Source organism: Hymenobacter terricola, from assembly GCF_017921975.2.
Taxonomy (GTDB): Bacteria; Bacteroidota; Bacteroidia; order Cytophagales; family Hymenobacteraceae; genus Hymenobacter; species Hymenobacter terricola.
Map to the genome: position 1 here is coordinate 172182 of NZ_JAGEMO020000015.1, position 107188 is coordinate 279369.

General features: G+C 63.1%; 87 protein-coding genes and 2 pseudogenes (1 of these 89 running past the window's edge). 48 read left to right on the forward strand and 41 right to left on the reverse strand.

Going from position 1 to position 107188, the window contains the following annotated elements; all coding sequences use genetic code 11:
* From J4G38_RS12560 to J4G38_RS12620, 13 genes are all read left to right on the forward strand, one after another.
* Positions 1–250: the 3' portion of a dihydroorotate dehydrogenase gene (locus J4G38_RS12560; protein WP_210520238.1), read on the forward strand. Its footprint begins 599 nt before the window's first position; 250 of the gene's 849 nt are visible here — the last part of the coding sequence; the start codon falls outside the window, past its left edge; its stop codon occupies positions 248–250.
* A 39-nt stretch (positions 251–289) separates the two neighbouring features.
* Positions 290–1069, forward strand: coding sequence for an orotidine-5'-phosphate decarboxylase (pyrF, locus tag J4G38_RS12565; RefSeq protein ID WP_210520235.1), 780 nt, complete (start codon positions 290–292; stop codon positions 1067–1069).
* Between the two features lie 51 nt (positions 1070–1120).
* Complete coding sequence (gene pyrE / locus J4G38_RS12570) at positions 1121–1741, forward strand: orotate phosphoribosyltransferase (protein ID WP_210520233.1); 621 nt, start codon at positions 1121–1123, stop codon at positions 1739–1741.
* A 178-nt stretch (positions 1742–1919) separates the two neighbouring features.
* Positions 1920–4976, forward strand: coding sequence for a phosphoribosylformylglycinamidine synthase subunit PurL (locus J4G38_RS12575; protein ID WP_210520231.1), 3057 nt, complete (start codon positions 1920–1922; stop codon positions 4974–4976).
* 41 nt (positions 4977–5017) lie between these two features.
* Positions 5018–5950 carry a phosphoribosylformylglycinamidine synthase subunit PurQ gene (locus J4G38_RS12580; RefSeq protein WP_210520229.1) on the forward strand — a complete coding sequence of 311 codons (933 nt, stop codon included), beginning with the start codon at positions 5018–5020 and terminating at the stop codon, positions 5948–5950.
* A 20-nt stretch (positions 5951–5970) separates the two neighbouring features.
* On the forward strand, positions 5971–7389 hold the full coding sequence (purC, locus tag J4G38_RS12585) for a phosphoribosylaminoimidazolesuccinocarboxamide synthase (RefSeq protein ID WP_210520227.1): 1419 nt from the start codon (positions 5971–5973) through the stop codon (positions 7387–7389).
* 10 nt (positions 7390–7399) lie between these two features.
* Complete coding sequence (locus J4G38_RS12590) at positions 7400–7936, forward strand: GNAT family N-acetyltransferase (protein WP_210520224.1); 537 nt, start codon at positions 7400–7402, stop codon at positions 7934–7936.
* A complete protein-coding gene (purD, locus tag J4G38_RS12595; RefSeq protein WP_210520222.1) occupies positions 7933–9225 on the forward strand; it encodes a phosphoribosylamine--glycine ligase in 1293 nt (430 codons plus the stop codon). The genes J4G38_RS12590 and purD overlap by 4 nt, the downstream gene beginning before the upstream one ends.
* Before the next feature lie 15 nt (positions 9226–9240).
* Entirely contained in the window at positions 9241–9921 is a 681-nt protein-coding gene (gene purN, locus J4G38_RS12600) for a phosphoribosylglycinamide formyltransferase (protein ID WP_210520220.1), read from the forward strand.
* A gap of 118 nt (positions 9922–10039) precedes the next feature.
* Positions 10040–11539, forward strand: coding sequence for an amidophosphoribosyltransferase (gene purF / locus J4G38_RS12605; RefSeq protein WP_210520217.1), 1500 nt, complete (start codon positions 10040–10042; stop codon positions 11537–11539).
* 163 nt (positions 11540–11702) lie between these two features.
* Positions 11703–12800, forward strand: coding sequence for an AIR synthase-related protein (locus J4G38_RS12610; RefSeq protein ID WP_210520215.1), 1098 nt, complete (start codon positions 11703–11705; stop codon positions 12798–12800).
* Positions 12801–12884: 84 nt separating this feature from the next.
* On the forward strand, positions 12885–13616 hold the full coding sequence (locus tag J4G38_RS12615; protein WP_210520213.1) for a DUF4262 domain-containing protein: 732 nt from the start codon (positions 12885–12887) through the stop codon (positions 13614–13616).
* A gap of 343 nt (positions 13617–13959) precedes the next feature.
* Positions 13960–14382, forward strand: a complete 423-nt coding sequence (locus J4G38_RS12620) for a hypothetical protein (RefSeq protein WP_210520211.1) — start codon at positions 13960–13962, stop codon at positions 14380–14382.
* Between the two features lie 128 nt (positions 14383–14510).
* Here J4G38_RS12620 and J4G38_RS12625 read toward each other — a convergent pair whose 3' ends face one another.
* Positions 14511–16001: a nicotinate phosphoribosyltransferase gene (locus J4G38_RS12625; RefSeq protein ID WP_210520209.1), complete on the reverse strand. Its 1491-nt coding sequence runs from the start codon at positions 15999–16001 to the stop codon at positions 14511–14513.
* Between the two features lie 85 nt (positions 16002–16086).
* On the opposite strand from J4G38_RS12625, the gene J4G38_RS12630 reads away from it, so the two are divergent.
* A complete protein-coding gene (locus tag J4G38_RS12630; protein WP_210520207.1) occupies positions 16087–16812 on the forward strand; it encodes a DUF1345 domain-containing protein in 726 nt (241 codons plus the stop codon).
* A 79-nt stretch (positions 16813–16891) separates the two neighbouring features.
* Here the strand turns inward: J4G38_RS12630 and J4G38_RS12635 are convergent, their stop codons facing one another.
* Positions 16892–17548 (reverse strand): response regulator, encoded by a 657-nt coding sequence (locus J4G38_RS12635; RefSeq protein ID WP_210520205.1) that lies wholly within the window; start codon positions 17546–17548, stop codon positions 16892–16894.
* Positions 17549–17810: 262 nt separating this feature from the next.
* Here J4G38_RS12635 and J4G38_RS12640 point away from each other — a divergent pair, with 262 nt between their 5' ends.
* Positions 17811–18458: a LuxR C-terminal-related transcriptional regulator gene (locus J4G38_RS12640; protein WP_210520203.1), complete on the forward strand. Its 648-nt coding sequence runs from the start codon at positions 17811–17813 to the stop codon at positions 18456–18458.
* Positions 18459–18497: 39 nt separating this feature from the next.
* Here J4G38_RS12640 and J4G38_RS12645 read toward each other — a convergent pair whose 3' ends face one another.
* The gene (locus J4G38_RS12645; RefSeq protein ID WP_210520201.1) at positions 18498–18998 is read right to left on the reverse strand and encodes a KdsC family phosphatase; all 501 of its coding nucleotides are present in this window, start codon (positions 18996–18998) and stop codon (positions 18498–18500) included.
* 159 nt (positions 18999–19157) lie between these two features.
* On the opposite strand from J4G38_RS12645, the gene J4G38_RS12650 reads away from it, so the two are divergent.
* The 4 genes from J4G38_RS12650 to J4G38_RS12665 all read left to right on the forward strand — a co-directional run bounded on the left by J4G38_RS12650 (position 19158) and on the right by J4G38_RS12665 (position 22020).
* Positions 19158–20090 carry a Cif family virulence factor gene (locus J4G38_RS12650; protein WP_210520199.1) on the forward strand — a complete coding sequence of 311 codons (933 nt, stop codon included), beginning with the start codon at positions 19158–19160 and terminating at the stop codon, positions 20088–20090.
* A gap of 224 nt (positions 20091–20314) precedes the next feature.
* Positions 20315–21085 (forward strand): DUF1223 domain-containing protein, encoded by a 771-nt coding sequence (locus tag J4G38_RS12655; RefSeq protein ID WP_210520197.1) that lies wholly within the window; start codon positions 20315–20317, stop codon positions 21083–21085.
* A gap of 92 nt (positions 21086–21177) precedes the next feature.
* Positions 21178–21756: a sigma-70 family RNA polymerase sigma factor gene (locus J4G38_RS12660; protein WP_210520195.1), complete on the forward strand. Its 579-nt coding sequence runs from the start codon at positions 21178–21180 to the stop codon at positions 21754–21756.
* A gap of 9 nt (positions 21757–21765) precedes the next feature.
* On the forward strand, positions 21766–22020 hold the full coding sequence (locus J4G38_RS12665) for an anti-sigma factor family protein (RefSeq protein ID WP_210520193.1): 255 nt from the start codon (positions 21766–21768) through the stop codon (positions 22018–22020).
* A 76-nt stretch (positions 22021–22096) separates the two neighbouring features.
* Here J4G38_RS12665 and J4G38_RS12670 read toward each other — a convergent pair whose 3' ends face one another.
* The 3 genes from J4G38_RS12670 to J4G38_RS12680 all read right to left on the reverse strand — a co-directional run bounded on the left by J4G38_RS12670 (position 22097) and on the right by J4G38_RS12680 (position 24190).
* Positions 22097–22423 carry a 2Fe-2S iron-sulfur cluster-binding protein gene (locus J4G38_RS12670; protein ID WP_210520191.1) on the reverse strand — a complete coding sequence of 109 codons (327 nt, stop codon included), beginning with the start codon at positions 22421–22423 and terminating at the stop codon, positions 22097–22099.
* Positions 22424–22561: 138 nt separating this feature from the next.
* The gene (locus J4G38_RS12675; protein ID WP_210520189.1) at positions 22562–23578 is read right to left on the reverse strand and encodes an NAD(P)/FAD-dependent oxidoreductase; all 1017 of its coding nucleotides are present in this window, start codon (positions 23576–23578) and stop codon (positions 22562–22564) included.
* A 222-nt stretch (positions 23579–23800) separates the two neighbouring features.
* Entirely contained in the window at positions 23801–24190 is a 390-nt protein-coding gene (locus tag J4G38_RS12680; RefSeq protein ID WP_210520187.1) for a hypothetical protein, read from the reverse strand.
* Positions 24191–24477: 287 nt separating this feature from the next.
* Between J4G38_RS12680 and J4G38_RS12685 the strand changes: the two genes are divergently transcribed.
* The 4 genes from J4G38_RS12685 (at position 24478) to J4G38_RS12700 (ending at position 31435) form a co-directional block, all read left to right on the forward strand.
* Complete coding sequence (locus J4G38_RS12685) at positions 24478–25815, forward strand: hypothetical protein (protein ID WP_210520185.1); 1338 nt, start codon at positions 24478–24480, stop codon at positions 25813–25815.
* Positions 25816–25830: 15 nt separating this feature from the next.
* Positions 25831–26241 carry a hypothetical protein gene (locus J4G38_RS12690; RefSeq protein ID WP_210520183.1) on the forward strand — a complete coding sequence of 137 codons (411 nt, stop codon included), beginning with the start codon at positions 25831–25833 and terminating at the stop codon, positions 26239–26241.
* A 138-nt stretch (positions 26242–26379) separates the two neighbouring features.
* On the forward strand, positions 26380–27861 hold the full coding sequence (locus J4G38_RS12695; protein ID WP_210520181.1) for a hypothetical protein: 1482 nt from the start codon (positions 26380–26382) through the stop codon (positions 27859–27861).
* 166 nt (positions 27862–28027) lie between these two features.
* Positions 28028–31435, forward strand: coding sequence for an acetate and sugar kinases/Hsc70/actin family protein (locus J4G38_RS12700; RefSeq protein ID WP_210520180.1), 3408 nt, complete (start codon positions 28028–28030; stop codon positions 31433–31435).
* On the opposite strand, the gene J4G38_RS12705 is transcribed toward J4G38_RS12700, so the two are convergent.
* The gene (locus J4G38_RS12705; RefSeq protein ID WP_210520178.1) at positions 31397–31666 is read right to left on the reverse strand and encodes a hypothetical protein; all 270 of its coding nucleotides are present in this window, start codon (positions 31664–31666) and stop codon (positions 31397–31399) included. The genes J4G38_RS12700 and J4G38_RS12705 overlap by 39 nt on opposite strands.
* A 346-nt stretch (positions 31667–32012) precedes the next feature.
* Between J4G38_RS12705 and J4G38_RS12710 the strand changes: the two genes are divergently transcribed.
* The 3 genes from J4G38_RS12710 (at position 32013) to J4G38_RS12720 (ending at position 35020) form a co-directional block, all read left to right on the forward strand.
* Entirely contained in the window at positions 32013–32549 is a 537-nt protein-coding gene (locus tag J4G38_RS12710) for a hypothetical protein (protein WP_210520177.1), read from the forward strand.
* A 176-nt stretch (positions 32550–32725) separates the two neighbouring features.
* The gene (locus J4G38_RS12715) at positions 32726–34219 is read left to right on the forward strand and encodes a hypothetical protein (protein ID WP_210520175.1); all 1494 of its coding nucleotides are present in this window, start codon (positions 32726–32728) and stop codon (positions 34217–34219) included.
* Positions 34220–34360: 141 nt separating this feature from the next.
* Positions 34361–35020 (forward strand): hypothetical protein, encoded by a 660-nt coding sequence (locus J4G38_RS12720; protein ID WP_210520173.1) that lies wholly within the window; start codon positions 34361–34363, stop codon positions 35018–35020.
* Between the two features lie 146 nt (positions 35021–35166).
* Here the strand turns inward: J4G38_RS12720 and mgrA are convergent, their stop codons facing one another.
* The 3 genes from mgrA to J4G38_RS12735 form a co-directional block, all read right to left on the reverse strand.
* A complete protein-coding gene (mgrA, locus tag J4G38_RS12725) occupies positions 35167–36156 on the reverse strand; it encodes an L-glyceraldehyde 3-phosphate reductase (protein WP_210520171.1) in 990 nt (329 codons plus the stop codon).
* Between the two features lie 84 nt (positions 36157–36240).
* On the reverse strand, positions 36241–37326 hold the full coding sequence (gene fbaA, locus J4G38_RS12730; protein ID WP_210520169.1) for a class II fructose-bisphosphate aldolase: 1086 nt from the start codon (positions 37324–37326) through the stop codon (positions 36241–36243).
* Positions 37327–37563: 237 nt separating this feature from the next.
* A complete protein-coding gene (locus tag J4G38_RS12735) occupies positions 37564–38067 on the reverse strand; it encodes a hypothetical protein (protein WP_210520167.1) in 504 nt (167 codons plus the stop codon).
* Positions 38068–38531: 464 nt separating this feature from the next.
* Here J4G38_RS12735 and J4G38_RS28655 point away from each other — a divergent pair, with 464 nt between their 5' ends.
* Together J4G38_RS28655 and J4G38_RS12740 are read left to right on the forward strand one after the other, a co-directional pair.
* A complete protein-coding gene (locus J4G38_RS28655) occupies positions 38532–38666 on the forward strand; it encodes a hypothetical protein (RefSeq protein ID WP_262906031.1) in 135 nt (44 codons plus the stop codon).
* 115 nt (positions 38667–38781) lie between these two features.
* On the forward strand, positions 38782–39024 hold the full coding sequence (locus J4G38_RS12740; protein WP_210520165.1) for a hypothetical protein: 243 nt from the start codon (positions 38782–38784) through the stop codon (positions 39022–39024).
* A gap of 13 nt (positions 39025–39037) precedes the next feature.
* Here J4G38_RS12740 and J4G38_RS12745 read toward each other — a convergent pair whose 3' ends face one another.
* The 9 genes from J4G38_RS12745 to J4G38_RS12790 form a co-directional block, all read right to left on the reverse strand.
* On the reverse strand, positions 39038–39649 hold the full coding sequence (locus J4G38_RS12745) for a tetratricopeptide repeat protein (protein WP_210520163.1): 612 nt from the start codon (positions 39647–39649) through the stop codon (positions 39038–39040).
* Entirely contained in the window at positions 39637–40959 is a 1323-nt protein-coding gene (locus J4G38_RS12750; protein WP_210520162.1) for a hypothetical protein, read from the reverse strand. Before J4G38_RS12750 ends, J4G38_RS12745 begins: the two co-directional genes overlap by 13 nt.
* Entirely contained in the window at positions 40956–43412 is a 2457-nt protein-coding gene (locus tag J4G38_RS28960) for an urea transporter (RefSeq protein WP_210520161.1), read from the reverse strand. The genes J4G38_RS12750 and J4G38_RS28960 overlap by 4 nt, the downstream gene beginning before the upstream one ends.
* A 105-nt stretch (positions 43413–43517) precedes the next feature.
* Positions 43518–44861, reverse strand: coding sequence for a type III PLP-dependent enzyme domain-containing protein (locus tag J4G38_RS12765; RefSeq protein WP_210520160.1), 1344 nt, complete (start codon positions 44859–44861; stop codon positions 43518–43520).
* Positions 44862–45017: 156 nt separating this feature from the next.
* Positions 45018–46076 (reverse strand): ATP-grasp domain-containing protein, encoded by a 1059-nt coding sequence (locus J4G38_RS12770; protein ID WP_210520159.1) that lies wholly within the window; start codon positions 46074–46076, stop codon positions 45018–45020.
* Between the two features lie 6 nt (positions 46077–46082).
* Complete coding sequence (locus tag J4G38_RS12775; protein WP_210520158.1) at positions 46083–46322, reverse strand: PqqD family protein; 240 nt, start codon at positions 46320–46322, stop codon at positions 46083–46085.
* A gap of 97 nt (positions 46323–46419) precedes the next feature.
* Positions 46420–48348 carry a T9SS type B sorting domain-containing protein gene (locus J4G38_RS12780; RefSeq protein WP_210520157.1) on the reverse strand — a complete coding sequence of 643 codons (1929 nt, stop codon included), beginning with the start codon at positions 48346–48348 and terminating at the stop codon, positions 46420–46422.
* A gap of 123 nt (positions 48349–48471) precedes the next feature.
* Positions 48472–48630, reverse strand: a complete 159-nt coding sequence (locus J4G38_RS12785) for a hypothetical protein (RefSeq protein WP_210520156.1) — start codon at positions 48628–48630, stop codon at positions 48472–48474.
* Positions 48631–48702: 72 nt separating this feature from the next.
* Entirely contained in the window at positions 48703–49842 is a 1140-nt protein-coding gene (locus J4G38_RS12790) for a cytochrome-c peroxidase (RefSeq protein WP_210520154.1), read from the reverse strand.
* A gap of 313 nt (positions 49843–50155) precedes the next feature.
* Here J4G38_RS12790 and J4G38_RS12795 point away from each other — a divergent pair, with 313 nt between their 5' ends.
* Both J4G38_RS12795 and J4G38_RS12800 read left to right on the forward strand, forming a co-directional pair.
* Positions 50156–51268 (forward strand): sensor histidine kinase, encoded by a 1113-nt coding sequence (locus tag J4G38_RS12795; RefSeq protein WP_210520153.1) that lies wholly within the window; start codon positions 50156–50158, stop codon positions 51266–51268.
* Entirely contained in the window at positions 51247–52026 is a 780-nt protein-coding gene (locus J4G38_RS12800; RefSeq protein ID WP_210520151.1) for a LytR/AlgR family response regulator transcription factor, read from the forward strand. The genes J4G38_RS12795 and J4G38_RS12800 overlap by 22 nt, the downstream gene beginning before the upstream one ends.
* Before the next feature lie 88 nt (positions 52027–52114).
* Here the strand turns inward: J4G38_RS12800 and J4G38_RS12805 are convergent, their stop codons facing one another.
* Positions 52115–56380 (reverse strand): PDC sensor domain-containing protein, encoded by a 4266-nt coding sequence (locus tag J4G38_RS12805; protein ID WP_210520149.1) that lies wholly within the window; start codon positions 56378–56380, stop codon positions 52115–52117.
* Between the two features lie 342 nt (positions 56381–56722).
* On the opposite strand from J4G38_RS12805, the gene J4G38_RS12810 reads away from it, so the two are divergent.
* The 6 genes from J4G38_RS12810 (at position 56723) to J4G38_RS12835 (ending at position 61850) form a co-directional block, all read left to right on the forward strand.
* A complete protein-coding gene (locus tag J4G38_RS12810; protein WP_210520147.1) occupies positions 56723–56947 on the forward strand; it encodes a DUF1153 domain-containing protein in 225 nt (74 codons plus the stop codon).
* Positions 56948–57176: 229 nt separating this feature from the next.
* Positions 57177–58919, forward strand: coding sequence for a circadian clock protein KaiC (gene kaiC, locus J4G38_RS12815; protein ID WP_210520145.1), 1743 nt, complete (start codon positions 57177–57179; stop codon positions 58917–58919).
* 76 nt (positions 58920–58995) lie between these two features.
* Positions 58996–59310 (forward strand): circadian clock KaiB family protein, encoded by a 315-nt coding sequence (locus J4G38_RS12820; protein WP_210520143.1) that lies wholly within the window; start codon positions 58996–58998, stop codon positions 59308–59310.
* 8 nt (positions 59311–59318) lie between these two features.
* Positions 59319–59660: a circadian clock KaiB family protein gene (locus J4G38_RS12825; protein WP_210520141.1), complete on the forward strand. Its 342-nt coding sequence runs from the start codon at positions 59319–59321 to the stop codon at positions 59658–59660.
* Positions 59653–61365 carry an ATP-binding protein gene (locus tag J4G38_RS12830; protein WP_210520140.1) on the forward strand — a complete coding sequence of 571 codons (1713 nt, stop codon included), beginning with the start codon at positions 59653–59655 and terminating at the stop codon, positions 61363–61365. Before J4G38_RS12825 ends, J4G38_RS12830 begins: the two co-directional genes overlap by 8 nt.
* Before the next feature lie 56 nt (positions 61366–61421).
* Positions 61422–61850: a response regulator gene (locus J4G38_RS12835; protein WP_210520139.1), complete on the forward strand. Its 429-nt coding sequence runs from the start codon at positions 61422–61424 to the stop codon at positions 61848–61850.
* A gap of 43 nt (positions 61851–61893) precedes the next feature.
* On the opposite strand, the gene J4G38_RS12840 is transcribed toward J4G38_RS12835, so the two are convergent.
* The 10 genes from J4G38_RS12840 to J4G38_RS12885 form a co-directional block, all read right to left on the reverse strand.
* Positions 61894–63819, reverse strand: a complete 1926-nt coding sequence (locus tag J4G38_RS12840) for a hypothetical protein (RefSeq protein ID WP_210520138.1) — start codon at positions 63817–63819, stop codon at positions 61894–61896.
* 38 nt (positions 63820–63857) lie between these two features.
* Positions 63858–65072 carry a glycoside hydrolase family 88 protein gene (locus J4G38_RS12845; RefSeq protein ID WP_210520137.1) on the reverse strand — a complete coding sequence of 405 codons (1215 nt, stop codon included), beginning with the start codon at positions 65070–65072 and terminating at the stop codon, positions 63858–63860.
* Between the two features lie 146 nt (positions 65073–65218).
* Positions 65219–66406 (reverse strand): alginate lyase family protein, encoded by a 1188-nt coding sequence (locus tag J4G38_RS12850; protein ID WP_210520135.1) that lies wholly within the window; start codon positions 66404–66406, stop codon positions 65219–65221.
* Between the two features lie 185 nt (positions 66407–66591).
* Complete coding sequence (locus J4G38_RS12855) at positions 66592–67767, reverse strand: alginate lyase family protein (protein ID WP_210520133.1); 1176 nt, start codon at positions 67765–67767, stop codon at positions 66592–66594.
* Between the two features lie 260 nt (positions 67768–68027).
* The gene (locus J4G38_RS12860) at positions 68028–70724 is read right to left on the reverse strand and encodes a glycoside hydrolase family 2 TIM barrel-domain containing protein (RefSeq protein ID WP_226163378.1); all 2697 of its coding nucleotides are present in this window, start codon (positions 70722–70724) and stop codon (positions 68028–68030) included.
* Between the two features lie 104 nt (positions 70725–70828).
* Positions 70829–73312 (reverse strand): glycoside hydrolase family 2 TIM barrel-domain containing protein, encoded by a 2484-nt coding sequence (locus J4G38_RS12865; RefSeq protein ID WP_210520131.1) that lies wholly within the window; start codon positions 73310–73312, stop codon positions 70829–70831.
* Between the two features lie 161 nt (positions 73313–73473).
* Positions 73474–74340, reverse strand: a complete 867-nt coding sequence (locus J4G38_RS12870) for an SDR family oxidoreductase (protein WP_210520128.1) — start codon at positions 74338–74340, stop codon at positions 73474–73476.
* Complete coding sequence (locus J4G38_RS12875; protein WP_210520126.1) at positions 74328–75512, reverse strand: alginate lyase family protein; 1185 nt, start codon at positions 75510–75512, stop codon at positions 74328–74330. Before J4G38_RS12875 ends, J4G38_RS12870 begins: the two co-directional genes overlap by 13 nt.
* Positions 75512–76936: a RagB/SusD family nutrient uptake outer membrane protein gene (locus J4G38_RS12880; protein ID WP_210520124.1), complete on the reverse strand. Its 1425-nt coding sequence runs from the start codon at positions 76934–76936 to the stop codon at positions 75512–75514. Before J4G38_RS12880 ends, J4G38_RS12875 begins: the two co-directional genes overlap by 1 nt.
* Before the next feature lie 161 nt (positions 76937–77097).
* Complete coding sequence (locus J4G38_RS12885; protein WP_210520122.1) at positions 77098–80169, reverse strand: SusC/RagA family TonB-linked outer membrane protein; 3072 nt, start codon at positions 80167–80169, stop codon at positions 77098–77100.
* A 354-nt stretch (positions 80170–80523) separates the two neighbouring features.
* On the opposite strand from J4G38_RS12885, the gene J4G38_RS12890 reads away from it, so the two are divergent.
* Both J4G38_RS12890 and J4G38_RS12895 read left to right on the forward strand, forming a co-directional pair.
* Positions 80524–83325, forward strand: coding sequence for a substrate-binding domain-containing protein (locus J4G38_RS12890; RefSeq protein ID WP_210520120.1), 2802 nt, complete (start codon positions 80524–80526; stop codon positions 83323–83325).
* Positions 83326–83651: 326 nt separating this feature from the next.
* Positions 83652–84728 (forward strand): LacI family DNA-binding transcriptional regulator, encoded by a 1077-nt coding sequence (locus tag J4G38_RS12895; RefSeq protein WP_210520118.1) that lies wholly within the window; start codon positions 83652–83654, stop codon positions 84726–84728.
* 178 nt (positions 84729–84906) lie between these two features.
* Here J4G38_RS12895 and J4G38_RS12900 read toward each other — a convergent pair whose 3' ends face one another.
* Genes J4G38_RS12900 through J4G38_RS12915 form a run of 4 tightly spaced genes read right to left on the reverse strand, consistent with a single transcriptional unit; the run spans position 84907 to position 87806 of the window.
* The gene (locus J4G38_RS12900; protein ID WP_210520116.1) at positions 84907–86046 is read right to left on the reverse strand and encodes a putative sensor domain DACNV-containing protein; all 1140 of its coding nucleotides are present in this window, start codon (positions 86044–86046) and stop codon (positions 84907–84909) included.
* A gap of 51 nt (positions 86047–86097) precedes the next feature.
* On the reverse strand, positions 86098–86784 hold the full coding sequence (locus J4G38_RS12905; protein WP_210520114.1) for a GNAT family N-acetyltransferase: 687 nt from the start codon (positions 86782–86784) through the stop codon (positions 86098–86100).
* 54 nt (positions 86785–86838) lie between these two features.
* On the reverse strand, positions 86839–87444 hold the full coding sequence (locus tag J4G38_RS12910) for a CGNR zinc finger domain-containing protein (protein WP_210520112.1): 606 nt from the start codon (positions 87442–87444) through the stop codon (positions 86839–86841).
* Positions 87445–87464: 20 nt separating this feature from the next.
* Complete coding sequence (locus J4G38_RS12915) at positions 87465–87806, reverse strand: hypothetical protein (RefSeq protein ID WP_210520110.1); 342 nt, start codon at positions 87804–87806, stop codon at positions 87465–87467.
* 111 nt (positions 87807–87917) lie between these two features.
* Here J4G38_RS12915 and J4G38_RS12920 point away from each other — a divergent pair, with 111 nt between their 5' ends.
* The 6 genes from J4G38_RS12920 to J4G38_RS12945 all read left to right on the forward strand — a co-directional run bounded on the left by J4G38_RS12920 (position 87918) and on the right by J4G38_RS12945 (position 95603).
* Positions 87918–88652 carry an SDR family oxidoreductase gene (locus J4G38_RS12920; RefSeq protein WP_210520108.1) on the forward strand — a complete coding sequence of 245 codons (735 nt, stop codon included), beginning with the start codon at positions 87918–87920 and terminating at the stop codon, positions 88650–88652.
* Between the two features lie 308 nt (positions 88653–88960).
* A complete protein-coding gene (locus J4G38_RS12925) occupies positions 88961–89236 on the forward strand; it encodes an ArsR/SmtB family transcription factor (RefSeq protein ID WP_210520106.1) in 276 nt (91 codons plus the stop codon).
* Between the two features lie 222 nt (positions 89237–89458).
* Positions 89459–90547, forward strand: coding sequence for an efflux RND transporter periplasmic adaptor subunit (locus J4G38_RS12930; RefSeq protein WP_210520104.1), 1089 nt, complete (start codon positions 89459–89461; stop codon positions 90545–90547).
* 156 nt (positions 90548–90703) lie between these two features.
* Entirely contained in the window at positions 90704–93793 is a 3090-nt protein-coding gene (locus J4G38_RS12935; RefSeq protein WP_210520102.1) for an efflux RND transporter permease subunit, read from the forward strand.
* Positions 93794–93864: 71 nt separating this feature from the next.
* On the forward strand, positions 93865–95232 hold the full coding sequence (locus J4G38_RS12940) for a TolC family protein (RefSeq protein WP_210520100.1): 1368 nt from the start codon (positions 93865–93867) through the stop codon (positions 95230–95232).
* Positions 95233–95285: 53 nt separating this feature from the next.
* Positions 95286–95603: a hypothetical protein gene (locus J4G38_RS12945; protein ID WP_210520097.1), complete on the forward strand. Its 318-nt coding sequence runs from the start codon at positions 95286–95288 to the stop codon at positions 95601–95603.
* A 45-nt stretch (positions 95604–95648) separates the two neighbouring features.
* Here J4G38_RS12945 and J4G38_RS12950 read toward each other — a convergent pair whose 3' ends face one another.
* The gene (locus J4G38_RS12950) at positions 95649–96611 is read right to left on the reverse strand and encodes a glycoside hydrolase family 43 protein (RefSeq protein WP_210520095.1); all 963 of its coding nucleotides are present in this window, start codon (positions 96609–96611) and stop codon (positions 95649–95651) included.
* Positions 96612–96634: 23 nt separating this feature from the next.
* Entirely contained in the window at positions 96635–97765 is a 1131-nt protein-coding gene (locus J4G38_RS12955) for a glycoside hydrolase family 88/105 protein (RefSeq protein ID WP_210520093.1), read from the reverse strand.
* A gap of 308 nt (positions 97766–98073) precedes the next feature.
* Here J4G38_RS12955 and J4G38_RS12960 point away from each other — a divergent pair, with 308 nt between their 5' ends.
* Positions 98074–99642, forward strand: coding sequence for an alpha-N-arabinofuranosidase (locus tag J4G38_RS12960; protein ID WP_317198197.1), 1569 nt, complete (start codon positions 98074–98076; stop codon positions 99640–99642).
* A gap of 149 nt (positions 99643–99791) precedes the next feature.
* On the opposite strand, the gene J4G38_RS12965 is transcribed toward J4G38_RS12960, so the two are convergent.
* Positions 99792–102092: a GH92 family glycosyl hydrolase gene (locus J4G38_RS12965; RefSeq protein WP_210520092.1), complete on the reverse strand. Its 2301-nt coding sequence runs from the start codon at positions 102090–102092 to the stop codon at positions 99792–99794.
* A gap of 332 nt (positions 102093–102424) precedes the next feature.
* Between J4G38_RS12965 and J4G38_RS12970 the strand changes: the two genes are divergently transcribed.
* The 3 genes from J4G38_RS12970 (at position 102425) to J4G38_RS12980 (ending at position 105730) form a co-directional block, all read left to right on the forward strand.
* Positions 102425–103525 carry a glycoside hydrolase family 53 protein gene (locus tag J4G38_RS12970; RefSeq protein WP_210520090.1) on the forward strand — a complete coding sequence of 367 codons (1101 nt, stop codon included), beginning with the start codon at positions 102425–102427 and terminating at the stop codon, positions 103523–103525.
* Positions 103526–103542: 17 nt separating this feature from the next.
* Positions 103543–105285 (forward strand): glycosyl hydrolase 53 family protein, encoded by a 1743-nt coding sequence (locus J4G38_RS12975; RefSeq protein ID WP_210520088.1) that lies wholly within the window; start codon positions 103543–103545, stop codon positions 105283–105285.
* A 109-nt stretch (positions 105286–105394) separates the two neighbouring features.
* A complete protein-coding gene (locus tag J4G38_RS12980; RefSeq protein WP_210520087.1) occupies positions 105395–105730 on the forward strand; it encodes a hypothetical protein in 336 nt (111 codons plus the stop codon).
* Here J4G38_RS12980 and J4G38_RS12985 read toward each other — a convergent pair.
* The 4 genes and pseudogenes from J4G38_RS12985 to J4G38_RS29165 all read right to left on the reverse strand — a co-directional run.
* On the reverse strand, positions 105723–106304 hold the full coding sequence (locus J4G38_RS12985; RefSeq protein ID WP_226163380.1) for a glycosylhydrolase-like jelly roll fold domain-containing protein: 582 nt from the start codon (positions 106302–106304) through the stop codon (positions 105723–105725). The two genes, J4G38_RS12980 and J4G38_RS12985, sit on opposite strands and share 8 nt — an antisense overlap.
* Positions 106305–106348: 44 nt before the next feature.
* Positions 106349–106789 (reverse strand): annotated as a pseudogene (locus J4G38_RS12990) (transposase); the annotation flags it as partial.
* Entirely contained in the window at positions 106777–106992 is a 216-nt protein-coding gene (locus J4G38_RS29160) for a transposase (protein WP_394371037.1), read from the reverse strand. The gene J4G38_RS29160 and the pseudogene J4G38_RS12990, both read right to left, overlap by 13 nt.
* Before the next feature lie 10 nt (positions 106993–107002).
* Positions 107003–107155 (reverse strand): annotated as a pseudogene (locus tag J4G38_RS29165) (transposase); the annotation flags it as partial.
* Between the last annotated feature and the right edge of the window lie 33 nt (positions 107156–107188).

Genomic DNA, 107188 nt, shown 5'->3' on the forward strand with positions numbered 1-107188 from the left:
GCTGGTGGGCGGGCTCTCGGGCGAAGCCTTGCGGCCTTTGTCGCAACGCTGCGTGTGGGAGCTGGCCAATGACGAAAAACTGCACCTCCCCATCTTCGGTACGGGCGGCATTTTCACGCTGCGCGACGTGGAAGACTACCTGCGGGTAGGTGCCCAGGCCGTGCAGGTGGCCAGCGGCGAATGGCTGTCGCCGGGCCTCTCGGCGCGGCTGGCGTCGGAAGTCGCTCAGAATGCATCCGTAACTCGATAAACTACCTCGTTTCCCCTTTTTCATCACCACCCCAGTTCGATGCAAAAGTTGCTCACCCGCGTTCAAACTGCTAATTCCCTGCTTTGCGTAGGCCTCGACCCCACGGGCGACGACGCCTCGGCGGCCCAGCGCCTGCGCGAAGTAATTGCTGAAACTGCCGCCTACGCGGCGGCTTTCAAACCCAATCTGGCCTTCTTTCTGAGCCGTGAAAACGGAGTGGCCCTGCTCCAGCAAACAGTGCAAAGCATACCGGCCGACATCCCCGTAATTCTGGATGGCAAATTCGGCGACATCGCCAACACCGCCGAGCACTACGCCCGCTTCGCCTACGATGTAATCGGGGTCGATTCGGTGACCGTGAATCCCTATATGGGTGACGACGCCGTCCGGCCCTTCGCCCGGCCCGGCAAGCTGGTTTTTTCGCTGGCCAAAACCTCGAACAAACCCCAATACGGCCTGCAAGATGAACCCCTGACCACCGGCGGCACCCTCAGTGACCGTGCCGCGCAAATTGCCCGGCAGCTCGATGAGGAGCTGACCGAATCCACCATCGGCCTGGTGGTGGGCGCTACCCAGCCGGCCAGCATGGCCAAAGTCCGGGCCGCGTGTCCGGAGCAATGGTTCCTGGTGCCGGGCATTGGCGCGCAGGGTGGCGACCTGGAAGCCACGCTTCGCGCCGGCCTGCGAGCGGATGCCAGCGGCGTGCTGATAAACGCCTCGCGCAGCATCTGGCAAGCCGATGATGCAGAAGCAGCAGCGCGGGAGCTGATGGAGCAAATCAACCAATTCCGGGTCGTGACGCACCCGGCCCACGCCTGAACGAAAAAGCCGCTTTACTGCGGCTTTTTGCATTTTAGATTTTCTGCGAGAATGACGAATTCCACCGAAACGACTACCACTTTAGACGCCGGCTTGCTGGAGCAGCAGCTGTTGCAGGAAGATGCGCTGCTGCGCGGGCACTTCCGGCTGTCGTCGGGCCTGCACTCCGATACTTACGTGCAGTGCGCCCGCTACCTGCGCCGGCCGGAGCTGGCCGCGCCCGCTGCAGCCGCGCTGGCCGCTCAGATTCAGGCGGCCGGCTTGCAGCCCGATGTGGTGGTAGGCCCCGCCATGGGCGGCGTGGTAATTGGCTACGAGCTGGCCCGCCAACTGGGCGTGCCCGGCATTTTCACGGAGCGCGACGCGGATGGACAGATGACCCTGCGGCGCGGTTTCACCATCGAGCCCGGCGAAAAAGTTGTCATTGCCGAAGACGTGGTGACGACCGGCAAAAGCACGCTGGAAGTAGCTAAAGTGCTGCGAGAAATGGGTGCCGAAGTGCTGGCCGTGGCCTCGCTGATTGACCGGACGGGCGGAAAAGGGGAATTAGATTTCCCACATTTTGCGCTCCTTCCGGTGGCAGCAGCGACCTTTGCACCCGAGAGCTGTCCCCTGTGCGCCGCCGGCGTGCCGGTGGTGAAGCCCGGCAGCCGGCCTGAGAAAGCGTTTTGATGTTGTACCGTTCAGCTAGGCTGAACGTCATGCTGAGCTTGCCGAAGCATCTCTACCGCTTCGTTGCAATTGATAAGATTTACTAATGAGGTAGAGATGCTTCGACTCCGCTGCGACGCCGCTTGATACGCGGAATGCTCGGTATGACGTTGTTTCTCTGACGTTCTGAATATCATCAATGCCCGATAACACCACCCACACCATCCAGCTCACGCTGAAACCCGGCCAACACGATGGCGATGGCCAGCGCGTGGCCGAAGCCGCCGCCCGCCACCTGGGCCTGACCACCGGCCGCGTGCGCAGCGCCGCCCTCTACACGGTGCGCTACCCGCTCACCGAAACTCAGCTGCGTGATTTCGCCACCCGCTGCCTCGCCGACCCGGTGCTGCACGACGTGCGCCTGAACGAGCTGACGGCCGCCGAAGGCTTCGCCACTTATATATTGGTAGCCCGCCGCCCCGGCGTGACCGACGACGAAGGTACCTCGGCCCAAAACGCCCTCGCCGATATCCTGAACGAGCCGCTGGACGTGCATACGCAGCACATTTTCAGCAAGAAGCTCTACCTGCTCGAAAACGACCTGCCCGAAACTGACCTGCGCCGCATCGCGGAGGAACTGCTTGGCAATAAGCTCATCAACTGGCTGGAAGTGGGCCGCGTGGCCCATGGCATCCGCGACTACACACCGCGTCCCGGCGGCGGCGCGGAGGCTATCACGGAAGTTATTTCGCTGACTGGCCGCACCGATGCGGAACTGGTGCAACTCTCGAAAGAGAACATCTACGCGCTGAATTTGGTCGAAATGCAGGCAGTTCGGGACCATTTTGCTGACCCAGTCACAGAGGCGATGCGTGAATCAGCCGGTATGCCTGCTGAACCTACGGATTGCGAAATGGAAATCATTGCTCAGACGTGGTCAGAGCATTGTAAGCACAAGGAGTTTTCGGCGCTCATCAACTACAAAGACCTGGCAACGGGCGAGGAGAAGCAGGTCGATTCCCTCTTCAAAACCTACATCAAAGACGCTACTTCCGAAGTAGACCGTCAGCTGCGTGCCAATGGCAACGACTGGTTGGTGAAAGTATTTTCAGACAACGCCGGGGCGGTGCGCATCAACTCCGATTCGCTGTTTGTGTGGAAGGTGGAAACGCACAACTCGCCCTCGGCCATTGACCCCTACGGCGGGGCCATTACGGGCATTCTGGGGAACAACCGCGACCCGTTGGCGACTGGCATCGGCGGGGCGCGGCTGCTGTTCAACACCAACGTGTTATGCTTCGGCAACCCGGAATACGACGGGCCGCTGCTGACCGGGCAGCTACACCCGCGCCGCATTCTGGAGGGCGTGCGCAAGGGCATCGAGGACGGCGGCAACAAGTCGGGTGTGCCCACGGTGAACGGCGCGATTGTATTCGATGACCGGTACGCCGGCAAGCCGCTGGTGTACTGCGGCACCGGCGCGGTGATGCCCATGCAATTCGCGGGCTTGGACTCGTGGGAAAAGAACATTGACGCCGGCGACCGCATCATCATGGCCGGTGGCCGGGTGGGCAAAGATGGTATTCATGGCGCGACGTTTTCGAGCATTGAGCTCGATGAAACGGCACCCGCCACGGCCGTGCAAATCGGCTCGCCCATCACCCAAAAGCTGGCGATGGATTTCCTGCTGCTGGCGGCCCGTCGCGGCCTCTTGAAATGCAGCACCGACAACGGCGCGGGCGGCCTCTCGTCCTCCGTGGGCGAGCTGGCCGGCATCTCGGGCGGCGCGGTGGTGGAGCTGGAGCGCGTGCCGCTGAAGTACCCTGGCCTGCGGCCCTGGGAGATTTTCGTGAGCGAATCGCAGGAGCGGTTTACGCTGGTGGTGGAGCCCGGCAAAATTGCCGAAATCACGGCGCTGGGCCAGGAAATGGAAGTGGAACTAACCGATATCGGCCACTTTACTTCGGATGGATTCCTGGACGTGCGCTTCGATGGCGCGCCGGTGGCCCGTCTCAACATGCATTTCCTGCACGATGGTGTGCCGCGCAAAATCCTGGAAGCGGAGTGGACCAAACCTGCCGTTGCCGAGCCGGAAATTCCGGCCGCGACCAACTACACCGAGACGCTGACGCAGCTGCTGGGTTCGCTCAACATCTGCTCGCGGGAGTCGGTTATTCGGCAGTACGACCACGAGGTGAAAGGCCGCACGATTGTGAAGCCGCTGATGGGCGCCACCGGCCAGGCCCCGCAGGATGCGGCCGTGGTGCGCTTCAATTTTGAGAGCTGGGAAGGCGTGGCCGTGAGCAACGGCATCATCCCGCGCTACGGCGATTTGGATGCGTATGATATGTCGGCCGGCTCGTTTGACGAGGCTGTGCGCCAGATTATCGCGGTGGGAGGGAAGCTCCCGAACCTGACGCCCGGCGACGGGATTTTCTGGTCGGTAAACGACAACTTCTGCGTGCCCGATTCGGTGTACGACCCCGTTATCAACCCCGATGGCAAGCAGAAGCTGGCCAAGCTGGTCCGCATGTGCGAGGCCCTGCGCGACGCCACGGCCGCCTACTGCATTCCGCTCACCAGCGGCAAGGACTCGATGAAAAACGACTTCAAGGCCGACGGCGTGAAGATTTCGGTGCCCCCCACCGTGCTCTACTCGATGACGGCCAAGATGGAGGACGTGCGGCGCGCTGTGACTTCGGACTTCAAGCAGGCCGACGACGTGGTGTATCTCCTCGGCGAAACCCACAACGAGCTGGGCGGCTCCGAGTTCTACGCCCTGCACGGCCAGCTGGGGGCCAATGTGCCGAAGGTTGACTTCGCCAAAGCCAAGGCGCTCTACACGCTGGTAGGCCAGGCCAATGACCAACGCCTCATCCAGTCCTGCCATGACCTGAGCGACGGCGGCCTCGCCGTGGCGCTGGCCGAAACCACGTTTGGCTACGGGTATGGGGCCGTGGTTGAGCTGCCCGAAACGGGCCTGCCGCTGGCTACGCAGCTGTTCTCCGAGTCGCATTCCCGTTTCCTGGCCACGGTAGCGCCGGAAGATGTGGTGGCTTTTGAGCAGTTGCTCGGCAACCGCGCCACCCGTCTCGGCATCGTGACGGCGGATGGGGAACTGACCGTGCGCCACGCTGGTAAAATGGTTATTTCAGCTAATACCGCCGCCCTGCGCGCCGCCTGGACCAACGGGCCTGTAAATCACCTGCTAGGCGTTGTCTCGAAGGACAACCTCAGTCATTCCAATTCGCTCTAACAGCACAAGAACCTTTTCCATTGGCCCAAAAGACTTTTGAAATGGCACAAGACGCGGCTCAAGGAGCACATAAAGCTCAATCGGAGGCACAAACCGACGTTGCGAATGCAGCGGGCACGGTGCAGGCGCTGATTCTGACCGGCTTCGGCATCAACTGCGAAGAAGAATTCGCCGCTGCCTACCGTCTGGCCGGCGCAGAGGCCACCATCGTGCACCTCAACCAAGTGCTGCACGGGCAGGTGAGCATCCACGATTTCGACATTCTGAACTTCCCCGGCGGCTTCTCCTTTGGCGACGATTTGGGCTCGGGCGTGGTGCTGGCCAACAAGCTGCGCTACCGCCAGAACGGCCCCGACGGCCGCACGCTGCTCGATGACATCAAGCAGTTCATCGCCGATGGCAAGTTCGTGTTCGGCATCTGCAACGGCTTCCAGGTGCTGGTGAAGCTGGGCCTGCTGCCCAACATGGGCGGCGACGTAACCCCCGAAGTCACCCTGACGCACAACGCCAGCGGCCGCTACGAAGACCGGTGGGTAACGCTCCGGGCCAATCCCTTGTCGAACACGCCCTTCCTGAAAGGCATCGACAAGCTGGAAGTGCCCGTGCGCCACGGTGAGGGCCGCCTGGTGATTCCCAGTGAAGCCATCCAGGCCGCTATTGAAGCCGCTGGGCTGAACTGCCTCACCTACGCCGATTTCGACGGCGACGCCACCGACGTGTACCCCTTCAACCCCAACGGCGCGGCCCTGAACTGCGCCGGCCTGACGGACTCCACCGGCCAGGTTTTTGGCCTCATGCCGCACCCCGAGGCGTTTCTGTCGGCCTACAACCACCCGGACTGGGCCCGCCGCCGCCGCGCCGGCCAGACCGATGAGGAAGGGCAGGGACTGAAGATTTTCAAGAATATCGTGGCGCACATCGCCCAAAAAAATAACGCCCCGGCCCCGGCCGTGCAACTCGCCTCTCAAAACTAGCCTCTTCCGAAACGTAGCCAATGAACACCCTCACTCACTTCGCTTCTCCCCAACTCCCCCTCCTCCATCGCGGCAAAGTCCGCGACAGCCTCCGTGCGCCCAGCGGCGACCGCCTCATCATCGTGACGGACCGTTTGTCGGCCTTCGATTCGGTGTTGGAAACGGCCATCCCGCACAAAGGCGCGGTGCTGAACGGTTTGGCCAATTTCTGGTTTGCCAAAACCGCGCACATCATCCCCAACCACGTCCTGAAACTGGTGGATGCCAACGCCATGCTGGTGAAGGAAGCCGAGCCCATCAAGGTGGAAATGATTGTGCGCCATTACCTCACGGGCTCGATGTGGCGCGGCTACCAGGCCGGTCAGCGCGCGTTTTCAGGCGTGACCGTGCCCGACGGCCTGACCAAGCACCAGCCTTTCCCGGAGTTCATCGTGACGCCGACCACCAAAGAGGAGTCGGACCGCGAAATCACCCCCGAAAACCTCGTGAGCGAGGGTTGGGTGACCAAGGAGCTGTACGACCAGATGAAGGAAAAGTCGCTGGCGCTGTTCAAAGTCGGCTCCGAGCTGCTGGCGGCCAAGGGCATTATCCTGGTGGATACCAAGTATGAGTTTGGCCTGCTGAACGGCGAGCTGATTCTCATTGACGAGATGCACACGCCCGATTCGTCGCGGTTCTGGAGCGCCGAGGACTACGCCCGCAACCCCGAAACGGCCGAGCAGATGGATAAGGAGTACGTCCGCCAGTGGCTCATCGCCAACAAGCAGGACGGCAAATATCCCCGCGCCCTCACCCCCGAAGTGGCTCAGGAAGCCAGCCGCCGCTACCTCGACATCTACGAGCGCATCACTGGCGCGCCCCTGCCCACCGCCGAAACCGAAGGCACCGACGCCCCCGGCACCGGCCGCCACGATGCCCGCGCCCGCCTGCTGGCCAATCTGGTAGCCGCCGGCCTGCTGAAAGATGCCTGGGTGAACATCGTAATGGGCTCGCCCGCCGACAAGGAGCACTGCGAGAAAATCCGCCAGCAGTTCGAGGGCTACGGCATCTTCACCCAGCTGCGCGTGACTTCGGCCCACAAAAACGGCGAAGCCATCGCTGGCATGGCCGAAATCTGGAACAACAGCATCGAGCCCGGCGTCATCATCGCCGTGGCCGGCCTGAGCAACGGCCTCGGTGGTGCCCTGGCGGCCAACGTGAACGTGCCCGTCATCTCCTGCCCGCCCTACAAGGACTACGCCGAGCTGGCCATGAACCTGAATTCGTCAGTTATCATGCCCAGCGGCACGCCCAACCTCACCGTAGTTCGCCCCGACAACGCCGCCCAAGGCGCCCTTCGCGCCCTGAACCTGCCCCGCCTGCGCGAGCGCCTGAACAAGGACATCCTCGCCACCAAAGCCAAACTGAAGGCAGCCGACGAGGAGTTGCGGGTGCTGTAATCCTGATGCCATGCTTGTTCCGCATTCTACCCGTCGTCTGATTCCTGCCGATGGCCCCGATTACCGCCGGCTGCGGCTGGAGGCCCTATCGGAGCATCCGGCTAGCTTTGGGTCGTCGGTTGAAGAAGAGCAAAACCGCCCGTCGCGTTTTGAAAAGCCTATCCAGAACCAGGACCCCGATGCTTTTGTGGTCGGTGCTTTCGTAGGAGAGGAGTTGGTGGGCATGTGCGGTTTCGTGCGCGAGCCGGCAACTAAAACCCGGCATCGGGGCTTAATTGTGTCAGTATATGTGCGCAGTAGCTGCACCAGGCAAGGCTTGGGCCGGCAGATGCTGGCCTACACCATTGCGGAAGCCTTTGACCGGGTAGGGGTGAGGCAACTTGAATTGGGCGTAACGTCGGGCAACGCAGCTGCCAACCGTCTTTACGAGCAAGCTGGCTTCGTAGAATTTGGCCTTATGCCCAATTATTTGAAGCTGGATGGTCGGTACTACAACGAGCGCCTGATGGTGCTAAACCGCTTGGCTGGAAGCAAAAACAACTCATGAACAATAGCCCCCAAACCCTTCTCCTCCTCGGCTCCGGCGCGCGCGAGCACGCCCTGGCCGAAAAGCTGACCCGCGACGGGGCCACGGTGCTCGTGCTGCCCGGCAACGCCGGCATCCCCAACAGCCACCCCGAGGTGAACCCGCTGGATTTTGAGGCGGTGAAAGCCTTCGCCCAGGCCCACGATTCCAGGCTGATTGTGGTGGGGCCGGAAGCGCCGTTGGCGGCCGGCATCACCGACTTTTTCGCCGGTTCCGATATCAAGGTTTTTGGTCCCACCCGCTCGGCGGCGCGGCTGGAAAGCTCGAAGGTGTGGAGCAAGGAGTTTATGCGCCGCCACGGCGTGGCCACGGCGCAGGCCTGGCCGTTTCGGAGCGACAGCATTGCTGCCGCTCGGGCCAAAGCGGCTGAGCTGGGCGGGCATGTGGTGGTGAAGTACGACGGGCTGGCTGCCGGCAAAGGCGTGTACGTGTGCTCGTCGCCGGAAGAAGCCGAAGCGGCTTTTGATGACCTGCAAACGAGCTACTCGGGCTGGTTTTCCTTCCTGCTGGAAGAGAAACTGACCGGCCCCGAAATCAGCATCATCGGCCTTACCGATGGCCGCACCATCCGCCTGCTGGCCACTTCGCAGGACCACAAGCAGCTGCTGGCCGGCGACCTCGGCCCCAACACCGGCGGCATGGGTGCCTATTGCCCCGTGCCCTTCGCCGATGCCAACGTGCTGGCCACTCTGCGCCGCGACATCGTAGACCCCACTCTGCGCGGCCTGCAAAACGAGCAGTTCGAGTTCCGGGGCTTCCTCTACTTCGGCATTATGCTCACGCCCACCGGCCCCAAGCTGCTGGAATACAACGTGCGCCTTGGCGACCCCGAGGCGGAAGTATTGCTGCCCGCTTTGGACAGCAGCCTGCTCGATTTGATTGAGGCCACCCTGGATGGCACGCTGGCCAAACAGGGCGTGCGGCAGCGCCCCGGTGCTTTCGTGGGCGTGGTGCTGGCCTCGGGCGGCTACCCGGCGCCGAAATTCCCCACCGGCTTTCCCATCACCGGCCTCGATAACCTGCCAGCCGGCGTGCGTGCCTACCACGGCGCCACCAAGCGCACCGAGGACGGCGAGCTGGTCACCAATGGCGGCCGGGTCCTCGTGCTCACCGCCCACGGCCACGACCTGGAAGAAGCTACGGCCCTCGCCTACGAAGCCTGCGCCCGCGTCACCTTCCAGGATGCCTACTTCCGCCCCGACATTGCCCAGCGTCCCGCGCCGGTGCTAACCGCCAGCGTTGTAAATTGAAGCTTAAACTCAGCAATGACTAACGCCAGCCCCCAGGAACAAATCCGTCAGGCTCCCCTCTCCTTGGGAGAGGGGCCGGGGGGGAAGCTACCCGTTGAAGCCGGCCGCAAAGCCCGCTTGGCCATCCTGCTCTCCGGCCGGGGCTCAAATATGCTGGCCTTGGTGAAGGCGACTCAAACCGGCATCCTGAAAGACCTCGCCGAAGTGGCCGTGGTGTTCAGCAACCAGCCCGATGCGCCCGGCCTGGCCTTCGCCGCTGAGCAGGGCTGCCCCGTGGCCGCGCTGCCCAGCCAGGGCCGCAAGCGCGAGGCTTTTGATGCCGAAGCCGCCGCGCTGCTCCAGCAGTACCAGCCCGATTTCGTGGTGCTGGCGGGGTATATGCGCATTTTATCGCCGGCCTTCATTCAGCCGTTTGCAGGCCGCATCATCAACATTCACCCCGCCGACACCCACCAGCACCAGGGCCTGCACGCCTACGAGTGGGCCTTTGATAATCATCTGCCCGAAACTAAAATCACCGTGCATCTGGTTGACGAAGGCCTCGATACCGGCCCCATTCTCGCCCAGCAAACCGTGGATTTGCGCGGGGCCGATACGCTGGCCGAAGTCGAGCGGCGCGGCCTCGCCGTGGAGCATGATTTATACGCCCGCACGCTGGCCGCTTTAATAACTACGCCCTCTAAAACGTCATGCTGAGCTTGCCGAAGCATCTCTACCGCACAAGTAATCCATTGAATACAACGATGCGAGCGAGATGCTTCGGCAAGCTCAGCATGACGTTCTTGAAATTAAACGATTTTAACCACCCCATCCCATGTGCGGAATAGTAGGTTTTCACGGTCCCGATAACGTCGTAGGCGACATGATAATTGGCCTCACCGCCCTCCAGCACCGGGGGCAGGACGCGGCCGGCATCGCCACGTTCGACGACTCCTTTCACCTGCACAAGGGCCAGGGCCTCGTCAACGACGTGTTCAAGCCCAAGCATGTGAAGAAGCTGAAGGGCAACATCGGCATCGGGCACGTGCGCTACACCACGCAGGGCGCCAACGATTCGGACCTCGCGCAGCCCTTCACCACCAGCTACCCGTTTGGGCTGGCCATGGTGCACAACGGCAACGTCATCAACTTCCGCGAGGTGGCCAAGCGCCTGCACGACCAGTACCACGTGCTGCCCAAAACCACCAACGACCTGGAGCTTATCATGTACACCTTCGCCTCGGAGCTGCGCGTGAAAGACCTGGACCACCTCTCGGTGGTGGATATTTTCGACGCCGTGGAAACCACCCAGGAGCTGGTGAAGGGCGCTTACGCCACCATCACCATGATTGCCGGGCACGGCCTGCTGGCCTTCAACGACCCGCTGGCCATCCGGCCGCTGGTGCTGGGCCGCCGCGAAACGCCGGCCGGCCCGGTCTACGCCTTCGTGTCGGAAAGCACTTGTTTTGATTACCTCGATTTTGAGTTTATCGAAAACGTCGGACCGGGGCAGGCGATTTTCATCGACAACAATTTCCAGGTTCACTACAAGAACAACTACGCGCCGCCGAAGAACTTCTGCGTGTTCGAGCAAATCTATTTCGCCCGCGAAGACTCCGTGATTCACGGCCGGCTGGTGGCCCGCGAGCGGGTGCGCCTCGGCAAGCGCCTGGCCCGCAAGGTGGCCGACGCCGGCCTGAAGCCCGATATGGTGATTGACGTGCCCTCCTCGGGCTACTTTGCCGCCTCCGGGCTGGCCGAGGCCATTGGGGTGCCCTACCGCCGGGCACTGGTGAAAAACAACCACATGGGCCGCTCGTTCATCGTGCCCACCCAGGCCGGGCGCGAGGACGTGGTGAAGAAGAAACTGAACCCCATCCGCGAGTTTGTGCAGGGCAAAAAGGTGGCCGTGGTGGACGACAGCATCGTGCGCGGCACCACGTCGCGCCGCATCGTGCGCCTGCTGCGCGAGGCCGGTGCCACCGAAGTCTACTTCATTTCCAGCGCGCCGCCCATCGTGTCGCCCTGCATCTACGGCATCGACATGGCCATGAGCACCGAGCTGATTGCGGCCAACTACACGGAGGACGAAATCTGCCGCTACATCGAGGCCGACAAGGTGATTTACCAGGATTTGTCGGACCTGGAGGAGCTGTTTTCGGAAGAAAAAGGCCATGGCGGCAGCTGTTTCGCCTGTTTCTCGGGCAAGTACCCCACGGGCGACGTGACCCACTACCTGCGCCACGTGCAGGAGGAGCGCGCCAGCCATCGGCACGATAAAAAGGACAAGAAGAAATCGGTGAGCGCGAAAGCGCCGGAGCCGACGGAGCATTAATTGTAAGAACAATACCCAGCACGTCATGCAGAGCGCAGCGAAGCATCTCGCGTGTAGTAGTAATCAAAGCCGTTTTTGCGATTGAGTCACTATTGCATGCGAGATGCTTCGCTGCGCTCTGCATGACGTTCTTTTTAGCCTGACATTCCCGATTTATTATCCCATGTCCACTTCCCCCGAAAACCCCGCCGGCTACTCCATCGAAGAAGGCAACGCCGCTTCGCGCAACGCCTACAACTGGTCGAAAAAGACCTTTGCCAACCGCAGCGGCAAGCCGGGCGAGCCCGCCCAGGACCTCGACGGCGGCTTCTCCAACGAAATCCGCTTCGGCGGCGAGCGCCTCGGCATCAGCTCCGACGGCATCGGGACCAAGATTGAAGTGGCCGAGCGCCTGAACAAGTACGATACCCTCGGCTACGACCTCATCGCGATGACGGCCGACGACCTCATCGCCGCCGGTTTCGTGCCCACCAACCTCTCCAACATCATCGACGTGAACCACCTCGACTACGACGTGGTGGACCAGATGATGCGCGGCCTGCACGATGCCGCCAACTTCGCGCATGTGGCCATCACGGGCGGCGAAATCGCGGAGCTGGGCAACCGCATCGGCGGCTGGCCAGGCGCGAAAATGAACTTCAACTGGTGCTCCACGGCCATTGGGGTGCTGCACCCCAGCCTGGCCCAGCCCCTGAGCGGCAAAACGGCCCAGGCGGGCCACGTGGTGGTGGCCCTGCGCTCGCCCTCGTTCCGCTCCAACGGCTACTCGCTGGCCCGCAAAACCCTGCAAAAGGTGTTCGGCGACAACTGGCACGAGGCCCCCTACGACGGCACCGACGCCGACCAGCACGCCACCTGGGGCGAGGCCATGCTCGCGCCTTCGCTCATCTATTCGCCCGGCGTGGCGGCGCTGCTCGATGCCGGCCTGCCCCTGCACGCCGTGGCCCACATCACGGGCGGCGGCGTGGCCGATAACTTCTCGCGGGTGCTCAAAAACGGCCTCGGCGCGGTGCTGGACAGCCTGTTCGAGCCGCTGCCCGCCATGCAGCGCCTCTGCGAAATCGGCGACATCAGCGCCGAAACGGCCTACCTCTACTGGAACATGGGCACCGGCATGCTCTTGGTCACGGAAGAAGCTTCGGCCGCTGCCGTGGTGGCCTCGCTGCAAGCCAGCGGGTATGATGCGCAAGTGGCCGGCCACCTCACGGCGGAGAGCGGCGTGACGCTGCATGTGGGCGCGGGGGTACTGCGCTACAAATAAGGTCAATCAACCAAATAGAAAGCCCTGTCGTCAATCAAGACGACAGGGCTTTTTTGTGGTGGAGCCTAAACTACTTTTGCCGCTATGTCGCACGAGGAACACGATACCCAAGCCGAAATCAACATCAAAAACGATGTTAAAAAACATGGCTGGACGGTCTGCCTATTTGAAGCAGATACCGCCACGCCCGCATTTGCTTACACCATTGGCCTCTGGAAAAATTTCAATCATCCCGAGCTAATTGCCTTTGGCCTACCGCTCGATACGATGCACGCGATTTTGAACGATGCCGGTGATATTATCAAAGCCGGTACCCCATTGGAAACGACTGTCGATAACTTCGAGATTCTGGAGCTGCACCCGGTTCAGTTTCGGCAAGTTGATGCAGATAATGTCCCTGATTATTTCGGCTATGCCCAGTGGTTTTACAAATATGAATCCTTCCCCGCGCTGCAATTATTCTGGACGGATAAAGTCGGTAAGTTTCCCTGGGAGCCGGAGTTTGATAAACGTTATGAGTTTGACCAACCTCTACTTGACCGGAAACTTGACTTTAAGTTTTTTGAGCATCAAAATGCAGCCACATTTATAGCCGAAAAGGTATTAAGAGAAGGACGACCGATTCTTTGGGTTTGGCACGATAGCGACGACAGTACTTGGTCGTTTGCAAATAAGTCAGGTGATAAAATGTTGATTGTGAGCTTGAGTGAGGCAGTGGAACATGACCCGACTATCAACAACTTATTTAATTTGCCTACAGACTTTATAGCAACCCGAGGCTTTGTTGGAGACAAGTGGAAACGAGAACAACTTTGATTCTGTCAGTAGCATGCTTAAAGCAATACAAAATCCATCAAATATTGCCCAACGGATGCCCACAACGATACAAACCGCGCAGAAATGCGCCCAACACGTCGTTGCAACAATACGAACCGTTCCATAAAGTGGACAATGCTTGCATGCAACAATACAAACTGTGCAGAAATACAGACAACTGGTCGTTGCAACGATACTAGAGGTGCAGAAATGCGCACAACAACCAGTTGTAACGATACTAATTGCTCTGAAACGTAAACAATGCGGAGTTGCAACGATACACACCGCCCTACTTTGTATCGTACCTTGAGGGCTCATGCCCTTCACCCGTACCCGCCCGCCCATGAGCGCCCCCGCCAAACGCACCATCGAACCCCTGCTCGACGGCCTGGCCGAGCGCATTGCCCGGCGCGATGTGCCGCCCGTGGTCGTCTACACCGACCCCAACGACCCCCAGCAGTTCCACCAGCGCCTGATGGCGGCGCTGGAGCCGCTGGTGCCCCACAGCAACGGGCGCGGCAACGACACCCAGGCCCGGATGCTCGCCCTCTTCCTGCACCACGAAACCCGCACCGGCTACGAAATGGCCGCCGCCGCCGGCATCGAGCGCGTGGCGGGCAGCCGCGCCCACACCGCCCTCGTCAACGCCGGCCTGCTGGCCTGGACGCGCATCGGCCCGCGCCGGGTGTTCCGCCTCAGCCGCTGGGGCGAGGACTGGCTGCTGGCCGTGGGCCGCTGCGAGGTGCCGCCGGCGCGGCCGGTGTAGCCCCTAACATTCATTTCACGCAGTGTCCCGCAGTGTTAAAATCGCAGTGTTCCGCAGTGCTGTTCTGAAACGACACTGCGGAACACTGCGATTTTAACACTGCGGGACACTGCGTGAAAGCTAATTCCCTACGCCGGGCGCACCGGCCGCTTCGCCAGAATCAGCTCCGTGCGGTAGTCGCAGAGGCTTTTTTCGAGGCCCACAGGGTAGGTGTGGGGGTTGAGGAAGCGGCGGATGCTGGGGTCGAGGCTCTGCACTTCGCGCTGGGCGTGGGCGCGGCTTTCGGCCAGGGTAGGCAGGTCGAGTACCCGTTTCCCGGCGCGGAACACGGGCTCCAGCAGCTCGCGGAACTTCGTGTCGGGCTTGATGGCGAGGCGGCGCGTGCTGTCGAGCGGGTCGACGAGCGTGAGGGAATCGGGGAGGGGCTCGGCGGTGTTGTAGAGCATGTCGGCGCGGGGCTTGCCGTACTCGTTCAGGTAGCGGCGCACCTGCAGGATGCCCGGAATGCTGGTTTTGGCCACTTGCTCGGAGAGCTTGATGGTGAAATCCCAGCCCGAATCATCGGCCTTGCGCAGGGCGGCCAGCTTGTACACGCCCCCCAGCGCGGCCTGGTTGTAGGCCGTCACGAGCTGCGTGCCCACGCCCCAGGTATCGATGCGGGCGCCCTGCTGCTTGAGGCTGGCGATGAGGTTTTCGTCCAAATCGTTGCTGGCCACGATGCGCGTTTCGGTAAAGCCGGCCTCGTCCAGCACCGCCCGCGCCTCCCGGCTGAGGTAGGCCAAATCGCCCGAATCGAGCCGGATACCGGCCAGCTCGTGGCCATTGGCGCGCATCTCGCGGGCCACTTTAATGGCCTGCCGCACGCCCTCAATGGTGTCGTAGGTATCGACCAGAAACACCGAGTCATCAGGAAACGCCTGGGCATAGGCCGTAAAGGCGTCCACTTCATTCGCAAACGACATCACCCAGCTGTGCGCGTGCGTGCCGCGCACCGGAATGCCGTAGCGCTGCCCGGCCAGCACGTTGGAAGTCGCATCGGCCCCGCCGAGGAAAGCGGCCCGGCTGGCCCCCAGGCCCCCATCGAAGCCCTGGGCGCGGCGCAGGCCGAACTCCAGAATCTGGTCCGAAGGCCCGGCGGCTTCGCGGATGCGGGCCGATTTGGTGGCAATCAGGGTCTGGAAATTGATGAGCGTGAGCAGGGCCGTTTCCAGCAGTTGGGCTTGCAGCAGCGGCCCGCGCACCCGCATGATGGGCTCGTTGCCGAACACCACGGTGCCCTCGGAAATGGCGTCGATGTCGCAGGTGAATTTCAGCTGGCGCAGGTATTCCAGGAAATCGTGCGGGAACATGACGCCGCCCTGGCTGCCGCGCAGACTGCCGAGGTAAGCGAGGTCATCATCCGAGAAATGCAGGTTTTCGACCCAGTCCACGGCCAGCGCCAGGCCAGCCGCCACCGCGTAGCCGCCCTGAAACGGGGCCTTGCGGAAGTACAGGTGAAACACGGCCTCGCGGTCCTGCAGGCCCTGCTGCCAGTAGCCGTAGGCCATCGTGAGCTGATACAAATCGGTAACAAGGGCGAGCGATGGCGCGTAGAGGCCGGAAAGCGGGGCTGAATTCATGGCGGCAAAGAAACGGAATATCCGGCGCAGCCCACGCTGCGAGCCCTGCCGCGACCAGCTCCCGTCGGAGCTACCTTGCTGCCCTATGTCCACGCCCGCCAAGCCCGCCCATCCAAAACCTGCCGTTTTATTTTTTAGCCGCTTCCTGACTTTGCCGTGGCGGCTGGGCCTGGGGGCCATGGCGGGAGCCCTCGCGGCTGGGCTGGCCCCGGCCACCTTGGGCCCGCTGGCCCGCGCCGTAGCGGGCTGGGACGGCTTTTCGGCCGTCACCCTGACCCTGATAATCCTAAATATGCGGCTGGCCGATGTGGACGACATCCGTCGCGTGGCCGCCAACGAGGACCTGACCCGCGCCGCCGCTTCAACGGTGGTCATTACCGGAGCCATGGCCAGCCTGGTGGCCGTGGTGGGCCTGCTGGGTACCCTCAAAAACCTGTCGGAACAGGCTAAAGCCGTGCATTTGGCCCTGGGCATAGGGGCCGTGGCCCTGGCCTGGACGCTGGTGCATTGCGTATTCACCCTGCGCTACGCCCACACCTACTATGGTGCCGATGACGAAGGCAACGACAGTGGCGGCCTGGTCTTCCCCGACGATGCCGACAAGGACGACCGCAAGGACAAACTCGAACCCAACTACCTCGACTTCGCCTATTTCTCCTTCGTAGTGGGCATGACAGCCCAAACGGCCGACATCGGCATCAGCAGCCGGCGCATCCGGCGCACCGCCTTGCTGCACGGCCTCATTTCCTTTCTCTTCAATACGGCCATCGTGGCCCTCACCATCGGCACCATCGGCGGCATGCTGAATTAGTGGTCAGCTATCAGTGATTAACGGTTCGTGGTTAATGGTCAATGAAGAGAACTAACCGTTAACCACGAACCATTAACCACTATGAAATCAGCCCGCGGCTCACGGCCAGCTTGATGAGGGCGGCGGTGTTCTTGGCCTGGGTTTTGGCGATGATGTTCTGGCGGTGGGTTTCGATGGTGCGCTTGCTGGTGAAGAGCTTGTCGGCGATTTCGCCGTTGGTCAGGCCTTCGGCAATGAGCTTGAGCACCTCCAGCTCGCGGGCGGTGAGGTCGGTGCCGACGTGGCCATTGGTGTCATCGATGGTCACGCTCACGGTTTGGGCCACGGCTTTGAAGAGCATGTTTAGCCCGATTTCGGCGCACAAAAACCGGCTGCCAGAGGCCACCGTGCGGATGGCGTGGGTGATTTCGCTGATGGCCGCGTTCTTGAGCACGTAGCCCTGGGCTCCGGCATCCAGCATGCGGGCCACGTAGTTTTCGTGGTCGAGCATGGACAGCACCAGCACATGCACTTCGGGGAACCGGCTGCGCAGCTCGGGCATGGTCGCAAAGCCGTCGAGCACGGGCATTTGCACGTCCATCAGCACGACATCGGTGGGTGTGGTTTCCAGCAGCGCCAGGAGTTCGGCGCCATTGCTCGCCTCGCCCACTACTTCGAGGTCCGCCTCGGCCGAGAGCAGCGCCCGAATGCCGTCGCGCAAAATAGTGTGGTCATCAGCAAGAAGAATACGGGTCATAGCGGGAGCAGATTGGGGAAGGGAAAGAAGAGGTGCCCAGCAAAGATGGGGCAATGGATGTAAATGTGAAATGCGGCTCCGTATTTATACGGTATGACCAGATAATAGCTTGTTTTTGGGGGAGATTGATACGGTTTCTGACGGAGTGCTATCCAAATGGTGAAGCACAATTTGTAATTTTAAAGAGTTTAAAATGAAATTTTTGGTTATTGTCTTAACTACTTAATATCTTTCAGTATCTATTTTTTGTCTGCACTCTATTATGATTCAACTGCTCCTCGCCGATGGCCACCCTTCCAGGCGCGGGGAGCTGCGCAATGCGCTTGGCGCAGTGGCGGGACTGACGGTAGTGGGCGAGGCCGGCACCGGCGAGGAGTTGTTTACGCAATTGGCGGGCACTACGCCCACCGTGCTGCTGCTGGGCCTGGACCTGCTCCCTCCCGGGGCCTTTGCCCTGCTGCCAACTCTGCGCGCTCAGTACCCGGAGCTGCGCGTGCTGGCCCGTGGCGAACTTTCTAATGAACACTACGTGGCCCGCGCCCTGGACCTGGGCGCCCACGGCTACGTGCTGAATGCCGTGCAATTGCCCGAATTAATCCACGCGGTATTCACGGTGGCTGCTGGCCGACCGTTTTTGTGCTCGACTATCGGGCTGGCGCTGGTGGGCCGGCTCTACGCGCGCAGCCCCACCGCGGGCACCACCGCCCGGGCCGCCCTGGGCCTGAGCAAACGCGAAATGGAAGTATTGGACCTGGTGGCCCAGGGCCTCACCAACGCCGAAATTGCCGTGAAGCTCTTCACCAGCAAGCGCACCGTCGAAACCCACCGCCAGAACATCATCGCCAAAACCCAGACGCGCAACACGGCCGCCCTCATCAAGCTGGCCGCCCGGCAAGGGCTTCTCGGTTAGTCGTGAGTAGTTATTTGTTGACAAAGCTTTTGCTAACTGCTAAGCACCTTGCGCGGCGATAATGAACTCGGCCAGCTCGCGGAAGCAGCCGTGGCCGCCGGGGGTTTGGCAGTGAAAAATGGCCACGGCGCGGGCAAAGGACGTGGCATCGCCGGGGCAGGCCGGGAAACCCACCAGGCCCAGCACTTCAACGTCGTTGGTATCGTCGCCGATGAAGGCCACCTCGTCGGCGCTGAGGCCGGTGCGGGCCAGAATTTCGTGCAGGCAGGCCGGTTTGTCCTTGATGCCCAGGTGCAGCTCCTCGATGCGGAGCTTGGCCGCGCGGGTGCGCACCGAGGGCGAGACCTCGCCCGTAACAATGCCCGTGACGATGCCGTGGGCCCGCAGGCGCTCCACGCCCATGCCGTCGCGGATGTTGAAACGCTTCATTTCCTCGCCGCGCTCGGAGTAATACACGCCGCCGTCGGTGAGCACGCCGTCGCAGTCGGTGAGTACGAGGCGAATGCGGCGGGCGCGGGCAGTGAGGTCGGCTAGTTTCATAAAATCAAGAAAAAGCAAAAAAGAAAATGAGGGCAATTAGCTATAACTGGCTAATTCGGCCGCAAGAACGGCACTAAAGCGCAAAATAAATTTGCATTAGAATTGTGATTATCCCGGAAAGTGTATCTTAGCATAGTTAACCCTTTAAGCTTGTATCCTATGAAGAATCTATTGACTATCGGCACCCTGGCTGCCATGCTCATGCCCTTCACGTCCCATGCGCAAGCTGTGCGCGAGGCCGTGGTGGCAGCCGAAACTTCGTTTGCGGCCCAGGCCGCGCAAACCGGTACGGCGGCGGCCTTCCTGGCTAATAGTGCCCCCACGGCGCTCGTCACCGAGGACGGCAAGCTGGTGAAAGCGCAGGACCTGTGGCGGGGCCGCCCGGCCCGGTCCGGCAGCCGCCTGGCGTGGTACCCGGTGCTGGCCGATGCGGCACAGTCGGGCGACCTCGGCTACACCACCGGTCCCTGGACGGTTTTTCAAAACGACCGGCCGCAGACCGCCGGCGAATACGTGACCGTGTGGCGCAAGCAGCCGGATGGCAAGTGGAAATTTGTGGTGGATATGGGCATTGAGCGGATTGGTACCGCGCCCGCGAAAACGGCCACCGTGCCGCAGCCACGGCTGCAGGCCGCCGCGGCCACGCCCAGCACGGCTCCTTCCAACATTGTGATTGATGTGGACCGCAAGTTCGCCGCGGCCGAGCTCCTGAAGCCGGGCGCCGCCTACCAGCAATACCTGAGCACCGAGGCCCGCCTCTACCGCCCCGGCCTGTCGATGATGCAGGGTGCGGCCGCTTCGGCCAATATGAAAATCATGGATGGCGCCTACCTCTTCGAGCCCACCGGGGGCTACCTGGCGGCCGCCGGCGACCTTGGCTACGTGGTGGGCACGCTGCATCGCCCCAGCGCTGGCGTGAAGCGCCCCGCCGAAAACGGCAGCTACCTGCGCATCTGGCGGCGCGAAGCCGTGGACGGCTGGCGCGTGGTGCTGGAGATTTTCAATTTCACGCCTAACCCCACCGCCGCCGCCGCCGCTCCTTCTGTCGATGGCGGCACGTCCGGCATTGCGCCGAGCAAGCGCGCGCAATAGCCCTGGTTGGCCGGCCGGCCAGTAACGCAGCCTTAAGTTGAAGTCCTGCAGAAGCCCCCGTCTTTTTACAGATAGGGGCTTTTTACTTGCGTTAAAAAAGGGGGCGCCAGCGGGAAATCGACCGTCGGCTGGTGTAAGGTTGGCGGGTGAGAGGCGTCTGTCAGGCAGTTGGCTTTCCGGCTGCGGCCGCGTTGGGTGCCTCTTCACCTCTAACTTTTCCTTTTATGAAACCCTATTTGTTGCTGGCCTTGCCGCTTACGGGCGTGCTGGCTGCGCTGGCTCCGGCCCGGCCGGGGGCCGGGCCCGCTACGGCGGCTCGCGTGCCGGTTGTGGTGGAACTGTTCACTTCCGAAGGCTGCTCCAGCTGTCCGGCGGCCGATGCGGCCCTGCGCGAGCTGGAAAATGCCCAATCCGTGCCTGGCGTTGAGGTTATTGCCCTGGGCGAGCACGTCGACTACTGGAACCGGCTGGGCTGGAAAGACGCCTTCTCGTCGCCGGTCTACACGCAACGCCAGCAGCAGTACGCCCAGGGTTTTGGCTCGGGCTCCTACACGCCCCAGGCGGTGGTGAACGGCCGCTACGAATTTGTGGGCAGCCGCACCGGCGAGCTGGCCGAAACCGTGGCCAAAGCCGCCAAAGCACCCCAGGCCGCCGTGGCCGTGACCATGAGCGGCGGTACGGCGCACGTGCGTGTGAGCAGCGTGCCCGCCGGCACGCCGGCCGCCGAAGTGCTGCTGGCCATCACCGAAAGCGGGCTTTCCTCGCAGGTGGGCCGGGGCGAAAATTCGGGCCGGCTGCTGCGCCACGCCGCCGTGGTGCGCCAGCTCATTCCGCTGGGCAAAATCGGGGCCGATGGCACCTTCGCGGCCACCCCCGAGCTGAAGCTGAGCACCGACTGGAAGCGCCCCAACCTGCGCGCCGTGGCGCTGGTGCAGGAGGTGGCCTCGCGCCGCATTGTGGGCGTGGCCGCTGCCGCAATCAACAGCCCACAGTGAGCACCTGAGCAGGGCGGGCGAAGACACTCGCTACTCCTCAATCGAATCGTAATATTGCAGCGCGCCCTTTATCGGCTTACTTGTCGCCCTGCATGACCCCATCAACCCCAGTTCCGGCTCAGTGGCCCGACCGGTACGGCAACGAGCTGTACCGCTTTGCCCTGAGCCGCGTGAGCGATGCCGACGTAGCCGAGGAACTGGTGCAGGAAACCTTCCTGAGCGCCCTCGACGGCTTGGCCACGTTCCGGGCCGAGGCCTCGGAGCGGACGTGGCTGTTTGTGATTCTGCGCCGCAAAATCATCGACCACTACCGGCGCCAAGCCCGCGTGAGCCACGTCGGCCTCGACGAAATCAGCGACGGTGGTCCTTCGGAGGCCGATTACTTCGCCCCCGAAAACGGCCATTGGACCGCTCAGCAAGCGCCTGTGAGTTGGCTCAATGCCGATGCTGCGCTGGAGCAGCAGGAACTGCACGAGATTTTGCAGCGCTGCCAGGACCGGCTGCCGCCCCAGCAAGCGGCCGTGTTCGCCCTGCGCTTCGTGGAGGAATTATCGGCCGAAGAAATTTGTCAGGAGCTCGGCCTGAGCTCCGCTAACTATTGGGTTATCGTACACCGGGCCAAGCTGCAATTGCGGCGTTGCCTCGAAAAGCACGGCCTGGGCAAGAATTAATTAGTGAATATGCTACGACTTATCACCTGTCATAATGCCACGATGCTGCTGGAGCAGCAGGCCGACCTGCCACTGGGCAGGGGGCAGCGGGCCAGCCTGTGGCTGCACCTGCGCTATTGCCCGTATTGCAGCCGCTACGCCAAACAAACCGTGCTGATTGCCGAGTGGGCCCGAGCGTCGGCCTCAGCCCGTGCGAGCTCCGGTATGGTTTTGTCAGATGCGGCCAAGCAGCGGATGCGCGAGCGGCTGGCGGCAGCAGAGTAAGATTGAATCAGAAGGCAACAAAAAAGACCGTCAGCTCAGCATAACGGTCTTTTTTATTATCGGCTAACGGGTCTGCTTACGCGCCCGTGGGGGCCAGGCGCACCACCAGCCCGTCGGTGCGGGGCGTGAGGCGAATCTGGCAGCTCAGGCGCGAGCCTTCGTGTACCACGGGCAGGGTTTCGAGCATGTCGAGCTCGGCGTCTTCGGGCTCGGGCAGGGCGGGGCCGGCCAGTACTTCGACGTGGCAAGTGGCGCAGAGGGCCATGCCGCCGCAAGTAGCCTGAATGTCGTAGCCGCTGGCCTTCAGCAGCTCCATCAGGCTGAGCCCCATGTCGGTGGGGCCGATGAGTTCGGTGCGTTGGCCGGGGGCTTCCTCGACGTAGATGCGGATGTCTTCTTCCATAAGGTAAATCTGGCTGCTTGGATCAAAAGAGCGTCATGCTGAGCGCAGCCGAAGCATCTCTACTGTTGCAGTAACCATGATTAGTTGTGCGGTAGAGATGCTTCGGCTGCGCTCAGCATGACGTTCTTTATGTAACCACTACATGCTGGGAGCCCCGTTTACAGTCGTGTACTTGAGGGTGTACTTTTTGTCGGGGTAAATGTATTTGAAAGCCCCCTGGCACATAAGCGCGGCCTCGTGGAAACCGCAGAGAATGAGCTTGAGTTTGCCGGGGTAGGTGTTGATGTCGCCGATGGCAAATACGCCGGGCAGCGAAGTGCTGTAGGCCTCGGTGTCCACCTTCACGGCGTCATTTTCCAGCTCCAGGCCCCACTCGCCGATGGGGCCGAGCTTGGGCGTGAGGCCGAAAAGCGGGATGAAGCAGTCGAGCGGGACGGTTTCGGCGGTGCCGGTATTGGCCGTGATGGTGACTTCCGAAAGCTTGCCGTTGCCGTGCAGGTGCGTGACGTTCGAAGAGAGCACCAGCTTGATTTTGCCGGCCTCGGCCAGCTTCTGGACTTTCTCGGCCGAATCGGCGGCGCCCCGGAAGGTGGTGCCGCGGTGCACGAGCGTCACGTCGGAAGCCACGTTGGCGAGGAAGTTGGTCCAGTCCAGGGCCGAGTCGCCGCCGCCGGCGATGACGATTTTCTTGTCGCGGAAGTGCTCGGGGTCGCGCACCATGTAGTGCACGCCTTTGCCGCCTTCAAACTGTTCAAGGTTTTCGACGGCGGGCTTGCGGGGCTCGAAGGAACCCAGGCCGCCGGCAATGGCCACGGCCTTGCAGTGAATTTCGGTGCCGTCGGTGGTGTGCAGCTGAAAAGTGCCGTCGTCGAGCTTGGCAAAGTGTTCGACGCGCTCGCCCAGCGTGAAAGTGGGGTGGAAGGGCTCAATCTGCTTCATCAGATTGTCGACCAGGTCGCCGGCCAGGATTTCGGGAAAGCCCGGAATGTCGTAAATCGGCTTCTTGGGATAAATTTCGGAGAGCTGGCCGCCGGGCTGGGGCAGGGCATCAACCACGTGGCAGCGAAGCTTGAGCAAACCGGCTTCGAAAACGGCAAACAGGCCGACCGGACCGGCCCCGATGATGCAAATATCAGTTGAAATCGTATTGGACATAAGAGCAATAAAGGCCTGAAAAGGCGCCGGAATTAACGCGGCCGCAACCGTTGAGAACGTCGCCGCGCAAAGGTACGGCCCGCGGCCGGGGCCGCCAACGGCGGTTCGGTTTATAACAACGAGGCGGCCAAAATCGTTGGCTGGCACTGGGTTGATGCAGTTATTCTGAAATGGCAACGTGCCTCAGATGGCCCATTACGGCCCAATGGGCAGGTTTCTGCTTCACAGGTCATCCAAAAACTGGTCGGCTTCCCAAAGGGTGAGAAACTGGCGCACGGGCATGGCCAGGCTGGTCGTGACTAAGTCGCTGTGGCGGCGCGTGGGCAGGCCGGGTACATGAATTTCGGCCACCATGCGCACCTCGTGCGCCACAATGAGCTGCTCGACGGCCATAAACTGGGCCCGCAACGCCGGATTGACCTGATTGACGACCTGCATGTCGCTGAGAATGCTGAACCCGGCCCGTATTTCGGCCAGGGCGGCCGTCCAGTCGGCCACGTAGTGCGGCAGGGACGTAGCCCACTGCATCTGCCCGAAATTCTGGTAGAAAATCCGGTTCTTGGCAGGGTCTACCGTGAGCTGGTATTCGGGACGGAAAGCAATAAGAAGCATTACAAAACAGCGGGCGCGGCATCAAAGGTCGGGCGTAGTTCTTAGAATTGTGACTGTCTTAACTAAATGTACCTGTCGAACCAGCCCGGATGAACAACCCGAAAGGCGTAGAAATGTCCACGAGCGAGGGGTGGAAACGGGTCCGTCAACGAGAAAATTCGGCCTGTATCCAAATATGTGTACCACCGGCGCGTTGGGCGCGTTTAGCGGCCGTGGTTTTCGGCCGGCCGGCACTTCGTTGCGTAATGCCTATACTTCGCCCCAAAACCTTGCTTAGCGCTTACCCTATGCCGATTTCCGTTTCCGTGGGACTGCCCGCGCCGCGTCTGTTTCGTTGTTTCCGGCTCGCCGGAGTGCTTTTTGGGACTATTTCGCTGCTCACGGCCTGTGGCTCCGGGCCGGCCGAAACCACGACCAGCAAGCCCACCAAAGGCGCCACAGCCGCCGCGGCAGCACCGGAAATGACCGAGGCCGCGCCGCTGCGCGTGAGCGTGTTTCTGGAATACTCGGGCGGAATGAAGGGTTTCGTGCCGCGCGGCGGGGCCGACAAGCCGCCGACGGAGTTTCAGCAGCGCATCGGCGCGCTCATCACCGAAACCCAGGTAAATGGCGCCGTGGCCGAGCGCAAATTTTACCTTTGCGAAAATGCCGCGCCCCGGCCGGTGAAGTTTGACCAAATGCGCGACGTGGTGCAGGGCGAGGTCAACCAGGCGGCCCTCGGCACCGAACTGCCGCAGATGCTGGAAGGCATTCTGGCCATGCCGCAGGCCACGCAGCGGGTGAGCGTAGTGATTTCGGATTTCATCTACGGCCCGGCCCGCAAGTCTGACTTTTCGCAGCTGCCCAACCTCATTCGCACGTCCATCGCGCCCGTGAGCCAGCAGCAGCTGGCCGTGGCCGTGTTCGGCGAAACCTCGCATTTTTACGGCAGCTACTTTCCGGCTGTGAAAACACCCATGCAAAAACGCACCCTGAACGGCGAAAAGGTGCCCTACTACGTGTGGGTGATTGGGCCGCCGGCGCAGGTGGCGCGCTTCGCGGCTGAAGTATTTAAGAACGCGCCGGCCCAGCAGGCATTTTTTGGGCTAAAAGCCACGACGCCGGCCTTCGCGCCGCTGCTCACCAAGCTCACCGACCCGAAATTAAAGTCAAGCGGCGGCACCGTGTACGCTGAAAACAACGGTCTGACCCTGAACCCTTCCGACGACCCGGTGGATTTTTCTGTCGGGCTTGATTTGAAGGGATTGCCCGCCGCGTGGCAGAATTCAGCATTTTTGGCCCAACATCTGCAAGTGCGCCTGCCCAACGGCCAGGCCAGTCTGCTGCCCAATTCGGTGCGCCCCCTCACCGACGACGAGCAAAGCGGCCAGCCGGTGCTCGCGCCGTACACGCACGTGCTGCGGCTGCGGGTGAGCAAGCTGGCGGCGCCCACGGGCACGCTCAGCGTGTCGCTGCCCGCCCCGGAAACGCCGGACTGGGTGGCGGCCTGGTCCACGACCAACGACAATCAGCCCGCCCCGCGCACCTTTGGTCTCGACCAAGTGCTTACGGGAGTCCGCCAATCGTATCCAACTCCGCTGCCAGCCGTATTTACGGTTCAGCTTCCGCTCAAAAACGACAAATAACCCGCTTACTCATCTATGCAAACCTTCTTCACCAGCCTGTACTCGGCCCTGATTTCTGTTTTCCAAAGCCAGCGCCCGGCCGATTACGGCTTGTATAAAACCGATTTGTTCTCGCTCGTGGGCTGGAGCACGCTGGGCGTGAGCCTGCTGCTGGTGCTGGCCTTTTACTACGTGTTCAACTCGGCCCTGCGCACGGGCCTGTTCCGCACCCCGCACTGGGCCCTGACGCTGGCTTTGGCCGCTGGCCTGGGCACCTTTCTGGCCAACAGCCTCAGCAAAAGCCACGGCGCGGAAGCCAGCAGCTACCTGGGCTACTTCATGGTCGTGAATATGATTGTGGCCGCCCTGTGGTTCCTGCTGTTTTCGGTGCTGCTGAAGCGTTGGAGCACGTATGCCCGCACTACGCCGTTTGTGGGGCCATTCTAGAAGGCAGTTATGAGTTAAAAGTTATGAGTTGTGAGTTGAAATCGGGAGACGCGAATGAGGATTTTCGCTTCGAAGGTTTTGCTCATAACGAGGCGCCGCTAACTCATAACTCATAACTTTTAACTCATAACTCAATACATGAAGCTATTCATCTTTGCCGTGGGCGGCACCGGGGCCCGCGTGCTGCGCTCCCTCACCATGCTGCTGGCGTCCGGCGTTCGGATTCCGAACTGCGACCAGGTGGTGCCCGTCCTCATCGACCCCGACACCCAGAACGGCGACGTGACCCGCACCGTGGCCTTGCTCAAGCGCTACGCCCGCATTCACGAAGCCCTGTATGGCGACGGCCAGAAGGAAAAAACCGGTTTCTTCAGCCAGCCCATGAACACGCTGGCCCACCTGAATACCGGCGGTGGCGGCACCGAGGAGTTGCGCGACTCGTTCGTGTACGATTTCGGCGGCATCAGCCAGCCCTTCCGCGACTACCTGAAATACAACGACCTCTCGGTGGAAACCCAAGGGCTGGTCGATTTGCTGTTTACGCAGGACAGCCTCGCGGCCAACCTCGACGTGGGTTTCCGCGGCTCGCCCAACGTGGGCTCGGTGGTGCTGAATGCCGTGGTGCAATCGAAGGAAATGCGCTACCTCGCCCAGAGTTTGCAGGACGGCGACCGCGCCTTTTTCATCAGCTCGATTTTTGGGGGCACGGGCGCAGCCGGTTTCCCGCTGCTGGTGAAAAACCTGCGCGACGCCAACTCCCCGCTGGCCCACCCCGAAATCCGCCGCCGCCTCAAGGCCGGCGCATTGGTAATGCTGCCGTATTTCAAATTGCAGGACCCTTCGGCCGATGAAAAATCGGCCGGCCAGGATTTCATCGACTCCAACACCTTCATCACCAAGACCAAAACGGCCCTCTCGTACTACGCCGACAACCTGCAAGGTTTGGAGGCCATGTACTACCTCGGCGACCAGCCCGGCCAGCCGCTGGCCAACCACCCCGGCCGCGCCGAGCAGCGCAATCAGGCGCATCTGCTGGAGCTGCTGGGCGCCCTCGCCGTGCCGCACTTCATGGAAGTGCCCGACAGCCAGCTCGATGGCAACCAGCCCCTCTACCACGAATACGGCCTGAAAGCCGACAGCACCGACATCGATTTCGGCCAGCTGCCCGCCGATATGCGCCAGGAAGTGGCCCGTCCGCTCATCCAGCTGCACTACTTCGCCCGCTACTTCCTCAAGCACACCCCCGACGACGCCAAAGCGCCCTACTACGAAGCCGGTGACCTCGCGGCGCAGCTGCGCAACAACCGCGCCCTGCGCGAGCTGACCGACTTTTTCGGCGACTACAACGAGTGGCTGCGCGAGCTGGGTGTGAACCAGCGCCGCTACACCGCCATCCGCGCCGATGAGATGGATTTCAACAAAATGGTGACTGACAAAACAGTGGAAACCGGCATTTTCAGCAAGGGCATTACGCCGGGCTTTTTTCGCGATGAGCTGACGAAGGCAGTGGGGAAGGCGACGCTGAGCAACCCGACGGAAAACGAGGCGCTGCGCTGGGTGGTGAAGGCGTTTGAGGAGGCTACGGGCGAGATTCTGGACAAGAAACTCCAGTATTCCTAAGTGCCAGACAGAAACCTTTTAATTATTCAGATTACTCAAAAACGGTCATGCTGAGCGCAGCCGAAGCATCTCGCCTGCTTCGTTGCAATCGGTATTGATTACTACTGCACGCGAGATGCTTCGGCTACGCTCAGCATGACGTTCTGATTTGTTTGTAATTCAATTTATGGCTAAAATCCTGCGACTACACGACACCGGCTCCAGCACCCACGAGGGCTGGGGGCCGACTGGTAAAATTGGCCCCCACGAAGTGGAGCGCCTGCTCGACCCTCAGGGCGGCCGCGCCGCTAAGGTGGCCGTTTCCATTCCCTCGCCCTTCGCCCGCATGCACCTGGTCGAAACCGCGTTGCGCTTCGTGACGCAGGGCGGCACCAGCCAGGATTCGGTGTACCACCAGCTGGTGAGCCACTTCTGGGACGTGTGGGAGATGGTCTTCAACTTCCACCAGCGCAAGCTGGCCAGCCAGCGCCTGCAAATCCGGGCCTGGCGCAAGGACGAGGAGTTGGCCAAGCTACGCGCCAACCCCGCCACCCGCCCGCTGGCCGATGTGCTGGCCCTCTACCTCGACGGCCGCTTCGCGAAGCTGACGGAGATGCACCTCATCTACTTCCCCGGCGCGAATGGCGTGCCGCAGCTTATCGGTGGCACCTCGCCGCTCACGCTGTTTTTTCCGGCCCCGAATGTGAAGCCGCTGCCGGTGCAGCGCCCGCAGGGGGGGGGCTACTATTTTGACAACCAGTACGTGCCGCTGGCCAACCGCGAAGCCGCCTTCCGCGACTACGTGTACCAGGAGTTCGTGGGCGACCCGGCCCTGACGGCCCTCGCCCCGCTGGTGCGCGACACCCTCGACCGGGGCCTGCTGCAAAAGTGGGCCATGGATGGCACCGCCAGCCTGAGCAACTTCCCGGTCCTGACGGATGCCTCGAATAACCAGATTGACGTGGCCGGCGTGCTGCTGCGCGTGCGCCCCGACGAGGGCACCGTGCGCGGCTCCGACCTGTTCATCCGGCCCACGCGGGCGGGGGTGGCCGGGCCGCTGCCCATCGTGCTGCGCCCTGGTTTGAAGGCAATTGGCAAGAAGTATTACAACGAAACCCTGTTTGCCGACAGCGGGGCCACCGTGCCGGCCGCCGATGCCCGCCCCCTGAAGGAGCGCACGCTGCCTGGCCCGGAGTTGCCTTACCCGTACCTGACGGTGAATGACTTGCTGGAAGAAACCCTGCTGGCCGTGCCCTACGAGGTGGACGAAACCCGTTTCTTCTGCGGCAACCTGAAAATTGCGCCCGGCTTCCGGCCCAGCAGCTGGCCGCTGCTGCCCATCAAGCCAGCGTATTTCGACTACTTCACGCAGTCGGATTTGGCCGAGCACCTCACGCTGGAGCTGGAATCGGCCTGCATCCGGGTGCGGCTGCGGGTGCCGGTGAGCGGCGGCGACTACGTGGATTATGAGCGCGCTTACTACCCCAACCCGCAGGGCGAGGGGGTGGGGCGGCTGCGCGTGACCAACGTGGCGCTGTCGGTGTTCCCGTTCGTGAAGGTGGCCGATGCGCCGCAGTTTAACGACTTCTACAAAGTCATGCTGGTCGATGCCAACAACATCGACCCCAGCATGGTGACCAAGAAAGTCGACCTGAAATTCTGGGCCAACGGCCACCAGCTCAGCGAAACCGGCACCGACCAATCGGCCACCCGCTACGAGCGCACCCCCAAAACCAGCCAGGACGAAGGCAGCACCTACTACGAGGTGCGCGGCACTCATTTCGACTACCTCGAAGTGCTGAACCCGGCCCCGGCCGAGGGCCGCGCCCTCATCATCCCGCGCTGGCCCGAAGTGCGCCAGGGCACCAGGGAGTACCGTTTCGCCATCGACTTCGGCACAACGAACACCCACGTCGCCATGCAGGACAGCCCCGGCCAGGAGCCCAAGCCGTTCAGCTTCGGCCTGAGTGATACGCCGGTGGCGCTGCTGAAAAAATCAACCGCCGAGCCCGACCGCAGTGCCTACGAGCGCCTGTACCGCGGCATTGATGACGACCCGGCCAACTTCGTGCAAATCAAGCGCTGGCAGCAGTACCAGGAGCGCGAATTCATTCCGCCCATCATCGGGGCCGACAGCTCGCCCTACGCCTTCCCGGCGCGCACCGCCACTTACGAAGCGGCCAACTACGCCACGCAGGAGCTGAGCGTGCTCGGCAACATCAACGTGGCCTTCGGCATCATCACCGAAGAGCAGCGCCGGCCGAATTACCACACCAACCTGAAGTGGGACAACTCGCTGAACATCGCCAACACCAACCGCGTGCGGGCGTTTTTCAAGGAAATCCTGCTGCTGTGCCGCGCCAAGGTGGCCCTGAATGGCGGCAATCTCGCGGCCACGCAAATCACCTGGTTTGCTCCACTGAGCTTCTCGACCTACCAGCGCAACCTGTACCAGCGCGAGTGGGACACGCTGTTTCACGACGTGTTTAAGACGACCAATTCCATGCCCTGCATGGTGGAGTCGACGGCGCCGTACTACTACCTCACCCGCCGCAACATCGTGACGCTGGGGCCGGGCGAAAACGCAGCCTTCATCGACATCGGCGGCGGCACCACTGACGTGCTGCTCTACGCCGACCGCAAGCCGGTGCTGAGCACCTCGTTCCGCTTCGCCGGCAACGACCTGTGGGGCGATGGCGGGGCCGAAGTGCGTGGCTCGAAGGACAACGGCCTCGTGCGCTTTGGCGTGGCCGGGGTGCAGAGCGCGGTGCTCTCGCCCGCCGCCCGCCGGGCCCGCGAATACGTGCTGGTGGCCGAAGGAACCGACAATTTTGGTTCCGAAGACGTGGCCAGCTTCCTGTTTAACTACGACCAATTGCTGGGCTTCAGCGAGCGGCTGCTGCGGGCCGAGCACTTGCGGGTATTGTTCTACCTGCACTTCGGCGCCTTGATTTACCACGTGGCGCAGGTGACGGTGGCCAACGGCCAGCAGCTGCCGCGCTACCTGTGCTTCACGGGGCGCGGCAGCCTCTACGTGCGCCTGCTGGCGGCCGGCTCCAACCTGCAGCCGGTGGAGAAGCTGGCCCGCCTCATCATGGAAAAAGCCACCGGGCAGGCGGTGCCGGCCGATTTCCGCATCAAGCTGGCCGACGACCCCAAGCAGACTACCGCCAACGGCGGCGTGCTCGCCACCGGCCAGATTCCGCAGGACCCACCGCTGGTGCGCCCCGTGGGTGTGCTGCCCGATGCCGAGAACCCGCAGGCCGACAAAGGCGAGCACCATTTGGAAGCCTCGGCCGTGACCGACGAAATCAAGCAAGCCGTGCTGAGCAACGCCCGCGCCTGCCTCAAGCTGCTGCTCGAAGACCCCGAGCTAAAGCGCCTGCAAGCCGACCTGGGCGTGAAAAACGACCCCGGCCTGGTGATGAGCACGCTGGAGCGCAGCCTCGGCGACTCGTTCAACCTTTACCGCCAGCAGTACGCCGACGTGCTGCGCGACGGCGACACCGTGCCCGAAACGCTGTTCTTCCTGCCGTTCAAAAACGCCCTGTATGAGCTATCCAAGGTGCTTCATGACGCGCAGCCGCTCAACTAGCAGCGAAGCTTCGGCGCGCCCGCACCGGCCAGCCGGCTGCTCCCGTTGGGGCCGCCGGCTGTTGCCGTTACTTGCGCTGCTTCTGATTTTCAGTAGCCCGGTGGCCTGGGCGCAGGGAGCAGCAGAAACCGCCGGGGCCCGCGTCGCCGCCGATTCGGCCGTTACGGCCACTACTACCACCCCGGCCACCAACTGGACGACGGTGTGGGCCGTGCTGGGCGGTGTAGCCATCGGCGTGCTGGGGGCCTGGTTGTGGGCACGGCGGTTGGCCGGACCACGGGAGGCGGCAACGGATGTGTTGCCTCCAGCGCCAGAGGATTTGCCGGAGCCTGTTCGGAAAAAGCCAGCGGAAAACGTTCGCAAAGCTTCCCCTGCCGAAGCTGCTACCCCGCCGCCAGCTGAAAATCCGGGCAGAAATGTGTCGTTTAAATCGCTGCGTGAGGTGCAGGGGACTACCTCCAAGCCCGGCAGCAAACCGTCGGGCGCGGGCAAAAAGAACAAGCCAAATCTTAATTCCCGCAGCCCTGCCGCCAATTCGTCCGAAGCGTGGCCACAGGTGCCCTATCGTTCTTCCGCTATGAACCCGAACACGCCCCCCGTACCGCCTTCCGGCGATGACCAGCCCTTGGAAACCGGCCAGACTATTGAGTGGGCCGCTCCCACCTCCACGCCGCCCGCCATTCAGGAAATGATTGCGGCAAGCGACCCAGCCGCTAGTTCGCAGGCAGAAAATCCCGCTACGGCCGCCGCTCCTGATGCTGCCACCGTGCCCGCTGCGCCGGTGTCCGGCAACGGCCCGTTGCACTACTATGCCCCGGCCCCCGATGTGCCCAGCATCGAGCACCGCAAGCTCAGCCCCAGCCCATTGCCGCAGATGCCGCTGCTCATTACGCTGCCTTATGCGGAGGCCACCACGGCCCAATTCTCGTTCAGCCCCCAGGCGGACCAGTCGCGCATCATCGGCAACGGGGTGCGGGAGCTGAAGGAGTTTTTCCAGTTTGAGCTGCCGCCCACGGAACAGTTTACCACCATTAAAAACCTGACGCCCGGCAAGCTGGAAAAGCGCGACGATGCCTGGCACGTGGTGCAGAAAGCCGAAATTGCCCTGAGTTAAGTGGGGCGTTGATAAGGTGTAGAGACGCAGTATTTTGCGTCTCGTCGTTGCCGATGTTGTTTAGGCTGCGAAACTCAGGGCTTACAAACGAGCGGTTCCGGTCGTTCAACGACGAGACGCAAAATATTGCGTCTCTGCCCACGCTGTACCTTCGGCGATTATTTGACACAGCAGCTATGCTCTTACTTGAAATCCTGTTAATTCTGGCGCTCGTGGCCTGGCAGGCGGTGGTATTTCTCCACAACCGCCAGCTAACCGGCCAGGTGAAGGCCATGTACCCCACGGCGGGCGCGGTGGCCGTGCAGCCCATTGCCTACACGGCGGCCGACCCGGACAAGAATTTTGCCATCCAATACGACGCCCTCATCACCCGCGACGCGTCGGCGGAATTTGGCCAAATCATTACCGATACCAACGAATACCTGCTGAACAACCGCGGTGCGGCGGCCGATTTTGGCATTTTGAAAGATATTTCTGAGCGGCACGCTGAGGCACTGGACGAGGAGATTCAGGCCCAGATTGCTACGCCGTTGTACCTCGGGCTGCTGGGTACGTTCACCGGGGCCATTCTGGGCTTGATTTCATTGGTAGGCAATCCGTTCGCTGACGTGGTGGCCGACCCTGCCAAAGACACGTCCTTCAGCAACGGCGACGTGCAGCACTTCCTGGGCGGTGTGCTCATTGCCATGATTGGCAGCCTGTTCGGGCTGGCCTTCACGCTGGCCGGCAACCAGCTGCTGAAGCAGGCCCGCGCCGCCCGCGACCGCAACAAAAATGCTTATTATACCTTCCTGCAAAAGGCCCTGCTGCCCAAGCTGAACTCCGACATGCAAGCCGGCATGAGCAACCTGAAATCGGTGCTGGACACATTCAATGCCGAGTTTTTTAGTCAGATTCAAAACGACTTCTTCAGCAAAATCCACGAGTTTACGCCGCTCATTGCAAGCATCACGGAGAATGTGAGCGTGCAGAAACGCTTTCTGGAGCAGCTGGAGAAAATCGGGTACTCGGAGCTGGCCAATGCCACCATCAAGGTGTTTGATAGGGTGGACGAAAGCGCCCAGACCTTCGAGAAATTCCTCGGCTACCAGCAGGCGCTGAATACCACCGTCACGCACAGCACGGAAGCGGCGCAGACCATTGGCGCGCTGCTCAACCGCCTCACGGCGCTGGAGCAGGGCCTCGCCAGCGTGCCGCAGTATCTGCAGCAGCACGACGATGCCTTGCGCCAGCAGGTGGCGTTTTTCAGCCAGCACGGCAAATTGCTGGCCGACCTTGGCGCGCAAATCCGCCAGGGTGTGAGCGAGGGCGTGCACCGCATGGACGCGGAGCTCGACGGCCGCCTGCAGGAGCTGCAACAGGAAGCCAGCGCTGCCCACGAGCAGTGGCAGCAGCACTTCCGCCGCCTCAACGAGAACAACGTCTACCAGAAAATTACGGAATACCTCAATCCCTTCACCCAACTCCCGGCCCAGCAAAAAGACCTCAACGTGTTGCAGGAACGCCAGGCGGCGCTGGCCGCCCAGGCCATGCAGCGCATGGAAGCCCGCCTGCTGGCCGACGCCCAGCTCCAGCAGCAGCTACTGCAGCAGGTGGACCGCACGAATAAGGTACTGGAGGAAATCACCAGGCCGAACTGGTTTCAGCGCACCGTGCTGGGCAAGAAGTAAAGCCGTAGCAGAAGAACCGTCAGGCTGAGCGGAGCCGAAGCAGCTCTACGGCGCAAGTAATCCAACCAGTTGCAACGAAGCGGTAGAGATGCTTCGGCTCCGCTCAGCCTGACCGTTCTGAAAATCCATAAATCACCCAATATGAAAGAGAGCAAGGACTTCTTCTGGCCCAGCTACGTGGACCTTATGACGGCCTTGTTTCTGACCATGCTCGTGCTGTTCGTGCTCAGCTACAAGCTCTTCAAAGACAAGCAGCGCGACAACGACAAGCTCATCTACGACCTGAAGGTGCAGGTGCAGGAGAAACGCAAGCTCGATGAGATAAAAGCGGCCCTGAAACGCCTGGAAAGCAATTATTTCGAGTATAACCCCACTTACAAGCGCTACGAGCTGAAGTTTCCGGTCACCTTCGCGCCCAAGAGCGACGTGCTGCCCTACGAGGCCCAGACTCCGCTGGTAAAAGCCGGCCGCTTCCTGCTCAGCCAGATGCAGTCGATAAAAAACGACGAGAACGTGCAGTACCTCATCGTGGTAGAGGGCCGCGCTGCGAAAGACCTGCGCTACCCCGCCAACGACCCCCACAACCTCGACGGGCCGGCGGTGCGCCAGCTCAGCTACAGCCGCGCCCTGGCCGTTATTCGGCTCTGGGAGGAAGCGGGGCTGCGTTTTCCGAGTAACCTGGAAGTGATTGCGGCCGGCAGCGGCTTCCGGGGCGCCGGCCGCTACACCGGCAGCCAGGAGGCGCTGAATAAGCGGTTTATCATCCAGATTCAGCCCAAAATTGGCTCGATTGGGAAGTAGCTGCACGATAAGTAGACCCGAACGTCATGCTGAGCGCAGCCGAAGCATCTCGCGTGGGATAGTAACTCAATCGTTTAAGGGTTTTGATTGCTACCCCGAGCGAGATGCTTCGGCTGCGCTCAGCATGATGTTCTAGGTTGCTTGCGCTACGCCCGCAAAATTTCCTCAATCGCCGCCAATTCCTCCGCGCCGAATGCCAGATTTTCCAGGCAGCGGAGCGAGTCATCGAGTTGCTCGGGTTTGCTGGCCCCGATGAGCACGGACGTTACCCGCTCGTCTTTCAGCAGCCAGGAGAGGGCCATTTGGGCAAGGCTTTGGTTGCGGGTTTGGGCGAGGTCGTTGAGGCGGCGGACCTGGTTGAGGCGCTCGGGGGTGAGGTTGTTTTCCGTCAGGAAACCCACGCCTTTGGCCACGCGGGAATCTTCGGGGATGCCGTGCAGGTATTTATTAGTCAATAAACCCTGAGCCAGGGGCGAGAACGGGATGCAGCCCACGCCTTCGTCGCCCAGCAGGTCGAGCAGGCCGTCTTCGACCCAGCGCTCAAACATGGAATACTTGGGCTGATGGATGAGGCAGGGCGTGCCCATTTCGCGCAGCAGCGCGAAGGCTTCGGCAGCCTGGGCGGGCTGGTAGTTGGAGAGGCCTACGTAGAGCGCCTTGCCCTGGCGCACGATGAGGTCGAGCGCGGCCATGGTTTCGGCCAGGGGCGTGTCGGGGTCGGGGCGGTGGTGGTAGAAGATGTCGACGTACTCCAGGCCCATGCGCTGCAGGCTTTGGTCGAGGCTGGAAACGAGGTATTTCTTCGAGCCCCATTCGCCGTAGGGCCCTTCCCACATGTAATAGCCGGCTTTGGTCGAGATGATGAGCTCGTCGCGGTAGGGCCGGAAATCTTCGCGCAGAATGCGGCCGAAATTCTCCTCGGCCGAGCCGGGCGGCGGGCCGTAGTTGTTGGCCAGGTCGAAGTGCGTGATGCCGCGGTCGAAGGCCCGGTGCAGGATGGCGCGGGAGTTGGCCAGCAGGTCCACATCGCCGAAATTATGCCACAGGCCGAGGGAGAGGGCCGGCAGTTTCAGGCCGCTGCGGCCGCAGCGGCGGTAGGTCATGTCCTGGTAGCGGGCGGAATTGGGCTGGTACATGTAATGAAGAAGGGGGAATGAGGAATGAAGAAGGAGCAAATGTGCTCGGAATTCTTCATTCCCCCTTCTTCGTTAAGCGCAGCACTAGGGCCGGCGGTTGATGGCGTTCAAATCCTCAAACGCCGATTTCAAGCGGGCCGAGAACGTCTCTTCGCCTTTGCGCAGCCACACGCGCGGGTCGTAGTATTTCTTGTTGGGCGAGTCGGCACCGCTGGGGTTGCCAATCTGGCCTTGCAGGAAGCCTTCGTTCTTCACGTAGTAGTTTTTGATGCCTTCCCACAGCGCCCATTGCAGGTCGGTGTCGATGTTCATCTTGATGGCGCCGTAGCCGATGGCCTCGCGGATTTCTTCCTGGCTGGAGCCCGAGCCGCCGTGAAACACGAAGTCGATGGGCAGGGCTTCGGCGATGTTGTGCTTCTGGCGCAGAAACTCCTGCGAGTTGTGCAGAATCTTGGGCTGGAGCTTCACGTTGCCGGGCTTGTACACGCCGTGCACGTTGCCGAAAGCCGCCGCGATGGTGAAGCGCGGGCTCACTTCGCTCAGCTGCTCGTAGGCGTAAGCCACTTCCTCGGGCTGGGTGTAGAGCTTGGAGGAGTCCACGTCGGAGTTGTCCACGCCGTCTTCCTCGCCGCCGGTCACGCCGAGCTCAATCTCCAGCGTCATGCCGATTTTGGCCATGCGCTCGAGGTAGCGCTTGCAGATTTCGATGTTCTCCGCAATCGGCTCTTCCGACAAATCCAGCATGTGCGAGCTGTAGAGCGGCTGGCCGTGCGTGTGGTAGTATTTCTCGCCGGCATCGAGCAGGCCGTCAATCCAGGGCAGGAGCTTTTTGGCGGCATGGTCGGTGTGCAGCACCACGGGCACGTCGTACAGCTCGGCCATCAGGTGCACGTGCTGGGCCCCCGAAATGCCGCCCGCGATGCTGGCCCGCTGGCCGTCGTTGCTCACCGACTTGCCGGCGAAGAACTGCGCGCCGCCGTTCGAAAACTGGATGATAACCGGCGAGTTCACCGCCTTGGCGGTTTCGAGCACGGCGTTCACGGTATTGGTGCCGGTCACGTTCACGGCAGGCAGGGCAAAGGCATTGGCCTTGGCGTATTGAAACAGGGCCTGGATTTCGTCGCCGTGCAGCACGCCGGCCCGCAGGCCGGTAAGGGTTTGGTCAGCCATAAATGGGGAGTTTAGCGGCAGCGCCGCGGTGGGATGTGAAAGCGGAAGAACAACGGGCCCCCCGCGCCGGGTGCCCCGGCAGCAAAGTACGGCCCTCGGTGCCTAACCTGAAAGCGCCGGGGCAAACGAATGACGCCGGAAGCTGCCCGCTGCCCCAGGGCCGCTCTTCGAACGCACAAAAAAGGGGCTGACCGTGCCAACGGTCAGCCCCGGAATCCGGCCGGCTTGCCAGGATGCTTATTGTATGACCATGGTTTTGTGTTGCAGGCACACGCCGTGGGCGGTGGTGGCTTTCAGCTGGTACACGTATTCGCCGGCGGCCAGGCCCAGGCCGCGCAGGTCCAGGCCAATGCGGTGCACGCCGGCGCTCAGGCCCTTGCGGATAACGCTGGTTAGCTTCCGGCTGCGGGGGTCGAACAGGCTGAAATGGACGTCGGCGGCGCTCACGAGCTGGAAAAGCACGGCGGTTTCGCCCGCGTGGGAATGAACAGGATTGGGGGCGTTCTGGCCCAGCACACAATGGATGCGGGCCGAATATGCCGCGTTGGGCAAGCCCGTGGCCTCGGATTCGGCGGTTGCTGGCATGCCCGAGAGCACGTCGCTGTCCGGGGCCACGCGCATGGTTAAAGAATGGGGCATGAAGCCATCGACAAAAACGTTGGTGGGAGTGAAAACGGGCGACGCCAGCCCATCGACGGCGTGCGAATAAGAGCGAAATAACACGGCGATTTTAGGGGACACGGATAATGTGAATATGGGGATAAAATTTGTTGGCAAATCATTGCACATTAAATTGAATTAAGTGGACCCAAAAGCCCCTTCTTGAAGTAACGCAAATGATAGTAAATGAGGAATCTAGCTAAGTTAAATGCTGCCGGGTTCTAAGGCCTCAAATATGAGATTACTAATGTTTGGAAAGGTTTAATTATCGACGGTTTGGCCTGAAATACCGGTGAACCGGGGAATTGGCGCGTCGAATGTTTTGCCGCTACGGCAGGGCGCAGTTGGGGCGAGTAAAAACTTGCTTCCGTGCTAAAAGTGCCCAGCGGTCGGCACGGCGGGGCGGTTGGCCGATTGGATTTCTGGCCTGGCCTCCCCGCCGCCACCTTTGAGTCAGCAAAATGGCCGGTGCCCGGCAGCCGGCAGCCTCGGCACGCCAGGGCCCCTCATCACCCACCTATCACCCCTTCTCCCCAATCACTGCCATGCAACGCTTCCGCGAAGACGAAACTGATGCCCAGCTCCGCACCGTGCTCAAAGCCGATGAGTACGCCAGGTTCCAGGCCAAGCGCGCCGCTTACAAGCGGGTGCGGCGCTCGGGCCGGCGGCCCAATCTGTAGCCGGCCGTGGGCGGTTGCGGGCGGCTGAACGGCTGGCCGCAGCTGCCATTGTTGTCATTGGCATCCTCTGTATTTCGCAATTACCCACTCATCCAGCATCCATATTTATTCCCTTATGAAAAGGCAAGTTTATAGAGGCCTGCGCCGGATTCTGAGGCGCCACCTGATTGCGCCGGCCCGGCTGATTCCGCGCCGCAAGCTGAGCGCCGTATTCACCAGCCGCGAGGAGCGCAACGAGCTGTACTGCGACGTGGAAATGGCTTTTCGGGTGCAGCTCGATGATGCGGAGCTGCGGCAGTTGGACACGTTTCAGGCGCTGGCCGACTACGTGGTGCGCTGCCTGGCGGCCGCCGCGTAGGGCGCCGCAACCCTTACAGGCGCTTGAGGCCGGCGCTGGCGGCGGCATCGCCGGGGCGGATGAGCAGGGCCTTGGTGTAGAGGGCGCGGGCCTCGGGCTTCTTGCCCAGGTTGAGGTACGCCCAGGCCAGCGAGATGTTGGAATCGTAGTCGAAGGGGTAGAGGTTCACCACCCGCTCGAAGTAGCGGGCGGCCTGGGCGTAGGCTTTGCGGTTGAGGTAGATGACGCCGGTCCAGTAGTTGGCCTGGGTGTTCTGGGGGTCGATTTTGAGAATGTCGGTGTAGGTGCTCAGCATTTTCTCGACCTGCCCCAGCGCGTTCAGCGGCTTGATGTAGCCCAGCTTGGGCTCGATGGCGTAGGGGCGCTGCTCCACGGCTTTCTGGTAGTGGGCGGCGGCGGCGGTGTAGTTTTTGGCCAGGAAATAGAGCCAGCCGAGGCGTAGGTTTTGCTCGTACGTCCCCACGTAGATGGCCTTGATGGGGGCAATGGCTTCGGCGTAATCGGCCTTGGCTTCGGCGGCGTAGCTGGTGGCGAAGGCGGCCGGCTGGTCGGCCTGGGCCCAGGCCCCGGCCGGAGCGGCGCACGCCAGCACGGCGGCAGCGAAGGTCAGCTTTACCAGGTCCATGCGAGGGCGGTGCTTAGGGAGGAGAGGGTGTAGGCGGTGCCGTCGATGGCGTCGCGGCGCTGCTCGGCCCCGTAGCTGAGGCGCAGGCTGAGCGAGCGGCTCAGCAAAATAAGCAGGTTCGCCCCGGCGCGCTGCCGCAGGCCGTCGACTAAGTTGTAAACGTAGGTCCCGTCGAGCTCGGCCAGCACGGGCACCTGGCCCACGCCGCCGAAGGCTTCGACCCACAGCGTGCGGTGCAGCCGGCCGCCCGCGCCCAGCACGCCGTTGGGGAAGCTGCGGCCACCGGAGCGCACCACGCTGGCCCGCCCGAAGCCGTAGAGGCGCAGGCTGCCGAGCGGATACACGGTGAGGTGCAGGTCGGCCTGGTAGCGGGTGGTGTCGGTGAGGGTGCCGGCAAAAAAGCCGACTTTGGCCGTCCAGTAGGGCCGGGCGTAGGCCAGGGCGGCGTAGCCCAGCTGGCCGGGGGTGGTTTCGTGGCGGCCCAGGTCGCTGTCGAGGACGTGGTAGCCGGCCAGCGCCCGCCAGCGGGGGCTCAGCTGCACGCCCAGCAGGGCATGGTACTGGTGCTGGCGGATGGGGTAGCGCTCGCCGCCCCGGTGGTTGCCGTCGGGCAGCTCAATGCTCTGGCCGAAGTAGCTGAAATTCTGGGTGAGGCTGAGGCGCGGGCTGAGGCGGGTGCTGAGGCCCAGGCGCAGAAACCCGGCCGCGTCGCGGTGCATGGTGTTGCTGTGCTGGCCGCTGGCTTCGAGCTCGGCCCGCGTGAGCAGCTGGAAGCCGGCCAGGTGCAGGGGCCGGCGCAGAGAATCGGGCAGGCCGCGGGCCGCCAGCGCGGCGGGGCCGGCCTGGTTCATTTCGAGGTAGGCGAGGGCCAGGCCGTAGCGGGCGGTGGCATCGAGCGGGTTTTCGCGCAGGGCGCGGCCGTAGTGGCGCAGGGCCAGGGCGGGGTGGTTGAGGGCCAGGGCGGCCTGGCCCAGGCGGCGGCGCAGGCCGGGGTAGTCGGTGCCGAGGAGCAGGGCGGCGCGGCCTACCGAGTCCAGCTCGGCCCAGCGGTAGCGGGCGGCCAGGGCCTGGGTGAGGCTGTCGGCGTACGTAAAATTAAGCAGCTGTTGGGCGTGGGCTGCCGGGGCCGGCACCCACAGGGCCAGCAGCACCAGGCCGCGTAGCAGACTGCGCCACCGGCCCCGGTCCGACCGCCCTAGGCAGTCCGACCGGTTGTCGTTGTTTACCGAAACGTGCTGACGACAACCGGTCGGACCGCCTAGGGCGGTCGGACCGGGGCGAGGGGCGCGCAGGTGCGAGAGCTTGCTCATGCGCCGGCTATTGAACAGGCCAAGCTCACGGTTTTGTCGGCCCGCTGCACCCGTAATTCAACCAGCGCCCCGTCCTGAAAGGTGAGCTCGGCCACCTGCACTACCTGCGCGCGGCCGAAACGGGCCACGGCCACGCGGCTGCGCAGGCGCACGGCGCGGCCGGGCCAGCTGCCGGCGTCGGAAGGAATTTCTTCCAGCAAAAACGTGGGCTTCAGGAACCGGTGAAACGGGGCCACCACGTCCTGCAGCCAGGTGAGGGCGGCGTTGCGCACCACCGAAAGCGGAAATTCGTCGCGCACCACCTGGCCAGGCTGGCTCACCAGCGGCACGCGGTAGGCAGCCTGGTAGAAGAGGTACAGCCAGGAGGTTTCGGGACCGTAGAAGGCCGTGCAGTAGAACACCGATTCATCGCCGGCGAAGTAGGCCACGGCCCCGGTGTGCTGGCAGCGCAGGTAGGCCAGGCTGTAGGCATCGGTGAATACTTCCCAGCGCTGGGCGGGGGCGTCGGGGGCATCGGCGTCGCGCACGTCGAGGGCGTAGCCGGGCGGGAAGCGCAGGGCCTGGCTCAGGGTGCGGTTGAAGGCAGGCGGGCTGATGGTTTCGCCCGCCACGGGCACGGTGAAGTGGCGCAGCTGGGGGGGGTGGGGCTTTTGGCGAGCAGTATGGGGGCGTTTAACAAGAACTTCTCCCCCTTGGGATACGCCAACCGACGAACCCGACAGCGCATCCGGTTCGCCGGATACGCCAACCGACGAACCCGACAGCGCATCCGGTTCGCCGGATACGCCAACCGACGAACCCGACAGCGCGTCCGGTTCGCCGGATACGCCATCCGACGAACCGGATACGCCGTCCGGTGAACCCGACAGCCTGTCGGGTTCACCGGAAACGCTGTCGGGCAAGCCCAATGCCATGAAATACGCCAGCGGATAGGCCAGCGTGCGCGAGCCCACGTAGGGCGTGGCCTGCACCTGGAAGTGCAGGTGCGGCTCGGGCGAGCGGCCCGAGCTGCCGCAGGTGCCAATGATTTCGCCGCGCCGCACATGGTCGCCCACTTTCACCGGCACGGAGTGGACGCGTAAGTGTGAGAGTTGGGTGTAGAGGCCGGGCGCGTGGCGCAGCACCACGGTGTTGCCCCAGTTCTGGGCCAGGTTCACTTCGCCGATGGCGTTGTCCTCGATGTGCTGAACGACGTGTTCCACCACGCCGTCGGCGGGGGCCAGCACGGGTTTGTTGTAGGCGTAGAAGTCGGAGAGCGAGAGGCCGGGGCCTTGGTAGGTGAGGCCGTCGGCATCGGCAATGGCGAAGTCGAGGGCCTGGCCCCAGGGGCCCTGGTGGGTGGGGCCGCCGTCGAGGTAGCCCTGGGTGCAGCGCCACGCCCCGAGGAAGGGGAGGGTGAGCGCCACCGCCCCCTGGTGGGCCAGCCGGACGCGGTCGGTGGCGTAGGCGTAGAGGTTGCGCTCGGGCGAGTAGCGCTGCACGGGCGTGAGCACCGGCCCGCCGCCCGCCCGCTCGCGCAGCAGCAGCACGTACAGGAACAGCAGCGCCGTGGCGCAATAGGGCAGCGACAGGGTGGGCAGCCCCAGCTTATCGAGCGCCGCCGTGAGGCCGGCCAGCAGCACCACCGTCACCGGCACGCTGCCCAGCGCCCAGCCGTAGCTGGCCGCCGAGGGAATGACGAATACGCTGCCCACCGCAATGGCCGCCACCACGTAGTTGGCCCCCAGGTTGTATTCGTTGAGCCCGCCCGGGGCCGGGCCGGTCAGCATCGCCAGGCCGTAAGCCCCCAAAAAGGCCAGCACCGACAGCGAAAACGCAATGCGCGAATGCCACAGCAGCCCCAGCGCCACCAGCAGCCCGGCCGCCGCGTTGTCCTGAAACAGCACCGCGCCCAGCGCCCGCAGGTAAGTGGCCAGCAGCGGCGGCCAGGGCCAGTCGCCCACCCATTGGGCCAGGCGCACGAGGCGCGGGCCGCCCAGGGCGTACACATCGTTCAGCCAGTAGATGGCGGCCTCGCCCGCCGCCAGGTGCAGCAGCGGCCCGCTGCCCAGCATCAGGAGCCACACCGTGCCCAGGAAGGGGAGGGACAGAAACGGCAGCCCGCGGCTGCCCAGCCAGCCGCCCAGGGCCACGCTCAGCAGCAGGGCCAGGCCCGCGCCCACCACCACCAGCCCCGCCAGCGCCCACCCCGGCGCATAAAAGGAGGCCAGGGCCAAGCCGGTCAGCAGCGAGTTGAAGCTGTAGGCGCCGGTGGCGGTCCATTCCCTATTGAAGCCGCCGAGCCGGGCCCCGCCCACCGCCAGCAGCGCACTCGCCAGCCCCGCCACGCCCGCCACGGGGTGGCTGAACGTGACCAGCAGCAGCAGCACCGCAAACCCGCGATGCTGCGAAAAGAACAGCATGGAGTAGCTGTGCAGCACGGCGCGGAAGTAAGGCGTGGTGGCGGTAGTCATGTAATGCTGGATACACGCGACCCTTCGCGTCTCGGCGTTGAACGATAATTGGGCTGGCGGCGCGGACGCCGGGACGCGAAGGGTCGCGTCTCTACGCGGAATACGCTACATCAAATGTATCGGCACCTGCTCCAGCTGCTGCAAATACTCCAGCGTCTCCGCGGCTCTAATCAAATGCACCTGGCTGGCCTGGTCAATCAGCACCACGTTGGGGCGCAGGTTGATGAACTGCTGCCACTGGCTCATGTTGTAAGCGCCCACTTTGTGCACCACCACCTGGTCGCCGGGGGCGAGCAGGGGCAGGGCAATGCTCTCGCGCAGCATGTCGATGTTCATGCACAGCGGGCCGTAGAGCACGGTGGGCTCGGTCTGGTTGGAGAATTCGCGGGTGGGGCTGAGGTGGTGGTCGTACCAAAAGGAGGTGAAGAGCAGGTTCACGCCGAAGTCGAGGATGGTGGCGCGGCGGCCGTCGGCGAGGCGCTTGTTGGCCAGCACCGTGCCGATGAGCGAGCCCGCGTCATCGACCAGCGCCCGGCCGGCTTCCAGCACCAGCAGCGGCAGCTCGCCGGCCCGGAAGCCCGCAGTGAGCAGCGCGCCGGTGATGGCTTCGGCGTACTCATCGAGGCTGGGCACGGTATCGAGGGCGGGCAGGTAGGCGCCTTTCAGGGTGTTGGTGGAAGGGAAACCACCGCCGAGGTCGAGGTAGTGGATGGTGGTGTTCAGCTCGCGCTGGCAGCGTAGGGCCAGGGCGGCCAGCTTGGCGGCGGCCGTGGCGTAGGCCGCCGGCTGCAAAATGTAGGTGCCGATATGGCAATGCAGGCCCACCAGCTCCAGCCGGCCCGAGGCCACGATGCGGGCCAGCGCCTGCCAGGCCTCGCCGTTCTCCAGGTTGAAGCCGAACCGGTCCCACTGCGGCACAATGCCGGCGTCGAGGTTCACGCGCAGGGCCACGCGGGGGCACCGGGCGCGGCCGGCGGCCACGTCCAGCAGCAGGTGCAGCTCGTCGGCATGGTCGAGGTGAATCACGGCATCGACTTCACAGGCCCGGAGCAAATCGGCCCGCCGCTTGCCGGGACCGTTGAACAGGATGTGCGGGCCGGGCACCCCGTTCAGCAAGGCTTTTTCCAGCTCCATGCCGCTCACCACTTCCGCCCACGCCCCCTCCTGGTGGAAGGTGCGGCACACCGCATTCAGGTAATTGGTCTTGTACGACCACGCCAGCTGCACCTGCGGGTAGCGCGTGCCAAAGGCCCGCATAGCGGCCTGGTAGCTGCGCCGCAATTGCCGCTCGCTCAGCACAAACAGCGGCGAGCCGAACTGCGCCACCAGCTCATCCACCCGCACGCCGTCGAGGGCCGTGACCGGCCGGGCGCCGGCGCGGGGCCCGAACTTGTTCAGCGCCCCGGCATTGAGCTTGCGGATGGTGGGCCGTTCGTAGGGTTGTTTCATTAAAGATGGTTTCAGAACGTCATGCTGAGCGCAGCCGAAGCATCTCGCGTGCCACCACTAACTCAATCGTTGCATTAGTACCGAATTACTGCTGCACGCGAGATGCTTCGGCTACGCTCAGCATGACGTTCGATAGTATACTTTCCAATAAGCACGTCAAAGTTCGCCCAGCGCAGCCACTTGTTGGAACTCCGTGTGGTCGGTAATCAGGTCCCAGGCGTAGCGCACGAACATTTTGCCCACGGCGTAGCCCTCCATCATCGGCACGGGCAGGCCCAGCGCCAGGCGGAGCAGGGCGGCGGGCTGGTTCTGGCCGGCGGCGGCGGTGAGGTACACCCAGGCCGGAAAGCGCGGGTTGATTTCCATGATAACCAGCTCGTCGGCGGCCGTGCGCATGATTTCGAGCTCGAAGCCGCCGCGCCATTTCGTGACTTCGGCAAAGCGGCGGGCCAGGGCCAGCAGGGCCTCGTCTTCGAGCGTGATGCCGGCCCAGGCCTTGCCTTTGTCCGTGATGGTGAGCTTGCGCATGGGCACCACGCTCAGGGCGCGGCCGTGCCCGTCGCCCAGCCCGGCAATGTTGATTTCCTGCCCCGCCACAAACTGCTGCGCGATGAGCGGCACGCCCCACAGCCCGCTCAGCCGCTGAAAAGCTTGCCCGGCCTGCACGGGCGTATACACCACGGTAGCGTCGTAGTAGCGGCCTTTCAGCACCAGGGGCCAGCCCAGGGTTTCGGCGGCAGTGGGCAGCTCGGCGGCGCTGTAGAGGGGCCGACTGGTGGGCACGCTCAGGCCGTGCGCCGCCCCAAAAGCGGCCAGGTTCAGCTTATCGCGGGCTTCGAGCTGCTCCAGCGTGGGCAGAAACGTGTGGATGCCCAGCGCCCGCAGCTGCGGCTCCAGCTTAATGAAATTGTAGAGCTCGGCGTCGAAGTTGGGGATGAGCACGGCCACGTTTTCCTGCTCCTGCACGTAGCGCAGGCGCTCGAGCAGGGCGGCGGTGCCGGCCGTGGGGTAGGGCAGCTGGTAGGTTTTGTCCACCATGTCGCGCAGGTAGATGCCCGGCTCCAGCGCCTCGTAGCTGAGCCCGATGACGCGCAGCTCAAAGTCGGTGGTTTCGCGCAGGGCGCGGATGACGGCTACGCCGGGGCCCGGACTGTCGGTGGCATTGAGGCCGGTGACGGCCACCGTGAGGCGGGGGCGGGAAGCAGCAGGGGGCACGGCGGGTTAGTCTAGCAGGTTGAATTCGCGCAGCTGGGCCAGCAGGTCGTCCCAGTCTTTTTCCAGCTGGCCGGGGGCCACGTCGTAGCGCTCCAGAATGTCGGCTTTGATGGCAGCAGCATCCAGGCCGGCTTTGGCACGGGCCAGAATGTCGGCGGCCAGTGGGTTGGCCGCGAAGGAGTCGCCGGTGGCCGGGTTGAAGATGAACCCGGCCTCGCTGGTGGCGATGTTCTTTTTGAGCTTCATGGGGGAAAAGGCGGGTCTGAGGGCAAGCAAGAACGTCATGCAGAGCGCAGCGAAGCATGACGTTCTTGCTTGCCCTAGCCGTTCAGCGAGGCTAAACCTACGGAATCACCTCGACCCAGCCCTTAAACTTACGGCCGTCGGTGTAGGTGGCCAGGTAATAGTACAGCCCGGCCGAGCCCAGGCCGCCCCACGCAAAGTTGCGCTCAGAGGACTGAAATACCTGCTGGCCCCAGCGCGAGAAGATTTTGATGCCCGCGAAACGGTGGTCGCAAAAGTCGGCCGGCAGGTCGGGCATCCGGAGGAAGTCGTTCTTGCCGTCGGCATTCGGCGTGATGACGTTGGGCGGCCGGAACGCCACCGAGTCGGTCACGGGCACTACTTCAAACCGGATGACGCGCTCCTGCGGCAGCGGCACGCAGGGGCCGGTTTCGGTCAGCTTGAAGTGCACGATGAGCCCGCCGCTGGCATCGGCCGCCGATACGGCCCCGCAGGTGGGCTCCCAGCCAAAGGTGCCCGCCGCCTGGCCGGTGCCGTTCTGGGCGGTGAAAACCATGCCGGCCCCGGCCAAATCGAACCCCGTGCCCACAGCCGTGAGCGTGAGCGGATTGCGGTCGGCGTCGGTGCCGGTGAGGGTGGCGGTGTAGCGCTGGCCAATGACGACGCGCACCACGGCGGGCGCGTTGTCGGACAGGGGCAGGGGCGCGGGCGGAAAGCTGGTGGTGAGCACCGGGGCCGCATTCGGAGCCACGGTGGCCGTGAAGGCCACCCGGATGGTGTCGCGCTTGGGCAGGCTGCAACCGTTGTCGGCCACCATGATGTCGAGCAGATACACCCGGCCGTGGGTATCCGTGCACTCGGGAAAGCAGAGGGTGGCGGTGAGGGTATCGGGGGCCCCGGCGGCGCGCACCGTGCCGCTGACGGCGGTGGTGAACGTGGGCTCGGGCACCGTAAAATTGACCGGCCGGCTGGTCATCGTCAGCACCGAGTTGGGGTCGGGGTCGGTGTAGCGGATGGTGAGGCAGCGGTTGCTGCCGGGCAGCAGGCGCAGCGTGTCGCGGCCGGGGCGGTACAGCGTCGGGTTGTTGGCGGCGTGCACCTGCAGCTGGGGCGGCGTGTTGGTGGGGCAGTTCAGCACATAGAGCTGGAAATCGCGCCGCGTCTCGCCAATTTTCACGCCGCGCCGGTACTCCGAGCAGCGCACTCCGAACACGAACAGGCCCAGGTTGGCGGGTCGCACCGTGAGGCGGCCGGTGTGCGCATCGATGCCCAGGGCCGGACTGCCCGGAATCTGGTTCAGCGTGCCCAGGCCCGTGTTCCAGGTAATGGTGGCGTAGGGCGCCGCCACGGCCTGGCTGAGCAGGGGATTGGCGGCCGTGGCGTGGCCGTTGAGGGGCGTCACCATGTCGTAGATGAGCGAGTCGCCGTCGACGTCCTGCCCGCCAAAATCGTAGTAAAACAGCTCGTTGCGGCACGCGTAGTCGCCCAGGGGCGGAAAGATGCGGGGCGTCGAGTCAATGAAAGCCGCGCCGTTGCGGACGACGGCCGGAAATTCGAGGTAGAAGGTTTGGGCCGCCCCACCGGGGTTCACAATGTTGCCGATGGCCAGGTTGCGGCAGCAGCGCTCCACGGCCACGTAGTAGCCGCCGGCGTTGCCATAAGTGGCAGCGTCGAGGGTAATGTCTTTGTTGTACACCAGCTTGCGGGTGCTCAGCGAGCCCACGGCGCAGGCCGGGTTGGTGTAGTTCACGAAGGTGTTGCTGGTGAGCGGCAGCACAATGTCGATAACGCGGGCGTTACTGGATTTAACAAAAATGCTGGCCGTCAGCTGCTGGTCGAGCGCGGCGGCGTTGCCGTTGATGGCATCAAAATACAGGTTGAGCGTGAGGGCATAGGTGCTGCCGGACTTGTGCTGCAAATCCAGCTCGCCGCCCACGATGTGCGTGGCCGAGGCCCCCAGCGGGGCCAGCAACGCCAGCACCAGCCAGAGCCGGGAGCAACGAAGCAAAACGGGCAGCAGGCGCTTCATGAGTAGTAAGATAGTCGAAAAAAAGATAAAGCCAGGTTTCCCAATGGCCGGGCCCTTTTTCCAAAGAAAAGAGGCCCGGCCGGGGCGGTAATCCGGGAACACGAGGCCCGGTAGCGCCGGAAACTAGTTGGCGCCGGTTGGGGTGGTTGGGGTAGTCGTGGTGGTGGTTTTCTTGGCGCAGCTGTTCGGGCTGACGTTGTCTTTCTGGCAGCCCGAGAAGCTGCTCATGGAGCACAGCAGCAAACCAGCGCTGGCGAGACGAAGAATGGAAGAGAAACGCATGGGGTTATGAAAAAAATGGTTGGAAAAAATGAAAAAAACAATTGGAAAAGAGGCGGGAGAGAAGCCGGCCGGCTACTGAATATTGCCGCCCACGGCCAGGCCGCTGGGCACGGCGGCGGGCACGGTGCGGTCGTAGCTGGTGGCCGTGAGCGACTGCAGGAAGGCGATGATGGCCTGTGGGTCGGTGACTTTGGAGGGGAATAGCGGGTCGCGCTGGCCCACGCTCACGTGGGAGTTGGCCGAAGGGGCGCCCCCGCGGCCGGGGTCGTAGAAATTGAGCACCGCTTGCAGGTTGGCCTGGGTGCCGCTGTGCATGTAGGGCGCCGTGAGGGCCACATTGCGCAGGCTGGGCGTGCGGAAGGCGTAGGTGCCGTTCAGGCCGGCGTCGGGGGCAGGGTTCTTGCCGTTGTCGGCCACGCCAAGGACGTGCGTTTTGTAATCGCTGAACATGGGGCCGCTGTGGCATTTGGCGCAGCCGCTGGTCACGAAGGCGTTCAGGCCCTGCACCTGCTGCGTGCTGAGGGCCGTTTTGTCGCCGCGCATGTACTGGTCGTAGGGCGAATCGGTGGCCAGCAGCGTGCGCTCGAAGCAGGCAATGGCCTTGCCGATATTAACCGCCGTGATGGGCGTGGCCTCCGCAAAAGCGGCCCCGAACAGGGTGGCGTAGGCCGGAATGTGGCGCAGCCGGGCCACCACCGAATCCAGCGCCCCGGCCTCGGCATACTGGTGGCCGCGCATCTCCTCCAGCGTGGCCACGGGCATCACCGACTGCGTTTCGAGCGACTGGGCGCGGCTGTCCCAGAACATGGCGGCGGCGGCGGGGTCGCAGGTGCCGTCGGCGGCCAGGCCGTTGAAGGCGGTGTTCAGGACCGTGGGCGTGTTACGTTTATTAAAGGAGAAGTCGTTGGGGGCGCGGAAGTGGCGGGCGGAGCCCAGGCCCTGGCCGTTGCTGCCAATGGCCAGGTCGAGGGCATCGGCGTAGCCATTGGCGGGGTGGTGGCAGCTGGCGCAGCTCACGTCCTTGCCGCCGGAGAGCACGGGGTCCCAGAACAGGGCGCGGCCGAGGGCGATTTTGGCCGGACTGCTGAGGTTGCTGGCCGGCGCGGGTGCCACCAGCGGCAGGGCCGTGAGCGTGGCCAGGTCGGCGGCCGAGGGCGTTTCAATGTCCTTCTGGCAGGCAACTACCAGCAGCAGGGCCGCGGCGGCCAACATGGAAGCAACCCGGGGAAGTATAGTTGTGGCCATGAAAAACGCAGTGGGATAGAGAGAAGCAGCGGCACCCCGCGGCACGGCCTGGGGCAATCGTCTGGCTCAAATTTGCCAGGGCTACGGCCTGGGTGCCAACTGCAATCGCCGAGTTGGTTTGGCACGTCGCCCATTCGCCGATTCAGGAGGCCAAATGGAGCCGCTAAAACCGACCAATGCCCCGCCGGCTGGCCGATGCACCCGCCCCGCTGGCCGATGCGGCACCCCGCAGCGCGGGCGCGGGTTGTAGCTTGCGGAGCAATCCCCTTCCCCTGCTTTTATGCCCTTACCGCTACTCCGTTCGGCTTCCACGCTGCTGCTGCACGCCCTGGTCTGGGGTTTGGTGACGGTGCTGCTGGTGGCCCAGCAACCCGATTACCCCGGCCCGAAACCTACCGAGTTCTGGCTGACCCAGGCCGTGGTGTTTGGCCTGCTGGTGGCCGTGTTTTATCTGAACGTGGCCTGGGCCGCCCCGCGCCTGCTGTACGGCGGCAAGGTGTGGGCCTACTTCCTCCTGAACGCGGTGGCGGTGCTGGCCGTGCTGGCCATTCACCAGCTGGTAGAGCAGCGCCTGGGCGTGCCCGAGCTGGTGGCCACCGCCCGCGAAGCCGTGCTCAACCCGCCCAACCCGTGGTCGGGGCCGCGCCCGCACCCGCTGCCCGGCCCCGAAGAAAGCAGCATGCTCGTCAACCCCGGCGTGCTGCTGATTTCGCTGCTGGTATTGGGCATCGCCACCAGCCTCGCGGCCATGCAAAAGGGCCAGCGCGACGCCGAAAGCCGCCTCGAACTGGAGCGCCGCCAGGTAGCTACCGAGCTGAGCCTGCTCAAGGCCCAAATCAACCCCCACTTCTTCTTCAACACCCTCAACAACATCTACGCCCTCACGCTGCTCGACGCCGACCAGGCCCGCGCGGCATTGCACCGCCTCTCGCGCATGATGCGCTACGTGCTGTACGAGTCGCCGGCCGGCCACACCCGCCTCAGCCAGGAAATCAGCTTTCTGCGCGATTATATTGAGCTGATGCACCTGCGCCTGACCAATAAAGTGCAGGTGAACTTCGAAATGCCCGACCCGCTGAGCCCCGACCCCTCCATCGCGCCCATGCTGTTTCAGCCCTTCGTCGAAAACGCGTTTAAGCACGGCGTGAGCGCCACCGCGCCGAGCTGCATCACCATTCAGCTGCGCCAGCCCACGGCCCACACCGTGGAGCTGTGCGTGCGCAACACCGTTTTCCCCGACCGGCCCAACGCCGGGGACGACGAGCCCGGCGGCATTGGCCTGGCCAACACCCAGCGCCGCCTCGACCTGCTCTATCCCGGCCGGCACACCGTACAAGTCACGCCCCGCAATGCCTCCAACGAATACGAAGTATGTCTCCATCTGAATCTGTAGCCCCGTTCGTCATCAGCTGCATGGCCGTCGACGACGAGCCGCTGGCCCTGGGCCTGGTCTGCGCCTTCATCGAGCAAACGCCGTTTCTGCGCCTTGTGGGGCGGCACGAAAGCGCCGTGGCCGCCCTGCGCGCCCTGCACGAGCAGCCCGACGTGCACCTGCTCTTTCTCGACATCAAGATGCCCGACCTTAGCGGCCTGGAGCTGGCCCGCGTGCTGCAAAAAGGCCCGCGCGTCATCTTCACCACCGCCTTCAATCAGTACGCCCTCGAAGGCTTCCGCGTCGATGCGCTCGACTACCTGCTCAAGCCCTTCAACTACGAAGAATTCCTGCGCGCCGCCCTCAAGGCCCGGGCTTTTTTCGAGCTGAAAAACGCGGGTGCGGCGCCGGCGGCCGCGGCCCCGGTGGCCGCGGCCGCGCCGCCCGCCGTGCCCGAAGAAAACCATATCTACCTCAAAGTAGAATACCAGTTGGTGCGTGTTTCGCTGGCCGATATTCTCTACGTGGAGGGCCTGAAAGACTACGTGAAGGTGCATTTGGCCAGCGCCACCCGGCCGCTGCTCTCCCTCACCAGCCTGCGCAGCATGGAGGAAAAGCTGCCCGCCCGCCAGTTCATGCGCATCCACCGCTCCTATATCGTGGGCCTGGACCACATCCAGGCCGTGGGCCGCGGCACGGTGCAGATTGCCGGCCAAACCCTGCCCGTGAGCGACGGCTACCGCGAGGTGTTCGACCAGTTTTTCAGCCGCTGGAAATAAGAGAGTACGCCGTATAGTCCGCAACTTGGGTTAACTACTTTCGCAGAACTAAGCGTCCAGTCGGCGTCTGCACGGCTACTTAACACCTTCAGGCCGCCGGCTGGCTCGGGACTTTCGAGGAAGGCAGGATGAACTTGAGCAGCCCGAAGATGGCCGGTATCAGGCTGGTGAGCGCCACCACAAAGCCTTGGGTTTGGGTGAGAATGTTCGGCTGGGAAATGAAGATGAACAAGGCCCCGGCCGCCAGCAGCAGCATCAGCGGGGTTTGGGCCGAGGCCCAGCTGCTGCCGTCGGGGTCGGCCTGGGCGTAGCGCAGGGCCTCGCGCCGCCGCTGCGCCGTCAGCAGGTAGTCGCGGAAGCTGGTGCTGCTCAGGCCCAGGCGCCCGTGCCCGCTGAACCGCAGGAAGCCTTTGCGGAGCAGGTTGTCGAGCGGCCGGCGGTCGTCGGAGTTCACCAGCCCGTCCTGGGCCAGGTCGAAAAGCAGGAACCGCTCCTGCGGCGAGAGGGCCAGCCAGAGCCGCCGGAAATGGAACTGCGCCAGGCGCTGCACCACGGTCACTATTTCGGTGCGGCTCAGCGGCACGCCCGGCTCGCGGCGGCGCCACAGGTTGGCCACGATGGCCGGCCTCAGGCTCGCCACAAACGGCGAGAGCTGGCACTCGCGCTCAAAAAAGCGCCGCAACGAAAGGTTGGAGCCAATCAGCTGGTGCTCGGCATCGGCGGGCACGGGTTTGGGCGAGACGTTATTCAAGGCAAAATACTCCACCCTGAACTCGGCCAGCGTATCGAGCAGCAGCTCGCCGGCTTCGCGAATTTCGCTATGGCCACTTACCTGGCACTGCTGCTCCAGGGGGTGGCCGCAGTCGCCAAAGCCCACCGGGTGGGTGGCCGAGAGTACCAGCAGGGGCCAGCCCCGCCGTTGCAGCTCGGTCAGGAATTCGCACTTGCGCCGGGTGAGGTCGGCATTGCTAATGAAGCAGTCGAAATTAGCCAGCACCACCACGTGCGGGGCAGTGGCCGCCACCGGCGGGCTGGGCAGCGAGGCCAGCGCCGCACTTTCGCTGTCTTTGCTTTCAGGCTTGAAGAGCTGCTGGCAGTTGAGCACAATGGCGGGCTGGCCCAGCTCCTGCCGGGCCCAGGCGGGGGCATCGGCCCAGGTGCTGCCGGCCGGCAGCAGCCACAGGCGGCACACCGGCGCCGCCAGGGCCTCGGTTTGGGGCAGCGGGGTGGGGGCATCTTCGCGCAGGCCAAACAGGCGCCGCACCAGGTAGCGCACCAGCGCCTGAAGCACCAGCACCAGGGCCGCCACCAGCACTATCAGGGCCCACCGGCCGGCCGGCCACGTTCGTGGGTAGCCCCAATGCAGGCCTTCCAGCGTTGTTTCTACCCGGCCCCGGCTGGGATTGTCCTGGCTGACGAGGGTAATGGGGTCCTGGGCCAGCGACGATACCTGCCAGGGCCGCCAGGCGCGGGCCGTGGTGCTGTCGTTGGTGAGCACCTGGCCGGCGTCCTCGCTGGGCTTGTTCATCTCGGCCCCGAGGGAGGCAAAAAACTCCAGCGCCGCCAGCTCCCTGGGCGCGGATTTGACGGCGTCCCGCAACGACACCCCGGCGTCGTATTTCAGGCCGCTGCCGAAAAACCATGTGGTGTAGTAGTGAAAGGTGTTGGCTTGCGTGTGCCGCTGCTCGTTCAGCCTGAGGATGTGCAGCTGGGCGTAGCGCGCCTGTTGCAGGCGCTCGGCGAGGTGCGCGATGTGGTAGCAGGTGAGCGCCGGCACGATGCCCAGCAGCACTATCCACCCGAGCAGCATCCACACGTAGGCCAGGCGGTAGCCGCGCGCCAGGGCAATGCCCCGGCGGCCCAGCCACCGCACCAGCCCGCCGCGCAGCAGCCACCACACCACCCCCCCCAGGCCCAGCACCAGGCCCGCGACCCAGGCCGTTTCGCGGCCACCCACCACCGCCCAGTGGCAGGCCAGCAGCAGCAGCAGCAGGCCGCTCATCAGCCCCACCACCCAGTGGTGGGTGCGGCGGCTGTAGTCGGGCCGCAGCCGGGTGTGGTGGTAGGTGAGCACGTAGAGCAGGCCCGGCACCACCAGCAGCAGGCACAGCTGGCTCAGCGGCCCCACGCGCGTGGCCACGGCCCCAAACGCCAGCAGCCCCACGCCAATGCCCACCACCACGTGCCAGTAGCGCGCCGCGTGGGTGGGGTGGGGCCACAGGCTGCGGAAACTGTCCGGGTTGGTGAGCTGCTCCTGGCCGGGAGTGCGGGGCACCACCAGGCGGCGCAGCGCCCAAAAAGCCACGCCCAGCAGCCAGAAACCGCCCAGCAGCGTGAGGCCCAGCAGCGAGGTCTGGCTTTGCTGGGCCTTGGCGTAGCTCATGTCGAAAAACGTGACCAGCGAACGGTGCATGCCGGGCATCGGGTGCACAAACAAGAGCGTCGGCTTGCCTTGGTACACCGCTTCCAGGGCCGTGGAGGTTTGGGCGAAAAGGGCCGCCCGGAGCGGGGCCGCCGGCTCGCAATCGGTGAGCAGGTTTTCGCTCAGGTTCAGCTCGGGCTTGGAGTGTATCATCACGTTGCCGTTGCGCTCCAGCAGGCAGTAGCCGAAGCCCGGCGGCAGTATCTGGTCGTCGAAGCTGAGCAGGGGCGTTTCGAAGGCGCATATCAGGCCCGGCCGCCACCGGCTGGGGCGGGCCAGCAAGGCCTTCAGCATGGGGGCCCGGCTGCCCGTGGAAGCCGGGCTCAGCGCCGAGGTGTTCTGCACCGTGCGCAGCATGTCGAAGTAGCACGTATCGGTGCTCACCGCCGGTGGCGTATAGCCCTCGGCACCAATCTGCTTCGCGCTGTCCAGCGCATACGAGTCGCCCCGGACCAGCTGATAGGCCTGGGCATTCATTTGCTTGAGATAGGGCCTTTTGAGCAGCGAAGGCACGTAATACTTCCCCCCCGATAAGTCGTCCTGGGCATTCTTGCCGGCCGTTTCCACCGGGGCGGCCAAGGGCGTCGGGTCCAGGCCGTACCGGGCCTCGCCCTGCCGGCTAATCCAGGTAAAATAGTCGCCGGGCGTGGCGCCCCGGTGGGAGTAGGCCCGGCACGGATAAGGCCGCAACACCGTCCGAACCGCTCCCGAAGCATCAAACCGCAGCGAATCAACCTGGGCGTTTTTGAGCGAATCATCCACGTTGCGGGCAATGGTGTTCAGCTCCGTCAGCTCGCCGTGCAGGTCGGTGGCCACGTCCTTCGCCAGCCCGGCCAGCTGCTGGTGCAGCACCCGCGGCTCGGTGCTGTAGCGCGACACCGCCGCTTGCAGCGTGAGCAGCAGGATGCCCGACCCCAGCACGAGCGAGGCCGCGCAGAGCAGCACGTCGCCCCGGTCGATTTGCTCGCGCGGGTTCATCAGCAGCAGCTTCAGAAACGGCAGGGACAGGATGCCCAGCAGCAGCAGGCCCAAAATCAGCTCGGGCCAGCCCGTGGGCAGTTCCCGGCGCTCGGCATTGAAGCGGTTGCCGGCCACCCCGCCCACCAGCAGGCACGTCAGGCCCGGTGCCAGCTGCACCGGCTGGGCAAACAGCTGGTACTCGTGCCCGCCCACCAGCAGCGCGCCGGCCCGGCCGGTGTGCGTCAGGGTCGAATCGGTGAGCCAGCGGGGCATTTTGGCACCTTTTACCGCTTCGGCGCTGGCGGTGTTCAGGTATAGGTCGGTGGGGCCGCTGCTGTAAAAAAGCCGGTTGCTCGGCAGCTCCACCATGAAAAAATAGTCGAACACGTCGGTCCGCAGCAGGTCCCGAACCAGCGTATCGGCCGGTAGCGTGTGCGTGAGCCGGTAGCGCAGGCCCACGGCCCGGCCGCTGGCGGGCACTTCCGCTTTGGCCCCGGCCACGAGTGGAATGAGCCGTTCAAAGACAAACTGGCTGCCCGTGAGCGCCACCGATTTCAGGGGCGTACCGGGCACCTGCGCGGGCAACACATCCGACGCTTCTGCCGATTCCCGGGCCCTCAGTACCCGCGAAATAGTAGCCACCTCGGCCTGCGAGCTGAACGCGGTGGTTGTTTTGGCAGGCTTGCCTCCGGGGCGGGAAAGGGGCGTTTTGCCGCCATTGGCGGCCTGCTTGTCGGCCAGCCGGTGTGCGACGGCCAGCGCGTCGCTTTCGTCGTTGAAATGCTGCGCCTCAATCTTATCCTTCATGTTCTGGCCGATGCGGGCCAGCACCCGGAAGTAGCGGTAGTTGAGGCTGGCCGTGCGCTGCGGCACGTAGCTGAGCAGGTAGTAGCTCATCCCCAGCACAATGGCCACGCTCAGGGCCAGCGTGCCAATATTGCGGCCTACGGCCGCAAAGAAAGAGTTTTTCATGTCAATGACGGGTAGAAAAAGGCAGCAAAGCCCGTGGCAGAACCAGCCCGGGGTGAATAAAACCCGCCGGCAATCCCGCTGTCAGTAACCAGCGCAATACATAAGTAATTGAATTTATATCTAATTCAAAATAAGCAAAGCAATAATGTTCATTCCAGTACGGTGAGCAGGCGGTTCTTGCCACCAAAATGCCTTCCGGCCGGGCGTTGAACCGTTTTTTGGGCGGCGTGGCGATTCCCCAATCCCATTCAGCAGAGGTGGCGGAATGACATAATTTCTAAGCCGCTACCTGAGAAAAATTCACTCCGTCTTAATAAATAACCAACTATCTTTCCGCTACCTATGAACGAAGGCCCGCCCGATTTCTTTGACACCGACGGCCGCCCCGAACCGGCCGCTGCCGCCAGCCTTGCCGCCGAGCGCAAGCTGAAGGTGTGGGCCGTGCTCAACGCCGTGGACCAGGGCCTGATGACCGACGAAGAAGCCCGCGCCGCCTACGGCATCAGCGCCGAGGAAATGGAGGCGCACCGCGCCGGCTGGCGCGACCTGGGCACCGGCCGCCGCTGAGAAACCCGTTGATGAAACCACGGAGCCGCTGGTGCGTAAACCCCCGCCAATAGCCCGCGCGGCTACGCTCCGTGCGTGGGCAGCTCACCCTTAAGCAGAGGTGGGTTTCGCTGGTAATTACATGACTTACTTGGTGTTGCCGCTATCCGTTTAGCCTGCTCTCCGGTGCTTTGTCCCAAGGGTGAGGCCCAGCGAAGGTTGCTTTTGCCGCGCTATTTCCGTCTTCTTCATGCAAGAACTTACTTCATTGGCTGCCCCCGTATTGCCCCAATTAGCCAAGTCCCCCACGGGCATCGAAGGCCTGGACGAAATCACCGAAGGCGGCCTGCCGCTGGGCCGGCCCACGCTGATTTGCGGCAGCGCCGGCTGCGGCAAAACCCTGATGGGCGTGGAGTTTCTGGTGCGCGGCATTCAGAACTACAACGAGCCGGGCGTGCTCATGGCCTTCGAGGAAACCGGCGCCGAGCTGGCCGCCAACGTGGCCTCGCTGGGCTTCGACCTGAACGACTTGCAGGCCCGCCAGCTGCTGCGCCTGGACCACGTGCACGTGGACCGCTCCGAAATTGAGGAAACCGGCGAGTACGACCTCGACGGTCTGTTCATCCGGCTGGGCTACGCCATCGATTCCATTGGGGCCAGGCGCGTGGTGCTCGATACGATTGAGGCCCTGTTTTCGGGCTTTCCGAACCAGGGCGTGCTGCGCTCCGAAATCCGCCGGCTGTTTCGCTGGCTGAAGGACAAGGGCGTCACCACCGTCATCACCGCCGAGCGCGGCGAGGGCACGCTCACCCGCCAGGGCCTGGAAGAGTACGTGTCGGACTGCGTGATTCTGCTCGACAACCGCGTGATTGACCAGATTACCACCCGCCGGCTGCGCGTGGTGAAGTACCGCGGCAGCACCCACGGCACCAACGAGTACCCCTACATCATCACCGAAGACGGCATTGCCGTGGTGCCGGTGACCTCGCTGCGGCTGGAGCACAGCGTGTCGGACCAGATTGACTCGACCGGCATTCCGGCGCTGGACGAGATGTTTGGCCGGCGCGGCTTTTACCACGGCAGCAGCGTGCTGCTCACCGGCACGGCCGGCACCGCCAAAACCACGCTGGCGGCCGCTTTTGCCCAGCAGGTGTGCAAGCAGGGCCACCGCTGCCTGATGTTTATCTTTGAAGAATCGCCCCAGCAATTGATTCGCAACATGAAGTCGGTGGGCATCGACCTGGCCCCGCTGGTGGCGCAGGGCCTGCTGAGGATTGAGGCTTCGCGGCCCACCCTCAACGGCCTGGAGCGCCACCTGGTGACCATTCACCGGGAAGTGCGCGAGTTTCAGCCCCACGCCGTGGTCATCGACCCCATCAGCAACCTGATTTCGGTGGGCAACATCAACGAGGTGCGCAGCATGCTCACCCGCCTGATTGATTACCTGAAAGTCAACAACATCACGGCCCTGTTTACGGCCCTGGTGAACACCCGCACCAACCAGAACGAGATGACCGAAGAAGGCGTGTCGTCGCTGGTCGATACCTGGATTAGCGTGCGCGATTTGGAAGGCATCGGCGAGCGCAACCGCGGCCTGAGCATCCTCAAATCGCGCGGAATGGCGCATTCCAACCAGGTGCGCGAGTTCATCGTGACCGAGCAGGGCATTGAGCTGCTCGACGTGGTGGTGGGCCCCACCGGCATCGTGACCGGGGCCAGCCGCCTCACCCAGCAGCTGCAGGAGCACGCCCAGCACCTGGCCACCCGCCAGGAAGTGGAGCGCCGCGACCGCGAGCTGGAGCGCCGCCGCCGCGTGCTCGAAGCCAACATCGCCAACCTGCGCACCGACTTCGAATCGGTGGAAGAAGAGTTGCGGCAGATTAACAGCGAAGCCGAAACGCGCCAGCAAACGCTGCTGAGCGACAACCGGCGCATTGCCACCGCCACCCCACCGGCGGCGCAGGCGCCCGCCGCCACCCCCGGCGAGGAGTAAACCCCGGCGGCGAGTAACCCCAGCGGCGCGGGCTCCGTATGGGGAGGTCGCGCCTGCCTGCCCCATTACCTGTTTCATGGCTGAAGTAATCGAAGAAGAAAACCCCGAAGAAACCTGGGAGCTGCGCCTGTACGTGGCCGGCCAGACTCCCAAGTCGGTGGCGGCCCTGGCCAACCTGAAAAAATACTGCGAGCAGCACCTCAAGGGCCGCTACAAGCTGGAGGTTATCGACTTGCTGGTGAACCCGCAGCTGGCCGAAGGCGACCAGATTCTGGCCATTCCCACGCTGGTGCGCAAGGTGCCCGAGCCCATCCGCAAAATCATCGGCGACCTGTCGAACGAAGCGCGGGTGCTGGTTGGGCTCGACGTGCGCCCCGCCGTGCGCACCTGACCCCGGCCATGGAACCATTCACGGACCCCACGCCCTTCCCGGAGCCCGCCGAACCCGAGTACCTGTTGCACCTGTACATCACGGGGGCCACCCCCAACTCCACGCGCGCCGTGCGCAACATCAAAGACATCTGCGAGCAGTACCTGAAAGGCCGCTACGAGCTGCTGATTGTGGACGTGTACCAACAGCCCGAGCTGGCCCAGCAGGAAGACCTTATCGGCGTGCCCATGCTCATTAAGCGGCGGCCGGGCCTGGTGCGCCGGCTGGTGGGCGACCTCACAGACCACGGCCGGGTGCTGAAAGCCCTGGGGGTAATGCCGCCTGCCAACGGCCAGAACGGCCATGAGTAGTTCCCAGCCCACGCCCGCCGCCCTGGCCCGCGAAATCGAAGAGCTGCGCTACCAGCTCGAAGAAGCCCAGGAGCTGATTCACGCCATTCGGACCGGGGCCGTGGACGCGCTGGCCGTGCAAAGCGCCGAAGGCCCGCGCATCTTCACCCTGCAAGGGGCCGACCACGGCTACCGCACCCTGATTGAGCAGATGAGCGAAGGCGCCCTGCTGCTCAGCGAGGACGCGACCGTGCTGTACTGCAACGCCGCCCTGGCCAGCCTGCTGGGCCGGCCCCTGGGCGAGGTAATGGGCAGTGCCTTTGGGGCGTTTGTGCCGTCGGCCTTTGCCGACTACTGGGCCGGGCTGGTGCTGAAAGGCTGGCAGGGCAAAAGCAGGGGCGAGCTGCCCCTGCAAACCACGGCCGGGGCGCTCGTGCCGCTGTCGGTGAGTATGAACGTGCTGGCTTTCAACAACATGCCGACGCTGGCCGTGATTGTGACCGACTTGTCGGCGCAGCGCGAAATCACCACCATCCGGGCCCAGGTGGCCGAGCAAAATGCCCTGCTGGACCGCAAAACGGCCGAGCTGAAGCGCGAAGAAGCCGCCCGGCTCGCGGGCGAGCAGGCCGCCGCCGAGGCCAGCCGCCTGCTGGAAGGCATCCCGCAGATTGCCTGGACGGCCAACCCGCGGGGCGACATCACCTACCTGAACCGCCGCTGGTTCGACTACGTGGGCTGGGAAAATGCCACCGGCCCCGACCACGGCTGGAGCGCCCACCTGCACCCCGACGACGTGGCCGCCACCGCCCGGCAATGGCAGCAGTGCCTGGGCCGGGGCGCGGCCTTTGAAGTGGAGTACCGCTTCCGCAACCGCGCCGGCGACTACCGCTGGATGCTGGGCCGGGCACTGCCCTCGCGCAACGAGCAGGACGACATTATTCAGTGGATTGGCACCTGCACCGACATTCACGAGCAGAAGCTGGCCCTGGAACGCATTGATTACGGCCAGCGCCAGCTGCGCGAAAACAACGCGCAGCTCACCCGCGTGAACGTGGACCTGGACAATTTTATCTACACCGCCTCGCACGACCTCAAGGCGCCCATCAGCAACATTGAGGGCCTGCTACTGGCCCTGCTCGACGAGCTGCCGCCCGCTACCGTGCACACCGAGCCCGTGCAGCCCCTGCTCGACCTGATGCAGGATTCGGTGAACCGCTTCAAGCGCACCATCGAGCACCTCACCGACGTGTCGAAGCTGCAGAAGGAGCACGGCCACCCCACCGCGCCGGTCGATGTGGCGGCCGTGGTGGAGGACGTGCGCCTCGATTTGGGGCCGCTCATCCAGGCCGCCGGCGCGCGGCTGGAAGTGGACGTGCAGGCCGCGCCCACGGTGTCGTTTTCGGAGAAAAACCTGCGCAGCGTGGTGTTCAACCTGCTCAGCAACGCCCTCAAGTACCGCGCGCCCGGCCGGGCGCCGCTGGTGCGCCTGCGCACCTGGCCCGAGGGCGAAGGCATAATGCTGGCCGTGCAGGACAACGGCCTGGGCCTCGACACCGCCAGCGAGCACAAGCTGTTTGGCATGTTCCAGCGCTTCCACGACCACGTTGAGGGCTCCGGCATTGGCCTCTACATGGTTAAAAAAATGGTGGAAAACGCGGGCGGGCGCATTGCCGTACGTTCCGAGCTGGGCGTTGGTTCTACGTTTTCTATTTACTTCACCCGATAAAAAAGCGGCACTGGGCCGCATCCCGTCGCGTTGTAACCGTGGCCATCCGACCATCCATGCAAAAGCTTACCTGCGCCCTGCTGGTCGACGATGACCAGACCACCAATTACCTCAACCAGCTGCTGCTAAAGCGGCTGGATGTTAGCGATAAGCTACTCGTCGCCCTCAACGGCCAGGAGGCGCTGGACCTCATCGCCATCCACTGCCAGGGAGCCACCGCCGAGTGCCCGGCGCTTATTTTGCTGGACGTGAAAATGCCGGTCATGGACGGATTTGCCTTCCTCGAAGCCTACGAAAAGCTGTCCTTGCTGCCCGCGCACCGGCAGGCCATCATCATCGTCATGCTCACCACCTCGCTGCACCCCAAGGACGTGGAGCGGGTTCAGAAACTGAACATTGCCGGCTTCCTCAATAAGCCCCTGACCAGAGAAAAGGTTAACGAGGTGCTAAAAAACCACTTCGACCGGCATTTGCCGGAAGAATAGCCGCCTAGTTCGGCTTTGGCCGGGCGCGGGCCAGCGTCTCGGGCTAGCTTATTGCCAGCTCAATTACCACTTCGTGCCCGGCAATGCCCGCAATGCTGAGGGGAAGAGCTTCCAGGCCGGGCACGAAGTTGAACGCCCGGCCGGAGCCAGCAGGCAACGTGACCAGCGGCTGATTGGCCGTGATGGTAACCGTAGCGGAGGCCTTGGCTACGCTTAACTGCCGGTCGGAAATCACGGTTACTTTCTCGGTGGCGCGGGAGATGAGGGGGAGGATGACGCCCGGGTTTTGGTCGGGGGCGCCGGCGGCAACCGTGAAGGTCAGCGTTACTTTGTTTTCGGCAAATATATACACCACCTGGCAGGGTATTGCACCGGCGGCGGGGCTTTGCTGGTGCTCATCTACCAGCTGGGCGCGGGCCGTTACCGTGCAGATGCCGGGGCCCGTGCGTACCTGGATTTCCGCGTTCAAATCGCTGATGTTGCGGTAGCTGATGCCATTCACCACCAGCTCGATGCGGGGCGTGAGGCCCAGGGCGGACGGGGTGGTGTCGGGCGGCATGTTGCCGGCTTCGTAGCGCTGGTAGTCGGTCATGCTGGCGGCCAGCAGCGGGCCCGTTTTGGGGTGCCAGAGTAGGGTGAGGGCGCCGCCCGAGGCATGGCCGTTGTGGGTGGCTTTATACTCCCGGTCGTAGCCCGTGACGGTGGCCCGAAAACTGCCCTGCGCAACCAGCCAGGTATTTATATCGGCGAAAAAGCGGCTGCCGTAGGCCTGCTCGCGGGGCAGAATTGCCTTACTTACATCGATACGGGCATAGGCATCGCCGTGGTCCAGAATGGTGGTGAGGGCCTTGAGGTGGCAGAAGGTGTGGTGCACGCTGGTGGGCACGCCGTGCGCCGCGGCGTGGGGCCCGCCCGTGAGCAGGCCCGCGGCGGTGCACTGCTCCAAAAGCTGCGCGTTGCGCAGCGCCGCTTTGTAGAACCGGGGGTCGCGGGCGGCCAGCAGGGCGAAAGCCGGTTGGCAGCCATCGGAGGTGCGGCTGCCCCAGTAGGTCCATTTGTAGTTGCGGGTGCCCCAGCTGTTGTCCCAGCCGCCGTCGGGCAGCATGAATTCCAGGTGGGCCTGCAGGGCGCGGGTCACGGCGGCCAGCACTTCTTCGTCTTTGGTCAGCAGGCCGTAGTGCACCAGCGAGGGCAGGGATTCTTCCACGTTGTAGCCCAAATCGATGGGGTAGCAGCCTTTTTTGCTGGTTTCGTAGTACGGCGTGCCCTCGCCAAACAGCAGGTGGTTGGTGGGCGAGAAGAAGCGCAGGGCCTGGTGCGCGAGCTCGTGGCCTTTTTGCCGGAAGCGGGGCACGTCCAGCACTTCACCCAATAGCGCCAGGCCGTAGCTCGCCGTGATGGGGTAGTTGATGTTGCCGTAGTCGATGGTGAACGTGTCGTGGATGAAGTTGCCGGCCCGCAGCAGGCGCCCGCTCAGAGCGGTTTTGAACTGCAGGTCCAGCACGGTGCCGTGGTTTTTCAGGGCCTCGGCCAGGGCAATGGCCATGAACACGGTGGTGCCCTTCCAGGCGCCGGGCTGGGGCTCGTTGAGCCAGGAGCCGTCGGGCTGGCTCACGTTGGTTTCGGCCCAGCGGTAGAGCAGGTGCGCGGCGTCGAGGTAGCGGCTTTGCCGGGTGTGGCGGGCCCGGTGCAGCAGCGGGTAAATCGTTTCGGCAATGCGGCCCGGCACCGCCGCGTCGCCCGGCCCCCGGATGCCGCCGTAGTCCGCGCCCCGCGCCTGGTCGGTTATCTGCAGCTGGAGCAGGGCCGTAAGCCATTGCTGCGCCAGCCGGTTGCTCAACGCGTACAGCTCCGACGGCGCTGTCGGAGCATGCCCCAGCGCTTCGGCCACGCCCAACCCGCCCAATATGCCGGTCCCGGCCAGGGCCGTGATTCTACCAAACTCCCGGCGGGAAATGAGTGCAGGCATGTGGTTAGGCGTGAGCAGAGCGGACAAGTCAGGGCTGGCTAGCGCAGGGAAAGGCCCGCGCCGCTGCCCAGGTTTTTGGCGCGCAGCAGGGCTTCCAGGTAGTAGTAGTCGGCATAGCTCAGCGGCACGTCGACTTCGCTGTTGGCGGGCTTCATGCCGGTGCTGTGCAGGAGCAGAAAGCCGTGACTGCGGCCGGGCCGGGCCGAGTAGTGCCGGGCCAGGCTTTGCATCATCTTGTCGGCCTGGCGGCGGTAGAAAGTGCCGTTGCGGCTGTAGGTGCTCAACTCATACAGCGCCGAGGCGATGACCGCGCCCGCCGAGGCATCGCGCGGCTCGTTGGGAATGTTGGGGGCGTTGAAATCCCAGTAGGGAATGAGGTCCTTGGGCAGGTTGGGGTGGTTGAGGATGAACTGCGCCACGTGCTCGGCCTGGGCGAGATAGGCGGGGTTTTTGGTTTCGCGGTAGCACATGGTGAAGCCGTAGAGCGCCCAGCCCTGCCCCCGCGCCCAGGCCGATTCGTCGGCGGCGCCCTGGTGGGTCATGCGCCGGATAACGCGGCCGGTGGCCGAGTCGTAGTCCACGACGTGGAAGGAGCTGAAGTCGGGCCGGAAGTGGTTGCGCATCGTCGTGTTGGCGTGGCTCACCGCGATTTTGTAGAACGACGAATCGCCCGACAGCCGGGTGGCCGCAAACAGCAATTCCAGGTTCAGCATGTTGTCGATGATGACCGGAAACTTCCACAAGTCGCGGTGGTGGTCCCAAGAGCGCAGCGTGCCCACCTTCGGGTTGAAGCGGGTGCTGAGCGTGCGCGCCGCCGTGAGTATCACCTCGCGGTAGGCCGGGTCCTTGGTGAGACGGTAGCCGGTGCCGAAGCTGCAGTACACCTTAAAACCCATGTCGTGGGTGGTGCCGTTGGTTTTTTCCTGCTCAATGTTGGCCGTGTAGGTTTTGGCGGCCGCCTGCCATTTCGCGTCGCCGCTGGCCTCCGAAAGCAGCCACAGGTAGCCGGGAAAAAAGCCGCTGGTCCAGTCGCGGGCGGGCACCAGCACCAGCTCGCCGGTGGGGGACAGGGTGCGCGGTGATACCAGCGGCGGCTTGCCGGGCGCGGGCTGCGGCGCTCTGGCTACCTCGCGCAGCATGAGGGTGGCCTGGGTTTCGGCCAGCTTCACGGTTTTGGCGAAAGGCGCCTGGGCCATGCCCGGCCCGGCCAGCAGCGCCAGTCCCCAACCAATAATAATTGCCTTGCGATTCATTGGAGCGTCAATTGTAGTTTATAGCAGAACGTCATGTCGAGCGCAGCCGAGGCATCTTGCTCGCATCGTTATGTCAATTGAGTTACTTTCCCGAGCGAGATGTCTCGGCTGCGCTCGACATGACGTTCTGTGATGGGGGTAAATCATCAATTCAGCCAGATGAGCGGGTTGCGCACCGGCAGATTGCGCACCACTTCCGCCACTTTGGGGTCGTGGTCGAGCCGCTGCCAGGCGCTCAGCCAGTCTTTTTGGCCAAACTGCACGGCGCCCAGCACCAGGAAAGGCTGCGCCACCGGCCAGCTGTCCCAGTACATCACATCGTGCGGAAAAGGCCAGGCGTTTTTGTCCACCACAAACGGGTAGAGGTACTCGATGCCCTTGCGCAGGCCGCGGCCATCGGGCGTCTGGTAAGTCCACAGATTTTCGGTTTTATCGCTCAGGATGGCGCAGAGCATGGTCATCGCATCGAGGTTGAAGAGGGAGTAGCCGTAGGGCTTGGTGCGCTTGGTTTCGAGCGGGAAGCTGCCATCCGGGGCCATTTGGGTGGGCAGCAGCACGGTTTTGTAGCGCTCCCGGCAGAAGCTCAGCAGCTCCTGGTTGCCGGTGAGGCGGGCGAAGGCGGCCACCTGCATGGTCCAGCAGGTGCCGTGGTTGTTGGCCGCGTTCATCTCATCTTTCCCATACTGGTGCGTGGTGAGCCAGGCCAGGTACTGCCCAAACCAGCTTTTGATGCCGGCCAACTCCTGCGCATCAAACCCCTTGGCCGCCTGCATCACCAGCACGCCCTGGGCCACTTCCAGCAGCTGAATGGTGTCGATAATGCCAATGCCGCGCCCCGTAAACTTGCCCGAAATGGCCTGCGCATACAGCAGCGAAGGGTTCATCAGCGTGGCCGGGTCTATAAACCAGGCCCGCAAATGCACCAGCGCGTGGCGCACGTACTGCGCATCGCCCGTCAATTTATAGGCCGAGGCCAGCGCCCCGATAATGCGGCTGAAGCGAATCATGGCCAGGCGGTGGGCCGTGAAATTGGCCGGGTTGGTCTGGCCGTCGCGCTGGAGGTAGGGGCCGGCGGGGTTGGCAGGGTCGGGCCACCAGTAGTCACCTTCGGAGAAAAAGTCGTGCGGCCCGCCCGCGCTGCGCGGTGAAGTGCTGGCGGTGACCGTGACGGGCGCTTGCTGCAAAGCCCAGGCGGCTTCGGCCAGAATGTGGGCGCGCAAAGTGCGCGTAGCTTCCTGCGCCAGCTGCTGGCCGGGGGCCGGCGGCGGGGCCGAGCGGCCCGCCGGGGCGGCCAATAGCAGGCACAAAAGCAGCGCAAGGATTTTGGGTGTCATGAAATTGGGGAGATAAATCAAGAACGTCATGCTCATCTGGCGTCCGCTTGTCGAAGCATCTCTACCGCGTAACTAATCCTTCTGAGTAGGTTTAACTATTGCGGTAGAGATGCTTCGACAAGCGGACGCCAGAGGAGCATGACGTTCTACTGCATGACGTTTCTATGTCAAAGCAGGCGGGCTGCTTACCGCGCCGCGCCGATGCTGCGGTGGGTGAAGGAAGTGAAGCCCAGGAACGTCTTGTCGCCGGGCACGCCGTAGGGGTCGTCGCGGTCGCGCAGGGTGGCCAGGCGGGTGGTGCCGTAGAAGTTGTAAGCCGTTTCGATGCCGGGAAAAACGGCGTTGTCGCCCGCATTCTGGCAGCTTTTGCACTGGGTGCTGCCTTCCAGTGACTCTTCGTATTTGCCCCAGCCGTTCTTGATGGCCTGGCTGTTGAAGTTGTAGGGCGCGGTGTTGCCGGTCTGGATGCGGGCAATTTCGGCGGCGTAGGTCAGGGCGCAGAGCGTGTATTGCAGGTGGTGGCAGTCGCGCCCGCACTCGGCCACGTTGCCATCGGCCCGGATGAAGTCCGACATGTGCTGCTGCATGTAGTCGTAGCCCGTGTCGTACACGGCCGTGCTGTTGAACCACACGCCCAGCGCCATCTTGGCGTAGCAATACGACGCCTGCCAGTTGTTGATGTCGTTGATGGCACCGGGCACATTGTTCACGTAGTTGTTCTTCAGGTTGTTGAGAAAGTCCGAGAACTTGGAGACGTCGGTATCCGACCAGCCCGCGCCCGTCGTGCCGTTCACCTTGTAGTAGCGAATAATTTCGGCTGCTGCCACGAACGTGGGCGCCACCCAGGCGGCTTCGAGGTAGGTTTGGCGAAACTCGGTGGGGCCACTGGGGCCGTCGGCGGTGGAGTAGCGCTGGAAGTTGTAGGCGTAGCCGTTCAGAATCTGCTTGGCCTGCCCGGCGTAGGTCGAGCTGCCGGTTTTCACCCAGCGCAGGGCGCAGGCATAGGCCAGAATGCAGTCGCGCCGAATCTGGTCTTCGGTGGGGCTGCCCGCGCCGGCCACCGCGTACACCACGCTCGGAAACGAGGTCGGCACGGGGTACTGGTTCATGTAGTCAATCACCTTGTTGTAGCCGGCCGTGCGGGTGGCGTCGCCGGAATTGGCCTGGCCCGCTACCAGGTCGAGGCTGGCCTGGCTGTTGACCACGCCGGGGTGGCGGAAGGTGGTAATGGTGGAATCGGCGCGGCCGGTCACGGCCAGGTCGGGAGTGGTGGCGGCGTCTTTCTGGCAGCTGGAAAACAGGGCGAAAGCCGCCGCGAAACCCAGGCGGGCCAGTCGCGGCAAAGAGGTAATATGCTTCATGATTCTTTGGTGGGTAAAGGATGAAAACAACAAGTCAGAACGTCGCTCCAGGAGGTAGGCCATCGTCGGGGAGTGGCCATAAAAGTAGAAGCGTAATGGCCTGATAAGGTGCTGTTTTATCGGATTTATTCACGGAATCGTTTGCGGAAAATTCTCATGCTGCCGGTTTCGCTTTTACAGCCGTGCGCTGCCACGGGCGCATGGTTTTCCCGGCAGAAAATAATGTTTTATTCTCTTGTTAATGGGAGCACTGAAGTGTTCTAAAACAGCTTTTTTACCTGAATTCCATTGAGAAATGCCTCGCCCGTTTGGGCCTTGAAATCAACGATAATTCCCTGCTTGCCCCGCACCGAAACCGGCACCTTGAAGCTGACGGCCTGCAGCGGCAGCAGCCCGGACGAATTGCTCAGATTCGGCAGCACCGGCTGGCCATTCAGCAACACCGAGAAGGCGCGGCTGGGGGCCGGGGCGGGGCCGGCCGTGGAGCTGGCCCCGGCCAGGTTGTAGGCCAGCTGCTCGGCGGCGGGCGCGGCTTCCAGTTCGGCGAAGTGCAGGGTCACTTCGTACTCGCCGTCGGGCACGTCGAAGCGGAACTGGCTCAGGCCGAGGCGCTGGGTTTCGAAGATGGCATCGTAGTCGGTGCCGGGGATGCTGCGGTCGGAGCCGTAGGGCAGGCGGTCGCCGGCCATTTTGTAGGGGTGGCCGCCCACGTAGCCCCAGCCGCCGGGCGCGTAGGCCTGCTCGGGCAGCCACACCTGGTGCAGCCGGGCATCGGCGAAAAACCGCTCGTCGCCGAGGCTCACATTTAGCTCCGTGAACGGCAGCTGGGCGGAAGCCAGGTTGGTGGGAATCAGCTGAAATTCGATATCGGCCAAATCCTCGATGGGCTGGTTGGCGGCCTGGGCGCGCAATTGGTTCGCGCCATTGCCAAAGGGCACGCGGAAGTGCGCCACGCCGAACTCGGCCGGCCGGGTACCGAGGTCGCGGCCATTCAGCAGCAGGCGCACGGCGGGCTGGTTGGTGTACACGTCCACGGGCTGGCGGCAGAACAGCGAATCGGGCCCGGCGGCGAGGCCGGCGCGCAGCGTCCAGGCGCGGGAGCCGATGCGCAGAAACGGCGTTTTGAGCAGGTGGGCCTGGTAAAAGAGGTAGGCGTCCTTGAGCCGCCGGTCGCCGGTGAGCAGGCTTTTGTTGTTGATGTGGGGCACGGCTTCCTGCCGGGTTTCGGAGTTGAACTCGGCCAGATTCCAGACCGTGCCGCCGGCCACGAAGGGCCGTTCCAGGATGGCGCGGAGGTAGAATTCGTGGTAGCGGTTGGCGTACTCGGTGGTTTTGTCGAAGCGTTTGGGCTGAAAGGAATGCAGCCGCTCGTCGGAGTCGGCCCCGTATTCGGTCACCAGCAGGGGCTTGTCGGGCAGCTCTTGGTGGTGGCGGTCGAGGAAGTTGGGGAAGCCCTGGAAATCGCCCGAATACCAGCCGGAGTACAGGTTCCAGCCAATTATTTGCGGAATGCTGAGCAGGCCGGCCTGCTGGTAGAGCGCAAAATCGCCGTGGCAAACCAGCATGGTGGCGCGGGCCGGGTCTTCGCGCCGGCTGAGGCTGTCGAGCTGCCGGGCCAGCGCCTGCACCCGCTGCAGGTGGGCGCGGCCGGCGTCGTTGTCGCGCTTCAGGCCGGTGGGCAGGCGCAGCAGCACCTCGTTCATGTAGGCCCAGATGATGACGCTGGGATGGTTGAAATGCTGCCGAATCATCTCCGTCTGCATCGTGCGGCAGTTCCGGAAGAAGGCCGGCGAGTCGGTAATGGCGTTGACGATGGGGATTTCGACCGAGGCCAGGATGCCCAGCCGGTCGCAGGCGGCCAGTACGGCGGGGTCCTGCGGGTAGTGCGATACGCGCAGGAAATTGCCGCCCATCTGCTTGATGAGCAGCACATCGTGTTCAGCCAGCGCATCGGGCAGGGCATTGCCCAGGCCGGGGTAATCCTGGTGGCGGTTGGTGCCGATGAGCTTGAGCGGCCGCCCGTTCAGAAAAAAGCCCGCCGCCGCATCGAAGCGAAACCAGCGCAGGCCCACCGGGCTGCTCACCTCGTCCAGGGCCGCGCCTTTCGGGCCGTCCAGCACGGAAGTCACCACGCGGTACAGGTACGGGTCGTCGGGCGTCCAGAGGTGGGGGCGGGGCAGCTTCGGCAGCAGCAGCCGGAAGGGTTGTGTCGTGCCCGGTTTCAAACTGACGCTGGCTTGCTGGCGGGCCACGGCGCGGCCGTCGTGGTCGAGCAGCTGCGTGAGCACCGTGACCTTGCGGGCGGTGGTTGTTTCGTTGGTCAGCTCGCCGGCAACGGCCACTTCTGCCGCCTCGGCCGATACGGTTGGGGTGGTCACGAATGCGCCGCTGGAGGCGTAGTTATCGAGGGCAAAATGCACCGGCTCGGCGGCCACCAAATACACGTTGCGGTAGATGCCGCCGTAGAACGTGAAATCGGCCGTGAGCGGCGGAATATCGGGGTTATAGCGGTTGGTCAGCTTCACCAGAATTTCGGCCGGCGCCGGCTCATTGCCACTGAATTTCAGCCACTGACTGATGGGAAGCTGAAACGCCGTGTAGCCGCCCGCGTGCCGCCCGGCCAGCTGCCCGTTCACGTACACTTCGGCTTCCTGGTTGGCCCCTTCGAAGCGCAGAAACACGCGGCGGCGCTGCCAGTCGGCAGGAATGGAAAGCGTCTTTTTATACCAGCCCACGCCCCGGTAGTAGCCGGGCTCGTCGTCGAGCACATCGGTCGCGTTCCAGGTGTGGGGGAGGGAGATTTTCTCCCAGCCGGTAGGCAAGGCGGCAGCTTGAGCTACGCTGAGGCTTGCTTCATCTTTGCGAAACAGCCAGTTGGAATTGATGGATTGGGTGAGGCGCTGGGCGGTGGCCGGTCCGGCCAATAGCAACAGTGCCAGTACCATGTAGAGACGCATATTTGCGTCTCGGCGGCCGCGCCGTGTGGATTCGTTCGGGCGTCGTTCAACGACGAAACGCAAATATGCGTCTCCACAGGTTCTGATTTTCGCTGGAAGGCTCTTCATAGCGGCAACAGTACGGTGTCCAAACCGGGTGATTGCACGGCGACCACGCTTTGTCCGGCTTTGGCGGTCAGGCGGATGATGGCGCGGCCGTTGTAGGCCTGCACCTTGCGCGAGCCGCTGCTGGTGCCCAAATCATCGAGCAACCGGCCCTCGCCGGCCAGCGAAAACGCCACCCAGTTGGCGGCGTCGAGGCACTGCACGCCCTGCGCGTCGAAGAGCTTGACTTCGACGGTGGTGAGGCCGTTGGCTTCGGCGGTTTTGGTGAGGGCGAGCCGGGTGGGCTTGCCCCATTTCTGGGTCTGGTAGCGGAAATTGATTTCGTCGGTCACCGTTTGCCTGCCCTGGCGGGCCACGACGCGCACCTGATTCGGGCCCGTGGCGAAGGGCACGTTCCAGTGCAGGCCGGCAGCGGGGAAATCCTGGCTGCTGCGCTTCTTCACGCCGTAGCTTTTGCTGTTCACGAATAGCTCAGCCTCGGCGCAGTTGGAGTACACTTTCACCATTTTCAGCTCGCCCTCGTCGCCCCAGCGCACGGGCCAGGAATGGCCGTAGATGTGGGCCATCGGCGCGGTGGTCCAGTAGGATTGGAAGACGTAGTAGGCCTCTTTTTTGGTGAAATCGCGCTCCACCACGCCCTTCTGGTTCATGTATGGAATGGGGTTGTCGGGGCGCACAGGCGTCGAGAAATCCTTGAACGGCCAGTAGGCCGCGCCGCTGAGCCAGGGCATGGTTTCCTGCTCCTTCAGGTGCCAATCCACGAGGTTGCAGAGGTAAGTTTCGCTCCAGTCGCCGTCCTTCGACACGCGGGCGCTGCCGCCGAACAGCGAGGCGTCGCCGGCCTGCTCATCGGCCCCCTTGCCGGCCGTGATTTTGGCCAGCGCGTTGTCGGGGTTTTCGGAGTGGCGGCCGGCGTGGCTGTCGCCGCCCCACTCCATGTGCAGAAAGCGCTTCACGCCTTTAAATTCCTCTTCGGTGACTGATTTGTAATCGGTGTAAATGCCTCGGTACCAGCCGGCCCAGATGGAGGGCGAGTACACGTCGGGGATGTCCTTGCAGAAATCGCAGCGCCGGATGGCGGTGTAGCGCGAAGGGTCGAGCTGGTGCGCCAGGTTGTTCAGGCCCTTCATAAACGTGCGGATTTTCTCCTTGTCGAACTCCGAAAAATCGCCGGCCCAGTCGTTCTCATTGCCCAGCCCCCAGATGATGACGGCGGGGTGGTTCTCATGCTGCTGCACCAGGTGCGTGAGCATGCGCCGGGCCTGCGCCTGGTAGATTTCGCCGCCCAGCCCGCCCCGGCACCACGGAATTTCCTCCCACACCAGAATGCCCAGCGAGTCGCACAGACTGAGCACGATGCGCGACTGCTGGTAGTGGCCGAGGCGGATGAAATTGACGCCCATCTGCTTCATCAGCAGCATTTCCTGACGTATCTGGGCCTCCGTCATGGCAGCGGCCACGCCGGCGTGGTCCTCGTGGCGATGGGTACCGCGCAGCAGCAGGCGCTGCCCGTTCAGCAAATAAGGCCCGTGCTCCACAAATTCGCTGTGGCGGAACCCCACCTGCTCGCGCTGATGAAATGCCTGCGGCCCGCTGCCCACCGTCGTTTCCACGGTGTAGAGCTGCGGGTGCTCCGGCGACCACAGGCGCGGGCTTTTCACCACAAACTGATGCAGGGCCAGCTCGCCGGCTTTCACGTTCAGCGAGCCCGCGTATTTGCCCACCGGCTTGCCCAGCGGGTCGAGCAGGCGCACCGAAACGTTAGTGGCGGCCGTGGCCGTAGTGTTTTCCAGAAACGTGGCTTGCAGCGTGAGCAGGCCGGTTTTGCCCGTTTCGTCAACCTCGGCTTTGGCCGAAAGTCGCTCCAGCGCCACGGCCGGCCGGTACTCCAGGTTGAGGTAGCGGTAGAGGCCGCCGTAAACGTTGAAGTCCGACAAGTCGGACGGTATCATCTCCAAATCCCGCGAATTGTCGCAGCGGATGCTGAGCGGGATTTTGCCTTTGAACTGCTTCTGGAACGCTTCGGTCTGCTGAAAATCGGCCACGGCCTGGGTGATGTCCACGCTCCATTCGTCGTAGCCACCCACGTGGCTGCCCACTTTCGTGGTGTAGATATAGACGTCCGTTTTCTGGCCCGCTCCCTCGAAATGCAGGCGCGTGTGGCCGCCGGGGTAGGGGTTCTGCACGTCAATTTGAGTGCGATACCAGCCGGGGCCCTGGTAGTAGTTCACGTCGGGGTCCACGGCGTCGCGGGCGTTGAAGCAGTGGGGGAGCGTCACGGTTTCCCAGAGCGGCACGCTCTCGGGGTTGCCGGCCACCACGGGGCGCACGGCTTCCCAGATGCCGCCCAAATCCTGCCGCACAAACTCCCAGCCAGTCGTGAGCTGGCGGTGCTGCTGGGCCACCGCAGTGTGGGCAGCAGCCAGCAAAAGCAAAAGAAACAGCAGCCGCTGGGGAAGCTGGCTGGCTCGGATGGTGCGCATCAAATCAGGTTGGCCTTTGGGAGATTGAGGAAACAAGGCGGTCATGCAGAGCGTAGCGAAGCATCTCGCGTGGGGTAGTAATTCAATCGTTGAAAAAGAATTAGTGGTAGCATGCGAGATGCTTCGCTGCGCTCGGCATGACGTTCAAATTGGGCATGCTACTACACGCCGCCGAAGATGGAAAAGCCGCCATCCACGCAAATCATGGAGCCGGTGACGAACTGCGAGGCGTCGCTGAGCAGCCACACCAGCGCACCCTTCAGCTCATCGGGGTGGCCGAAGCGCTTGAAGGGCGTTTGGCGAATCACCAGCTCGCCGCGGGGGGTGAAGCCGCCATCGGGCGTGGTGAGCAGGGCGCGGTTTTGCTTGGTGAGGAAGAAGCCGGGGGCCAGCGCGTTCATGCGGATTTTATCGCCGTAGCGGTTGGCCATTTCCACGGCAAACCACTGGTTGTAGCAGTCCAGGGCCGCTTTGCCCATGTTGTAGCCCAGCACTTTGGTGATGGCCCGCTTCGAGTTCATGGAGGAAATGTTGACGATGCTGGCCTTGCCGGGTGCCTGCGCCAGGGCTTCGCCAAACACCTGCGTGGGCAGAATCGCGCCCCACAGGTTCAGTTCCATCACGCGCTTCATGCCGGCCAGGTTCATCCGGAAAACGTCCTCGGCGGGGTCGAGCACGCCATCGGCGCCGTTGCCGCCCGCGGCATTCACCAGCCCGTCGATGCGGCCGAAGGTGTCGAGTAATTGCTGGCAGGCGGCGCGCAGAGACGCTTCTTCCAGCACATCGGCGACCAGGGCCAGCGCCCGGCCGCCCTGGCTCTTGATAGTCTGGGCCCGGTCCTGGGCCACCGCCGCATTGCGCCCCAGGATGCCCACGGTGCCGCCGGCGGCCACGATGCTATCGATAAAAGCCTGGCCCAGAATGCCGGTTCCGCCGGTCACGGCAATGACTTTATCGCGCAGGGAAAACGGTTCCGTTGGGCTGGTTTGGGTGGTAAGCTCGGGCAAAGTCGCGTTCAGAAGGTCCACGGTAACGGGGTGAAGGTGGGAGATTTGGCGAACACCGCCGCCATATTCAGGTCGGGGTAGGCGCGGGTGGCCTGGGCATAGGCATCCAGGGCCAGGGTGTTGGAGGTGTTGGCCACGTCGGCTTTGTCCATCTTTTTTTCGCCCACCAGGTAGGGCCGGAACCAGCTCACGGCGGGGCGCAGGCCGCGGCCGTCGGGGGTGGTGTAGTGCCAGAGGTCGAGGCCGACGTGCGGGGCCAGCAGGGCCAGGCGGGTCCAGCCTTGCAGGTTCATGCTCACGTAGTTCCAGGGGCGGGTGCGGGCCAGCTCCAGGGGTTGGGCGCCATCGGGGGCGAGCTGCACGGCCACGCGGGGCCAGGTTTGCTGTTGCAGGGTGGCTTTGGCCAGGGCGTCGTCGCCGGTGAAGAGGGCGAAATCGACCACCTGCGTGTCGTAGAACGTGCCGTGGTTGTTCTTAGCCTGGCCTTCGGGCAGGGCAATGGGGCTGGTGGTGAGCCAGGTAGTGAAGCTTTTGAACCACGCTTTCAGGCCGGGTACCAGGTCCGCGTCCACGCTCGGGCTGCCGTTGAGCAGCGCCAGCGCTTCCGGAATATCCACCAGATGGCGGGTTTCAATAATGCCGAAATTCCGCCCCGAATTGATGCCCGGAATGCCCTGGCCGAAGTTCAGGTTGGGGTTCATGCGGGTGGCCGGGTCCAGGAAAAACGTGCGCAGCAGCTTGCTCGCCTGGCCGGCATACCGCTCATCAGCCGCGAAATAATAGGCCAGACTCAGCGCCTGCACGTCGGCGCAGAGCTTGCTCAGCGTCTCGCTGTCCTTCATGGCTTCGGCCTCGGGGTTGTGCAGGCCGTCTTTCTGGATGTAGGGCAGGCCGTTGGGCTTGCTGGGGTCGGGCCACCAGTAGGGCGCTTGCGAAATGTAGTCGTGCTTGTCGCCGCTGGGGGGCGTCTGGGGCTTGGTCGCCACCGAGTACGGGCCGCGCTTGAGGGCGCGGTCCGCCTCATGCAGCAGCTGTTGCACCTGCGCTGTTTCGGGCTGATGGTGGGCTTGGTAGGCCGTTTTGTAGGCGGCCATCGCCGCGGGGTCGAGCAGGAGAAAAGGCGCCGGGGCGGCCACGACGACTGGTTGGCCGGCAAACAGCCAACCAACCAGCACGAGGAAGAAAATGCGCATTAGTTATAACCAGGGTTTTGGGTCAGGTTGGGGTTCAGCACCAGCTCGGGCTGCGGAATGGGGAAGAGCAGGTAATGGTCGTCCACGACGCGGTTGAACACGGCCAATTCTCGCTGCTTCAGGCGGTTGAGGCGAATGAGGTCGAACCAGCGGTGACCTTCCTGGCACAGCTCCCAGCCCCGCTCACGGATGAGCATATCCACGAAGGCGTCTTTGGTGGTGACGCGGGTGGCAGCAAACGGCGGCAGGCCGGCACGCACCCGCACGCGGTTGTAGCCATCGTACTTCAGCGGGTCGTTGGCGTTCAGGTTGTTGCGGGCTTCGGATTGCAGCAGCAGGATGTCGGCGTAGCGGGTAATCAGGTAGTTGGTGCGGGCGTCGTTGATGATGCGCAGCGGGTCGCGAAACTTGTTGAAGTAGTAGCGGGCCAGCGTGGTGGTGCCGGCCACGTTGCTGATGTTCCAGGCCCGGCGCACGTCGGCGGTCTGGTAGGAGCGCACGAGGCTGTCTTCCACCGTGAAGGTACCCAGGCCGGCCAGCTGCGACGGCAAAAACTGCCGCACGATGATGCTGCCCGTGTTCGGCGGCAGGTCGAACTGAATGCTGAAGATGTGCTCCGGCCCGTTTTCCTTGTCGGGGTTGAACACGTCGCCGTACACCGGCAGCAGGCTGTAGGCGTTGGAGGCGATGACGCGGTTGCAGGCATCGAGGCCGCTTTGGTTGTCGCTGGCCTGGGCGGCGGGGCCGGCGGCGCGGGTCACGTACACTTTGGCGAGCAGGGCGGCGGCGGCCCCGCTCGAAACCCGGCCTTTGTCGGTGCCCGCAATCTGGGTTTCGATGGGGCAGTTGGCTTCGGCAAAGCGCAGGTCGGCAATGATTTGCTCGTACACCTGGGCCAGGGGCGTGCGGGCGGGTCGCAGGTCGTCGGTGGGGCCCTTCACGGTGGTGAGCACCAGCGGCACATCGCCAAAGCAGCGCGCCAAATCGAAGTAGCCCATGGCCCGCAGGAAGCGCGCATTGCCGATGATGTTGTTCTTGCGAACCGCGTCCATGCTCACGGCGGGCACTTTTTCGATGACGTCGTTGGCCCGGTTTATCATCAGGTAGGTGTTCAGCCACCAGCTGTTGATTTCGGTGTTGGTGGGCGTGAACGTGAAGCGCGAAAGCTGGGCCCGCTCGTCGGTGCTGGAACCCACGCGAATCAGCTCGGCGGGAAGTTCCGTGATTTGCCAGCCCGTGCGGCCAAAATAGGTTTGGGGCAGCAGCGCGTTGAACACGCCGTTGAGGCCGGCGATGGCGTCGCCTTCGGTCTGGTAAAAGTTGTCAGCGGCGATGAAGTCGTAGGGCTTCTCTTCCAGGAATTTTTTGCAGGAAGGAAACAAGCCCAACGACAGCAGGCTAAGAAGGATTATATTCTTTTTCATGGGATTGAGTGGGAAAGCACGAGTCATGCTCATCTGGCGTCCGCGCAGTCGAAGCATCTCTACTGCTTCTTTGCAGCGATTGGATTACTTGCGAGGTAGAGATGCTTCACTGCGTTCAGCATGACGTTCTGGTGCGTTATGTTCTGATTCTTGACGGTTTGTTAAAAGCCCATGCGCAGCCCGGCAATGAAGGTGCGGGTGCTGGGGAAGGCGTTGTAATCCGTGTTCAGGCTCAGGTTGTTGCTGCCGAAGGAGTTCACCTCGGGGTCGTAGCCGGTGTATTTGGTGAGGGTGACCAGGTTTTGGGCCGTCACGTAGATGTTGGCGGTTTTGATGGCTTTCAGCAGCTCGGGCACTTTGAAAGTGTAGCCCAGCGTCACCGTTTTCAGGCGCACGAAGCTGCCGTCCTCAATCACGTCGCTCACGATGCCGGTGCTGCGGCGCAGCGTGCTGCCGGCCCGCGCAATGGTGTTGCTGGTGCCGGGGCCGGTCCAGCGGTTCACCACGGTGGCGAGCTTGTTGGTGGTTGTGATGCCCGATTCCAGCTCGTAGCGGTTCAGGTTCAGCACGTCGTCGCCCTGCACGCCCTGGATGAACACGCTGAGGTTGAAGTTGCTCAGCTTGAAGTTGTTGGTGACGCCGTAGATGAACTTGGGCTGGGCCTGGCCGATGATGACGCGGTCGGTGGCCGTGATGGCGCCGTCGCCGTTCTGGTCCACGTAGCGCGGGTCGCCGGGGCGGGCGCCCGACTTCGTGCCGCTGGCCGTAATCTCATCCTGGGTCTGCCACAGGCCATCGAACTGGTAGCCGAAAAATGAGCCGATGGGCGAGCCCACGCGCAGCACGCTGGTGTTGCCCAGGCCCGAACCCACAAACAGGCTGGAGCTCGACGAGCCCACGTAGCGCTCGTATTCGCCGTTCAAATCCAGCACCTTGTTGCGGTTGAGCGAGAAGTTGAGGTTGGTGTTCCAGGAGAAGAATTTGCCGTCGAAGTTGGTCGTGTTCAGCGCCAGCTCCAGGCCCTTGTTTTCCACGCTGCCGGCGTTCAGGTAAATGCTGCCGAAACCGGTGGTGCGCGGAATGGAAACCTGCAGCAGCAAGTCGCTGGTTTTCTTGTAATAGGCGTCGGCGGTGAAGGTGATGCGGTTTTCGAGGAAGGCCAGGTCGACGCCCACGTTGCTGGAGGCCGTCGATTCCCAGCTCAGATTCGGGTTGGGAATGTTGGCCGGCACGAGGCCCACCAGCCGGGTGCTGCCCGAGGCGTAGGCGCCCACGCTGTAGCGCGACAGCGACTGGTAGTTACTGATTTCCTGGTTGCCGGTGATGCCGTAGCTGGCCCGCAGCTTCAGGTCGCTCAGGAAGGAAACGCCTTTCATAAACGGCTCATCAATCAGCCGGTAGGCGAAGGCCGCCGAGGGGAAGTAGCCCCATTTGTTGTTGGCCCCGAACCGCGAAGAGCCGTCGGCCCGCATCGTGAACGTGAACAGGAAACGCTGCATCAGCTGGTAGTTCACGCGGCCGAAGTACGAGGCCAGCGTGTTGGCGTAGCGGCCCGAGCCGGGCGTGAGCGTCACCGCGCCCAGCGAGAGGTTGTCGGTGCCCAGCGTGTTGGTGAAGAAGTTGGTGGCCGTCGAGTTGAAGTTGCTGCCCGCGAATTGCTGGAAGGTGAGGCCGCCCACCACGTTCAGCACGTTGTTCTCGTTCAGCGCCCGGTCGAAGGTCAGCGTGTTCTCGTTCACCCAGCTGTAGTTGTTGGCGTTGGAGCGCGTGGCCGAGCCGTTGGTGGTGCGGCCCAGGAAAATATCGGAGGGCCGGTACTGGTCAATCTGCTGGTTGTTGTAGTCGAGGCCGGCCGTGGAGCGCAACGTCAGGCCTTTGACGATGATGTAGTTAGCCGCCACGTTCACCAGGCCGCGCACGGTGGTGCGGTTGTCCTGGGCTTTTTCGGCGTAGGCCACCGGGTTGCCCACGTCTTCCACGTAGGGCAGCGGCGTGTTGGAGTAGGTGTAGGCCCCGTCGGCGTCGCGCACCGGCACAATGGGGCTGAAGCGCAGCGCATCGAGCAGCACCCCGCCGAAGCTGCCGCCCTGCGAGTTCACCAGCGCCCGCTGCTCGGAAGTGGCGGCTATCTGGCTCGAAAAGTTGAGGGTAATCTTGTTGCTGACCTTCTTGTCGAGGTTCAGCCGCACGGTGCCGCGCTTGAAGCCCGAGTTCAGGATAATGCCCTGCTGGTCGAAGTAGTTGAAGCTAAGGTTGTAGCGCGTTTCCTCGGTGCCGCCGTTGAAGCCCAGCTGGTAGTTGTTCATCTTGCCGGTGCGCAGGATTTCGCTCTGCCAGTCGGTGCCGGGGCCCAGGGCCGCAATCTGGTCGGGGGTGTAGGGGAGAGGCAGGGCGGTGGTGGGCGAGGCCGCGTTGCCCTGCGCCCGCACGTCGTTCAGGTAGTCGGCAAACTGCGGGGCCGTCATCAAATCGTACTTGTGGCGCACCCGCTGGATGCCGCTGTAGGCTTCGAAGCTGGTGGTGTTGCGGCCCACTTTGCCCTTTTTGGTCGTAATCAGCACCACGCCGTTGGCCCCGCGCGAGCCGTAGATGGCGGTGGCCGAGGCGTCCTTCAGCACCTCAATGCTCTCGATGTCGCTGGGGTTGATGGAGTTCAAATCGCCCGCGCCGGGAAAGCCGTCGACCACAAACAGCGGCTCGTTGCCGGAGTTGATGGAGTTGGTGCCGCGAATGCGGATGGACACGTTGCCGCCCGGCTCCGAGTTGGTTTGCGTCACCTGCACGCCGCTCACGCGGCCCTGCAAAATCTGGTCGGCGCGGGCAATGGGCGTTTCCGCCACCTGCTCGGCCGAAATGCTGGCCACCGAGCCGGTGATGTCGCGCTTGCGCTGGGTGCCGTAGCCCACCACCACCACCTCGTTGAGCCCCTGGCTTTGCTCCTTGAGCTGCACGCTGACGGAAGCCGAGGAGCCAATCGCCTGTTCCACTGATTCGAACCCGACGAAGGAGAATACCAGCACCGCCCCGTCAGCGGACGGCACAGCGAGGTCAAATTCGCCGGCGGCGTTGGTACTGGTGCCGGTAGTGGTGCCTTTCAGCAGCACCGACACGCCTGGCAGGGGCGTTTTGTCGGCCGCGCTGAACACCCGCCCGGACACTTGCCGGGACTGGGCCTGCGCCGCAAACGTTCCCAGGAACGCCAGCAGCCCAATAATGAGACGGAGTTTTTGCATATAGGTGGGTTTTTGTGGTGAGTGAGGGCTTAGTTGGCGATAGTAAAGAAAGAAGATGCCCTGCCGCGGACAACACCGAAAAGCCGGGTTTTTACGGAATCGTTTACGTAAATCAGGACAATTATCATTTGATTATCAGGTATTTGAGCTTAATAATGGCGCAAAATTTTCTGCATCTCCCGCACGGGCCACTCCCGGTGGGTCGGCCCGGCCCGCGGCCTGGCCGAGCGGAAGCCTTCGCGAATTGCCGAACCAGGGCCCCAAACCGCGCTTGCCGCGCGGCAGCCCGCTGGCTTAGCCTGTATATTTGGATAAGCGGTGCCGCCCGTCCCACCCCTGGCATCGCCGAATAGCGTGAACAGACTCTTCCCCGTGCGATTCCGGATGCTGCTGTGGTTGGTGCCGACGCTGGCGCTGCTGGCCGGCTGCGCGCCGGCCGCCCATCCGCCGGCCTACCGCATTGGCTTCTCGCAATGCAGCACCTCCGGCCCCTGGCGCCAGGCGGTGCTCACCGGCATGGAACGGGAGCTGAGCTTCCATCCGGAAGCGCAGCTGTGCATGCTGAATGCCCACGACGACAGCCACTTGCAGCGGCAGCAAATCCGGGAGCTGCTGCGGGGCGGCATCGACCTGCTGATTGTGTCGCCCTTTGACGCCGCCCTCGTAACTCCGGCGGTGGAAGAAGCCTACCGGCGCGGCATTCCGGTGGTGCTGCTCGACCGGCGCACCACCTCGCAGCAGTACACCGCCTACGTGGGCGGCGACAACGTGGAAGTGGGCCAGACCGCTGCCCGGTACGCGGCGCGCTTACTGAAGGAGCGGGGCAGCGTAATCGAAGTGCTGGGCGCGCTGGCTTCGTCGGCTACGGCGGGGCGGCACCAGGGATTTGCCCAGGGCCTCGCGGCCTTTCCCAACCTACACGTCGCCGCCCAAATCAACGGTGACTGGAACGTGACCGCGCTGAAAAAGCCGCTCCTGGCCGCCCTGAAAGCGCATCCGGAGGTGTCGCTCATTTTCGCCCACAACGACCGGATGGCCGTGAGTGCCGCCGAAGTTTGCCAGCAGCTGGGGCGGGCCGGGCAGGTGCGCGTCATCGGCGTTGATGGCCTGGACCCGGGCCTGGTGCAAAAGGGCGTGCTGAAGGCGTCGATGCTGTACTCGACGGCCGGCGAAGACGCCATTCGCACCGCCCTGAAAATCCTGAATCATCAGCCGTTCAAGCGGGAAAACATCCTGGGCACGCTGGTTATCGACTCCACCAACGTGCTGACCCTGCAGCGGCAGACCGATAAAATTCGCACGCAGCAGCAGGATATTGAGCAGCAGCAGGGCCTGTTGCAACGCCTGCGCGCCACGTATGCCAACCTGCAAACGGCCCTCTACGGCTTGCTCGCCACGCTGCTCGGGGCGCTGGTGCTGGGCGCCGTGGCGTGGCGCTCGGCCCGCAAAAACCGCCAGATTAACCATCAGCTGGCCCTGCAAAATGCGGAGAACGATAAAATCAACCACCAGCTGGTCAGCCAGAACGAGGAAATCCGGATGCAGCGCAACCAGCTCGAAGCCCTCGCCGAACAATCCCGCGTCGACACCGAAGCCAAGCTCCGCTTCTTTACCAACTTCTCGCACGAGCTGCGCACGCCCCTCACCCTGATAATGGGGCCGGTGGAAGAGCTGCTCACCAGCAGCGCCGAGCTGTCGGGCGCGCAGCGCCAGGACCTGGCCCTGGTGCGGCGCAACACCCAGCGCCTGTTGCAGCTCGTGAACCAGCTGCTGGATTTCCGCAAAATTGAGGTGGGCAAAACGGCCGTGCGGGCCTCCGAAAGCAATCTGGTGGCCTTCGTGCGCGAGATTGTGGATGCCTTCGAGAAGCCCGCCCAGCTGCGCGGGGTGCGCCTGCGGTTTCTGGCCGCCGAGCCGGAGTTATTCGCGTGGTTCGACGCCAACCTCCTGGATAAAGTCTTTCTCAACCTGCTCTCCAATGCCCTGAAATTCACCCCCGACCAGGGCCGGATTACCATCAGCCTGCAAGCCGCCGACCACGGCCGGGCGCTGCAAGTCAGCATTGCCGATACCGGCCGGGGCATCAGCGAGCAGGACCAGGCGCACATTTTTGAGTGGTTTTACCAAGGTGAGCAAGGGGGCGTGGCCAAGGGCTCGGGCATGGGGCTGGCGCTGGCGCACGGGCTGGTGCGCCTGCACCTGGGGCAGCTCGCGTTCAGCAGCCAGCCGGGCCAGGGCAGCACGTTCACGGTCACGCTGCCCCGGGAATTGCCGGAAGCCTTGCGTGCCGTGAGCCGGACCGATTCTCCGGCTATTGCCTTGGACGAGCCGGAGCCGATTCCCGGCGATTTTGGGCTGGAAGTGCCGCTGGACACGGCCGAAACGGGCCGCGAAACGCTGGTGCTCGTGATTGAGGACAACCCGGAAGTGAATGATTTCCTGGCCCGGAAGCTGCGCGGCGATTTCCGGGTGCAAAGCGCCACCGATGGCCACACCGGCTTCCGAATGGCCACCGACCTGATTCCCGACCTGATAGTGTGCGACGTGATGATGCCCGGCCTGAGCGGGCTGGAGGTGGTGGCCCAGCTGCGGGCCGACTGGCGCACGTCGCACATTCCGGTGGTGCTGCTCACGGCCCGCCACGCGCCCGAGCAGCAGGTGGAAGGCGTGCAGGCCGGCGCTGACCTCTACCTTACCAAGCCGTTCAGCCCCACGTTTTTGCTCGAAAGCGTGCGCACGCTGCTGGCCAACCGCGCCCGGCAGCGCGAGCATTTCCGCCGCGAGCTAAGCCTGGACACCGCCACCGTGGCCACCAACCCCGACCAGAAATTCCTGGCCGACCTCACCGCCACCATCGAGGCCAACCTCACCAAAACCGACCTGAGCGTGGAGGAAGTGGCCCGCAGCCTGGGCATTTCGCGCATGCAGCTCTACCGCAAAGTGAAGGCCGTGCTGGGCACCGGCGTCACGGACTTTATCCAGAGCCTGCGCCTCACCAAAGCCCGCGAATTGCTGCTCGACGACCGGCGCACGATTGCCGATGTGGCCTACGAACTGGGCTTCTCGTCGCCCTCTTATTTCGCCACCAGCTTCCGGGCCCGCTATCAGCTCACGCCGTCGGAGTTTCGGGCCATGCACGTTTCGTCGGCCAACTGAAACAATCTCAAAAGCCCTGCAACAAAAGTGAAACCGAACCTGGCAACGGGCTCGGTTTTTTATTTGTATAAACTTGATAATAAGTATTTTGAATAAAAATTCGCTCATGAACAGGGTTTGAATAAAATGTGCACGGAGTAGGGACGGGGAATGCAGAATTTTATGCAAGCAGGAAAAAAGCCACCACCTCGCCGCGGTAATACGGGTGAATCCTGGCGGTTTTGTCGGCCTGACAGGGCCTTTTTCTGGCTGCTTTTTCATTCTGCCGGTGGCTGTTCAGGCCGCAGCTCCCGATGCTGGCCCCGGTACTAACCCCGATTCTTCCCATGAGTGCTATCAACCTCAAGCAGCTGGCCGGCCAGCTGGGCCTGTCGTCGTCCACGGTGTCGCGGGCGCTGCGCGACAGCTACGAAATCAGCACCGCGACCCGCGAGCGGGTGCAGGTGATGGCCCGGCAGCTCGACTACCAGCCCAACCCGTACGCCGGCAGCCTGCGCAACAACGTGACCAAAACCATCGGGGTGATTTTGCCCGAGGTCGACAACCATTTTTTCTCCTCGGCCATCAACGGCATCGAGGAAGTGGCGCAGCAAAATGGCTACCACGTCCTCATTTACCTGACGCACGACAGCGAAGAGCAGGAAAAATCAGTGTCCCAATACCTCACCAGCGGGCGCGTCGATGGCATTCTGGTGTCGTTGGCCAGCGGCACCCGCAACATCAGCCACCTCGAAAAGCTGAAGAAGCTGGAAATTCCCATGGTCCAGTTCGACCGGGTGAGCAAAAAGCTGAACACGGCCACCGTGACCACCGACGACTACGTGAGCGGCTACAAGGCCACCGAGCACCTCATCCGGGCCGGGTGCCGCCGCATCGCCTACCTGCTGGTGTCCGAGAACTTGTCGATTGGCAGCAAGCGCATGCAGGGCTACCTGGCGGCCCTGCACGACCACCACATTCCCTACGACGCCGGCCTGGTGCTCAACGGCAGCGGCCCGAACGATGAAAACCTGGTACGCATCAGGCACTTTCTGCGGCAGAACCCGCAGGTCGACGGCATCTTTGCCTCTGTCGAGCGCCTGGCTCTGAGCAGCTACCACGCCTGCCAAAGCCTGGGAATTGCCATTCCGAAGGCCATCAAAATCATCGGGTTTTCCAACATGGAAACCGCTTCGCTGCTCGCCCCCAGCCTCACCACCATCACTCAGCCCGCCTATGCGGTGGGCAAGGAAGCCGCCCGCATCCTGTTCCACGCAATCACGAAAAACAAGCCGGTGCTGCCCGCCCAAAGCATCGAGTTAAAGTCCGAGCTGGTGGTGAGGGCGTCGACGCAAGCCGGTAGCCAACCTACGAATGCGCGGTTTGTTGAAGTGTGCCAGGCAGTCCAGGCAGTAGGCTTTTGATGGGCTTAGGATTTCCACAATTGGTGCCTCACCTTAGCCGCAAAGCGGCGGCACTCTTGGCTCGCGGTAGGTGCCGCCGCTTTGCGGCAAGGTGACTGCGTAACTTCTGTGGGTAAACTGGAACGAGCACCCCAAATTGAAAATTCGAGGTGCTCGTTCCGATAACTCAACCGGTCATTCAAAGCAGCAAGACGTCGATGCGGTGCGCGTGCACCATCTCAAGCCGGTTCGACCAGGCAAAGAGCGTGAAGAAGCCGTCCTGCGAGGCCACCAGCGCCAGAGAGTCGCGTTGGTCGTGCACAAACTGGGCGGCGGCCAGGTGGCGGGTGCCGCCGTTTTGGGCAGGGTGCACGGTGCGCGGCTGGCTGCCCACCACGGGCTCGGTGATGACCATTTGCTCGACGGGCGTGCTGGTGGCCGCCCGCGTCACCTTCGCCCCGAAGGCCAGCATTTCGTAGCCTTGCGTGAGCACGGTGGCGCCGTCGACGGCCGTAAAGCCGCCCACTACGCCAATGGCACGGAGCAGACTTTCCTGCCATTCCTGGCTGAGCGGCCCGGTGGTGCCCCGGTGCAGCAGCTCGGCAATAGTGCCAAAGGGCGGCAGCACGGGGTATTTCAGGGGCTGCACAATGGAGGCCTGCCACGTGGCCGACTGCGGCGGCACCAGCAGCACCAGTCCGCCCCGGCCGTGCAGGCGCATGGCGGCGGCCAGCTCTACCAGCACGTTCACGGCCGTGCCGGCCTGGGCCAGCAGCGGCATCCCGTAGAGCGAGGCCAGCAGCGCCGGGCAGTCCAATAGCTCCCGGTTTTCTTCGTCCACCATCTGCAGCTGGTCGCCGCGCAGCACGGCCACGTTGATGAACTTGCCCAGGCCCTCCTGGCGCGAATGCTTGACCACGAGCAAGCCGGGCTCCACCACTTCCAGCACCAGGCACAGCGCGGGCAGGCGCGTGGCGGTGCCCCAGATGTAGAGGTCGTCGCCCTCGGCCCACACGCCCAGGTGGGTGCCCGGCTGCTCCACCGCCGGCGCCAGCTTGAGCAGGTTGTGCGGCGTGAGGCGCAGGCGGTGGGCCAGCTCCAGCGGGGCCGTCGTTTGCGCGGACGACAGCAGGGCCAGCGATATTTTGGGCGGGTGGCCTTCTTCCTGGCGCAGGCTGGTCCAGAACGCCACATCAATCAGCGCTTCCAGCAACGGCACGGCCGGGGGCGGCCCCAGGGCGGCCCCGCCGGCCGTGGTCAGCGCCAGGTGGTGGGCAAAATGCGCGGCAATGGCCGGGGCCACCATGCGGGCCCCCAGGTAACTCGGTTCGGATAACATGGAGAGGAATTGGTGCGAGGCGGCCCAAAGGACCGGAATTTAGCAGCAAGTCTACGCGTGCTGCTGCTGAATCGTATAAATCGACAATTCCCGGCGAACTGCAAACCCCAGGAATTTATACACGGCAATGGCCCTGGCGTTGTCGGCTCTCACGTGCAGGAAGGGGATGCCCGCGGCTGCTTTTATCCGGCGAATCTGGCTGAGCAGCAGCTGGCGGGCATGCCCCTGGCCGAGGTGGTCCGGGTGGGTGCACACCGCGCTGATTTCGGCATATGGGCGCGGGTGCAGCCGCTGGCCGGCCATGGCCACCAGCTCCGTTCCCTGAAAAATCCCCTCGTAATGGCCAAAGGCGATGGTGTTCTGAAAAAATGGCCCGGGATTGGTCATTCTGGTGAGGGCGAGCATGGCGGGCACGTGCTGCTCCCGCAACGGAACCAGCGCCTGCTGCGCCGCCACGGGCTCTGCCGGGGCATCATGCACCAGCTGCAGCACCCTCGTGTGCCGCACCACTGTCCACAGCGCCGGAATCGTCAGCTCGTCGGGAGTAACCACGCCAAAAGTGCCTTCGAAGGGAATAAGGTCGTGGAGGGCCACCAGCCCGGCCGGCGTGATGGCCGCCAGGCCCACGAAAGGCGACACGTCCCTCGGGAAATATTTCGCCCGCTCGTCGCCGTTCGCCAGGCTTTCATTGCCTGAAATCAGTGCGTTCCAAACCGGATTATCGAGTAGGTGGGCCATGCAGAAAAAAGTGCTGGAAGGGATGAAGTGCAAAGCGGCGGCGTTGCCGCGTGCTCAGGCTTTCGCTTTCTGCTTGTGGTAGTAGCGCAAGGCTTTGGCCTGGGTGCCGCACGTAGCGCACCACGCCCGGCTCTGGTTCTTGGTGGTATCGAAAAAAAAGACCGTACAGTGCGGATTCGAGCAGGCCTTGACGCGCCCGGCCTCGGCGGCAACTGCCAGCTCGGCAAAAGATTCGGCCAGGGGCACGGCCAGGTGCGCGGACTCGCGCAGCTCCAGCCGGGACTGAAGCTGCCAGTGGCCATCATCGGTGAGCACCAGCTGCCCCGAGCGGGAGCCGCTGCGCAACAGGGCCTGCAGGCGGGCGAGTTCGGCCGGGGGGAGGGGCTGCTGGGCGTGCAGCGCCGCGAAGAGCGGCCGCAGGTCGGCCCGCAGCGCCTGAAACTGCGCCACCACCTGCTCCGGCACTTCACTGGCCCACTTGCGAAGGGCGGCTAAGTCGGCGGGGTCGGTGAAAACACCGCGCTCAATGAGCCAGTCGGCCACCTGCTGTGCCGTTTGGAGCCGCTCGACCGGGCCCTGCTTGCTGGCGTACTCGGTGTTGAGAAAATCGATACAGAGATACTTGTCTTTAATGGCCGATTTGGGGTCAGAAAGGGGCATAGGGCACAGTAATAATATAATTAGTCAATGGGAATCAGCATAATGGCCAGGGGCGTAACCCCACTTTTCCCGACTGCAAAGATATGGAATACTTTACAGGCAATGCCTTCTTTGCCAGTAAAACGAAGGGCCGACTTATTCCGGAAATGCTCCCCGCTAATTCCGGCTGCCGTCCTCTCTTGAATAGGCACAGTTGATTTATTCCAGAGCCAATTGATTGAAAAAAGCGGACCGGCAAAAAAATAATTAGCCAGTAAAATGCCCTGAATCAATTCCTGACAACGCAGAAAGCAGTTTGGGACGGGCATCAATGCTTTACCGTTAAAAATAATTATTGCCGGTAAAGTAACGAAGATATACATTTGTCCACCCTAAAGTTATTTAGGCAGTAAAAACGACCGGCCATGGGCCCAGCCGGCTTACCCACACCATTTTTCCAGCTGAATAACTTCAGCCGCATTTTTCTCTTCACCATGAACACGCAAGACAACACCATCCTCATCATCGGCGGCAGTGCGGGCATTGGCTTCGAACTGGCCAGGCTCCTTTCCTCCAATGGCAACCGCGTCATCATCACCGGCCGCAACGCCGAGCGCCTGCGGCAAGCCGCCGCGCAGCTGCCGGGCGTGACGGCCATTGCCGGCGACGTGAGCAAAGCGGACGACGTGGAGCGCCTGGTCGCCCAACTCGCCCAGGAGTACCCCGCGCTCAATCTGGTCATCAATAATGCCGGTGCGGCCTTTGTCCACAGTCTCGTGCTGGACAACGGCACGTTTGCCAGGGCCGAAGCGGAAATGCTGACCAACTACCTGGCCATCATTCGCCTCAACGAGCTGCTGCTGCCCTTGCTCAAGCGCCAGCCGGCTGCCGCCATCGTCAACGTGTCGTCCATTGTGGCCTTCGCGCCCACTGGTTCAATAGCCACGTACAGCGCCAGCAAGGCGGCTCTGCACTCCTACACCCAGTCCTTGCGCTTCGCGCTGGCTGCTACTTCGGTAAAGGTATTTGAGCTGATGCCCCCGCTCGTGAACACCGATTTCTCGCAGGATATCGGCGGCGCGAATGGCATTCCGCCCGCCCAGGTGGCCGAAGAGCTTGTGCAGGCGCTGGAGCAGGACGAATACGAAATCCACGTGGGCAACACGGCCGGCATCTACCAGCTGTCGCTTGCCGACCCGGCGGCAGCTTTCCAGGCCATGAACGGCTGAGGCGAAGCCCGTGCGGTGAGCAATACGACTTCGTTGGGCGCAGCTCTTGGGTGGATTATTCCGCTCAAGGGCTGCGTTTTTTGCCTTTCAGGGTGCTTTTAGCTTCTTCCGGGTTTTGCCCGAAACGTAAGGGGGCGGTGCGGTGCGATGCTCGGGCCAGGTATTGATTATGTTCAGGTTGTTGGTTCTAATAGGGTGGTGGCCCGAGCAGTTGCGAGTCCGTAAAGAAGGTGGCAAGAACCAATCGGCGGGCAAAGCGGTTGAGCACTCATTAACACATGCACATGTGTTTAGTATCTTTACGCTCAATGGATACCAAGTCCCTCGTTAAAATCGCCAAAGCCCTGAGCGACCCGAACCGCCTGCGCATCCTACAGGAGATTTCGCAGGCCCCGCAAGTGGCTTGTGCTGATTTGTTTGACGTTGCGCCCGTCAGCCAGCCGTCGATGTCGCACCACGTAAAAGCGTTGGTAGAAGCCGGGCTGGTGGAGTCGCACAAAGAGGGCCGCTGCGTGCACCTGTCGGTGAATGCCGAGAAGCTCCAGGAGCTGGAAAGCTTTCTTCAGCTGCTGAAAAGCAAATAGGCCTTACCGGACCAGCTGATAGAAATAGTCAGCTGGTTTTTTAAATCCCGAAAACATCAATGCTTGTTTATGTGTTTATGGAAAACACGCTCACAGTTAGCGCTGGGGGCCTTTAGCATCGGCCACAGAAGTTGATGACAAGCTGCCGAAGCGAATTTTTTTTACCAAAACGCATTAACGCATTATTATTAATTAATACGTTTCCCTCAATTCCGACCACCTATGACACCTACATTCACCCAACCCCGGGCGCTGCTGCTGAGCGCCCTCGTGCTGGTCATCCTGCTGGGAATTGGCCTGCCCAAAATATTGTCGGCGAAGAAAAACGCGGTGGTAATTTCCGAAACGGCCACGGCCGGCCCGCCCCCGGCGGTGCTGGTGGATGACTACGTGGTGCGGGCCACCGCCGTGCCCGACGAGCTGCAAGCCACCGGCACCATTCAGGCCAACCAGGAAGTGCAGCTGGTGAGCGAGGTGGCCCGCAAAGTCACCGGCATCTATGCCCACGAAGGCACCACGGTGGCCGGCGGCACCCTACTTTTCAGGCTCGATGACGCCGACCTGCAGGCCCGCCGCCACAAGCTCAAGCTCCAGGAAAAGCTGGCCCTGCTCGATGACCGGCGCATGCGTGGCCTGCTCACCACGGAATCGGTGACGCAGCAGGAGTACGACCAGGTTTCGACCAACTTACAGGTACTGCAGGCCGACATTCAGGCCGTGGATGTGGAGCTGGCCAAGACCCGGATTCGGGCCCCGTTCGCCGGCAGAATCGGCCTCAACAAAGTGGACGTGGGCGCTTACGTAACGCCCAGCACCGTGCTCACTTCGCTCGAAGACGTGAGCCAGGTGGAAGTCACCTTCACCGTGCCCGAGCGCTATGCCGCCGAAGTCCGGCCCGGCCAGACCATCCAGTTCACCACCGAAAACGGCCTGGCGCCGCAGTCGGGCCGCATCGTCGCCACCGAGCCGCGCACCGACGTGAGCACCCGCAGCCTGTTGGTGAAGGCCCTCAGTCCCAATGCCAGGCGCCAGCTGGTGCCTGGCATGTCGGCCAAAATCAGCTTTGCCCTGCACGCCGCCACCGATGCGCTGGTGGTGCCCACGCAGGCCCTGATTCCCACGGCCAAGGGCTACGCGCTCTACGCCATTAAAGGCGGCAAGGCCGACTACCGCGACGTGACCACCGGCCCTCGCAGTAGCGGCGCGGTGCAGGTACTGACGGGTCTTAATGCGGGTGATACTGTTATTACCACCAACCTGTTGCGGCTGGGGCAGGGCGTGCCCGTGCGGGCGGTTTCGGCCCGCAACTAAGCAGCGCGGACTTTTAGTCCGCGACCCCCAACGGATACTCAAACGACCGCCAAGCGGCGCGGGGACGCGGACTAAAAGTCTGGCTACTGACCGCCTTGTGGCTTCAAAAACCCATTATACAGCCTCAGCGCTGCTCCTTATTTTTCTGTTTAGCTCATGAGTTTATCGAGCGTTAGCATTCAGCGGCCGGTGTTGGCCGGGGTGCTGTCCGTCCTTATTATTTTGTTCGGGCTGGTGGGCTTTTCGTACCTCGGGGTGCGCGAATACCCAGTCACCGATTCGCCCATTGTCACGGTCACCACGTCGTACCCCGGCGCCAGCCCGGACGTGATGGCCTATCAGATTACCAAGCCGTTGGAAGAGTCCATTGGCGAGGCCAACGGCATCCGCACCATTTCCTCGGTGTCGCGGGAGGCGGGCAGCGTCATCACGGTCGAGTTCAACCTGAACGCCGACCTGGAAGCGGCCGCTAACGACGTGCGCGACAAGGTGGCCAAGGCCATTCGCCTGCTGCCCGCCGACGTGGACCCGCCGGTGGTGGAAAAAGCCTCGGGCGGCGACGGCATCATTTTCATGGTCGTCGAGAGCAAGACCAAGAGCATTCTGGAAGTCAGTAACCTGGCTTCCACCATCATCAAGGAGCGCATGCAGAACATTCCCGGCGTGAAGCACGTCGGCATTGCGGGCGAAAAAAAGTACGCCATGCGCCTGCGCATCGACCCCGCCAAGCTGGCCGCCTACCAGCTCACGCCCGCCGACGTGGAGCAGGCCCTGCGCAAGGAAAACGTGGACCTGCCCGGCGGCCGCATCGAGGGCGACCGCAACGAGCTGACCGTGCGCACGCTGGGCCGGCTGGTGCAGGCCGACGATTTCAACAACATGATTGTGAAGCAGGAGGGCAACAGCATCGTGCGCTTCCGTGACATTGGCACGGCCGAGCTGGGCGCGGAAAACGAGCGCACCGCCGTGCTCAATGGCCTGAAAGACAATGCCGCCGCCGTGGGCGTGTTTGTGGAGCCCCAGCGCGGAGCCAACGAAATTGCCATTGCCGACGAGTTCTATCGCCGCATGAAGGAGCTGCGCAAGGAAGTGCCGCCCGAGTACGAAATGACCATCGGCAAGGACTTCACCGAGTCGATTCGGGCGTCGATTTCCGAGGTGGAGGAGACGCTGCTTATTGCCTTCGGGCTGGTGGTGGTGATTCTGTTCGTGTTTCTGCGCGACTGGCGCTCCACCATCATTCCGGTGGTCGCCATTCCGGTCAGCATCGTGTCGGCTTTCTTCATCATGTACATCGCCGGTTATTCCATCAACGTGCTGACTTTGTTGGGGTTGGTGCTGGCCATTGGGCTGGTGGTGGACGATGCCATCGTGGTGCTGGAAAATATTTACGCCAAGGTGGAAGAAGGCATGACGCCGCTGCAAGCCGCCCTGAAAGGCTCGTCGGAAATCTACTTTGCCGTGATTTCGACCACCATTACGCTGGCGGCCGTGTTCCTGCCCATTCTGTTTTTGCCGGGCATCACGGGCAAATTGTTCCAGGAATTTGCGGTGGTGGTGGCCGGCTCGGTCACGGTGTCGGCCTTCGTGGCCCTGACGTTGTCGCCGATGATGAGCGCCTATTTGCTCAAGCACCAGGAGCGGCCCAACTGGCTGTACCGCAAGACGGAGCCGCTGTTCGTGGGCCTCAATCAGGGCTACGAACGTTCGCTGGCGTGGTTCCTGCGCCGCCGCTGGGTAGCGCTGCCCGTGCTGGCCGGCAGCCTCGGGCTGATTTACGCCGTGGGCCGGCTGCTGCCTTCGGAATTGGCCCCCCTGGAGGACCGTTCCATGGTTTCGATGGTAGTAGTTGCGCCCGAGGGCTCGTCCTACGAATACACCGAAAAGTACGCGAACGAGGTATCGAAATTTGTGGTTGACTCGACCAAAAATATGGGCTTGTTCCAGACGTACTCGCTGCTGGCCATGACGTTTGGCCCGCCCGCGCCGGTGAACGTGGCCATCCAGCAAACCTTCCTCAAGAAGGCCGAAGACCGCCCCGCCACGCAGGCCCAGGTGGCCGCCGTGCTGGCCCGCAACGCCCAGAATTTCCGGGGCGTGCTGGTGTTTCCCTCGCAGCCGCCCACCATCGGCAGCCGCTTTGGGGGCGGGCAGCCGGTGCAGTTTGTGCTGCAAGGCCCCAACCTGGCGGCCGTCACCGCCGTGCTGCCCCAGTTCCTGGCAGAGGCCCGCAAGAGCCCGGTGCTCAGCTTCGTGGACTCCGACCTGAAGGTGAACAAGCCCGAGCTGGTGCTGAGCATTGACCGCGACAAAGCGGCGGAGCTGGGCATTTCGGTGGTCGAAATTGCGCGCAGCCTGCAGCTGGCCCTGAGCGGGCAGCGCTACGGCTACTTCATTTTCAACGACCGGCAATATGATGTCATCGGCCAGCTGCAGCGGCACGACCGCGACACGCCCGACGCCCTGCGCGCCGTGTACGCCCGCACCCGCAGCGGCGAAATGGTGTCACTCGACAACCTCGTGACCTTCAAGGAAAGCATCAGCCCGGCCGCCATCTACCGCTACGACCAGGCGCTTTCGGCCACCGTATCGGCCGGTTTGGCGCCCGGCAAAACCGTGGGCGACGGCGTGGCCGAGATGCAGCGCATTGCCAAAAAAGTGCTGCCGCCGGCCATCAAAACCTCGCTGGCGGGCGAATCCCGGGACTTCGCCGAAAGCGCGTCGAGCCTGCTGCTGGCTTTCGGCTTCGCGCTGGTGCTGATTTACCTGATTCTGGCCGCGCAGTTCGAGAGCCTGATTGACCCGCTCATCATCCTGCTCACCGTGCCGCTGGCCCTCACCGGCGCGCTGGTCAGCCTGTGGTTATTGGGCCAGACCCTGAACGTGTTCAGCCAAATCGGCATCATCACGCTCATCGGCCTCATTACCAAGAACGGCATCCTCATCGTCGAGTTCGCCAACCAGGCCAAGGAACAGGGCCTGACGCCCCTGCAAGCCGCCCAGGCCGCGGCAGCCTCCCGCTTCCGTCCGATTTTGATGACCTCGCTGGCCATGATTTTCGGCACCATCCCCATTGCCTGGGCGGTGAACAGCCGCAGCTCGCTGGGCACCGTCATCGTGGGCGGGCTGCTATTCGCCGGTTTGCTGACGCTTTATGTCATTCCGGCGGTGTATTCCTTCCTCTCGCGCCAGCACCAGCCGGTGCTGGCTGAGGCTGAACCTGAGGCTATCGCCGCGCACACCTAGTGGAGTACGGCCCCGCACCCGACCGCAACCGGCACCCAATCAACATCCGGCTTTTCAAGTCATTCCTCATCATGCAATTCTTTGCCTTCTTGGGCGCGCCCGCCAGTCGGTGGTACGCCCTGCTTGCCGGCCTGCTGGCGTTGTCCATCACCGCCGCCGCCCAAACCAAACCGCTCACCATCAACGAGGCCGTGGCCCTGGCGCGGGAGAAAAACCGCGACCTGCAAATTGCCAACCTGGCCGTGGCCAAAGCCAGCCAGCACACCCGCGAAGCCCGTGGGGCGGCGCTGCCCACCGTGTCGGGCTTTGGGCAATACGCTTATAATTTCCAACGGCCGGTGTCCTTCCTGCCTGGCAGCTTTGCCGGCCTGGCCGACAACCAGATAGCCACCCTGCGCGTGGGCGGCGACCAGACCTTTGTGGGCTCCGTTGGAGTCTACCAGCCGCTGTTTCAGGCGGGGGTGAAGTCGGGCATCCGGGCCGCGGGGATTGATGAAGTGCGCAGCACTGCCGACGCGGCCGTGACGGCCAGCAACGTGGTAACGGCCGTGCGCAAAGCCTACCTCAACGTGCTCATCACCGACGAGCAGCTCCGGCTGCAACAGCAAAGCCTGGGGCGCAACGTGCAGGCCCTGCACGATGCCCGTTCGCTGCTGCTGCAAGGCCGGGCCTCGCGCGTCGATACGCTGCGGGCTTATGTGAACGTGGAGAACCTGCGGCCCGAAATCCTGCGCCTGTCCAACGGCATCGGCATCGCCAAAACCATCCTGGCCACCACCATCGGCCTGGATGCCGACCACCCGCTGACCTTGCAGGACTCGCTGCATTTCGATGCCAAATCCCAGCCGCTGACCACCGAGCAGGCCTACGCCCTGGCCCTGGAAAACCGTGCTGAGCTGCGCCAGCTCAAGCTAACCGAAGAGCTGAACCAGGAGCAAATCCGGCAGGCGGCGGCGGCGGGCCGGCCGCAGCTGGCCGCCACCGGCCTCGTGCAAACCCAGGCCCAGGCCTACAACCTGCGGCTCGGCGACTACCAATGGCCCGTCAGCTCCTACCTTGGGGTGCAGGTGGCGGTGCCCCTCTACAGCGGCGGCCGGGTGCTGGCGCGGGTGGCGCAGGCCCGCATCACGCGGCAGCAAACCGAGCGCGGCCTGGCCAACCAGCAAGAGCTGATTCGGGCCGAGGTGCTGACCAGCGTTTCGAGCGTGCAGGAAGCCCGCCGGCGCGTCGAAACCCAGCAGCAGACCGTGGGCGCGGCCGCGCTCGGCTACCGCATCACCCGCGACCGGTGGCGCGCCGGCATGGCCTCCCGCCTCGACCTGACCGATGCGGAACTGGCCCTAACCCGCACCAAATTAGGGTATTTGCAAGCCGTCTACGACTACCAAACGGCCACCATCGACCTGGACCGCGCCGTGGGCCGCACCACCCCGCAATAACCGTCCAACCCCGACCGTTGAGTTGGTCCGCCGTTCCTCCCATTCTATTCTTTATGGACCTTTTTCAATTTACCATGCAGCAGCTCGCACCCCACCCGGCGGTACTGAGCGAGGGCAGCATTCCAGCCATTCGCCCGTATTTACTCAACTGGTTGCGCCGCTATCATCCGGGTGATGAACCTCGTTTGGTGTTCAATCACACGCACTTGCTCGATGATTTGGGGCTGAGCGGCACCGGGAAAGGAGCGTTGATTGCCGATTTGGAAGACTTCTACGAAATTCAGATTCCGGCGAAAAAAGTTAATTCCCTGCACACGGTGCTCGACCTGGAAACGTGCCTGCAGCAGTCCTTAACCAGGTTTGCGGCTTGACCTAGTGACTGCCCATTTCATCCGGAGTGAGGCCGGTCTTAGCCCTTATTGAGGCGCATTTTGCGTGAGCCGGGCCAGCTCTTTTTTGGTGATGCGCAGCACCGTGCCGTGGCGGGTGCCCTGAGGAAACTGCACACGGTCAGATACATCGGTCCACTGTTTCAAATCTGTCGAGCTTACGGCGCCGTACCGGTGCTTGGTGTATTTGTCGAAGTACACCAGCCATTCCGAGCCCAGCAGGATGGCCGTTGGCCCCTCGGCCCAGTACTTGCCGGTGATGGGCGCCGAGGGCGGGCCGTAGGGCCCGGTGGCCTGGTCGGCGAAGGCCACGCGCAGGTTCTTTTGGGCGGGCTCGCGGGTTTCGTCTTTCAGGAACAGGACGTAGCGCTTGCCGGCCGGCTGAATGGTGGCGTCAATCACGTTAAATCCCTGGTCGTAGAGGACGTTGGCGGGTGAATACGCCTTGAAATCGGTGGTGGTGACGTAGTAGATGCGGTGGTTGTTGCCGCCTTCCAGCGTGGTTTCGCCCTGCGGGAAACGGCCCGGAATGGTGGTGGCCCAGTATATCAGGTACTGGCCGTGCGGCGCGTCGTAGGTGATTTCCGGGGCCCAGCAGTTCCTGGCGGTGGGCTCTGAGGCCATCACGGGCACGTCCTGCTGCTCGCTCCAGTGCAGCAAATCGGGGGAGCTGGCGTAGCCGATGCCGCGCTCGTGCCAGCTCGTGGTCCACACCATGTGAAACCGGCCGTCCTTGCCCCGGATGATGCACGGGTCGCGCATGAGCCTGTCCTTGCTCACGGTGGGTTTCAGAAACGACTGGTCGTGGTTGAGGGCCGTCCACTGGTAGCCGTCCGGGCTGGAGGCCAGGTGCAGGCCGTCCTCGCCGTTGCCCTTGAAGTAGGCAAAGAGCAGGACTTCGTTCTTTTTCAGCGGCTGCTGGGCGTGGGCCGCCAGCGTGGCCAGCAGCAGGGCCGCGGCGGCCCAGGTAGTTTTCAGAGAAAAACGCATGCGGTAGGAGGCCGGCTGCCCGGCTATTTCAGCTTAATGACCTCGGAGCCCGCCAGTAGGAAAGCGCCGGTGCCGTACACCTCCCAGCTGTCGGCCGAGAAGTCGCGGCGCGGGTCGGCCCCGATGGGCTGCACCCAGCCCACCCGGCCGTCGGCCGCTACCACCTTGTTCAGGGCCACCCAGGCTTTTTGCACGGCGGGCAGGTAGGTAGCGCGGTCCAGCAGGCCCTGGTTTATGCCCCAGGCCATGGCGTAGCAATCGAAACCCGAGCCGGACGTTTCGCCGCCGGGGTAGGCGGCCGGGTCGAGCAGGCTGGAGCGCCACAGGCCGTCGGGCTGCTGCAACTGGATGAGCCGGGCGCTCATTTCCTTGAAAAGGCCGACGTAGAAAGCGCGGGTGGGGTGGGTAGCGGGCAGTTCCTGCAGGATTTGCACCAGGCCGCCCATCACCCAGCCGTTGCCCCGGCTCCAGAAAATGCGCTGGCCGTTGCTTTCCTTGCGGCCTTCGCCCGCCGCGTTCCACAGGTAGCCGGCGTCCCGCGAAAACAGGTGCTCCTGGTGGTTGAACAGCCGCTTGTACGTCTGCTGGTACAGCGTGTCGCTCAGGGCCAGGTACTTGGGCTGGTGCTCAATCAGGCCCAGCTTCACGAGCACGGGCGGGCCCATAAACAGGGCGTCGCACCACCACCAGGCAATGCCGTGGTTGGCTACTTCCGGCCCCGGCTCGGTGCGGAATTTCTCCACCACGGCCAGCGTCGGGGCCAGCATGCGCCGGTCGTGTTTCAGGCGGTATAAGCTGAGGTAGGTTTGGCAGATGGCCATGTCGTCGGCGTGGTCGTAGCGGCGGTCGGGCTGCCAGTTGGTGCGCTCGCCCATGGCCAGCAGCGAGTCCAGAATCAGCTTTGATTTCGTGGTTTGGTAGGCGGCAAATACCCCGGCGTAGAACGCGCCGTTGGTCCAGTCCGTCACTTTGTGCCTGGGGTGGGCCAACTGCCATTGGGTGGCTTTCAGCAGCTGCTGCCTGATGAACTTAGGCTTGAAAACGGCTTTGTCGGCGGCGGGCAGGCTTTGGGCCCGGCTGGGCTGGCCGAGGCCGAGGGCCAGCAGCAGGCCACCGGCCAGCGGGCGGAAAAGGCGGAAAGGGTGGGGCGTCATAGCGGGTGAGCGGGAGCAAAAGGGCCGTTGAACTACGCAAACCGCCAAGGTAATTACCCCAACCGATTGCGCTGAAACCAGCTGCAATACTAGCCACCCGCCCGCCGAAGCCCAAGGGTAGTAGCAATGGAAGGATAATTTTGCGCCGGAATTGGCTGGTAAAAGGAGGAATGTTACACCATTGCAATGCGTGGGGCGGTAGCTACATTTGCAGCTACACAAACGATTGTGTAAGCATTGGCTTTCGGATTTTCCGGGCCTGATTAGCTTCTCCCGCAACTACTCTCCCACGCACTGTGTCCCACGGCATGAATACAGTTTTGACTTCCCTTCAGCGCCGCTGCGTGTTGAGCCTGGGCCTGTTGGGGTCGGCTCCGCTGCTGGCCCCGGCCCAAACCGTGCAGATGACCGTGCGGGCCGGCGACCCCAAACTCATCATCAGCAAGCACATTCAGGGGCAGTTTGCGGAGCACCTGGGGCACTGCATTTACGACGGTTTTTGGGTAGCCCCCGGCCTGAACGTGCCCAAGCAGGGCCGCATTCGGCTGGACGTGGTGGAGGCGTTGAAGAAAATCCACGTTCCTAATCTGCGCTGGCCCGGCGGCTGCTTTGCTGATACCTACCACTGGCACGACGGCGTGGGGCCCACCGCCCAGCGCCCCAAAATGCTGAACCTGTGGTGGGGCAATACGCTGGAGGATAACAGTTTCGGCACGCATGAATTCATGGAGCTGTGCGGCCTCATCGGCTGCGAGCCCTACCTGGCCGCCAACGTGGGCAGCGGCACCGTGCAGGAAATGAGCAACTGGATGGAGTATCTCAACTCCAATGAGGACACGCCCATGGTGCAGGAGCGCCGCAAAAACGGCCACCCCGAGCCCTACAAAGTGAGCTGGTGGGGCATCGGCAACGAAAGCTGGGGCTGCGGCGGCAACATGACGCCCGACTACTACTCCGACGTGTACAAGCGCTACGCCACCTTCGCCCACGACTACCCCGGCACGCCGCTCAAGCGCATCGTGAGCGGGGCCAACGGCGACGACGCCAACTGGACCGAAACCTGCATGAAGAAAATAGGCCCCGGCAAAATGTGGGGCATCACGCTGCACTACTACACCCTGCCCACCGGCAACTGGAGCAAGAAAGGCCCCGCCACCGGCTTCGATGAGCAACAGTACTTCAGCACCCTGCGCAACTGCCTGAAGATGGACGCCATCGTGACCCGGCACGCGGCCATCATGGACAAGTACGACAAGGACAAAAAGGTGGCGCTGCTGGTGGACGAGTGGGGCGTGTGGACCGACGTGGAGCCCGGCACCAATCCCGGCTTCCTGTACCAGCAAAACTCGCTGCGCGATGCCTTGGTGGCCGGCACCACACTCAACATCTTCAACAACCACTGCGACCGGGTGCGCGGCGCCAACCTGGCCCAGGCCGTGAACGTGCTGCAAGCCATTGTGCTCACCGACAAGGAAAAAATGCTGCTCACGCCCACCTACCACGTTTTCGACCTCTACCAGGTGCACCAGGATGCCGAGTACCTGCCCCTGCAATTCACCAGTCCGGAATACGCTTTCGGCACCGAAAAAATCCCGGCCCTGAACGCCTCGGCCTCGAAAGACAAGAACGGCGCGGTGCACATTTCCCTGGTCAACCTCGACCCGAATAAGGCCCTGACGCTGGAAACGACCCTGCCCGGCGTAACCTGGAAAACCGTGACCGGCCGCGTGCTGACCTCGGCCAAAATCAACGATTACAACACCTTCGACAAGCCCAATACCGTGGCTCTGGCCGACTTCAAAGGCGCCAAAAAGAAAGGCGGCAACCTGGCCGTGACCCTCCCGCCCAAGTCGGTGGTGGTGCTGGAGCTGAAGTAGCGGCTGCTGTTGCGCCGGCACATTTTTAAGTAGTCGTTCAACAGTGACCGGGTTGTTAGTTATTATATTTTAGTTGTTAGCCAAGAAGTTGTCTGCCTACCAACAACTGACAACAAACATCTGGCAACGAACAACGAACATCTAATAACTTATTTGGCGCGCCCCGGCTTCGCGGCTCTCGACATGGAGAACGGCGCGTCGTCGGGGCTGGTGCCGCGGGTGGAATTGGGCGCGGCCGTCATGTCGAAATCCAGCGTGGCGCCCTGCATCAGCGCCTGGTGGCTGAGCCAATTATGGCCGTAGGGCTGGCCGTTGAGGCGCAACGTGGCCACGTAGCGGTTGGCGGCACTGTTCCGGGGCGCGTTCAGCACCACGTCGTGGCCATTTTCGAGGTGCAGGGTAGCTTTCGGGAAAAGGGGTGCGCCCAGCACGTACTGGTCGGTGGCGGGGCACACGGGGTAGAAGCCCAGGGCCGAAAACACGTACCAGGCCGAGGTCTGGCCGTTGTCTTCGTCGCCGCAGTAGCCGTCGGGGGTGGGCTGGTAGAGGCGGTTGAGGGTTTCGCGCACCCAGTATTGGGTTTTCCAGGGCTGGCCGGCGTAGGCGTAGAGGTAGAGCATGTGCTGCACGGGCTGGTTGCCGTGGGCGTACTGGCCCATGTTGGCAATCTGCATCTCCTTGATTTCGTGGATGACCTCGCCGTAGTACGAGTGGTCGAAGGTGGGCGGCAGGGTAAAAACGGTGTCCAGCGCGGCCACAAAGGGTTTGGGCCCGCCCATCAGATTCATCAGCCCCTGCACGTCGTGAAACACCGACCAGGTGTAGTGCCAGCTGTTGCCCTCGGTGAAGGCATCGCCCCATTTAAAGGGGTTGAACGGGGCCTGAAACGTGCCGTTCTGGTTGCGGCCGCGCATCAGGCCCGTTTGCTGGTCGAACACGTTGCGGTAGTTTTGGCTGCGCTTTTCGTAGAGGGCCACTTCCTTGTGGGGCCGGCCCAGGGCCTTGCCGAGCTGGGCAATGGCGAAGTCGTCGTAGGCATATTCCAGCGTGCGGGCCGTGTTTTCGTTGATTTTGACGTTGCAGGGCACGTAGCCCAGCTGGTTGTAGTAGCTCACCCCGGCCCGGCCCACGGCTTCGAGGGGGCCGGCGTTGTTGGCCCCGTGCAGCAGGGCCTGGTAGAGGGCGTTGATGTCGTAGCCGCGTCCGCCTTTGAGGTAGGCGTCGGCCACCACCGAGGCCGAGTTGTTGCCAATCATCACGTTGCGGTAGCCGGGGCTGCCCCACTCGGGCAGCCAGCCGCCCTCCTGGTACGCATTGGCCAGGCCGGCCTGAATCTGGCGGTTCACGCTCGGATACATCAGGTTCAGGAAGGGAAACAAGGCGCGAAAAGTGTCCCAGAAGCCGGTGTCGGTGTAGAGGAAACCGGGGCGCACCTGCCCGTTGTAAGGGCTGTAGTGCACGGGCTGGCCGGCGGCATCCAACTCATAAAACTTGCGCGGAAACAACAGCGAGCGGTACAAACAGGAGTAGAATGTGCGCTGCTGGGCTTCGGTGCCGCCTTCTACCTGCACGCGGGCCAGCTGCTGCGCCCAGGCGGCGCGGGCCTTTTGCTTCACCGCCTCAAAGTCGTCGGGGCCAATTTCGCGCAGGTTCAGCTCGGCCTGCTCGGGGCTGATGAAGGAGGAAGCCACGCGGGCCTGCACCTGCTCGCCCCGGCGGGTGCGGAAGCCCACCACGGCCCCGGTGTGGTGGGCCTGGGCTTCGAGCAGCTGGCCATCCAGCACCTTGTCGTGGTAGATGGTGGTGCTGGTGAAGGCGTGGTCGAACTCGATGACGAAGTAGTTCTTGAAATTGGCGGGCACGCCGCCGCTGTTGCGGGTGGTGTAGCCGATGATTTTGTGCGCGGCGGGCAGCAGCTTCACGTAGGAGCCGCGGTCCAGCGCGTCGAGCACCACGTAGGCGCTGTCGGTGCGCGGGAAGGTGAAGCGGAAGCGGGCGGCGCGCTCGGTGGGGGCTATTTCGGTGGTCACGTCGTGGTCGGCCAGGTACACGCGGTAGTAGTAAGGGCGGGCCTCCTCGGCCTTGTGCGAGAACCAGCTGGCCCGCTCGTCCTCCTCGAAGCGCAGCCGGCCGGTGATGGGCATGAGGGCAAACTGGCCGTAGTCGTTCATCCAGGGCGAGGGCTGGTGCGTCTGCTTGAAGCCCCGGATTTTGTCGGCCCCGTACTGGTAGGCCCAGCCGCTGCCCATTTTGCCGGTTTGCGGCAGCCAGCAATTCATGCCCCACGGCAGGGCAATGGCGGGGTAAGTGTTGCCGTTCGAGAGGCTGGGCTTGGAATCGGTGCCCATCAGCGGGTTCACCAAATCGACGGGACTGAGGGCCTGGGCACGGCCCGAAAAATCAGCAAGAAAAACACCCAACGCGAGCAGTACCGCGAATAGTTTGGCCATAATATGCGAAAGGAAAGCAGGAACCGAAGGCCGGAAGTTACCAGCGCGGCGTCGGTTTCAACCAGGGGGCCGTTTAGTGGCCGGTCGGCCCGGATAAATCCTGCTTTGGACAATTGGGCCTTTCTGAGCCTAAATCCTGGATTAACCACCAGATGACCAGTACGGTTGCGCTTAGAACCATTTCTTGCCGAATTACCCCGCTTCCCGGCTGCTTCACCCGGTAGTTTTGTCCTAACTTTCTGCCAAGGCATTGCCCCCCCATTCTGGCCGCTTCTGGCCTTGGCCTTGGCCCAGCGCCGGCCCATCCGTTTCTCATCTCATCCCACCCAACAATGAAGAACACCTTCCTCCTGGCCGCCGTGCGTGCGGCCTTGTTCCCCGGCATCGCCCTGTGCCTCTCGTTGGCTTGCACTTCGGCCGCCACGGCCCAACCCTTCGCCAAGGGGGCTGATGTGGGCTGGCTTCAGCAAATGGAGGCCACCGGCTACGTGTTCTACAACGACCAGGGCGTGGCGCAGGACTGCTTTCAGCTTCTCAAAGCCAAGGGTATCAATTCCATCCGGCTGCGGGTGTTCGTCAACCCGTCCAACGACAAGGCGAGCGGCCATTGCAGCCCCGCCGAGGTGACGGCGATGGCCAAGCGGGCCACCGCGCTGGGCTTCCGCGTCATGATTGACTTTCATTACAGCGACACCTGGGCCGACCCCGGCAAGCAGGCCAAGCCCGCCGCCTGGGCCAGCCACCCCTTCCCTCAGCTGCTCACCGATGTGTACGACCACACCTTCGGCACGATGACGGCCCTGAAAGCCGCCGGCGTAACGCCCGAATGGGTGCAGGTGGGCAACGAAATTCCCGGCGGCATGCTCTGGCCCGAAGGCAGTACCAAAAACTTTGCCCAGCTTACCCAGTTGATTAACAGGGGATACGAGGCCGTGAAAGCCGTGAGCCCAACCTCCAAAGTCATTGTGCACCTCGACCGGGGCAACAACGGCGAGCTGTACCGCTGGTTCTTCGGCAACCTCACCCGGAACGGCGGCAAGTTCGACGTAATTGGCATGTCGTATTACCCCTACTGGCTGAAACAGGATTACAAGCAGTCCATCGACAGCCTGCAAGCCAACCTCAACAACATGGTGGCCCGCTACCCGGGCAAGGAGGTGATGGTTTCGGAAGTGGGCGGCGAGGACACGGCCCCGCAGGACACCTACGACATGCTGGTGGCCGTGCAGCAGGCCGTGCGCGCCGTGCCCAACCACAAAGGACTGGGCGTTTTCTACTGGGAGCCCGAAGGTGCGAAAAGCTGGAGCGGCTACGCATTAAGTGCCTGGGGTGCCGACGGCAAGCCCACTGCCGCGCTGAATGCGTTTCTGGACCAGCCCGCGCCGAAACCGATGCCGAAGCCCGCGCCAAAACCTGCCAGGCGGACCAAATAGCTCATATTGACAGGACTATGAAAGCCAATCTGTTCACCCTATTTCTATTGGCTCTGCTCGTTGGGACAAGCCCGCGCTTGCTGGCGCAGCCCGGCACGTTTGCCAAGGGTGCCGACGTGGGCTGGCTGACCCAGATGGAAGCCTCGGGGCGGGTGTTTTACAACGCCGCCGGGGGGCAGCAGGACCTGCTGCAAATCTTGCAGGGCTACGATATGAATACCCTCCGCCTGCGGGTGTGGGTGAACCCGGCCGGCGGGTGGAATGGCAAAAACGACGTCGTCGCCAAAGCCATTCGGGCGCGCAACCTGGGCTTCCGGCTGCTGATTGACTTTCACTACAGCGACAGCTGGGCCGACCCCGGCCAGCAGAACAAGCCCGCCGCCTGGGCCAGCCTCACTTTTCCGCAGCTGAAGCAGGCGCTCTACGACCACACCTACAGCGTGCTGGACTCGCTGAAACGCAACAACATCATCCCGGAATGGGTGCAGGTGGGCAACGAAACCAACGACGGCATGCTCTGGCCCGACGGCCGGGCTTCGACCAACATGGCCAATTTTGCCCAACTCGTTGACCAGGGCTACGCTGCGGTGAAGGCGGTGAATCCGACTTCCAAAGTCGTTGTTCATGTCTCCAACGGGTTCAACAACAGCCTGTTTCGCTACCTGTTTGATGGCCTGACTGCTAACGGGGCCCGGTACGACGTCATCGGCATGTCGCTTTACCCCACCACGGCGAACTGGCCCATGCTTACCGCGCAGTGCCAGGCCAACATGAACGACATGGTGAGCCGCTACCCTGGCAAGGAGGTGATGGTAGTGGAAACCGGCATGCCAACCAACGCGCCCATCCCCACCCGCCAGATGCTGCTCGACCTGATGGCTAAAACCCGTGCCGTGCCCGGCGGCAAAGGCCTGGGCGTAATGTATTGGGAGCCGGAAGCTTACAGCTGGATGGGCTACGGCCTGGGCGCCTGGACCAACAACGGCCAGCCCACCGTGGCGATGGATGCCTTCCGCAACCTGCCGCCCTCCGATGGGCTGGTGTACAACCCTGGCTTCGAGTACACGGCCGCCACCCAAACCCCGCTGGGCTGGAGCACGACGGCCAATACCGGCAACGCCGATGCCGATTTCACGCAGAACTACGGCTACACCAGCACGTTCCAGCTGGCTCATCAGAAAGCCACGGCCTACCAGGTGCGCACCTACCAGCTGCTGGCGGCCGTGCCGAATGGCACTTACACCCTGCGCGCCTGGGCCCAAAGCAGCGGCGGCCAAACGGTGTGCCAGCTGTACGCCAACGGCTTCGGCGGGGCGGAGCAAAGCGCCAACATCACCGCCACCAACGGCAACTGGGTCCGCATCCAGGTGCCCAACGTCACGGTCACGAACGGGCAGTGCGAAATCGGCCTCCGCTCCGATGCCCACGCGGGCGAAAATGCCAGCCTCGATGACGTGGAATTTGTGTCGAACCAGGCCACAGCCACCCTGCCAGGCGCGACGAATACGATTGAGACGCAGGTTTTCCCCAACCCTACCAGCCGCCAATGCACCATCGGCTACGCGCTGGTACGGGCCGAAACCGTGCAGCTTTCCCTGCATAGCCTGGCCGGGCAGCAGGTGCTGACGCTCCCGGCGCAGGCCCGGGCCGCGGGCCCGCACACTGCGACGGTTGATTTGGGCAGCCTCGCGCCGGGAATTTACCTGCTGAAAATCAGCCACGGCGACCAGCAGGCCGTGCAGAAAATCATCAAATACTAATTGCCGCCCCGTGGGGCGTTATTTCATTTCCCACCATTAATTTTCGGCTTTACGCCGCCCGGCCGGCTGACGCTGCCCGAAGGCAACGCGCCGGGCAACCCGGTGCACGGTGCTGAGCTCGCGGCAGGACCGCGGCACCGTGCGCCGCAGGACCGGAAAACGGGAGCTGGGCCACGTTCGCAATGTTCGGTCCGATAACGTTGCCTGCCGGGGTGAAAACGGCATTCTGGTGGATGGCACGGCCGAAAGCTTGCCTGAGGACCTGGCGTTTCGCCACGTCCGGTTCGATTTCGCGGACAGCCCGCTCAGCGACGTGGCCGGCGGCAATGTGGATTTGCCCGCGACATTCCCGGCATCCTCGCGCAGTACGTCAACAGCCGTGTTCGACGGCCGCAACGTGCAGGTGGGCGGCCGCGAACGGAAAAGCCAGAAGGGCCTTATTTGACCGATAGTACCTGCACCGGCCCCAACAAACCTGCCGGCAGCAACGTGGAGTCGGCTTGGTAAAACGGCATCGAGGTGTAGGTAATCTTGTTGGTGGCATCCGGCTGAGCATCGCCCACCAGGCGGTTCACCCACAGATTGATGACCTTGATTTCCAGGCTATTCGCTCCTGGCTTCAACGCGTTGGTAACGTCAACCCGGAAGGGCTTTTTCCAGACCACGCCCAGCGGTTTGCCATTGACCACCACCTCGGCCAGGTTCTTCACTTCGCCGAGGTCTAACCAAAGCTGCCCTTTGCTGGCAAACCAGCCGGCCGGCGCGGTAATCGTTCTGGTGTAAGAAGCAGTACCGGAAAAGTATTTGATACCCGCCGTGCTGTTTTCCGTGTAAGAAGTCAGCTTGTCGAAGGTGGCGTTTGCCGGTGCTCCCCGGCTGGGCTGAAACGCCACCTTCCAGTCGCCTTCAACAGAAGTCAGCTTCTTTTCGGTGGCAACGGGTAAGGTGAGGGACTTTGTGGGCGCGCCATTGCGGAATACGACGAACACGGCATCATTGGGCGCCAGCGGCAGCGTCACTTTCGTAAGGCCATTGGCAATGGAGTAAGAGGGTATAGGATAAATTAATCGTCAGGTTTCGATATTGTTCGTTTAGCCAGCCGTCTGATTATTAAGTTTCTAAGACAGATTTTAATCCAGGCTTCGCTGTTGCGCGGATTGGTTTCGTAATCGCGGCCTGCTAGGCGCCGGTACTTGCCTAGCCAAGCGAAGGTGCGCTCAACGACCCAGCGCCGGGGCAGCAGGATAAAGCCTTTCTGGCCGGGGCGCTTACCCACCACTTCCACCCGCAGGCCGACCGCCGCCGCTGCTTGGGCAACGAGCGGCCCCTGATAGCGGCCGTCGGCCCAAACGAGTTGCAGGTTCGGGGCGCGGGCTTTGGCCTCAGCCGGCACGACCCCGGCCCCGACCGGGTCCTGCACGCTGGCTGATTGGACCTGCACCGCCAGGGGCAACCCTTCGGTATCGACTACTATATGGCGCTTACAGCCCGCTATTTGCTTGCCCGCGTCGTCGCCATGACAGCCCCCCTTTTAGCGCCCGTCCGCACCGACGGCGTGTCAATGGCCCCGGCTGTGGGCTCCGCCGCGCGCTGGGGCTGGCGCCCGGCCCGGCGCAGGCCATCCATCAACCGGTCCCAGGTGCCGTCCTCGCGCCACGCTTCGAATTGCTTGTAGACCGTGCGCCAGGGCGGCAGGTCGTGCGGCAATTAAGGACCAGGCGCTGCCGGCCCGGCCCTGGTAGAAAATGGCGTTGAGCAATTCCCGTCTGGTATGCAACGGCGGACGTCCGTAGCCACTGGTGCACACATAGGGCTCCACCAGAAGCCATTGTTCGTCAGTCAAATCGGTTGGATAAGTACGGCGATTCATCCAGCAAAGTTAAATCCCTATCCTTTTACCCTA

Bases quoted from the DNA above. Each gene is read 5' to 3' on its own strand.
- J4G38_RS12645 (WP_210520201.1), bottom strand. From the start codon at position 18,998: ATGAAACTAGCCGACCTCACTGCCCGCGCCCGCCGCATTCGCCTCGTA.
- J4G38_RS28655 (WP_262906031.1), top strand. From the start codon at position 38,532: ATGCAACGCTTCCGCGAAGACGAAACTGATGCCCAGCTCCGCACCGTG.
- J4G38_RS12695 (WP_210520181.1), top strand. From the start codon at position 26,380: ATGAAGCTATTCATCTTTGCCGTGGGCGGCACCGGGGCCCGCGTGCTG.
- J4G38_RS12630 (WP_210520207.1), top strand. From the start codon at position 16,087: ATGTCCACGCCCGCCAAGCCCGCCCATCCAAAACCTGCCGTTTTATTT.
- J4G38_RS12850 (WP_210520135.1), bottom strand. From the start codon at position 66,406: ATGACACCCAAAATCCTTGCGCTGCTTTTGTGCCTGCTATTGGCCGCC.
- J4G38_RS12765 (WP_210520160.1), bottom strand. From the start codon at position 44,861: ATGAAACAACCCTACGAACGGCCCACCATCCGCAAGCTCAATGCCGGG.
- J4G38_RS12825 (WP_210520141.1), top strand. From the start codon at position 59,319: ATGGAACCATTCACGGACCCCACGCCCTTCCCGGAGCCCGCCGAACCC.
- J4G38_RS12635 (WP_210520205.1), bottom strand. From the start codon at position 17,548: ATGACCCGTATTCTTCTTGCTGATGACCACACTATTTTGCGCGACGGC.
- J4G38_RS12840 (WP_210520138.1), bottom strand. From the start codon at position 63,819: ATGCCTGCACTCATTTCCCGCCGGGAGTTTGGTAGAATCACGGCCCTG.
- J4G38_RS12655 (WP_210520197.1), top strand. From the start codon at position 20,315: ATGAAACCCTATTTGTTGCTGGCCTTGCCGCTTACGGGCGTGCTGGCT.
- pyrE (WP_210520233.1), top strand. From the start codon at position 1,121: ATGACGAATTCCACCGAAACGACTACCACTTTAGACGCCGGCTTGCTG.
- J4G38_RS12905 (WP_210520114.1), bottom strand. From the start codon at position 86,784: ATGGCCCACCTACTCGATAATCCGGTTTGGAACGCACTGATTTCAGGC.
- J4G38_RS12670 (WP_210520191.1), bottom strand. From the start codon at position 22,423: ATGGAAGAAGACATCCGCATCTACGTCGAGGAAGCCCCCGGCCAACGC.
- J4G38_RS12680 (WP_210520187.1), bottom strand. From the start codon at position 24,190: ATGCTTCTTATTGCTTTCCGTCCCGAATACCAGCTCACGGTAGACCCT.
- J4G38_RS12615 (WP_210520213.1), top strand. From the start codon at position 12,885: ATGTCGCACGAGGAACACGATACCCAAGCCGAAATCAACATCAAAAAC.
- J4G38_RS12955 (WP_210520093.1), bottom strand. From the start codon at position 97,765: ATGACGCCCCACCCTTTCCGCCTTTTCCGCCCGCTGGCCGGTGGCCTG.
- J4G38_RS12875 (WP_210520126.1), bottom strand. From the start codon at position 75,512: ATGCGCATTTTCTTCCTCGTGCTGGTTGGTTGGCTGTTTGCCGGCCAA.
- J4G38_RS12805 (WP_210520149.1), bottom strand. From the start codon at position 56,380: ATGAAAAACTCTTTCTTTGCGGCCGTAGGCCGCAATATTGGCACGCTG.
- J4G38_RS12715 (WP_210520175.1), top strand. From the start codon at position 32,726: ATGCTCTTACTTGAAATCCTGTTAATTCTGGCGCTCGTGGCCTGGCAG.
- J4G38_RS12935 (WP_210520102.1), top strand. From the start codon at position 90,704: ATGAGTTTATCGAGCGTTAGCATTCAGCGGCCGGTGTTGGCCGGGGTG.
- J4G38_RS12700 (WP_210520180.1), top strand. From the start codon at position 28,028: ATGGCTAAAATCCTGCGACTACACGACACCGGCTCCAGCACCCACGAG.
- J4G38_RS12895 (WP_210520118.1), top strand. From the start codon at position 83,652: ATGAGTGCTATCAACCTCAAGCAGCTGGCCGGCCAGCTGGGCCTGTCG.
- J4G38_RS12820 (WP_210520143.1), top strand. From the start codon at position 58,996: ATGGCTGAAGTAATCGAAGAAGAAAACCCCGAAGAAACCTGGGAGCTG.
- J4G38_RS12965 (WP_210520092.1), bottom strand. From the start codon at position 102,092: ATGGCCAAACTATTCGCGGTACTGCTCGCGTTGGGTGTTTTTCTTGCT.
- J4G38_RS12900 (WP_210520116.1), bottom strand. From the start codon at position 86,046: ATGTTATCCGAACCGAGTTACCTGGGGGCCCGCATGGTGGCCCCGGCC.
- J4G38_RS12790 (WP_210520154.1), bottom strand. From the start codon at position 49,842: ATGTTGGCCGCCGCGGCCCTGCTGCTGGTAGTTGCCTGCCAGAAGGAC.
- J4G38_RS12625 (WP_210520209.1), bottom strand. From the start codon at position 16,001: ATGAATTCAGCCCCGCTTTCCGGCCTCTACGCGCCATCGCTCGCCCTT.
- J4G38_RS12575 (WP_210520231.1), top strand. From the start codon at position 1,920: ATGCCCGATAACACCACCCACACCATCCAGCTCACGCTGAAACCCGGC.
- J4G38_RS12710 (WP_210520177.1), top strand. From the start codon at position 32,013: ATGAACCCGAACACGCCCCCCGTACCGCCTTCCGGCGATGACCAGCCC.
- J4G38_RS12855 (WP_210520133.1), bottom strand. From the start codon at position 67,767: ATGAAGCATATTACCTCTTTGCCGCGACTGGCCCGCCTGGGTTTCGCG.
- J4G38_RS12880 (WP_210520124.1), bottom strand. From the start codon at position 76,936: ATGAAAAAGAATATAATCCTTCTTAGCCTGCTGTCGTTGGGCTTGTTT.
- J4G38_RS12835 (WP_210520139.1), top strand. From the start codon at position 61,422: ATGCAAAAGCTTACCTGCGCCCTGCTGGTCGACGATGACCAGACCACC.
- J4G38_RS12580 (WP_210520229.1), top strand. From the start codon at position 5,018: ATGGCACAAGACGCGGCTCAAGGAGCACATAAAGCTCAATCGGAGGCA.
- J4G38_RS12745 (WP_210520163.1), bottom strand. From the start codon at position 39,649: ATGGACCTGGTAAAGCTGACCTTCGCTGCCGCCGTGCTGGCGTGCGCC.
- J4G38_RS12775 (WP_210520158.1), bottom strand. From the start codon at position 46,322: ATGAAGCTCAAAAAGAACATCGCCACCAGCGAGGCCGGGTTCATCTTC.
- purF (WP_210520217.1), top strand. From the start codon at position 10,040: ATGTGCGGAATAGTAGGTTTTCACGGTCCCGATAACGTCGTAGGCGAC.
- J4G38_RS12665 (WP_210520193.1), top strand. From the start codon at position 21,766: ATGCTACGACTTATCACCTGTCATAATGCCACGATGCTGCTGGAGCAG.
- J4G38_RS12970 (WP_210520090.1), top strand. From the start codon at position 102,425: ATGAAGAACACCTTCCTCCTGGCCGCCGTGCGTGCGGCCTTGTTCCCC.
- J4G38_RS12865 (WP_210520131.1), bottom strand. From the start codon at position 73,312: ATGCGCACCATCCGAGCCAGCCAGCTTCCCCAGCGGCTGCTGTTTCTT.
- purC (WP_210520227.1), top strand. From the start codon at position 5,971: ATGAACACCCTCACTCACTTCGCTTCTCCCCAACTCCCCCTCCTCCAT.
- J4G38_RS12950 (WP_210520095.1), bottom strand. From the start codon at position 96,611: ATGCGTTTTTCTCTGAAAACTACCTGGGCCGCCGCGGCCCTGCTGCTG.
- J4G38_RS12795 (WP_210520153.1), top strand. From the start codon at position 50,156: ATGCCCTTACCGCTACTCCGTTCGGCTTCCACGCTGCTGCTGCACGCC.
- J4G38_RS12685 (WP_210520185.1), top strand. From the start codon at position 24,478: ATGCCGATTTCCGTTTCCGTGGGACTGCCCGCGCCGCGTCTGTTTCGT.
- J4G38_RS12940 (WP_210520100.1), top strand. From the start codon at position 93,865: ATGCAATTCTTTGCCTTCTTGGGCGCGCCCGCCAGTCGGTGGTACGCC.
- J4G38_RS12810 (WP_210520147.1), top strand. From the start codon at position 56,723: ATGAACGAAGGCCCGCCCGATTTCTTTGACACCGACGGCCGCCCCGAA.
- J4G38_RS12720 (WP_210520173.1), top strand. From the start codon at position 34,361: ATGAAAGAGAGCAAGGACTTCTTCTGGCCCAGCTACGTGGACCTTATG.
- J4G38_RS12925 (WP_210520106.1), top strand. From the start codon at position 88,961: ATGGATACCAAGTCCCTCGTTAAAATCGCCAAAGCCCTGAGCGACCCG.
- J4G38_RS12845 (WP_210520137.1), bottom strand. From the start codon at position 65,072: ATGAATCGCAAGGCAATTATTATTGGTTGGGGACTGGCGCTGCTGGCC.
- purN (WP_210520220.1), top strand. From the start codon at position 9,241: ATGACTAACGCCAGCCCCCAGGAACAAATCCGTCAGGCTCCCCTCTCC.
- J4G38_RS12705 (WP_210520178.1), bottom strand. From the start codon at position 31,666: ATGGCTACACCGCCCAGCACGGCCCACACCGTCGTCCAGTTGGTGGCC.
- J4G38_RS12650 (WP_210520199.1), top strand. From the start codon at position 19,158: ATGAAGAATCTATTGACTATCGGCACCCTGGCTGCCATGCTCATGCCC.
- mgrA (WP_210520171.1), bottom strand. From the start codon at position 36,156: ATGTACCAGCCCAATTCCGCCCGCTACCAGGACATGACCTACCGCCGC.
- J4G38_RS12920 (WP_210520108.1), top strand. From the start codon at position 87,918: ATGAACACGCAAGACAACACCATCCTCATCATCGGCGGCAGTGCGGGC.
- J4G38_RS12885 (WP_210520122.1), bottom strand. From the start codon at position 80,169: ATGCAAAAACTCCGTCTCATTATTGGGCTGCTGGCGTTCCTGGGAACG.
- J4G38_RS12800 (WP_210520151.1), top strand. From the start codon at position 51,247: ATGTCTCCATCTGAATCTGTAGCCCCGTTCGTCATCAGCTGCATGGCC.
- J4G38_RS12860 (WP_226163378.1), bottom strand. From the start codon at position 70,724: ATGCGTCTCTACATGGTACTGGCACTGTTGCTATTGGCCGGACCGGCC.
- J4G38_RS12740 (WP_210520165.1), top strand. From the start codon at position 38,782: ATGAAAAGGCAAGTTTATAGAGGCCTGCGCCGGATTCTGAGGCGCCAC.
- pyrF (WP_210520235.1), top strand. From the start codon at position 290: ATGCAAAAGTTGCTCACCCGCGTTCAAACTGCTAATTCCCTGCTTTGC.
- J4G38_RS12785 (WP_210520156.1), bottom strand. From the start codon at position 48,630: ATGCGTTTCTCTTCCATTCTTCGTCTCGCCAGCGCTGGTTTGCTGCTG.
- J4G38_RS12675 (WP_210520189.1), bottom strand. From the start codon at position 23,578: ATGTCCAATACGATTTCAACTGATATTTGCATCATCGGGGCCGGTCCG.
- J4G38_RS12930 (WP_210520104.1), top strand. From the start codon at position 89,459: ATGACACCTACATTCACCCAACCCCGGGCGCTGCTGCTGAGCGCCCTC.
- J4G38_RS28960 (WP_210520161.1), bottom strand. From the start codon at position 43,412: ATGACTACCGCCACCACGCCTTACTTCCGCGCCGTGCTGCACAGCTAC.
- kaiC (WP_210520145.1), top strand. From the start codon at position 57,177: ATGCAAGAACTTACTTCATTGGCTGCCCCCGTATTGCCCCAATTAGCC.
- J4G38_RS12750 (WP_210520162.1), bottom strand. From the start codon at position 40,959: ATGAGCAAGCTCTCGCACCTGCGCGCCCCTCGCCCCGGTCCGACCGCC.
- J4G38_RS12960 (WP_317198197.1), top strand. From the start codon at position 98,074: ATGAATACAGTTTTGACTTCCCTTCAGCGCCGCTGCGTGTTGAGCCTG.
- J4G38_RS12975 (WP_210520088.1), top strand. From the start codon at position 103,543: ATGAAAGCCAATCTGTTCACCCTATTTCTATTGGCTCTGCTCGTTGGG.
- J4G38_RS12830 (WP_210520140.1), top strand. From the start codon at position 59,653: ATGAGTAGTTCCCAGCCCACGCCCGCCGCCCTGGCCCGCGAAATCGAA.
- J4G38_RS12690 (WP_210520183.1), top strand. From the start codon at position 25,831: ATGCAAACCTTCTTCACCAGCCTGTACTCGGCCCTGATTTCTGTTTTC.
- J4G38_RS12945 (WP_210520097.1), top strand. From the start codon at position 95,286: ATGGACCTTTTTCAATTTACCATGCAGCAGCTCGCACCCCACCCGGCG.
- J4G38_RS12640 (WP_210520203.1), top strand. From the start codon at position 17,811: ATGATTCAACTGCTCCTCGCCGATGGCCACCCTTCCAGGCGCGGGGAG.
- J4G38_RS12620 (WP_210520211.1), top strand. From the start codon at position 13,960: ATGAGCGCCCCCGCCAAACGCACCATCGAACCCCTGCTCGACGGCCTG.
- J4G38_RS12660 (WP_210520195.1), top strand. From the start codon at position 21,178: ATGACCCCATCAACCCCAGTTCCGGCTCAGTGGCCCGACCGGTACGGC.
- J4G38_RS12610 (WP_210520215.1), top strand. From the start codon at position 11,703: ATGTCCACTTCCCCCGAAAACCCCGCCGGCTACTCCATCGAAGAAGGC.
- J4G38_RS12915 (WP_210520110.1), bottom strand. From the start codon at position 87,806: ATGTATATCTTCGTTACTTTACCGGCAATAATTATTTTTAACGGTAAA.
- J4G38_RS12780 (WP_210520157.1), bottom strand. From the start codon at position 48,348: ATGAAGCGCCTGCTGCCCGTTTTGCTTCGTTGCTCCCGGCTCTGGCTG.
- J4G38_RS12590 (WP_210520224.1), top strand. From the start codon at position 7,400: ATGCTTGTTCCGCATTCTACCCGTCGTCTGATTCCTGCCGATGGCCCC.
- J4G38_RS12910 (WP_210520112.1), bottom strand. From the start codon at position 87,444: ATGCCCCTTTCTGACCCCAAATCGGCCATTAAAGACAAGTATCTCTGT.
- fbaA (WP_210520169.1), bottom strand. From the start codon at position 37,326: ATGGCTGACCAAACCCTTACCGGCCTGCGGGCCGGCGTGCTGCACGGC.
- purD (WP_210520222.1), top strand. From the start codon at position 7,933: ATGAACAATAGCCCCCAAACCCTTCTCCTCCTCGGCTCCGGCGCGCGC.